Raw genomic sequence first — 115,343 nt, forward strand, 5'->3', positions numbered from 1 at the left:
TGCTTTGACGTTTAAAAGTGGTTTTTGTCGCAAGGGTTGTGTACTCGCGTTTGTTATGCAGTGTCTGGAACGGCACTACACACCAGCGAACCCTGGGGTTTGGTTGGGTGTGTGTTTTGTTCTGATTATTGGTTTGTCGGTGGTTGTTAGCGGTGGGGTCACGCCCGGTCCCTTTCCGAACCCGGAAGCTAAGCCTACCTGCGCTGATGGTACTGCACCTGGGAGGGTGTGGGAGAGTAAGTCACCGCCGGCACTTAAACTGAATGATTGAGGGAGTGTGTGCGTTAATTCGCACACACTCCCTTTTTTATGCCCAAATTCGGATTGGTAGAGTTTTAACCATGACTGATAAGCCAGCTACAAATTCACCACTCCAACGCTGGCTACTCCTCGCTGTAGTTTGCGTAGGCATCACCATAATTACGCTCGACAATACGATCCTCTATACGGTGCTTCCCAGTCTGGTTGAGGACCTTGGCGCAACCAGTACCCAACAACTGTGGATTGTCAACGCCTACCCTGTCGTCATCGCTGGCCTTTTGCTCGGTACCGGGACTCTCGGAGACAAGATCGGTCACCGTCGAATGTTCATTACCGGACTGATTATCTTCGGTGTGGCATCCTTCTTGGCTGCCTTTTCCTATAGTGCCGCCGTCCTTATTCTCGGCCGCGCACTGTTGGCAGTGGGTGCGGCAATTATGATGCCCTCGACTCTGTCACTCATTCGATTGACTTTTACCAATCCCCGAGAGCTTAATCTGGCCATAGGAATCTGGGCGAGCCTTTCTACCATCTCTGCGGCTCTTGGCCCCATCGTCGGCGGATTGCTCCTCGAAGCATTTTGGTGGGGATCGTGCTTCCTCGTCAACGTTCCGCTTGTCCTTGCTGCCCTGGTGGCTCTTCCTTTTGTATCTATATCCGAGAATCCAAATCCCAATAAACACTGGGATCTGGTCTCTTCTATATATGCAATGGTTACCCTCGTCAGTGCCGTTCTCGTCATTAAAGAGAGCACTCACGTACCACAGAACTGGCCAGTCATTGGGGTTGCTGTCGTACTGTTCTTCGCCGGCGGATGGGCCTTCGCGCGGCGTCAAGAAATAATTGCACAACCCCTAATTACCCTCGACATTTTCCGTTACCCAGCTTTCCGCTCCGGGGCTCTTGGCGCAGCCTTGTCGATGTTCGCGCTTGCGGGGTTGCAATATATCACCACTCAGAAGCTGCAGCTCGCCGATGGCCTTAGCCCGTTGCGTTCGGGCGTGTACGTGACCTTTGCTGCATTGGGTGCATTGGTGACGTCGATCTACGCAGGAGCGCGCTTAGCCAGTCTCGGCATTAGACGGCTGATCGCCGGAGGAATGGGGGTTGCCACGCTCGGGGGCGTAGTTCTGTGCCTTTACGGTCTTGTGGGATCGACGCCCCTTCTTCTCAGTGGCCAATTCATCATGGGCGTGGGGCTCGGCGCTGTGATGTCGGTAGCCTCCATTGCGATGGTGTCAGGTGTGCCGAGCCACCGAGCGGGAATGGCCTCAGCAGTAGAGGAAGTTAGCTATGAGTTCGGTTCACTAACCTCAATAGCGGTGCTTGGAAGCCTCGTGACATTTTTCTATTCACTGCTGATTAACATTCCCACAGACGCTCCTGCGGAGGCACAGGAGAGCCTGCACTCGGCGGTGCACCTGACACACGCTGCAGAGGCAAGCTGGGCAGACCCCCTCCTCGCTGCAGCCGATACGGCCTACTCACAGGCCTATGCTCTCATTTCTGCATTAGTCGTCATCGTGCTGGCAGTTGGTTCCCTCTATACGGCTCGTATTCTGCGGGGCGTAACAGTGGAGCTGGAAGACTGACGCGAGCCCCCGCCTCTAATAGCGGCTAATAAATGTCCGCGGTTCACCGGTCAGTGGATCGGGGAAGTGAAGCTCCTTTGCAATAAGACCCATGGGGGTAGCAAAGTCCTCGTCTTCCACGTAAACCGGCCGGGGAGTTGGGGCGTCCATACTAAAGAGAGCGTCATCCGAAAGATCGCTATACAAAGGGTCGTTGATGATCGGCAGGCCCAGCGAACGTAGCACGACTCGCAATTGGTGCGTTTTGCCGGTACGTGGCTCCAGGCGCCAGACCAAGACTTCGCGACCATCGCGCTGCTCCGTACGCAGACCAGTAACAAGCGTGACGGCATTCGGAGGTCCCGCGGTCAAGATTGTGCTGAGATGCCCGCGTGTTTTGGACATGCTGTGCTCCAGCTGCCACGGATGCTCTGGTGTCGGAAGATCCCACGAGCGCCAGGCAGCCAGTGGGGCAATAGGGTCGAAGGGGGTCTCCTCGGGGAGAGGAGTAAGTGCCTCGTAGACCTTGTGGGGGATACGGCGCTCGAACATCGTCTGATAGGCACCCCGGATCTCCGGACGGGCGGTCATTAGCAGCACCCCACGGGTCAAGCGGTCGAGGCGATGGGAGGGGGAAAGCTCCGGAATGCCGAGCTGTACCCGTGTCTTTACCAAAGCAGTTTCCGTAATGTGCTGACCGCGCGGGAGAGTGGCGAGAAATGGTGGCTTATCAACGACAACGATATCCGCATCCTGGTGAAGCACCGCGATCTCACCCGGCACGGGGCGTTCGGGTGCGGGGCGACGATAGAAATTGATAAAACTACCGGGGCGCAGAATATCGTCGGGTGCGAGTGGCTCACCGGAGTCGAGGCGTACTTCGCCAGCGGCGAAGCGTTCTAAAACGGCGCTAAAATTATCATCTTTTGCTCGGTGGCGTTGGGCGGAAATGAGGTGCCACAAAAAATCTTTTGCCACCCACGGCGTGTCGGTAGCTGGGGGAACAAGAATCCGCGTAGGATTAAGCCCCTTTTTTACTGGTAACGGTCCCATCAATCCGATATGCTACCCGGCATGGATATTGCTGCAATTACCGGTTCCCTGACCAACCTGTTCAAGAGCGAGCTTGGCGGTGTTCTGCTGAACATCTTCCGCACCCTCCTCGAGTTCTTCTCTCCCTCCAACGCACCCGCTGCTGACGACGTTCCGCTGCCCAACACTCGGGGCTAGTTTTCCTTAAAGGAAAAGGTTTGCGCCTATCGCGCAACTGCCACGACTACCACACGACGACTAAACGACTACTTAAATTTCCACTCACAAGGTGTCCACATTGTCCCGAGAATAGGGGCAAATGGGCGCCTTTTCTGCATTCATTAGGGCTTTTGAGGATAATGGAAAGTGTTAGAGGATCAATCGAAAAATCCCCCTGCAAGGAAGGATCGTTTCCCCAATGGCTACCACGAGCGATAAGGAAATCATCGTCGCAGTTGATGGCTCAGACGCCAGCAACGAGGCCGTTCGCTGGGCTGCAAACGCTGCCCTGAAGCGCAAGCAGCCGCTGAAGCTGGTGAGCGCCTATACCATGCCTCAGTTCATGTACGCCGACGGAATGGTTCCGCCGCAGGAGCTGTACGACGAGCTCGAGAGCGAAGCTGGCGACAAGATTGAAAACGCCCGCAAGATCGTCACCGACTTTAGCTCCGACATTGAGGTCAGCTACCTGGTTAAGGAAGGCGCTCCGATCGATACTCTGCTGGATCTATCTGAGACCGCAGAAATGATCGTTATGGGATCGCGTGGCCTGGGCGGCCTGTCTGGCCTGGTTATGGGTTCTGTCTCCAGCGCCGTAGTTTCTCACGCTGATTGTCCTGTAGTGGTTGTGCGCAAGGACAACGACGTCACCGCTGACAATAAATACGGCCCGGTTGTGGTCGGCGTGGATGGCTCCGAGATTTCCCGCCAAGCTCTGAAGATCGCCTTCCGTGAGGCCGAGGCTCGTGGCGCCCTGCTGCGCGCAATCCACTCCTGGACGGATAACCAGATCCACACTTCCTATGTAGGCCTGGTGGACGCCCAGAACCAGATGGATCGGATGATCGTCGAGCGCCAGGACATGATGGAAGACGAGCTGAAGGATCTCATCAAGGAGTACCCGAGCGTACAGGTCGAGGAGATCGTTGAGCGCGAACGTCCAGTACAGTCCCTGACCGAGGCAGCGAAGGATGCTCAGCTGTTGATTGTCGGTTCTCACGGACGCGGCGGCTTCAAGGGAATGCTGCTGGGATCAACCTCCCGCACCCTGCTGCAGTATGCACCGTGCCCAATGATGGTTGTCCGTCCGAAGGACAAGAAGCACAAGTAGAAAATTGCCGGCAATTGCTGGCTATATAATTCAGATCCTGTAGAGTCCAATGGGCTTTGCAGGATTTTGTAAACTTGGGGCTGGTACGAGCGCCCCAAAGCTTTCAAATAGATCTTTACGATCTTTACGATAAGGAGTTAGGTAGATGGCAACCGCAGAGGAAAATTCCCGCACGGCGGGCTCCGCAACCTCTACTGACTCCTCCGCCGCTGCACACGACGGGGCGTCAACAAAAAAGGCGCCTACCAAAACCGCGGCAAAGAAGTCTGCGGCGAAGAAAACAACTAAGAAGGCCACGAAACAAGCGACGCGATCGAGTCGCCGCAATCGTCCCGGACCACGCCAACGTCTGTTGGCCAGCGCCACGAACCTGTTTACGACGCAGGGAATCCGTGTGATCGGTATTGATCGCATCCTGCGCGATGCAGACGTGGCAAAGGCCAGCCTTTACTCGCTGTTCGGTTCCAAGGACAACCTGGTGGTGGCATACCTACAGGAACTGGATCAAAAATGGCGAGCTGACTGGCACGAACTGGCGGATCCACGGGAGAGCCCGGAGGATCGCATCATCGCCTTTTTCGATCTGTGCATACAGCAGGAGCCTGACAACAATTTCCGTGGTTCCCACTTTCAAAACGCCGCCAGCGAATACCCACGCCCCCAGACTGACTCGGAACAACGTATCCGCGACGCTGCGATGGAATACCGTCGCTGGTGCCGTGACACGATGGCCGAGCTACTCACCGAACGCTTCGGCTATGCTTCACAAACACTCGCTGACCAGCTCATGGTCTTCATGGACGGTGGCCTGAGCGGCGCCAAAATGTCCCGCAATACTGTGCCTCTGGAGACCGCGCGGGGGCTGGCGAAGCAACTGCTATTGACGGTGCCAATGAGCTATAACATCTAGTTATTCTGATCTTCCGCAGCAGGCTTTTCCTGCTCTGCGATCGCGGTGGGCTGCCCATTCTTCTTGGACTTGCGCGCCAGCTTCTTTTCCTTCTTCCGCTCGACGTGTTTCTCCTTCATAGCATTGCGGTGCTCAAGGAACTCTTCGGAGTAGGGGATCTTGCGGTCTAGAATCCGCTGGATGGATATCGTCTGCGCGGTGGTCCATAGGTTGTTACCCACCCAGTAGACCATCAGCGCCACCGGGCCAACCGCACCCAGGGCAATGGTAAACGGGGCGATAAGCACGATGGGGCCGATGAGCCACATGAGCTTGAGAAGCCACCGAGCCATTGCGGAATTGTGATCCACCGTGAGGTAATTGCGGTACATCGAGTACGCCCAGTTGGAGGTCGTAAAGACTGCAGCCACGATGGCCATGGGGAATACGACCCAAAAGACTTGATCCATAGTGGTATGAATCTCCGCGAACTGCGACTCCGACATCTGCACATAGGCAGCGAGTGGTACGTCGAAAAGCTTCGCGGAGAGCAACGATTGAACCTCTTCGGCATTCAGCGGGCCGAAGCCATTGACCGACGCATTAACCTCCGGATCCGGACTGGTGACGTGGATAAGCATGCGGTACAGACCCAACAGCACGGGGAGCTGCACAAGCATAGGAACACAACCATCCGAAAAACGGTATTCGTGCTCTTTTTGCAGTTCGCGCCGCTTCTTGGACAGTTCCTTGCGAGCCTCCGGCGTATTGTCGCTGTATTCCTGCTCTAAGCGATAAACCTTAGGACGAATGTTCACCAGAATGCGGCTGGAATAAGCCTGCCGATAAACAAAAGGCAAAAGCAGACCGCGTACGGTGACGATCATGAGAACAAGTGCCAGCAACCAAGATTGAGCCGCATCCCAACCGAAAATATCGGCGAATAGGTAATGCCATGCCTTGAGGAATAGGGCAACGGGATACTCGACTATCTTCATGCAGGCGAGCTTACTCGCCACCTCAGGTAGTTGCGGGATAGGCTGTGTCGTGGGAGTGGTGGGGGAGAAGCGTGGGAGAAACGAAAGAGCCTGTAGCTAACACCGGAAATAATGCCTAAACGTAGTACCATGTGACGCATGGGAAAGCACCGGCGCCAGGCAAAAACACGACTCGACCCGATTAGTGTTTTTGGCGAAATCCTTATTACGTTCGGTGTAGTTGCCCTACTTTTTGGTTTCTGGGACGTCTTTTGGACGGATATCCAATCCGGTCGCGAGCAGGCAGCCGTTGCCCATCAGTTAGATGAGCAGTGGGACGAGAAGAACCCCCGCCCATTAACTGAGCCGGCGGAAGGTACCGCGTTTGCGCGCCTGTTTATCCCTTCTTTCGGTTCGGATTTCAATTTCTCCGTGGTCAAGGGGGTCGCCGATGGAGACCTGTCCAAGGGGCCCGGGCACTATCAGGACAGTCAGGCGCCCGGTCAGCCTGGAAACTTCGCCATGGCCGGTCACCGAGTGGGCCGTGGCTCCCCCTTCAATGACCTCGGCCTGCTAAAGACCTGCGATTCCGTTGTGGTGGAAACTGCAGGAAGTTGGAATATTTATCGCGTGCTGCCCATCGATGCGGCTCCTGGTAATCGCAAGTCGGAGGCTGAGAAGTGTATGTCCCCCGAGTTGGCGCAGAAAGTGTCTAGCGGTGAATATGCGGGTGTTAATGGCCGCTATATCACCACCCCGAACGACATTAACGTCATTAATCCTATTCCCGGCCAGTCGCGTATTGAGGTGCATCCGGACGATGCTGCACTGCTGACGATGACTACTTGCCACCCGCAGTTTTCCAATAAGGAGCGCATGATCGTCCACGCGGCTCTCGTTCGTTCCGAGTCCAAGAAGGATGGGAAGATGCCCAAAGAATTGACGGAGGGAGCCTAAATGTACGCAATGCTATGGCGGAACCTGCCGGGGCCGTGGTGGGTCAAACTATTCATCGTTTTGGCGCTATTAGTGGGGATCTTTTTCCTATTGATGGAAGTCGTATTCCCCTGGATCGGCCCAATGATGCCCTGGACTGACGTGGGAGTCACCGAGGGACTGCTACGAATCGCCAGCGATACTTAGAACCTGACTAGAACAAGACCTAGAGAAATCTAGCGAACCTAGAGCTTAAGGTTCTTGATCGTCTCTTCGGCGATCTTCTGAGCCTTCACGGACTGTTCCTGAGCCGTGGTCACCACGACCGCCGTTTCGTCCTTCCACACTGCGTACACCGCGCCGGACTTGCCGTCACCACCGCGACGCCCGCCGCTCCACCCCTTTGGCTCGAGGGCCTTCAGCGTGGAATCGATCGGTGCAGCGTGATCCACCACGGCTATGGCATCCGAATTAGTGCGCATGTGCCTGACCATTACCGTGGCCTGTGGGTAATCTTCGTAGGACCAGAACACGCAGGCAGGCGGATCGAAGCGTTCGTCGGTACCCGTGCCGGTCAAGCGCTGACCGTTGGTGTTCTGCAACCACTCGCCGTTCAGGTAGGGGCACACCTCTTGGCCGCCTTGACCCACATGCTCTGGTGCTGCCTCGATAGGAAGATCTGTTCCCTTTACCGGATCGACGGTGCGCTCCGTTGAAGATTCGGATGTTGGGGAATCGTCCCCCGATTCGCCCCCGCAGGCACTTACGCTAAAGGCCAGTGCGACCCCTGCTACGAGCGCGAGAGATGCCTTTTTCGCTTTATGACGCCCCAACTTCGACAAACCTCGAATCTCCTGTTTAAGCGGGATTTATCGTCGCTTTTTACTTGCCCTGCGCCTTTTCGAACTTCTCGATGACATCGGCGGAAATGCGGCCTCGCTCGGAGACTTCCACGTTATTCTCTCGTGCCCATTCGCGGATCATACGGTTGCGCTCTGGATTGGCGCTTCGGTTTGCCGTGCGACGGCCAGCGGCGCCGCCACGGGTCTTGCGGCGTGCAACCTGGACAAAGGGAGCCAAAGCCTTGTCAAAAGCATCACGGTTCTTAGCGGACAAATCAAGGGTGTAATCGATGCCATTGAGGCTGAAGTCAACAACGTTGACTTCGTCCTCGGAAAGTGGCGTGTCGTCTAGATCATCGAAGAACTGGGTAATTTCGCGGCGAGCCATCTGTATATTCCTTCCAGTTAAAGGGTTTGTGGCCTAGGCCAATGTTTTTCAGTAACAAGTGTAGCGCTAGATCAACAAATTTCAATGGAATGAAAATGAATTAGTATTTTAATGATAAAAATGCTGGAAATGAGGCGTCGTAAAGAAAGAGATAAATAGAAAAATACCCCCAGGGGTGAACCTGAGGGTATTTAAGAGGCAGCCTAACTCGGATTAGCGAGCGGAGTGCTGAGCCGGGTCAATGCGTACATTGGACGTGTGGATGCCCTCGCCCCACTTGGTGCTTGCAGCCTTGGCGAAGTGCAGCGGCTGATTCGGCTTGAGCTTGCCGTCTGGTCCGAGAGCCAACCAGTTAGCATCCACTGCGTCCTTCGTCACGCGCACGACCGTGTAGCCGTGGGAGTCGAAGTCCAGGTACTTCACGTGGCGGTTCATGTTTGTAAACGCGTACTCCACGGTGTGGGACAGAGCGTTATCCTCCGGCAGCTTTAGGATGTCGTCGATGTTGGACGAGGTGACGGAGGTGCAGACGATTTCGACGCCGGCGGTGCCGCCGTTCGGGTACGTGCCCGGGACAGCCGGAATATCGTTAGCCCACGAAGAGTGAATATCGCCCGTGAGCCACACGGTGTTGCGGATCTTGTTGTCCATCAAGTACTTGATCACGCGGCGACGTTCTGCGGCGTAGCCATCCCACTGGTCAAAGTTGTACGGCATGCCCTCCTCCGGCAGCCCCAGCAGCTGCGTGACAGCCCTGGTGGCCTGCGGATCCAGCGGCGGGATCAGCACCGGGCTGAACATTACGGAGTTGCCGATGAAGTTCCAGCGGGCCGTGGAGGTGGACAGCTTCTTGGTCAGCCATCCGAACTGTTCAGAGCCAAGCATACTGCGGGAGGCGTCGTCAGTCTTGCGAGCGGAGGTGAAGCTGGGCTTTTCGTTGCGGTAGGTGCGCAGGTCCAGCATGTTCAGCTCAACCAGGTTGCCGAAGGATAGGTTCCGGTAGATGTGGCCCTTTTCAGACAGCGGGGTGGCGCGAATCGGCAACCATTCGAGGTATGCCTGCATCGCGTTGTTGCGGCGGGCGTGGAAGTCGCGCTCCTTGTTGGGCTGGTGATTCTCCGCACCGTGCGCCCAGTTGTCGTTTGCGACCTCGTGGTCATCCCAGGTGACGATCCACGGGCAAACAGCGTGCGCAGCCTGCAGGTCAGCGTCGGTGTGGTGTAGCGCGTAGCGCTGGCGGTAATCAGCCAGGGAGACGATCTCGTTAGCCGGCTCGTGCAGGCGAACCGAACCGGTCTTTCCCGTGTACTCACCGCGTGGGTACTCGTAGATGTAGTCGCCGACGTGCAGGGCGTAATCGATATCGCCACGCTTAGCCATGTCGCGGTATGCGCTGAAGTAGCCAGCCTCCCAGTTGGAGCAGCTGAACAGGGCGAAGCGAAGTTCGGAGATGTCCGCGCCCCGAGCCGGTGCGGTGCGGGTTTGGCCAACCGGGGAGGTCTGACCCTTGCGCGGGCCATCGGTGGTGGTGAAGCGGTAGAAGTAGCCGGTGTAAGGCTTCAGGCCGCGTGCCTCGACCTTCACCGTCATGTCGCGCGAGGGTTCTGCCTTCGCGGTGCCAGAGGTAACGATCTGGGTGAACTTGCTATCGGTGGCAAGTTCCCACTTCACGGTGGTGGCGTTGCCCTTCTCCAGGCCCGGGTAGTCGTTCTCATTAGAGGTCACGCGGGTCCACAGCAGCACACTGTCGGGATAAGGGTCGCCGGATGCAACGCCATGTTGGAAGGCCGCCTTTCCCATCTTCATATTGATCGGCTTGTCCGCTGGCTTCGACGAACCGAGCGGAGCGGCGGAAGCAGTGGAATTAGCAGCGACGGTGCCGATGCCAACTGCAGCTGCACCGGCGGCGCCAGTCTGGAGAACCTGACGGCGAGTAAATTGCCCGGACTGAGCCGGAGTGGAATGTTCCTGAGGGTTGTTCGTCATAACCCTTATGAAACCACGCTCAGTTGAGTTTTGCTGGACAAGGGTCCAAAGCTGGATTCTACTTTTTCTTGGCCTTGAGCTGTGCCTCTACCAAGTCCAGCTCATTGGAGACGGAGCGCAGCACGCGCTTACCCGGACCCGTGTCCATGGACTTCGAGTTCTCGATAGCCTTATCCAGGTCGTCAAGACGATCGGAGATGTCCTTTGCAAAGCCACCAGGAACACTCTTGTCCAAGGACTGGCGGATCTTCTTGATGCGTGCCTGCTGCATTCCACCGTCACCAGGGAATTGTGCGTTGGCCTTGGGGGTCAGGCCCATGCGACGGGCGGCAGCGTCGTTCGAGGCCTCCTGCAGCATGGTCACGCTGCGGTAGAACAGCGGGATCGCAAAAGGTGCGGCAACGCGGGCGGCGCCGACGACCCGGAGCACCCTCTTGGAATTAAAACGACCGGCCTTGATTTGCTCCAGAGAGGCCTTCGCCATCTTCTCGTTGTGCTTGCGCTGCGCCTTGAGCTCCTTGGCATCCATCTTGCGCACCTGTTTGGCCGTCTTACGCAGGTAGGCTTCCTTGCGCTTTTCTAGCTTAGAGTCGGCCTTTACCTGTGCCTTGGCGCGAACCTTCGCAGCCTTTTGGATGGCCTTCTTTTCCTGACGGCGCTTGCGCATACCGCTGAGCAGTCCCATGTCACTCCGATGCGAATTGATCTGTCTTACTGTTCAACCAGATTACTTAACAAACATCTTTACTGTACGCGCTTCACTGTACTTCGACACCCTGGGGAGGCGCGCAACCCAACCGGCCAACGCGCTAGGCTTAGAAACTATTGTGAGCCTGCTTGAAGAACTTCCGCCGCTCAGCCCCCGTGACCTAGTGGGCTGCCGCCACCGTGCGGCACTTCGGCGTCACAAAGATCCGCAAGCACAACAAAAACAGCAGACACAACAGGCTGCCCCGCGTCTCCACATTCCGCAAGACCTCGAGGCTTACACCGAGGCGATCCAGCACAAGGTCAATGCGACGATTCGCCGGGAGATGGTTTTCCAATGCCTTCCCAATGTGCCGCGCATAGGCGACAAGGTATTCCCCAGCCGGGTGGATATCGACCCGGCTGATCCCGAAACAGCCGTTGAACAAACTCTGGAAGCGATGGCTGCCGGGGTGCGTTTGATTACGCGACCCGTTGTGGCCGAAGGATCTTTTCGTGTGGAGCTGGACCTCCTGGTCCGCGCCGACCTCGGCAAGGGGGTCGACGAGTTTATGCAGTACACGCCCGTCGCCATATCTTCGCATTCCGTGGCGCGCCGCGCGAAGTCCACGCAGCTTGCGGACTGTCGGGTAACGGACATCGGCGCATTGGGGTTAGCAGTGCCCGTCCCGATCAATTTTCGCCACCGCGCCGCTGCCGGAGATGCTCAAAAGGTCGCCATGGCTCACGTTGTGCTCCAGCAGTGGGGCTTTGCAGCCGACACCGTGGCGCTGATCGGCCGCGCCGGGCCCGGTAGGCCACGCTGTTTCTTTTTTGACGCCCCCTCTGTCCTCCCCGGATTGCAGGCTGCGTTGGAAGAACCGATTCCGAGCGGTCCGCGGCGGATTAAGGAGTGCCAGGCTTGCGAGTTTCACAACCACTGCCGAGCTCAGCTTCTGCAGGAACTAGAAATCAGTCTGTTGTTGCCGGGGGATAAAGCCCGGAACTGGCGAGAGAAGGGGATTGAAACCCTTCCGCAGCTGGCGGCCTCGGGCAATGGGGAACATCCGCAGTTAGCACAGGCATGGATGGACGGGCAGGCTGCACTTCGCCGTCCACAGGAACGCTGGTTCGAACAACCGGAACTGTGGGGTGGAGCAAAGCGAAACACTGACGGTGGCCTGCGGGACTGGGTGGAGATCGACGTGGATATGGAGGCCCACCCGAACCGTGGCACATTCCTCTGGGGAACCTTCGACGGTTCGCGCTATATCGGTTTCGGAGACTTTAGCCGCGAGGGAGACGAAGGCCAGCACGTTGCGGAGTTTTGGCATTGGATGCAAGCACGCAAAGACCACGCGGTGGCCGCTGGCAAAAACTTCCAAGTTTGGGTGTACGCAGCCCAGGGGGAAAACTACTGGCTACGCCACGCAGCCGAGCGCTATGGTGGGCGCCGCTACAAGATCGATGGGATGAACCAACAGGTAACAATGCCAACGCTGGAGCAAGTCAATGCCTTCATCGCCTCAGAACACTGGTGCGATTGCTTTAGCTTAGTGAAGAAAGCACTGGCGCCCACGGATTCTCTGGGATTAAAGACGGTGGCTCCGCTGGCAGGCTTTGAATTCAGTCAGGCCGGCATTAACGGAAAGGCTGCGGTGGAGCTTTTTGAGCAGGCCATCGGCGGATCTCGCGGCACTGCGCAAGCCGCCCGGCGTAAGCTGGAGCGCTACAACGCCGATGACTGCGTAGCTACCTCGACAGTTCGCGCGTGGCTGCGAAGGGGCGCGCCGGGGCTACAGGAACTGCGGCGTCAATAAAGTAAGAAGCGCAAGAGGGAGAGTATCCGAGCATGACCAACTTCTTTGACCGCATCATGGCGCTCAACGCCCAAGGGCCGTATCGGGCCGAGCGGGTCGGCCCGGAGGACGCACTAAAGGGCGGTCGGACTCCTGTGTTGGCGGATCCGCAGCCGAATGTGGTGCTGGGAACCCCGCTAAGTGGGTTAGAGGATGCCTACTGGGCGGAGAACCTGCAAAAACCAGCGCAGATCGTCTGCGGATTGGGCTGCTTCTGGGGAGTGGAGCGCATGTACTGGGGAGTGGACGGAGTGTGGGGAACTTCCGTGGGGTACGCGGGTGGCTACACTACTAACCCGGCCTATCGCGAGGTGTGTACGGGGCGAACGGGACATGCGGAAGTGGTGCGCATCGTGTTCGACGAAGCAGTAGTGAGCGTGGAGCAGCTGTTGCAGATCGCCTTTGAGAATCACGACCCAACCCAGGGGGATCGCCAGGGCAATGACGTGGGGACGCAATATCGCTCTTGCGTGTACGCCCAGGATGCTGAGCAGTTAGCTCGGGTGCAACGAGCCGTCGATGGTTGGCAGCAGCGCTTTACCGATGCGGGTTTCGGGGAGATCACTACCGAAATCGCTGAGCTGGCTAATGCGGGTGACGGTAATTACTACCTCGCCGAAGATGAGCATCAGCAGTACCTACACAAGCACCCCGACGGGTATTGCAACCACGGCTCTAATGGCGTGAGCTGCCCCGTCGGGGTGTTGGGTGACTAGCTGTGACTAGCTAGCGTTTGTACCTTAGTGGCCTCCGATTTCCTTGGGGAGGTTCTGGTTCGGGATGCGGCCTTCGGGCACGACCTTGCTGCCATCCCAGCGGAAGGTGACATCAGAGAAGTACTTGCCGGCCATGACATTGGCCTCGCCCGATTCGCGCAATGCCTCCCAGTCGCGCATACGCACCTTGACGGAGTTGGGGGTGGTGCGGAGGATCTCAGTCTGCTGAATCGTGTCGGACGCAATGCCGATGTACTTGCCCTTGTGGAAGAGCATCAGCTGCGTGGCGAATTGAGCATTACCCTGCCTTGCCTGAGTGATCAGCGCGTAGCTGAGATCGGAGCACGGGTTGTAGTTGGTCTGATTCGTCAGCTTCCAACCGTAAGGGTTATGAGGGAGCTTGCTGATGTTTTCAGTGATCTCCGGAGCGTTCGAATCTATCGGGCAATCCTGAGCTCCGTGGGCGCCATTGCCTGTGCGGGGGCTGGAGGCTGCGGCGTTGTACGTCTTGACGTTGGCGGATGCGGCGGGAGCCGCTGCGTCCTCGGGCGCCTTCTCATCACCGCAGGCAGCAGTGCCCAGCAGCAGACCGGACATGGCGATTGCGGTGCCGATCAGACGTGTACGACGGGTGCGAAAAGTGTGGTGGGTGGTCGGAGTCTTCATCGTTCTCTCCAATCTTGGAAGTGTGCGAGTGACTGTCTGCATAGGCCAGGCATGAAAACCGACCCATGCTGTGGATGCTTCCTCAGCTGGGTGAGCGAGAATGTGGGAGTCGAGTGAGTTGAAACCCCGCCCACCTTGATGGCTGGGGACGCAAAAGGCCCCATATCGATTGCCAGAATTTTTCTCCGGCGGATATAGGGCCTGCCTTATTCAGTTGGGAAATTATGAAGTTATGTATGTAGTTCTAGCGCTATGGAGTTGTAGAGTGCTTCGGGCTACTTCTTGGCAGCCTCGTAGCGCTTGGCAACCTCATCCCAGTTGAAGACGTTCCAGACAGCCTTGACGTAATCTGCCTTAACGTTCTTGTACTGCAGGTAGAAAGCGTGCTCCCACATATCCAGCAGCAGCAGCGGGGTCAGGTTGATGGACAGGTTACCATGCTGATCGGTCATCTGCTCAACAACCAGGTTGCCAGCGATGTGGTCGTAACCCAGAACCGCCCAACCGGAGCCCTGCAGACCCAGAGCAGCGCCGGAGAAGTGATCCTTGAAGGCCTCGAAAGAGCCAAAGTCACGGTTAATGGCCTCGGCCAGCTCACCAGTTGGCTCGCCGCCGCCATTCGGGGACAGGTTCTTCCAGAACAGAGAGTGGTTGGTGTGGCCACCCAGGTTGAAGGCCAGATCCTTGGACAGTGCGGTAACTACGCCAGCGATGGAGCCATCCTTACGGGCGGCCTCCAGCTTTTCCAGAGCAGCATTAGCGCCATTGACGTAGTTCTGGTGGTGCTTGGTGTGGTGCAGCTCCATAATCTCGCCAGAGATGTGGGGCTCCAGAGCGTCGTAAGCGTAATCCAGCTCGGGCAGTTCGTACTTAGCCATGGTTTCTCTTGATCCTTTCACACGTTGGAAGTGCCTGTGACAACAAGTGTGACGGCAAAAAACTGTTCCTGCAAGGTTTTTTCTCATGAACTTCTTAATTATTGACGCCGTATTCCAAAAGTTCAATATTCAGAAACCTTTGAGGTGAGGTTGGTTGGACGTGTCGCTATGCTGGCCGGTGGCGTCAGAAAAAACGGCAGCTACCAACTAGCAACCAGCAGCACCTAGCAAGGAAGAAGGCCAAAACGTTGACGGCATCTACTGGGCAAGAACAACCACTTAACCGCAACAACACCGCAGCACCAACCCCCGGCTCCAAGATCGTCCTGATCGGCGCGGGTGACGTTGGTATCGCTTATGCATACACCCTGGTCAACCAGGGGCTCGCCGATCACCTCGCCATCATCGACCTGGACGAGCGCAAGACCTGGGGTCACGTACAGGACCTGAACCACGCAGTGCCGTGGTCCCATCACAACACCCGCGTGACTGTCGGCACCTACGAAGACTGCCGCGATGCCGCAATGGTCTGCATCTGCGCGGGTGCGGCGCAGAAGCCGGGGGAGACCCGACTCGACCTCGTTGCCAAGAACACCTCCATTTTCCGCAAGATCGTCGGCGATGTGATGGAGCATGGCTTTGACGGAATTTTCCTGGTTGCCAGCAATCCAGTGGACATCCTGAGCTACGCAACGTGGAAGTTTTCCGGACTGGATTCCAGCCGCGTGATCGGTTCCGGCACGATCCTGGATACCGCCCGTTTCCGTTATGGACTGGGGCAGTACTTCGGCCTTGCGCCGACCTCGGTGCATGCCTACGTGATCGGCGAGCACGGCGATACCGAATTGCCAGTTTTGTCGGCAGGTTCCGTGGCAGGCACCTCGATTCACCACCGACTCGAAAAGATGGGTGAATCCGCAGGCGAGGATGTAGACGAGATTTTCGTCAAGACCCGCGACGCGGCCTACGAGATTATCCAGGCCAAGGGCTCCACCAGCTTCGGCATCGGTATGGGGCTGGCGCGCATCACCCAGGCGGTCTTCAGCAACCAGGACGTTGTACTGCCGATCTCCACGTTGCTGGAAGGGGAGTACGGATTCGAGGATATTTACATCGGCACTCCCGCCGTGATCAACCGCCAGGGCGTGCGCCACGCGGTCGAGCTGCAGCTAAACGACGAGGAGAAAGAAAAGTTCGACCACTCTGCAACCGTGTTGCGCAAGGTTATGGAGGAAACTGGACTGCTCGGGTAAGTCAGCTAACTCAGCTCTTGAAAGCGGCGGGGCTGCGTAAGTAAACAACAGATGAAACTTGCGTTCGCTCCGCTGTTAGCGGATGCCGGTTGCCCTCCGGCGCACTAAGAATGGAGGGTATGAAAATTGTCGCCCACCGCGGAGCCTCCAAGGAACGCCCAGAACACACCCTGGCAGCCTACGAACTGGCCGAGCAGAGGGGCGCCGATGGCTTCGAGTGCGACATCCGTCTAACACGCGACGGGGAACTCGTGTGCCTGCACGACCGCACCATCGACCGCGTGGCGGTGGAAAAACCAACGAAGTCAAGTGGCGTAGTCAGCGAAATGACGCTGGCAGAGCTGCGGGAACTCAACGTCGGTACACCCGAGGAGCCAGCGCAGGTGCTGACTCTTCGCGAGCTTCTGACATTCTTCAACGATGTCAACTCTTCACGCACTGCTGCCGGGCAGGAGCATAGCCAGAGGGTTGGCGATGCGGACGCGGAGGACGGGGCGTCGTTAAAGAAAGAGCTATTCATCGAGACCAAGCACCCGAACCGTTATGGCCCCAAGGTCGAACACGCCCTGCACTACGAGCTGCAGCGGGCACGCCTGGCGGATAGTGCGCACGTGCACCTGATCAGCTTCAGCCCCCAGTCACTGGTGCGCTTTAAGATGATTAACCCAGCCATCCACCGCATTTTGCTGCGACGTGAGTATCAACGCATGCTGAATCCGGGGCTTCAGGCACTGCATGTTGTCGACGCCCACGGCCTGTCCGTTGCACGGGGACGGATTCGTCCGGACATTATCGGTCGCTTTGGCGATGGCACGTATGTCTGGACCGCGGACAAGGAAGACGAGGTGCGCTGGGCCGCGCGACAGGGCGTGACGTGGCTGGCGACGAATTACCCAGGGCGGGCACGGATGTGGCGCGACGACGAGCTGGGGTGGGGCAGCACAGCAGACACAGCGGGCACAGTGAACACAGCGGGCAAAGTGCGCACAGTGAGCAGAGCCGACGTAGTAGAAGAAACAGGCGCTGCTGCTATTTCTTAAGCGCAGCCCAGGTACAATAAATCACCGTGGCTAAGAAGAAAAAGAACCAAGAGAACCTGCCCGAGGGCATGAGCCGCCGTCAGGCTAAGCTCGCTGCCCGCGCCGCCGAGCGTGCGAAGCTGCAGAAGGATCCCCGCCCCTTCGATGGTTTTGCCATGGAGGCCGATCTTATCGCCTTGCAGGAATTCGTCCCCTCGGCGCACTTCGTTGCCGATGTGAAGGACGCGGAGCACAAGATCTCCATCGTTACTGTCCTGCCGGGTGCTGTTGCTGCCCTGCGCCGTTCTGAGGAAGACGGCGGGGAGGCCTTCGTTGCGCTGCAGACCCAGCGCCGGGGCGATAACCCGAACCGCGACCTGGCTTATGCCCTGAACTGGGTGAAGCAGGCCGAGCCGGGACAGTCCCTGGAGGTTGGCGTGTCCGACGGCACCGAGCCCGCCCTCGAGGACATCCTGAACAAGGACACCGAGGCGGACATCACCGTTGCGCAGGACTTCGGTTGGTGGCTGACCGAGGAGAACCGCAACAACCCGCAGATCGCTGCCACCCTGCAGCGTGCCAACGATTCCGTGCTACCTTCCGAGCGTATCGACGCGAACATCAAGGGCGCGGCATGGTGGATTGACCCCTCTGACAAGGCACACATCCGCTGGGTGCGCCAGGAGAGCGAAGAGCAGCTGCTCAATGCACTGGCACGCCTGCACGCAGCTGGTGAGCTGCACCTGGGTGAGGGCTCCAAGCTCGCCGGTGTGTTCCGCACCCACGGCATCCTGGTTCCGGTGTGGGATCTGGATCGTACCCGCGAGGCAGCGTCCTGGAAGGAAGGCCTGGAGGCCCTGGATCCGAAGATCGAAGAAGCCCTGGCCAAGGACACTCCGCTGACCGCCGACGAGCAGAAGGCCAAGCAGACCATCCAGTCCCGCGAGGTCACCATCCGCTAAGAGCGGCTATCCGACTCACTATCGGAGCTGAGAAAACATTTCCTCTGCGCCGGCATCGTCCCACAATGCGACGTTGCCGGCGTACGTGTCTTCGTAGCCCGCGATCGGCACCGTCTCCTGCTTCGCACCGCCGGCCATAGCCATTCCCAGCGAAGCGAGGTGCCACACATGGTCACCCTCGTTGACCTTCATGTTCGAGCTCAAGGAATCGGCAACCTTTAGGTTCCTAAACGGGTTGAGCAGCGTGCCGGGCGACTTGATTTTCTGCGACAGCGCAGCCAAGAACTTGCGCTGACGTTCCACACGATCCAGGTCGCCCTGCGCAGAGGTGTAGCGGGAACGTACATAACCCAGCGCCGTCGGCCCATCGAGCTCCTGGCATCCGGCCTGCAGTTTAATGCCTGCCATGGGGTCGTCCAACGGCTCATCCAGACACATCTCCACGCCACCGACAGCGTCAACGACATTGGCGAAACCGCCAAACCCAACCTCTGCGTAGTGGTCGAGGTGGATACCCGTCGCCTGCTCCACGGTTTGCTGCAGAAGCGCCGGGCCACCGATGGAAAAGGCCTGGTTGAGCTTGTTCTTTCCGTTTCCGGGGATGTCCACCCAGCTGTCGCGCGGCAGCGAGAGCATAGTTGCTTGTCCGCCGAAGCGAGGAATGTGCACCACCATGATCGTGTCAGTGCGGCCGACCGAATCGTTCAGCTCGCCGGCCATCAGGCGGTCGCCGTCTTCCTTGCTCAGCCCCGCGCGGGAGTCCGAACCCACCAGTAGCCAGTTCGTGCCGGAGGTGCCGCCCAGGCGGCCGTCATAATCCTGCAAGGCGTCAATTCGCTGCAACTTGGAATCCACCCACACAGCAGCGCCGATGCTCAGCGCGAGAACGATGGCCAGCAGCATTCCCACAATCTTGAAGAAGCCGAAACGCTTGCGCCTTTTGGGGCGCGGGGCGGTGCGGCCGCGGGGGCGTCGAGAAGGACGCGGGATTTCGCGGGAGCCTGGACGCGCAGAGCGACCGGAGTAGTTACCGAATTGCGGGTCGCCGAAAGGCTGACCCTGTCGGGGCTGCTGGGATGGACTGGGCTGGTAGTCCTGGGAGGCTCTGTAGCCCTGGTATTCCTGGCTGCTGTCGCGCGGAGGCAACGGTTCGGCACGGCGGTAGTGCGGCTTTTCGGGCTGTTCCGGACTGCTCGGTTGTTCGCGGCGGGGAGGCTCGGTAGCGCTCGGAGGAATGACGCCCCTACGCACGGGTCGCCCATAGCGATCCAGAAGGGGCTTGCCGTGCCGGTCCCGGGCGATCTCCGTGCCGTTTGCACGGTTGTTAGCGCCAGAACCTTCGCCGGAGCGCCCGGAGCCGAAATTGTCGCGAGAATTCATGGGCACAATAATAACTGGTCAATCGGCGCCGGATTGAGTTAGAAGAATGTGGCATAGCCTACGAATGCGACGGTATCGATCAGCCCGTGGCCGATCACTAGCGGCCAAATGCGTCCCGTCTTCTTGAAGTACCAGAGGTACACCACGCCCATGATGATGTTGCCCACTCCGGCGGAATAGCCCTGGTAGAGGTGATAGCTTCCCCGCAGCAGCGAGGACGCGGCGAAGACCCATGGCCAACTGATGCGCAGCTGTCTCAGACGGGTGCTTAGCCAGGCTACGACCACCAGTTCCTCCGCGAAACCGTTTGCCCAAGAGTTCACCACTAGAAGCGGCAAACGCCACCATGTGTCGTCCAGACCACTGGGAACGACCTGCTTGGAGAGCCCAAGGTGCACGGCGGCGAAATAGAAGGCCAGGCCAGGAAGGCCAATGACCGCAGCCAGGCCCGCACCGTGGAGCCAATCGCCTGTTTTTAGACGCCAGGTGCGCACCAGTGCGGGAGTAGGCAGGTGCCGTATGAGCAGAAACATTGCCAGCCCGCCCCAGGCGAAGAGTGCCCCGCTGGAAAGCAGCTGCAGAATCGGATCCAACCACGGTAGTTCCGATTGTGTGCGGTTCAGGGTAGTCGACTGCTCGTTGAGCGCCTCCGGGCTGACCACCGCCTCGACAAGACGCGCGATAGCCCGCAGTCCGCTCGTGCCGAAGGTGACAACGAGTAAAAGCAGGATTTCCCAGCGCAGCGCGGTGCGATTGTCGCTTGTACTAGTGCTCATGACTGTGACCGTGGCTGTGGCTGTGACCGTGTTCGTGACTGTGGCGGTTGTCCGGCTTCGCGCGAAAATCCAATGCCTCGATATCGCCCGGAACCGCAACGCTGAGATTGTCGACGGGGAGCTGTGAGGTGGCGTCCATAATAAAGGCCGCCAGCGAGAGCAATGTCTCCGCGCTGACCCGATTGCCCACCGCACCCAGCATGAGGGCGATGGGCCAACGACCAGGGACGCGCTCCGGGGAGACTAGCGGCACGGTGACACTGGCCCAGCCCGTGAGGTTCCACAAAGTGCCCCAGGGAGTCCAGGCGGTCTGCGCCCAAAAGTTATCGACTGGTGTGAACTGCGAAAATGCACCGGGTGTTGGTGGCGCGCACGCGAGGGTCGGGGTCGCGACGATATCGAACTCGGGCCATACCCGCTGTGGGTCGAGGCCGATGATCTGTTCTTCTAATTGTTGACGCCGCCATGCCGGTACCTGCCGACCCTCCTCGCGCAGCCACGCGGTGATCGGCGATAGTTTGCCGGGAAGATCCGCACAGCGGGAGGCGATGAGCTCGCGGAAAAGCTGGAAGGTAGCCGGCGGGTAGGGAGCGGGCGCCTGCGTGACGGATTCGACAAGCGGATGGGTGGTGGCTAGGGCAGTGGCTGCGGCGGTGGCTGCGGCAATGTCGGGGGAGACGCGACTGCGAGTGTGGAAAGGCTGGTTCGTGTAGCCGATACGCAGCGGCGAAGAACGGTACAGCGTGCTGTTGTCGGGCGCGGGGAGGCCATAGGCACGGGCGGTAGTCGGGAGATCCGCGGCGATAAAACCTTGAGCTACCGGCGAAAAAGTGCCGAATTGGTGATTGTGGGCGGGCTTGAGCGCCGCCAGGCCACAGCATGCCGCGGGGATGCGGATGGAGCCACCACCATCGGTGGCATGGGCGATGTTCACCAATCCACGGGCGACAACCACCGCTGCGCCGCCGGAGGAGCCGCCGACCATCATGCCCGGATGCAGCGGATTTACCGGCTCGGGCATCCCAATCGGCTCGGTGTAAGCGGTGGTGCCAAACTCGGCAGAAGCAGAGGCGCCAACCAGCGTTGCCCCGGCAGCCAGTAGCCTGTGTGCGGTCGTATCGTGATAGTCCGCGACAAAGCTATGGTGCACCGACCCCATCGTCGTGACTTCACCTGCGACTTGCTGCAGATCCTTGATTAGTACTTCCTCGCCGCTTAGAGGAAGGCCGGGGTGGCCACGCAGAAAGTCATAGCCGTGCGGGTTGTCGTAGACACGGGTGACGCCCAGTTGGGCGTTGTTAAGACCCGTGTCGCGCCGGGCACGGGCGAGGCGGGTGGCAAAAGTGCTAGTGCCACCTTGCTCGCTGAGGATGTCGGAGGTGCAGTTCATTGATTCCCAAGGATATACCCCGCGGAAGAAGCGGCCAGGCACAACGCGATTACACCCTCGCCGAGGCTGCGGGGGTCTCCATTAGACTGCGTTGCATGAGTGATTCTTCCGCACGCGTTGCCTTTTTAGGGCCTGAGGGCACCTTCACGGAGCAGGCACTGAAGCAGTTCAAAGAGCTCGGTGCGCTGCCGGAGGAGGCCACTGAAATTCCGGTCGTCTCGCCACGGGCGGCGCTGGACATGGTGCGTGACGGAGAGGCCGATTTCGCGTGCGTGGCGTTGGAAAGCTCGGTTGACGGTCCGGTGTCGCAGACGGAAGACGCACTGACCTACGGCACACCCCTGCAGATCTACCGCGAGGTTTTGGTTCCGGTCGTGTTTTCCATCCTGGTACAACCTGGTACTGAGCTGCGAGATATTAAGACTCTGACCACCCACCCCGTCGCCGAAGCACAGGTGCGCAATTGGGTAGCCGAGAATCTGCCGGACGTCGACTTTGTCCCCGCCGCCAGCAACGGAGCGGCTGCTGCTGCAGTCAAGGCCGGGCGGGCTGATGCCGCCGCCGCCCCGGCCCGTGCTGGCGAGATTCATGGTCTAGATGCACTGGCGGAGGGTGTGGCGGATGTCGCGGGTGCACAGACCCGATTCATTCTGGTCGGAAAACCCAGCAAACCTACCGCGCGCACGGGGAACGACCGTAGCGGCATGATCCTCTGGCTGCCGAATGTGCCCTCCAGCTTGCTGGACGCTATTGCGGAATTGTCCACCCGACAGGTGGATATGGCCCGCATCGGCTCGCGACCCCGCCGCACCGGGGCCAGGGGAGAAGGGGCGGCTAATGGAAACTATGTCTTCCATATCGGCGTCGTCGGCCATATCGAGGACGACGCAGTCGCCGAAGCTCTGGCTGGCCTGTACCGCCGCGCTGAGGAGGTGCGTTTCCTGGGCAGCTGGCCCTCAGCCGAGCCGTTGCCAGAGGCTGCAACGCATTCCAGCTATCCGCTGCGCCGTCATGCGGGCAGTGCCCCGCCGAACTACGCTGAATCCAGTAGGTGGATCGAGGAACTTAAACGCGGCGGAAAGGGCACCTAGCCAATGGCGCAGGCACAATCGACACGGCTTTTCCTGGTTAGGCACGGCCAGACAACCTCCAATGCCATTCATGCTTTGGACACTGCACTGCCGGGCGCCAGCCTCACCGACCTGGGATGGCAGCAAGCTGCCGAGGCAGGTCGATGGCTCAACGAACGTACTGGGCGCTTAAAGATCGCCTCCTCCTTTGCCGCGCGTGCACAGCAGACCGCCGTGGGCGTGGCCGGTGCTTTCAGCGGTGAGCTCGTGCCCGCGGAGTTCTCACATGGTGAGGCATTGGATGACGCCACAGCCCTCGACAAGGCCGCGGATCCTATTAAGGCTTCACTCCAGCGCCTACCACGGGTATCGGAGATTCCTGCCGGACGATACGAGATGAAAAACGACGAGGACTCCCACGAGGCCTATCACTCCATCCTGGGGACGTGGATGCTCGGTCGGGTGGATAAAGTAGTCCCGGACGGACTTTCCGGCGCAGAAGTGCTGCGCGAATATCTTGCGACACTGCTGCGGGCGCTCGCCGACAACCACACGGCAGCGAACCCCAGCGATATTGCTCTGGTCAGCCACGGTGCCGTGATTCGCCTGGTCGCCCGCTTCCTGGGCGGGGTGGATCCGGAATGGGCCTTCATGCACTATCTGGCCAATGGCAATGTCATCACCCTCCGCGTACCAGACAACATTGCCGAGTTGGCTGATGTGGCAGAAGGGCGGCCTGGGGCGTCACAAAATAAGGGCGACCAACAAGACAGCGCGGCAGTAAACAGTGCTGCAGTAAATAGTGCGTCGCAGGCCGGAGTGCTCGACAGTCTGGAAGGAACCTTCGAGATCCTGGGGTGGGGCGAAGCCACCCTTTAGGGCAGGGGCGGGTGCCGCTAACCCCAACCGAGTTCGTGCAGGCGATCGTCGTCGATGCCGAAATGATGGCCAAGCTCGTGAATGACGGTGATGGCGACCTGCTCGATAAGCTCTTCCTCGCTATCGCAGATGTCCTCTAGAGCATGACGATAGATCGTGATTTTGTCCGGCAAGGCGGAGGTGTACTCGGAGGTGCGCTCAGTAAGCGCGATGCCCTCATAAAGCCCCAGAATATGCGGGCTTTCGGGGTTATAGTCCTCCGTGACGATGGCGACATTGCTGACGTTATCCAGCAGCTCGCGCGGGATGCGCCTTAAACCCAAGTCAACGAGGTCTTCGAAGCGCTCCGGAGAAACGTCAATGGCCATTGGCTTTAGGAACCCTAGGGCGCTGGGGTCGGGTTCGCGCTGGGGGCAGCGCTCGGCTTCGTCTCCTCGCCCGGCTTCGCATCCTGGCGCAGCGGATTCCGCTTCGGCGGGGTGGCCGGAGCCTTGCCGTCGATGGTGAACTTATTGCGCACGTCGCCATTGAGAGCCGCGAAGCCGCCACCAGGGCGACCAAAGGTAAGCGCACAATTCACGGTGCGGGAACCGGCATCCCAGGACTGGCGCTGGAGCGTATTCCAGAACGGTGTGAGCGTGGAGTTGTACAGCGCATCGTCGCCACCGAGGTAGTCCTGCGCGGCCTTGGTGCAGACCTTATTCAGGAACTCATTCTGCTTCTTCAGGTCCGGCCATGCGCCGGGGAACTGTGTACCTAGGTTGACCACGGAGGTTACCTGCCAGGCGTGGTTTTCCGTACATGGCACTTCATTGGTCAGCTGGCCATCGACCCGCACACAGCGATCCTTCTCGAAGTAGCGTGCCTGATCCTGCTTCGCCGCAAAACCCGTGGTCTCTGTAGTGCGCCCGGTCGAATCGGGCACCATCACACCGCATAGCATCGTGCGGTCGCCGTCATTCCAGGCGGACTGTGGCGGCAAGATGGGGGAGATTGAGTAGCGTCCCTCTGGATCGAGCTTTCCCTTGAGGTACTGCATCGTGGGGCCGGAGCAGAGCTCATTGGTTAGTTCTTCTTGACGCTTCAAGTCCGGCTGCTTCGCGTTCGGGCCAAACTCGCTTGTGGGGTATTGGCTGAGATCTTCGCGAGAGCTGACCTCGAAGCGGTGGGGCTGCTCGCAGTTGACGGTGGAGAACTCGGTGTTTACGCCGTTCGCGCCGGGCTTCCAATTCACACAATCGCCGTGGCTGGCCTGGGTGAAGGTGGTGTTGTCGACATGCTGGCCCTGCTTCTCATCAGTAATGGGAACCAAAGGTGAGCTACCCTCGGGCGCGACCAAGGCGAACGCAGCTGCGCTGACACCTCCGCAGAGGGCGGCGAACAGTGCGACAGTGATGCTGCGGGCTCTGCGTTGATTCTTCGCTTCGCTGGTGGTCATGAAAGGCTCGCTCTAATCCGACTCGGGTTCGACTGCTACTTGAGGCTAGGTACTTCGAGGCTAGTCTAGTAGGGGTTGTGCCTCAGGGGGAACTAGGCGGACAAGTGCGGAGCCGAACCGGCTAAGCTAAACACCATGATTGATCTGAAGCTTCTGCGCGATAACCCCGATGTAGTCCGAGAATCCCAGCGCACTCGCGGGGAGGACCCAGCACTGGTTGACCAGCTGCTGGAAGCCGATGCACAGCGCCGCGAGGCTATCAGTGCCGCCGATGCTGCCCGCGCGGAGCAAAAGGCTTTCTCCAAGGAGATGGGGCAGAAGATGCGCTCTGCCTCTGACGAGGAAAAGCAGGCTCTGCGTGAGGAGGGCAAGAAGAAGGCCGACTCCGTCAAGAAGTTGGAGGAGGAGCAGACGAAGACTGAGCAGGCCGTCAACGACCTGCAGATGAAGATTTCCAACATTGTGGAAGACGGCGCGCCAGCGGGCGGCGAGGACGACTTTGTCACCCTCGATGTGGTGGGTGAGCCGCCACAGTTCGACTTCGAGCCAAAGGATCACCTGGAGCTTGGCGAGTCTCTGGGGCTGATCGACATGAAGCGTGGCACCAAAGTTTCTGGCGCTCGCTTCTACTTCCTCACCGGCGACGGTGCTCTTTTGCAGCTGGGCATGCTGCAATTGGCTGCCCAGAAGGCTGTGGAGCATGGTTTTAAGCTGATGATCCCACCGGTGCTGGTGCGCCCGGAGGTTATGTCCGGTACCGGTTTCCTGGGTGCGCACGCCGATGAGATTTATCGTCTGGAAGAGGACGATATGTACCTGGTTGGCACCTCTGAGGTGGCGCTGGCCGGCTATCACTCCGAGGAGATCATTAACCTGTCCGACGGTCCGCTGCGTTACGCCGGTTGGTCTTCCTGCTTCCGTCGCGAGGCTGGTTCCTATGGCAAGGACACCCGCGGCATTATCCGCGTGCACCAGTTCGACAAGGTCGAAATGTTCGTTTATTGCAAGCCGGAGGAGGCCACCGAAATCCACCAGCAATTGCTGGCCATGGAACGCGAAATGCTGGCTGCCATCGAGGTGCCCTACCGCGTGATCGACGTCGCCGGTGGCGACCTAGGTTCCTCGGCTGCCCGCAAGTTCGACACGGAGGCTTGGGTTCCCACCCAACAGACCTATCGCGAGCTGACCAGTACCTCCAACTGCACCACTTTCCAGGCGCGCCGTCTAAAGACCCGCTACCGCGATGCCGACGGCAAGGCGCAAACCGCCGCCACCCTGAACGGCACCCTGGCTACAACCCGCTGGCTGGTGGCTATTTTGGAGAACCACCAGCAGGCCGATGGCTCCGTGGTGGTGCCGAAGGCTCTGCGTCCTTTCGTTGGTAAAGATATTCTGAAGCCTAAAGAATCCGGCGCCTAAAGCGCTTTAGACTTCCAGGAGAGGTAACCGCCACCCATGTCGTTGCTCGATAGCTTCAGCTTTCCCGATGGCTACCAGCCAGTAACCACCGGCCACAAAGAGGCCAAGGAATTCCCCTATGGTTTCCCGACCATCGGTATTGCCAAGCTGTGGTTCCGCTACATGCAAAACTTGGATTGCGCGGTCTACGGTGCGGAGAATATTCCCGCCGATGGCCCCGCCATGATCGCCGTGAATCACACGGGCTATTGGGACTTCACCTACGGTGGCGTTCCGGCACATGTACGCGGTGGCCGCCTGGTGCGCTTCATGGCGAAGAAGGAGATCTTCGACGTCAAGGGTGTGGGAATGCTGATGAGCTCTTATCACCACATTCCAGTGGATCGTGCCGATGGACAAGGCTCAGTCGACCAGGCCATTAAGCAGCTGCGCGCCGGTGATTTGGTGGGTATCTTCCCGGAGGCCACTATTTCTCGTTCCTTCGAGGTCAAGGAGTTCCGCCAGGGTGCAGCCCGCATTGCCCATGCAGCTGACGTGCCCCTGATCCCGTTGACGATCTGGGGTTCACAGCGCGTGTGGACGAAGGAGCGTAAGCCGATCTGGAAGCCCAAGAAAACTGAGCTGGTGATTACCGTCGGTAAGCCGATCGAAGTCACCGATGATGCGGAGGCTACCACGGCGCTTCTGCACCAGACCATGGTCGAGCAGTTGGACTTTACCCGTGACCGCTGGGAGGAGCGCTTCGGCCCCATGCCCAAGGGCGAGTTCTGGGTGCCCGCGGTCCTGGGTGGCAGTGCCCCTACCTTGGAAGACGCCACTGTTCAGGATCGCGCAGACGCTGCCGCCCGCAAGGAAAAGCGCGCCCAGGAGAAGGCCGAAGCTGAACGCCGGGCAGCGTCCGAGGCACGCGAGCGTGACGAGGCCACTGGCGTTAACAAGGTTTTGGTTCCTCTGCGTCAGCGCCTTAAGCGTCTACGCAAAAAATAGGACGGAGAAATGCAGGAATCCCCGTTGCTGGTTGTCAGCGACGTTGACGGCACTCTACTAAACAGCAGGGAGCGAGTCTCGCAGCGCATGCGTCGCGCAGTGAACTCGATGCTGCACCAGGGCACCGTGTTTACCCTTGCGACCGGCCGACCGCCACGCTGGCTCATGCCCGTCTTCGAGCAGCTGCCTGTCCGTCCCGTCTGCGCCTGTGCCAATGGCGCCATTATTTATGACGCCAACCGGGATCAGATACTGCACGCCGCAACCCTCAAGCCCGCCCTGGTGAGGGCACTTATTGATCAGCTCGCCGAGGCTGTTCCCGGCGTGGGGTTCGCCGTCGAGCGGGCCGGTACCAGCGCTTTTGACCGCGCCGACGAGCTCTTTTCCGTCTCTCCCGGCTATGACCATGCCTGGGACTCCACCGAGCACGCCGTACAGAATATTGACGAACTCGCGGCCACCCCGGTGGTGAAGCTGCTGGTGCGCGACCCCCGCCGTACCTCTGCCGAACTCTACGCCGCGGTGAGTCCTTTTATTGACGCCACCCAAGCGAAAGCGACATACAGCTATGAAGGTGGGCTGGTCGAGGTCGCGGCGGCGGGGATCTCCAAGCGCTCCGCGTTGGAGTGGATAGCGGAACAGATCGGGGTGGAAGCCTCTCAGGCCATCGCTTTTGGGGACATGCCGAACGACACAGAAATGCTCTCATGGGCCGGCCACGGGGTGGCCATGGGCAATGCCGAGGAGTCCTTGAAGGGCATCGCCGATGAAGTCACCCTGACCAATGATGAGGACGGTGTAGCCGCCGTACTTGAGCGGTGGTTCTAGTCCCATGTCGAAGCTGAGCGAAAACGTCCGTCGGAAAGTTTCCGAACTGCAGGTACATCACGAGGGGCTGAAAAAGCGCAGCTATGGTTTCCTAGTTCGTCCGCTGACCCTCCTGGCGGGCTGGCTATTTGTGGTCGTCGGCATCCTCATCATCCCTACGCCCGGGCCGGGGTGGTTCCTACTTTTCTTCGGCATCGGGGTGCTCTCCTTCGAACTGGCCTGGCCTAACCGGCTGCTGGACTATGGACTGCGGAAATACGACAGCGCTGAGGAGTATTGGAAGCGCCAAGGCAAGGGTATGAAAGCCCTGATCCTAGTGATCTTCTTGCTGGGCTGTGCCGTGGTGTTCACGGGCATCTTCTGGATCATGTGGAACACCGGAATGCTTAGCTTGGCGGAACCCTGGTTGGCGGACTGGGTGAATACGCTTCCCGACTGGGTCGGGTTTAAAAACCGCTAGCTTGAGGCCATTAGCCGGGCGGCACACCGAGGTGGCGTCGTGCCCAAACAACCACGAGTGAGCGCGGTACCCTGGCAGACATGACTGAGCAGACACACAGCGGACAGAACTACGACCTCATCGTTGTCGGCAGCGGCTTCTTCGGCCTCACCGTGGCCGAGTGCGCGGCAACCCAGGCCGGCAAGAACGTGCTGGTGGTGGAGAAGCGAGCCCACATCGGCGGCAATGCATACTCCGAGGCCGAGCCGGAAACGGGCATCGAGGTCCACAAGTACGGTGCGCACCTGTTCCACACCTCCAACAAGCGCGTGTGGGATTACGTCAATCAATTCACCGATTTCACCGACTATCAGCACCGCGTGTTTGCCATGCACAAGGGCACGGCCTACCAGTTCCCGATGGGGCTGGGTCTAATCAACCAGTTCTTCGGCAAGTACTACAGCCCGGATGAGGCACGCCAGCTGATTAAGGACCAGACCGACGGGCTGGATCCAGCAGAGGCGAAGAACCTGGAGGAAAAGGGAATTTCCCTGATCGGTCGCCCGCTGTACGAGGCTTTTGTGCGCGACTACACCGCCAAGCAGTGGCAGACCGACCCGAAGGACCTGCCCGCTTCCAACATCTCCCGCCTGCCGGTGCGCTACACCTTCAACAACCGCTACTTCAACGACACCTACGAGGGCCTGCCGGTGGAAGGCTACACCGCGTGGCTGGAGAACATGGCAGCCGACGAGAAGATCGAGGTGCGCCTGGATACCGACTGGTTCGAGATCCGCGATGAGATCCGCGCAGCCAACCCGGACGCGCCCGTGGTGTACACCGGCCCGCTGGACCGCTACTTCGACTACGCCGAAGGCCACCTGGGCTGGCGCACCCTCGACTTCGAGACCGAGGTGCTGAACACCGGTGATTTCCAGGGCACCCCGGTGATGAACTACAACGATGCCGAGTTCCCCTACACCCGCATCCACGAGTTCCGCCACTTCCACCCGGAGCGGGGCGACAAGTACCCGAATGACAAGACGGTCATCATGAAGGAGTTCTCCCGCTTCGCGGAGGAGGGCGACGAGCCGTACTACCCGATCAACACTCCGGAGGACCGCGAGAAGCTGGAGGCCTACCGCAAGCTGGCCGCTGAGGAAGCCGCACAGAACAAGGTGCTGTTCGGCGGCCGCCTGGGAACCTACCAGTACCTGGACATGCACATGGCCATCGGCGCTGCGCTGTCGATGTACGACAACAAGCTGGCGCCGTACTTCAACGATGGCCAGGCGATCGAGCAGGAGCGCGGGCACTAAGGCGATTAGTGAGGTAGGGGCCATAGGCGACAAGTGGGGCCGATTAGGCTCCTAGATTCAGCATGCCAATGCTGTTCACTACCATGTAGATTCCGACAATCGCGGCGACCCACAGTAACGTCACTTTTGCCTCGTATTCCATTCGAGGGGCAATACGTTCGAGTAGAGGAAGAACCTTTTCTTTGAATGCCAGTGCAAGGGCTACAAAAGTGAGTGCGGGAATAACCATGACTAGGCAGTAGATTCCCACGGTTGAGGCCTTAGCGACTGGCGATACGTCCCAGCTGCTGATAATGCCCATGGCGGCGATGTAAGGGAGCATCGTCGCAGCTTCAGTGAGCGACGCGCCGAGTCCGAGAGCGAGCATTCCGGACACACCGTTTCGGGGGTTCGGTACCTGTTTTGGCATTTCTCCCGGATTCGGCTTTCGCGGGGTGCGTGCAAAGACTCCGAAGCCGGCAAGGGCGACGCCGAGTATCAGAGTTATCCATGGGAAGAAGCTGGTCTGTGTGAATTGCTTGGGGAAGGTACTTAGACCCGAGAAGCCGAGCAGTATGGCTATGCCCAAGAGGAAGTAAACGGCTGCGACTGTAGATAGATAGACCGTCAGGGCGGGGGTTTTCACCGTGCGCCATCGAATGATGAGTGCGAGGGGAATCACGAGCGTGCCGATGCTCAGACTGTCGAGTAGTGCCAATCCAAAGACTGCAATGACTGATCCCATTGGTACTCCAATGTGTCGTACGATTGTATGGTGCTCGTACGAGTGTATGACAGGCTAGGCTGGTGTGCAATCATGGAAAATGTTTCGTTGGATCATCAGTTCTCAGAATCATCAGCTCTTATCGCGGATGCGACCATAAGAATCATTGCTTCCAGAGGTCTCGATGCGGTAAGCGTGCGCGAAGTCGCTAAAGAGTCCGGATTTGCCCCGGGATCTGTGCAATACCACGCTCCCAACAAGGAAATTCTGCTTGCTCACGCGTTCATTCGCTCCTTTCAACGGCAAACCGCTCGTCTGAAAGAAGTATCAGTGCCAGACGACAGGTTGGAGGCGCATGTAGTGAGGTTTGCTGAGCTTCTCCCTCTCGGGGGCGAACGGTCCGAAGACGCCGCGATGTGGGTTACGTATGGCTCGGCATCGGCCACACGTGATTGGATGGCCGACCTCTACGATCAAGTTCTCCGCTATTTTCAAGGAGCTGTCACAAAGGTACTTGATGGCATGGATCACGCTGCTCTTAGAGGGCGATTGATCACAGCACTCGTCAACGGTTTAACTCTTGATAATCTGCGGGCCCCCGTAACGGACGCAGATCGCATTGTCGGAGACCTTCGTGAGGGTTTGCGCCTAATCGTCGGTGACTAGACCTGTTGGCTCGAACGATGGCACCGTACTTTGCTGCACTAATATTGCACGAGTGCCGCGTGAGAAAACCCAAACAAAGGAAAGCCAGCAAGAGCCATCGCCGCGGCGAGTGAGCAAGTTCCTCACCCTGCCAGTGGCACCGGTCCTCCTGGTTCTCATCGGCTCGATCGGCACCCAAACCGCGGCGGTACTGGTCACAGACATGCTTTCTACGGTCGGTGCGCCGGGCGTATCGGGCCTGCGTATGACCGCCGCCGCAGTCATCATGGTGGTCATCTTCCGCCCGAAGCTGTCTGGCATGACGCGCACCCGCGCCCTCAACATCGTGGTCTACGGCATCGCCATTGGCATGATGAACATGATGGTGTACGCAGCCATCGCCCGCCTGCCCCAGGGCGTTGCGGTGACCATTGACTTCCTTGGCCCCTGCGTCGTGTCTTTTCTGGGGCTGACCATGTGGCGCTCCCGTATGTGGGCCATCGCTGCGTTTGTTGGCGTTGCTCTGATCGCGCAACCCTCCAATGACCTGGACATCATCGGTATTGGATTCGGCGCTGTCGGTGCGGTTTTCTTCGGCGCCTACACGCTGTTTGCTGCCCGCGTTGGCAAAACCGAGGGTGGTGGCATGCCGGATCTGGCGCTGTCTGTGGTCGTCGCTGCACTCGTGCTCGCACCGTTCTCTGTCCCGGCGGTGCCGCATGTTGACGGCTCGATGTGGGGCATCATTGTCATCTCTGGTTTCATCGGCGCCGTTGTTCCCTATGTAGTGGATACGATCGCTGCTGGAATTGTCTCGGCGGCGGTTGTCGGCACGCTCTTCGCGCTGGATCCTGTGATCGGAGCAATCCTGGGCTGGGCTTTTTCCGGAGACCAGCTCACTTGGTCCATGGTGATGGGCATCGTCCTGATCGCGACAGCCGGCGCGGTTATTACCTGGCGCGGAGCCCAGGAATCTCAGGATCTGACGCCGCCCCTTTATGCACAGAACTGAAACAAAGTCATTCTGCCTCCGCAGGATCTGTTCACAGCTTCACCAATGTGAAACAGTGCAGGCTTCTTGCGGCGAGTTCTGTCATTCTTGCACTGAATGAGAAGAGAAGCATAACACCTAGCTTCCCACCTAACATCCCACAGTGTTATGTTAGGTGTGAAGATGAGTGGGAAGTTGATTTAGGTGGAGCCACCATGGACGAAGGTTCTTTGAAGGAAATCGTCGCGAATCTACGTCTGGTAGGTTCAGACACTCAAGCTGTTGAGGTTAAGGGCAACGTCGGCAAGAGCATTCGTGAAACTCTGAGTGCCTTTGCTAATGCTGGTGGCGGTCTCATCATTGTCGGGCTTGACGAAAATGCTGGATTTGTTCCAGTAGACAAATTCGATGCTCTCAAAGCGCAGGATGCGCTAGAGACGCGCTGCAGGCAAGTGACGCCACCAGTGCGACCGCAAATATCGGTGCTTCCTTTTGAAGGAGGCCGTATCGTCGCGGCGGAACTGGAGGAATTCAGCCCCTTCGACAAACCTTGCTACGTAACGGATCAAGGCCGATACGGAGGAAGCTACATTCGTACGGGGGAGGGGGATACCAAGCTTTCAAATTACGAAATCGACAAGCTTCTCGAAGAGCATACCCAGCAAAAATGGGACGAAAGGCCAGTTCCCGAGGCCACTGTAGAGGATCTAGATCCAGAGGTGCTCGGAGAATATCTGCAGGTGCAGCAGCGGCAGCGCCCCAAGACTTTCAAAGAAGGTCGTGAAGTAGCGCTAAGAAGGCTCAGAATCACCAAGGATGGGAGTGCGACCTTGGCTGCCTTGTTGGTCATGGGGGACTACCCTCAAGAGTTCTTCCCACGCTTGACTGTTACATTTGCGCTCTTTCCAGGGGCAAGTACAGGTAGCGTAACCACTGGTTTGAGGCTTCTCGACAGTGCAAGGCTGACGGGGACTATCCCCGAACTTGTTGACGCCGGTGTCGATATAGTCAAGCGGAATATGCGCACTGGGGCCATGATTAGTGAAAAGTTTCGGACCGATCTTCCTGACTATCCGCCAATTGCCGTACGTGAGGCTTTAGTGAACGCGCTGATGCACCGAGATTACTCGCCATCAGCTCAAGGGAGTCAGGTGCAGATCAATATGTTTATAGATCGGCTAGAGATTACAAGTCCAGGCGGCCTATATGGTGGTGTAACGGTTCGTCATTTGGGGGAACCCGGGGTTAGCTCCACTCGTAATCAACGGATTTCAAGTTTCTTGGAGGAAGTGTCCCTGCCGGGTGAAGGGAATCAGGCGGGGCACGTGGCGGAAAATCGTGGTACGGGTATCGCAACGATTAATCAGTCCTTGGAAGACGCTCTTATGCCAAAACCTGAGTACATTAATCGGCTTGGTAGTTTCACAATAATATTCCACCGTCGGCGGGTTGCTACCCAGGAGAGGTATACAACGGCGCGGGACCATGTTTTGGCAATTCTAAAAGAAGGGTCCTCTTCTTCGACTAGCGAAATTGTAGGGAAAACCCAGTTGAGCCGGACAGCTGTTCAAAAAGCAGTCAATGCTCTGATTGGTGAAGGTTTGGTAGAGCGCACGGAACCTGCGCGGAGCCCGAAGCAGTGTTATCGAATGCTCGAAGATCGGAAGAACCCTGGTAGATAGTGGAAAAGAGTGGAAAACTGCAGCTAGATGAGGGTGCAGCGACAGCATAACACCTAGCTTCCCGCTTAACATCCCACAGTGTTATGTTAGGTGTGAAGTTATCAGCTGCTAAGCGTGCGCTCCTCGGCTAAGAGTCCAACTTGGGCTGAACTGGGGCTGTGTCGCGCAAGCCCTTGCGCCCGGCTTTCATGGATAATCGGATATATTCCAATGTCTTTAATTCCTATGCGGAGGTCTGTGTTCAGCGTATGAACGCTCAGCCAGTGAAAGCCCAGTCCGATTCTCAGTTCGACGCCACCCGCTTGGCGCGCATCCTGCTGCCGAAGCGTGGCGAGCCCCGCAATGTGCGCTCGCTGTACATCGTGGAGAACGAGGCCACCACCCCTGGCCGCGTCAACGCCGTTTCCCGTACCGAGGCGATTCTTCCCGCAGGCAGTGAGATTTCTTTCGAGACCTACTTCAATGCCTTCCCCGCCTCCTACTGGCGCCGCTGGTCCCAGCTGGACGAGGTCAAGCTTCGTATCGAGATCACCGGTGAGGCACGCGTAGACCTGTACCGCTCCAAGTACGACGGCTCCCGCATTGGTATCGAGGGAGCCCAGATCGAAACCGACGAGAACGGCCACGGTATCGCCGAGTTCACCATCTCCCTGGCCCCGTTCGAAGATGGCGGCTGGATCTGGTTCGACCTGACCTGTGAGAAGGAAACCCGCCTGCACTCAGCAGGTTGGTTTGCCACCGTCGAGGCCGGCGAGCAGACCTTCGAGGGCGAAACGCTGCCGGTCACCGAGCCAAGCGTCACCATCGGCATCCCGACCTTCAACCGTCCGACGGACGCTGTGGCTGCGCTGCACGCGCTGGCTTCCGACCCGGAGGTTGACGGTCGCATCGAGGCCATCATCATGCCCGACCAGGGCGACAAGCACCCCGCCGACGAGCCGGACTTCGACGAGGTTGCAGAGCACTTCGGCGACCGTCTGCGCATTGTCAGCCAGGGCAACCTCGGCGGCTCCGGTGGCTACTCCCGCATCATGTACGAGGCTCGCCACCCCGAGCGCGGCACCACCAGCCCGTACATCCTGTACATGGACGACGACATCGCCATCGAGCCCGATAGCGTATTGCGTGCCCTGGCGGCCGCTCGCTACGCGAAGTCTCCGATGCTGATCGGCGGCCAGATGCTGGACCTCCAGGAGCGCAGCTACCTGCACAGCATGGGCGAGGTCGTCCACCGCGACGTATTTATGTGGGGTGCCGCACCGCACACCCACTACACTCACGATTTTTACCGCCACCCGCTCCGCGACCTGGGCGATGGCACTGCCCACAATGCGGCAGGTCAGCCCATCGCGCCTGTGGCCCGGGACGTGATCAACAAGGGCTACGGCACCCCAAACAACGCGGAGAACTCCAAGGATCTGCACCGCCGCATCGACGTTGATTACAACGGCTGGTGGATGTGCCTGATCCCGCGCTTTGTCGCTGATCGTATTGGCCAGCCCCTGCCGCTCTTTATCAAGTGGGATGACGCCGAGTACGGCCTGCGCGCAAAGGACGCTGGCTTCCCCACGGCCTCCTGGCCGGGCATTGCAATTTGGCACATGGCCTGGGCAAACAAGGACGATGCTATCGACTGGCAGGCTTATTTCCACATCCGCAATCGCCTGATCGTGGCAGCTATGCAGCTGGAGGGCTCCCCGCGTGGCCTGCTGACTTCCCTGGCCAAGGCTGCAGCCAAGCACCTGCTGTGCCTGGAATACTCCACCGTCGCCCTGCATATTGAGGCGATGAAGGACTTCCTGGCCGGCCCGGATCAGCTTTTCGACATTCTGGATACCTCCCTGCCGCGCATCGCGAAGCTGCGCAAGAACTACTCCGACGCAGTCGTCGTTCCCTCCGCCACGGAGCTGCCCCCAGCAACGGGCGGCCCGGCGGACCTGACGCGCATTCCGCTGAGCAAGAAGGCGAAAATCGTCACGCTCGCCAAGGGGCTGTTGAACAACGCCAAGCCTGCCGATGCCCGTCACCACCACGCACCGCAGGTGAACCTCCCCCCTGTCGAGGCTCGTTGGTTCAGCCTTTCCCGCATCGACGGCGCGACCGTGACCACTGCTGATGGCAAGGGCGTGTTCTACCGCAAGCGTGACCGCGGTCAGATGTTGGCACTGGTCAAGGAGTTTGCGCGCCTGGAAAAGCAGGTTTATAACCGCTTTGACGAGCTACGCAATGCTTATCGTGCGGCCCACCCGCACCTGACCAGCCAAGAGGGCTGGGCGCAGATCTTCGAGCCCGAGCCCGCTGCCACCGAGCAAGCCTAAGCAGGCCCGACCAACCCAAACTCGAATAACCCAACCCCCGCGACAAAAGCTAAGGACATCGCAAAGACAATGAGCTCCACACGCGTAAGCGGCGACCCACTGGGCGAATCCGAACTCCTGGTTGCGCTGCAGAAGCAGCTGACTGATAAGCCGGGAGTTCTCCCAGTCGCCCGGGGGATGAGCCATTTCGGCGAGCACGCCCTCGGCTGGATGGGCACCGCTGCCCTGGGGTACAGCCTGGCCACTGTCCGAAACAAGCCCGCCGATGGCCCGGAACGCCGCGGCTGGCTGACCATGGGGGTCAGCGCCTTTATTGCCCATGCGGCAAGCGTGGTGCTCAAGCGCATCGTCCGCCGTCCACGCCCGCATGATCCGCGGATTAAGATCGGCGTCGGAACACCCTCGAAGTTGAGCTTCCCCTCGTCGCACGCGACCAGCTCCACCGCGGCCTTCGTGGCCTTCGCCCAGTCGGCGAACAACCGCACAGGGGTGCTACCTCTGGCTGGTATCCCAGCGATGGCGCTGTCCCGCATGGTGTTGGGCGTACACTATCCCTCTGACGTAGCTCTCGGAAGTTGCATCGGTGCTGCCACGGCCATTGCCGTGCGCAGGGTTGTCGATGGGGGACGTGGGGGCGTCACAAAGAAGAACAGTGAGGAGAAAAGCCAGTGAGCGAACAGCGTAGCGAAGGCCGACCAGAGCCGCTGATCGGCGCGGAGCCGCACACTTCCGGGCTGGAAGATCCGAACCAGGCGACCAGCACCGCCACCGACACGAAGAAGTTGCGCCCGCCGCGCAACCTGCCGGAGGCGATGATTAAAGCTCTGCGCCCGAAGCAGTGGGTGAAGAACGTCCTGGTGATCGCGGCTCCTGCAGCTGCCGGTGGCGACATGCTCTTCCACACCCGCGTTCTGCTGGATGTGCTGATCGCCTTTGTGGCCTTCTGCCTGGCGGCCAGCTCCATCTACCTGATCAACGATGCCCGCGACGTGGAGGCAGACCGCGCGCACCCGACCAAGCGCTTCCGCCCGATCGCGGCAGGCGTGCTGCCGGTGGGGTTGGCGTATGCGATGTCAGTGGTGCTGATCATCGCGGCGATTGGTGGCTCGCTGCTGGCATCGTCGGGTACGAACCTGGCGATCGTGGTGTCTGTGTATATTTCGCTGCAGCTGGGTTATTGCTTCGGCTGGAAGCATCAGCCGGTGATCGATATTGCGCTGGTGAGCTCCGGTTTTATGCTGCGTGCAATGGCTGGTGGCGTGGCAGCGGCGATTCTGCTGTCGCAGTGGTTCCTGCTGGTCGCGGCGTTTGGTTCCCTGTTCATGGCTGCGGGTAAGCGCTATGCGGAGCTGAAGCTTTCTCTGCGTTCGGGCGCGAAGATCCGTAAGTCGCTGGAGAGCTATACCCCGACCTACCTGCGCTTTGTGTGGACTTTGGCTGCGACCGCTGTGGTGCTGAGCTACGCGCTATGGGGCTTTGGCCTGGCACAGACGGTGGAGTCTGGCGTGGCGGCCGTGTGGTACCAGGTCTCGATGGTGCCGTTTACGATTGCGATTCTGCGCTACGCGGCTGATGTTGACCGCGGTGAGGGTGGCGCGCCGGATGAGATCGCTCTGGAGGATCGCACTTTGCAGCTGCTGGCACTGGCATGGCTGTTCTGCGTGGCGATGGCGGTGTACATCGTGCCGCTGTTCTAGGTACTTCTTTAGGTTTTTTGACGCCGACTTGTCCGCCGTGGGCAGTCGGCGTTTAACACATTTAGGGGTAAAACCCGGTGGCGTTCTGCGGCAGATGTGCTCTGTGTGACTCAGGAGCATGGGGGAGAAGGGGGAGAAAAAGAGATTCGGAAGATGTAGCGCTTTGGGGGCGGGAATCGATTATTACTTTGAGGGAGAACGTAAAGATTTGGTAACGTACACCCATCTTAGGTTTCGGGGTCGCCCTCTGGCCCCGTGATTTTTCGTTTCAAGACTGTTGTTTCGCGACTGTTTAGGACTACATGAACACGACTATGAAGACTAAGGGTCTGGGAGCCAAGCTCACCGCCTTCCTGGTTGCAGTTGCCACTGCGCTGGGTATGGCAGTGGTCACGGCTCCTTCGGCTGCAGCTGATAACCGTGGCTACCTGCGTCCGGGCTGCCACTGGAGCAAGCACAAGTATTACCTGCAGAACTGCTGGGTTTACTCCCCGGCAATGGGGCAGAAGATCCAGGTGCAGATCAAGCCTGCTTCCCGTGGTGGTAGCGCTGGCGTCTACATGCTGGACGGCCTGCGCGCACGCCAGGACTACAACGCATGGGTTTGGTCCGGTAATGCTGTAAAGAAGTTCGTCAACGACAACGTGACCCTGGTTATGCCGGTCGGTGGTCAGGCGCAGTTCTACACGGACTGGATGGGGCCGTACCGCGGTACTGGTGGCCCGAAGAAGCCGCGTTGGGAGACCTTCCTGACTCGCGAGCTGCCGGGCTACCTGCAGCGCAACTTCGGCGTGAGCCCGACCCGCAACTCCATTGTTGGTCTGTCCATGGGCGGTACCGCTGCGATGAACCTGGCGGCATGGCACCGTAATCAGTTCAAGCAGGCTACCTCCCTGTCTGGTTACCTGAACCCGACTTGGCCGGGTATGTACGCCGGAATCCAGTACGCAATGAATGATGCTGCTAAGGGTGCCAACATCTGGGACATGTGGGGCAGCCCGGTTGATCCGCGCCGTTTCCGCAATGACCCGACGGTTCAGGCTGGTCGTTTCAGCGGTATGCCGCTGTACCTGGCTGCTTCCGGTGGTGTGCCGTCTCGTGGCGAGAAGTTCCTGGAGAACCCGCGGGGCGTTGCAGCAGGCATCGGCTTGGAGTGGATGGCACGTACGTCCACTGCGAAGTTTGAGATGGCTGCCCGTGCAGTTGGCGCACGCCCGGTCGTGAGCTACCCAATGACCGGCCTGCACGCATGGCCTTACTGGGATGCGGAGCTGTCCAAGGCTCGCCCGCACATCCTGCGCGCACTGGGCGCATAGCCTGGAGTTGCCTACGGGCGCTATTTAAAGCCGCCGCCTGAGGTGCTGACCTTTAAGGTCAGATGCCTTTGGGGGTGGCTTTTTTGTATGCCTGGGTTTGTATGTATGGGTGGGGTGTTGAGTGGGGTAAAAGGGGGAATGTCGCTAGAACGGGAAAGTGCTACACCTGCAAAGTGTGCATGCGATTGGCTCAACGTGCTGACCTGCGGTTTTATGGTGGTGAAAATGATTGGCTGTAACAGATTCCCGTTTTAACGACATTCGGGTGCGGCGGATGCGTGGTGGCGTCAAAAGAAAGAATCACAAGAGCCACATAAGTAACAATGGCAACATGCTAGGCTAACCCTAAAGTAAAACTTTAAATGTTCCGCGTGTTGTCCATGTGAAAACGCTTTTGCTTGCCATAATTGCTCACGTGCTAGCAGCGAAACTGTGGGTGCCAGCTACAAATCAAAAAGTAGAACCCCCACAGATCGCGATAGACGAAAACGTGAATAGAGAATGGCCACAAAAGCGATCGGTGAAGTCGAAGCAGGAGGGGAACCTGCTCCGGCCGCACTCGCTGAAAACAGCACTTCAAACCTCACACGGCTAATCACGGCCAACACAGGCTAGAAGTAGCGCTGAAGCGCGCCCGACCTAGCCAGACCACAATTCAACACACTCAAAAGAAGCAACAGAAAGAATAAAGACTATGCGCCTTGCAGCGAACCTCTCCCGTCGCACTCGCTCCGCCAGCAGCAAGACCGGTAGCAAGAACAGCAGCATCCTCGGCCGTAAGAGCACGGCCCTCCTGGCTCTGCCGCTTTCCGTTGCACTGGCAATGCCACTGATGCCATCCGCTACTGCTCAGAGCCCGCTTGGCGGCTCGATGGGCCCGGGCTCCGGCACGAGCTACCTGGACCCGGACAGCATTCCGAAGCGTACGCCGCGCCAGGTCACCGAGCAGAACCTGCAGGGCCTGCCGGAAGGCGTCAGCGTGGATCGCGTCGAGTGGATCACTGAGCGCTGGGCCAATGTCTATATCAATTCCGCCGCAATGCCGGGCAAGCCGATCAAGGTACAGATTCTGCTGGCTCGCGACTGGTACTCCCAGCCAGACCGTAAGTTCCCGACCGTTTGGGCTCTGGACGGCCTGCGCGCCCGCGAGGACGAGTCCGGCTGGACCCTGTCCACCAACATCGCCTCCCAGTACGCCGACCGTAACGTCAACGTGGTCCTGCCCGTCGGTGGCGAGTCCTCCTTCTACACCGATTGGCAGAAGCCGGACAATGGCAAGCACTACAAGTGGGAGACCTTCCTGACCAAGGAGCTGCCCGCTGTGCTCCGCGAGGGGTGGCGCGCCAACGAAGACCGCGCGATCACTGGCCTTTCCATGGGCGGCACCGCCGCAATGAACCTGGCTGAGCGCTTCCCGAAGATGTGGAAGTTCGTAGGTTCCTTCTCTGGCTACCTGGACACGACCTCCTACGGCATGCCGGAAGCTATCGCCTACGCCACCAAGGACGGCAACGGCTACGACGCAAAGAAGATGTGGGGCGATTACGGCTCTCAGGACTGGATCGACCACGACCCGAAGCTGGGTGTGGACGCTCTAAAGGGCATGACCGTTTACGTCTCTGCGGGTAACGGCAACGCGGGTAAGTATGACAAGCCGGGCTCCATCCCCGGCCTGCCCGCCAACATGGCAGGCTTCGGCCTGGAGGCAATGTCCCGCATGACCACCGAGACTTTCGTGAAGCGTGCCAAGAAGGCCGGCATCAAGCCGATCACTGCTTTCCGCCCCTCGGGTACTCACGACTGGCCGTACTGGCAGTACGAGATGATTCAGGCATGGCCGCACATCGCGAACGCCCTGGGTATTCCGGAAGCTGACCGCGGTGCAAAGTGCCAGGTCGGCGGAGCTATCGCGGAGAACATTAAGAACGCTCCGAACATGGGTGCCTGCATCTCCAACGAGTACGACGCTAAGGACGGCGGCAAGGTACAGGACTTCCGCGGAGGCCGCGCCTACTGGTCCCCGAAGACCGGTGCCCACTTCGTATGGGGTCGCATCGGCGCCCGCTACGCTTCCATGAACGGCCCGGAGTCCTGGCTGGGCTACCCGACCTCCGAGGAACACGTCATCGCTGGTGGCCGCGGCCGCTTCACCTCCTTCGAAAACGGCGCGATCTACTGGACCGCAGAGACCGGCGCCTTCGCAGTACCGAAGGACTTCATCGACGAGTGGGGCAAGACCAAGTGGGAGAACGGCCCGCTGGGCTTCCCGATCGCAGACGTTGAGAAGGTCGGCGACAGCTACATGCAGAAGTTCCAGAACGGCGTCATCGTTCGCAACAAGGACAACAAGACCAACTACGTCCAGGGCAAGATCGCTGAGAAGTACCTGCAGCTGGGCGGCGTGACCTCCAAGCTGGGCAACCCGACCAGTGGCGAACTGGCCATCAAGGGCGGTCGCTTCACTCAGTTCGAGCACGGCAACATCTACTGGTCCCCGACCACCGGCGCGCACGTGATCTACTACGGAAACGTGTTCGACGAGTGGGGTAAGAACGGCTGGGAGCAGGGCAAGCTCGGCTACCCGACCAGCGACCACGAGGACATCCCGGCGGGCGGAACTCAGATCAAGTTCCAGCACGGCGAGATCCGCGAAGTTAACGGACGCGTTGAGGTGCGCTAACTGTGGGCGTCACAAAGATTAGGAAGACAACTGCAATCACCGGTGCTGCATGCGCGGCGCTGCTGTCGCTCGGCACTTTGACGGCCTGCGGTGGTGATGAGACGGTCGATAACTCAGCTGACTCGACGACGGTGCCTTCGGTGACGGAGTCCACCTCGGAGACTGCAAAGTCTGGAGAGTCTGATGAGTCGGACAAGTCAGACAAGTCTAAGGACGATGATTCTGACTCTTCGGACAGTAGCGACGCCCCGTCGTCCGCTGCTGAGGGCGGTGGCGCACCGGCACATGATGGCGCCGTTGACGAGGTAGATGAAATCCCGTCTGGCACGCAGCGCAGCGATAAAGACAAGGACTTCCTGAAGCGCTTGAAGGACGGCGGTGTCGACCTGGCAAAAGCTGATGATGCAGCAGACATCGGTGGCCTGGAGGACCAGGTTATTGCCGCTGGTCACGCGCACTGCACCGCGGAAGGTGGCGGCAAGGAGGATGTCTACACTCCGCTAGCTGCAGGCCAATTGCAGACTAATGGCGTGATCGACGGAGACCCGAAGAAGGCCGAAGACGCAATCCGCGAGGCTGCGAAATCAGCGTATTGTTAATGGTCACTTGTATCCCATTAACCGACTTGCCTTACAACTAGGAAGTTATGAAAAAGGTCTTAACGATCCTTGCTGCTCTGGTCGTCCTTGCGCTCATTGTCGTGGGCGTGGGGAATTGGCTGCTTACAAATGACGGCGCCGGCGGTCCTAAGCCGGGGAAGCCGACGCCGCCGCCTAGCTCGGAGGCGCAGAACCCGCCCGGTTGCGTGGATGTCGAAGTACTGGCTGCGCCGGGTACTTGGGAATCGTCGCCCAATGACGACCCGTTGGCGCCTCACTCACATCCGCGGTCGCTGCTGTTGAACGTCACCCGCCCGCTGGCTGATGAGTTCGACCCCAGCAAGGTGAAGGTATGGACTCTGCCTTACACTGCCCAGTTCCGCAATATGAATGCGCAGGGTGAGAAGAGCTATGACGATTCGCGCAATGAAGGCTTTGGCCGGATGAAGGAGGAGCTGCGCGCAACCCATAAGGCCTGCCCAGCAACGTCCTTTGTGCTTGTCGGCTTTAGCCAGGGTGCTGTGATCGCTGGTGATTTGGCGGGAGAAATCGGCAATGGGCGTGGCCCGGTTCCGGCCAATTCTGTTTTGGGTGTATCGCTGATCGCTGATGGTCGCCAGGAGCTCGACAAGGGCAACCTTGTCGGTGCGAAGGGGATTCGCGGGACGGGTGCGGAGATCGCACTGAACCCGGTAAGCGGTCTTATCCAGGGGATCGTCCCCGGGGCGACGATGCGCGGCCCGCGGCCGGATGGCTTTGGCGAACTCAACGATCGAGTGAACAACTACTGTGCCCCTGCCGATCTTATTTGTGACGCCCCAGCGAATCTGGGCAACGCTATCGTCCGAGCCAAGGATTTGGTGGCCGCCAACGCGGTGCACGCTGAGTATGCGACGAATGGAAAGGTCGTGGAGGGGCAGACCGTGCCGCAGCATATCGTGGGTTGGGCTCGCGGCCTGATTAACGAGCGGCTGGGGAAGTAGCTCGGCACCCGCGACTGTGGTGCCTTGGTCGCGTTAGCGCTTGCTGGCGTTTCGGTGCGGGGGCAACCGTGACACGGCAGTTCGAATTTGCAGAGTAACGATCCTGCCTGCCGGTACGATGTGTTTTACAAGTAAAACTAAATGCTTATTGCGTTAGAGCTATGCGACTAGCGAGAAACTAGTTAAAGCAAGCGGACAACAAGCGAACGACAAGCGGACAGCAAGTAGATAACAAGTAGAGGAGACCACGTGGATATCACTGCAGCAATGGGGCAGTTTTATGACGAGCAGGGCAACATCAACGTCCCTGATCAGATGACCCTTTCCGGCATGTGCGAGATGCTGTACACCATGGCGCAGATGGACGGTACAGCAGAAAACGTGTTGATCCGCTACTGGGACTTCTCCGAATCGCGCGAGGGGAAGGTGCATGAGATTACCCGTGCGCAGGTCAATACTCGTATCAAGGCCGTGTGCGTACGCCTGCAGCAGATTGCCAAGCCCGGCGACCGTGTGGCCATTTTGGCGAATAACTCCCCTGAGTACATGTACGCCTTCCTTGGCGCCATGTACGCCCGCATGGTGCCGGTTCCGCTCTACGATCCTAACGAGCCGGGTCACACCGGTCACCTGACAGCTGTGCTGGGTTCCTCTGAGCCGACCGTTGTACTGACGAACAAGCGCTCCGCCACGGCAGTGCGCAAGCACTTTGCCTCCATTCCCGCCACCGAACGCCCGCGCGTGCTGACGATTGACGCCCTGCCGGATGCACTGGCGGAAGACTGGGTCAACCCGATGGCCGCCATCATGGCGGATCCGTCACTGGCTCCAAAGTCCAGTGAAGAAGCCTTCTTGCAGTACACCTCCGGCTCCACCCGTACCCCGGCGGGCGTGGTGCTTACGCACAAGTCGATCGTCACCAATGTGTTGCAGATCTTTAAAGCCGTGAACCTGAAGTCCCCGCTGCGTCTGGTGACCTGGCTACCGTTACACCATGACATGGGCGTGATCCTGTCTGCGTTCGTCATCATCCTGGGGCTGCCCTTTGATCTGATGTCCCCACGCGACTTCATCCAAGATCCGGCCCGCTGGGTTCGTCAGCTTAACCGGAAAAGCGAGGACGAGAACGTCTACACCGTGGTTCCCAACTTCGCGTTGGAGCTGGCAGTGCGCTATGCCGACCCGGCAAAGGTCGCAGACTTGGGTGAAGTCGACCTGTCCACTATCGATGGCATCATCAATGGCTCGGAACCGGTGCACCACAGCTCCGTAAAGAAATTCCTGGATACCTTCGCCCCTTATGGGCTCAAGAGGGAAGCAATGCGCCCGTCCTATGGGCTGGCCGAGGCAACCCTGATCGTCACCACCCCACAGACCGATGAGCGTCCGCTGACGAAGTGGTTCAAGCGCGATGAGTTGTCCGCGGGCACGGTAGTGGAGGGCTCGGAGGACGACGCAGACAGCCTCTCCCTAGTTTCACTCGGCCAGGTGTGCGAACCGCAGGCAATCGCCATTGTGGATCCGGAGTCGGGCAAGGAACTTGCCGATGGCCAGGTGGGCGAGATCTGGGTACACGGCGACAACATGGCCGCGGGTTATCTGAACCGTCCTGAGGAGACCGAGGAGACTTTCCGCAACCACCTGCCTATGGCCAACCGGCTGGAGTCCGGTAGCCGTGCAGCCGATGTCCCGGAGGACAAGTGGATGCGCACTGGCGACCTGGCCGTCATTGTGGACGGGCACCTATTTATCACTGGTCGCCTGAAAGACCTCATCATCGTCGCTGGTCGTAACCACTACCCCCAGGACATCGAGGCCACCGCAGACGAGGCGACGGAGCAGACCGCCCCGGCCGTCATCGCCGCTTTTGCCGTGCAGGCCGGGGACGCTGGAACGGCGGGCGCAGGTGCCGACGGGGAATCCGTTGAGGGGCTAGTCATTATCGCCGAGCGCGACCCGGAGGCCGCTGAGGCGGACGACGCGGAGGCTATTGAGGCTATGCGCGCTGCCGTCACTGCCACCCACGGCGTGCAGCCCTCGGATGTACGCATCATCGCGCCGGGCGCTTTGCCGCGTTCCTCCGCCAACAAGATCGCCCGCCGCGTGGCAGCGAAGGCGTATCTGGAGGGCACGCTGGACGCTTAATCCATAAAGCGACTTCGGCGCGTTAAAATATGGCGCTACGTTAGGACTCACTCACGACCCACACTAAGCCTTATCGAAGGCATTAGGTACGAAAGGAATCGGCGACTTTCCATGGCAGACAACCAGCAGGACGCCCCCTCGGCGGACCAGCACTCTCGCCCCGCAACGATCCAACAGATGCGGGACTGGTTACGCACCTGGGTCGCGGATACCACTGGTCTGGACGCCACGGAGATCGCCGATGAGCGTTCAATGCAGGATTTCGGCTTATCCTCTCGCGATGTCGTCGTCCTCTCCGGTGACCTTGAGCGCCTGCTCGGCACCCACCTAGACGCCACGATTGCCTACGAGTTCAACACCATCGCCGCACTGGCAGAGCACCTGATGAATGGTCGCGGTACTGGTGCGGTTGTGGGTAGCGACGCCGCAGGCTCCGTAACCGGTGCTTCCGCCGCAGGCGGGCCATTGCCACTTGGCCAGCGCGATATTGCCGTGGTTGGCATGGCTGGCCGCTACCCCGGCGCCGAGAATGCGGATGAGATGTGGGAGATGTTCTGCAACTACCGCTCCGGCGTGGGCGAACTGCCCGCCGGTCGCTGGTCGGAGTATTCCCGTGATCCGGAAATGACGCGCCGCATGGAGCAAGCACAGCTGACCGGTGGCTATATCGAAGATATTGCCTCCTTCGACGCGGAGTTCTTCGGCCTGTCTCCATTGGAGGCTGCGAATATGGATCCGCAGCAGCGCATGATCCTACAGCTGACGTGGGAGGCATTGGAGGATGCACATATCCCTGCCAACCAGCTGCGCGGTAAGCAGGTCGGCGTGTTCATGGGTAACACCAATAACGACTACGGCATGTTGATCTCCGCCGACCCGGCGGAGGCGCACCCTTATGCCCTGACGGGTAATTCCAGTTCCATCATCGCTAACCGCGTGTCCTATGCCTTCGATTTCCGGGGGCCTTCCGTGGCAATGGATACGGCCTGCTCGTCGTCGCTAGTAGCAATTCACCAGGCGGTGCGCTCCTTACGCGATGGTGAGTCTGATGTTGCTGTAGCGGGTGGCGTCAACCTCCTGTGCAGTCCCTTTGCAACGGTGGCGTTTTCCGAGCTTGGAGTGCTCAGCCCGACGGGTGGTATTCGTGCGTTCAGTGATGATGCGGACGGGATTGTGCGTTCCGACGGCGCTGGTGTGGTCGTACTGAAGCGACTGGAGGATGCGCGCCGCGATGGCGATGACGTGCTGGCTGTGATTAAGGGCTCGGCGGTGAACTCCGATGGACGTTCCAACGGCCTGACCGCCCCGAACCCGGATGCACAGGTCGACGTGCTGCGCAGTGCATACGCCGATGCACGGATCGCCCCGCAGTCCGTGGACTATGTGGAAGCCCACGGCACCGGAACGATCCTGGGCGACCCGATTGAAGCAACTGCGTTGGGTACCGTTTTGGGGCGCGAACGCGACATTGCTGAACCTCTGCTGCTGGGAAGTGCGAAGACGAACTTCGGACACACGGAGGCCGCCGCGGGTGTCGCGGGCGTAATGAAGGTCGTGATGGCAATGCGCGAGGGTGTGCTGCCGCCGAGCCTGAACTACACGGGGCCAAACCCCTATATTGACTTTGACCGCGAGCACTTGGAAGTCGTGGAGGATCCGCGCGAATGGCCAGAGTATTCCGGCCGCGCCGTTGCAGGCGTGTCCGGCTTTGGCTTCGGCGGTACAAATGCGCACGTCGTGATCGCCGCACCGGACCTAGAAGAGGAAGCGGCGGCGGGCGTGGGCAGCACCGCGGGCACCGTCGGCGTTGCTCCGATCGGCCTAGACCATGCAGATGCAGCGGGTGAGGCCCCGCGCGTTCTGCTGCCTGTGAGTGGTTTGCTGCCTTCCCGACGCCGCGAAGCCGCCGCAGCGCTGGCCGAGTACCTGGAACAGAACCAGGAATCCTTTGCCGAGCCAGAGCAGCTTCGTGGGGTGGCCATGGCGCTGGCAGGCCACAATCATGGCCGCTCTCGCGGCGTGGTTTCCGCAGCGACGGTCGAGGAGGCCATCGCCGGACTGCAGCGCATCGCTGCAGGTAAGCAGAACGCGACGGCTAAGACAGCTGACTCTCCGTCGGCCAACGGCCCGGTGTGGGTGTTCTCCGGCTTCGGTTCCCAGTTCCGCAAGATGGCCAAGGATTTGTACGAGCTATCTGAGTTCTTCGCCGCGCGCCTGGATGAGCTGGATAAGGTCGTGCTGGCCGAATCCGGCTGGTCTTTCACCGATATGGTGCTGGACGATGAACAGAACTACGACACTGAGCGCGCCCAGGTGGGCATCACCTGCGTCCAGATTGCGCTGAATGACCTAATGCGAGCGCTGGGCGCGAAGCCCGCCGCTGTTGTCGGCCAGTCGATGGGTGAGATCGCGGCGGCCTACGCCGTGGGCGGAATCACCGCCGAAGAGGCCGTAAGAACTGCTTGCCACCGTGCCCGCCTTATGGGCGAGGGTGAGCGCCTCCTCCCAGAGGACAAGCAGGGCGCCATGGCGGTTGTCGAGTTCGGAGTAGAGGAGCTAGCCACCTTTACCGCCGAACACCCGGAATACTCCCAGGTAGAGCCTGCTGTGTACGCCGCGCCGGGCATGACCACCGTCGGTGGGCCCGCCGAGCCGGTGCAGAAGCTCGTCGAATACCTGGAAGGTGAGGGCAAGTTTGCCCGCCTGCTGAAGGTAAAGGGCGCGGGGCATACCTCGATGCTGGATCCGATCCTGGGCGAGCTGCACTACGAGATCAGCGATCTGGATCCGCAGCCCATCCACACGCCTCTGTACTCCACTGTGGATCGTGGCCGTGTGTACACCCCGGGCGAGGTCGTTCACGACGCCGAGTACTTCCTGCGTTGCACTCGCCAGCCGGTCTGGTTCTCTGAGGCGACCGGTAAACAGTTCGACGATGGCTATCGCACCTTTATCGAGTTCTCCCCGAACCCGGTGGCGCTAATGCCTCTGATGAATAACTCCTTCGCCCACAACGCCAGCGATTCCAAGCTATTGTTCCTGCTCAAGCGCAAGGAGCCAGTGTCCCAGACCTTGCTACCCACCCTCGCGGAGCTTTATGTGCAAGGCGCGGCTCTCAATCTCAAGGTCCTGGCCGCTGGGTCCCGCACCCCGCAGGATCTGGCGACGGTTAAGGTCGGTGCGCGTAACCCGCTGCCGAAGGTGCCGGGTACGCAATGGAACCTGCAGCGCCACTGGACCAGCGCCCGCCCCTCCTCCGGGCCCGCTGTGGACTTGCCGGGCACCCGCGTGAACCTGCCCGATGGTCGTGTGGTCTTCAGCGTGCCCGCCGAGGACGTGCCCAGCATTGCGCTGCTGGCCGAGGCCGCGGCTGAGGCGCTGACCGGTGGCGATGCAGGACAGGCCACCGTAGCCGCCACCCGCGACCACGCCCCGTTGCCGACTGCCGGCCAGCTCACGACCATCGCCTCCGGTTCGTTGGGCGGTTGGTCGTTGTCGATCTATGCTGCCGATGCGCCCGGTGCGCAGGCAATGCCGCTGGTTGCGGAGGTATTCATCGCCGCTCTTGGTGGTGTAGCTGAGGGTATTGGAATGGACGCCACCAAGGCGCCAGGAACCGCCGATTCCGGCGTGGCGCCGGCAGCTCCCGCAGTCCAGGCGCTGGCAAAGGAGCGCACGGGCAACACACTCCCGGAGGTCGATGAGACCGCGGATCGCTGGGATCCGAATTCTGGCGAGTCCGCCGGTGATCGCCTGCGCGCGATTGTCTCCGAATCCATGGGTTATGACATTGAGGACCTGCCTGGTGAGCTGCCGTTGATCGATCTGGGGCTCGATTCCCTGATGGGCATGCGTATTAAGAACCGCGTGGAATACGATTTCGATCTGCCTCCACTGCAGGTTCAGGCACTGCGCGATGGTTCGGTGGACGACGTGATTGCGCTTGTGGAGCAGATGATCGCGGAACGTCACTCGGGTGAGAATGCTGCTGCCGGTACTGCTGACACGGCTGCCGGCGGAGAAGGTGGCGTCGCCAATAACAATGGTGAAGACAGCGACGGCAGAGACAACGACAGTGACGCAGCGACCGATTACACCGCGACGGGCGGTGGCGTAGCGCCGCGCGACGCCAGCGAGCGACTTGTCTTCGCTACCTGGGCAAAGGTAACCGGCAAGGCTGCTCCGGGCGTGACTAGAGAGCTACCGAGTATCGACGAGGAACAGGCTCGTGGCATCGCGGAACGTCTTTCCGAGCGTTCGGGTGCAAAGGTCAGCGCGGAAGATGTACTGGCCGCCGACACTTTGGAACCGCTGAGTGAGAAGGTGCGCAGCAGCCTGGAAAGCGAAGTCGAGGGCAATATCCGTGTCCTGCGTGCACGCCCTGAGGGCAGTACTCGACCTGCGGTGTTCCTGTTCCACCCGGCAGGCGGATCCTCTGTTGTGTATGCGCCCCTGATGCGCCGCCTGCCGGAGGACGTTCCGGTGTACGGCGTGGAGCGTCTGGAAGGCGAGCTGGCTGATCGTGCGGCCTCCTACCTGGAGGAGATCATCGAGCTAGCCGACGGCCAGCCGGTCGTGTTGGGCGGTTGGAGCTTCGGTGGTGCCCTGGCTTATGAGGTCGCTTACCAGTTGGGTAAGCGTGCTGCCGCGGGGGAGCCGAGCGTGGAGATCCAGCGGATTGTGCTGCTGGATACCGTGCAGCCAAAGAACCCCGCTCCGGATACTAAGGAAGAAATGCACGCGCGGTGGGATCGCTATGCGGCCTTTGCCCAAAAGACGTATGGTCTGCCGTTAGAGGTTCCGCACGAACTGCTGGATCAGCAGGGCGAGGGCGTGATGATGCAACTCTTCCAGCAGTTCCTGGCATCGCCGGAGGCGAAGGGTATGGGGTTGCCCGCGGGCGTTCTTGAGCACCAGCGCGCCAGCTTCGTGGATAATCGCATCCTGGAATCCCTGGACTTCGGTGCATGGGTCGACGTGAAAGCGCCGGTCACGCTGTTCCGCGCGGAGCGGATGCACGACGGTGCGATCGAGCTCGAGCCAGCGTACGTCGAGATTGCCGCAGACGGTGGCTGGGGCGCGATTGTCGAGGACCTGGAGATCATTCAGCTGCGTGGCGACCACCTAGCTATTGTGGACGAGCCAGAGATCTCTAAAGTGGGACGTGTAATCGCCGAGCACATCACGGGTGGCAACTAGCCCCGCACACACGGATAGACGGCGAAGAAAAAGAAGGGACATTCATTGTGACTGCTGCCGACGAGGGCACAACCGCCGAAAAGCTGGCGGAACTGCACCGCAGGCTGGAACAGGCGCAGGATCCGGGCTCCGAGAAAGCAAAGGCCAGGCGCGACAAGGCGGGATTGACGACTCCCCGCCAGCGCATCAACGCGCTTCTCGACGAGGGCACGTTCGTGGAAATCGGGGCGCTGGGGCGCACTCCTGGCGATGAGGATGCTCCCTATGGCGATGGCGTGGTCACCGGCTATGGCCGGGTTGGCGGACGCACCGTCGCGGTATATGCCCACGATAAGACGGTATATGGCGGCTCTGTGGGCGAGACCTTCGGTAAGAAGGTCTGTGAGGTCATGGACATGGCCATTCGCATTGGCTGCCCGGTGATCGGCATTAACGATTCCGGTGGCGCCCGCATTCAGGACGCCGTGATGTCCCTGGCGATGTACTCCGAGATCTCCCGCCGCCAGCTGCCGCTGAGCGGCCAGTCCCCGCAGATTTCCATTCTGCTTGGCCCGTCCGCCGGTGGTGCTGTGTATGCGCCCGTGACCACCGACTTCGTGGTGGCCGTCGAAGGTCGCACGCAGATGTTCGTCACGGGTCCCGCCGTCATCGAATCGGTGACGGGCGAGAAGATCTCGATGGAAGAGCTCGGCGGTGCGCGTCAACAAGCCCGCAACGGCAATGTCTCCTACGTCGCAAGCAGCGAAGAGGATGCCTTCAACTACGTCAAGGATCTGCTGGACTTCCTACCTGCCAGCACCTTTGACGAGACCCCGGAGTTCTGGGCGTCGAATGACGAGCTGACCGAGCGCGACTTTGAGCTCAACGACATCATTCCGGATGACCCGAACGCGGGTTACGACATCATGGAGGTGCTCACCCGCATCTTCGATGATGACAATGTGCTGGAGGTCCAAGGCGACTACGGTTCCAATGTCGTCACGGCTTTCGCCCGTATCGATGGCCATGCGGTGGGTGTCGTGGCCAACCAGCCGATGGAACTGGCCGGTTGCTTGGACGCCGACGCTGCGGATAAGGCTGCGCGCTTTATCCGGATTTGTGACGCCTACAATGTCCCCCTCGTGTGGGTCGTGGACACACCCGGATACATGCCGGGCGTGGAGCAGGAAAAGGCCGGCCTGATCCACCGCGGCGCAAAGCTGGGCTTTGCCACGGTGGAAGCCACGGTGCCGAAGGTGACCGTGGTGGTGCGCAAGGCCTTCGGTGGTGGTTATGCCGTGATGGGTTCGAAGAACCTGGGCGCGGACATAAACCTGGTCTGGCCGACTGCGCAGATCGCCGTGATGGGTGCAGAAGCTGCTGTGGTGATGATGCAGGGCAAGGCCCTGGCTGCGATGCCAGAGGAGCAACGCCCGGCGGCGAAGAAGATGTTTATGGACTTCTACAATGCGAACATGACCAGCCCTTATGTGGCAGCGGAGCGGGGTTATGTGGATTCCGTGATTACTCCGGATCAGACCCGCATCCGCCTGCGTCAGGCTATGCGTCAACTGCGTAACAAGCAGGTGCTGGAGCCGCCAAAGAAGCACACCATTATGCCGATGTAGCTGCCCTTCTTACCAGGGTGTTTACATCCCGATCTGGGTGCCCTTGGGTAGCTTCAGCTCGTCGGCCTTCACGAAGTACGTCTGCATGGTGCCGTTTGTCATCTCCAGGTGCTCGGAGAGCGCGTCTGGCGTGCCCAATCCGATCTTCTTCGCGGCTTCCTGCAGCTCCTTCGGCGCCATGTTTGCGTCGATGGGCAGCGGGATCAGCGGTAGTCCGGCCACGCGCGGGGTGACGTTAAGCGAGCTCACCACAATGTGAAAATTACCGGTCAACGTGGTGATCTGTCCCGGTCCAGTCCGCTGCCAAATGCCACCTCCAGAGCCTGCTCCCGGAGTCGGGAACTGCACCGAAAGGTTCGTCAGGATCGCCTTGTCGGCGTCGATCCGCAGCGCGGGCTTTGGCCCCTTGGGCGTGGCCTGTTGTACAAGCGACATCTTCACGTGTCCAAGCAGGCGCGTGTTGTCGCTCTTGATCACGTAGGTGCCATTCTGCACAGGTCGCTCGCCCTTGATTGGGCCCGGCGGAGTGAGATCCACCCGCAGGTTCTCCGGCACCTTCGGAGGCGAAGGAGGCGGTGGCAGCTTTGGCGCCGGTGGCAGCTTTGGTGCTGGTGGCAGCTGTGGAGACTGCGGTAGGGGAGGCAGCGGCGGGAGCTGCAGCTGCGCCTCGGCAGTTGGCGACATCTCGACCGCCATCGCTGCCACCAGCCCGCACATCGATGCTGCGGCGACAACGGCCTTGGCAATGCCGCCGCGCTTATGCTGCTTGCTCATCGACCTTCCTTTTCTTGACGCCCTTAGGCGCTTTTTCTTCATCCGTCCACGACAGAGCCAAGGCTCCGCCAATAACGGCGCACAAGGTTCCTATGACAAAGCCACCGATATTCGACATTGGGAGCGCCACAATGCCGAGGATGAGCGCTGCCACTCCAGTGAGTAGTCGAGCGTCGGGCTTAAACCACGTCATGAGGCCTGAGGTAATAAGCAGGGCGCCAATAAGTAGCGTGGATACACCGGAGATCGTGGATACCTGAATAATGATGTTCGATACCTCGAACGACAGGTAGGCCGGAACGATCATGATGATGCCCGACAAAAGCATGAACAGCCCCGCCGCGAAGGGGCGACCGCGACGCCAGCGGGTGAAGCCACGGGTGTTCTTCACCGCGGCTACCTGGTGCTCCTCTGCGTCTTGAGCGACAGCGGTGTTCGGTGCGCTATCCGCATCGAGATCTGCATCTAGATCTGGGTCGTAGTTCGGATCCAGCTCGGTGGTTGGGTCTAGCTCGGGGTTTGTGCTGGAGTTAGCACTCGGCATTGTCTTTATCCACAATCGCGATCTTGCTGCCACCTGCGGTCATCTTATCCGCGGACAGAGAGGTCGCCTCGATGCCCTGACCCTTCGCCGATAGGGAATCGGCGAAGATTCCCCAGCCGCCATCGGGCGCATCCTTGTCGATCTTGCCCGCGTCCACACCAATCTGCGGGTTCTTCAATGTCAGGTCACCGGAGAGCTTGCGGGCGCCGATCAGCATATTGTCGGCGGAGAAGTTCTGACCTGGAACGGTCATTTGGAACTTCTTCTCGCCAACCCCAGGAAGGTTAATCGGGGCAGTCATGCAGACATCCGTTACCTTGGCATCCTTGATGCGCAGGCGCGAGATTGCTTGATCACCGTTGTGCATCTTGTCAACGTCGGTGAATAGGTCAAAGCCCTTGCCATCCAGTTCCCCGACTTCCATGTTGAAAATGGTGCCGGATAGTGCCAGGTGGGCGGACACGCCACCCTGGGCGACTGCGACGCCCATGCCGGCTGTGGCTAGCAACCCCACGCCGAGAATCGATGCGAATCGTACTTTACGAGTATGTCCCATGGGAGTGATCTTAAACACGCATCGGAGTGAAAGGAGGTTTTTTATCTAAAAAAATGTATTGGTTTAAATAATTTGGAACCCCAATACGAACAAAGCTCCTCTTATTAGTCCACGCGCTAAGTTTTTGCTGAAAGGGCTATAGCTGGCATTGTGGCGTCATTAAGAATCAGCTCTCACTCGTCGCATGGCGGCAAGGGCGGTGACGAGGGCGATAAAGGTCAATAGGATCAGCCACCCGATAAACAGGCCCCAACTGTGGGCAAAGAAGTAGCCGGACACCCAGCCAATGACGGAAGAACCGAGATAGTAGCTCAGGATGTACAGGCTGGAAGCCTCCGCGCGATCCTGCCGCGCGACCTCGCCGACCCATGCACTAGCAATTGAGTGAGCGGGGAAGAAGGTGGCAGTAAACAGCAGCACGGCCACCAAGGTGGTGGGAATGGTCGGGATAAAGGCGAAGAACAAGCCGACCAGAGCCAATGCGATGCACGTGACCACGACCTTGGATTGGCCAAAGCTGTTGACCATTTTGCCCGTGCGGGTGGAGGTCCAGGTGCCCGAAAGGTATATGACGAAGACCAGGGCGGTCAGTGATTCCGGCAGACCGAAAGTATGGATCAGCCGAAAGGTCATGTAGTTGTACAGGGAGACGAAGCTACCCATCAGCAGGAAGGGCAGGAGGAAGAGCTTCAGCAGGATCGGATCACGCAGGTGGTTGGTGAAGGCCTGAACTTCATGGGACAGGGTGATCTTCTTTGGTGTGAAGAACTGCTGCTTGGGCAGAACCCAGGTGGTGAGAAGCGCCATCGAGAATGCGAAAACGGCGCTCAAGAGTGTTGCGATACGCCAATTAGTGAACTCAAGAGCGATTCCCGGGATGAGCCTGCCGATGAGGCCGCCGAGTGAATTACCGGCAATATAAAAGCCCATGATGCGGGGTAAATAACGGCGATCGATCTCTTCGGAGAGGAAGGCCATTGTCACGGCAGGTACACCCGCCACTGCGATGCCTTGTAAAAGCCGCACTGCGATGATCGACTGGATCGAGGGGAGTGCAACGAGCGCCAGGGAAAGAATGGTAGCCGCCAGGACGGAAGCTTGGATGACGTGGCGACGGCCGAAGCGCTCCGAAACGATGCTGAGCGGGATGACCATGAGAGCTAGCCCGCCCGTGGTGGCCGAGACGGTGAGTGCCGCCAAGGAAGGGGAGATGCCGAAATCCTCTGACAGAGTCGGGAGGACAGCTTGCGTGGCATATAGCGCGTTGTACGAGGCCAGACCGGAACAAAGGGAGGCAATCAGCGCCTTCTTGTAGCCCGAGTCCTCCGGAGTAAGGGGGCGGACGTCGGTGGTCACCGCTGTTGGCTCCTTTCTGCGGCTGCTCTTCGGTCGCGTGTTGTTTGATGGCACCCTGCCACACATAGCGTTATACACCCACGCTAATTGGCTACATTCAATAAGCAAGCTTGCTCCCGGCCACCGATGGGATCCGAAGCTGGGCAATTGCGGGCATAAAAATGCTCCCTCTCGACGAAACGCGAGAGGGAGCTGGCTCAAGCCCTAGGAAACTGCTTAGGCGCCGATGGTGCCGAAGTCATCCTTCCAAGCCACCACGGTGGCCGGGCGGGCGATGGAGTCGCCGCCGTCTGGCCAGTGGGACTTGGAGGTTTTGACGGTAGCTTCCTCGTCCTCACCCGGGTGCTGAACGTTGACAATAACGCGCTTATCGAAGACCAGTGGGCCACAGGTCTCAGCGCCTGCCGGTACGGTCAGGAACTGCTTGGTCAGGCCACGGGAGTCGCCCTCCAGGGCTACAGCGAACAGGCCGTCGTTGGACTCCAGAGCATTGCCGTCGGTGGAAACCCACAGGTTGCCGAAGGAGTCGAAGGTGACGTTGTCCGGGCAGGAGATAGGGGACACCTTGGACTTGTCGAAACCGCCGAAGTAGGTCTCGGCTTCATCCGGGTCACCGCAGACCAGCAGCAGGTTCCACTTGAGTTCCTCGCCGGTGAAGTCATCCTCGATTTCGATGACCATGCCGTTCTTGTTTTCCTTGACCGGGGCGTACTCCTTGACCTCTTCGTAGTCCTTGCCCTCTTCCTGCACGCCGCGGTACTTGTTGTTGGTCAGCGAAGCGTAGATCTTGCCGGTGGTCGGGTGCGGCTCGACATCCTCTGGGCGGTCCATCTTGGTAGCGCCGACTTTGTCGCCTGCCTCGCGGGTGAAGACGATGACCTCTTCAGCAGACATGCCGTCCACGTGGGATTCTGCGGAGCCGTCCTCCTTGACGGTAACCAGCTTGATCCACTTGCCGGTGCCGTCGCACTTCTCGCCCTTCGGCGGGTTCTCGGAGTCGAAGTCCTTGTTGTTGCCCTCGAAGGTAGCAACGTACAGGGTGCCCTCGTCCAGGATCTTCATGTTCTCTTCGCGATCCTTGTCGGAGTTACCGCTGCGGATCTTGCGGGAAGAGACGAACTTGTAGATGTACTCGAAGCGAGAGTCGTCGCCGGAGTAAGCAACTACGGTGCCGTCGTCGGTGACGTGGATGTTGGAGCCCTCGTGCTTGAAGCGACCCAGAGCGGTGTGCTTGACCGGGGTGGACTTCGGATCCCACGGGTTAACCTCAACCACGTAGTTGAAGCGGTGTGGTTCGTTCGGCTCCTTGGTTACGTCGAAGCGGTCGTAGTGCTTCTCCCACTGACGCGCAGTCTTGGCATCCTCGATGCCGTAGCGGCTCAGGCGCTCGCGCACCTTCTCGTCCTTGACGTTCTCGCCACCTGCGAAGTACTGGTCAACGTTCTCCTCACCGGAGAGGATGGTGCCCCACGGGGTGACGCCACCGGAGCAGTTGTTGAAGGTGCCCTTGACGATCTTGCCTTCCTTATCGTCAGAGGTCTTCACCAGCTTGTGGCCAACGATCGGACCGCGCAGCTCGAACTCGGTGGTGCCGGTCAGGCGGCGGTTGTACTTGCCCATAACAGGCTTCAGCTTGCCATCCTTGCTATTGCCCTCAACCTCAACAATGGACATGCCGTGGTTGGCCAGCTCGATGTCCACGTGCTCCTTGGAGGGGTTCTCCAGGTCGTAGTCCGGGATCATCTGCTGCGGGGTGGTGTACTCGTGGTTGGAAACCAGCAGGAAGCGGTTGTCCTGACCCTCGATCGGTAGCAGGGCTGCGAAGTCGCAGTTAAAGCCGTACTGCTTTGCGGCGGCCTCGGCGGTCTGCTTGTCTACATCGAACTCAGGAGCGCCCTCGACAACCGGGTCGCCCCAGCGGATAACAACCTCGGACTTGTAGCCAGCCGGAACAACGACCTCGTCCTTGGTGTTCGGCTCGACCATCTCGAACTTCAGGCCGTCCGGTGCATCAACGTCGCCGTTGGAGCCGCCGCCCTTGTTCTCACCGTTGCCACCCTTGGCCTCGCCGTCCTTACCATTGTCGTCGCTGCAGGCTGCCAGGAAAGAAGCGCCACCGACGGTAACGACTGCTGCGCCACCGGCGCGCAGTGCAGTACGACGGGAGAAGGTTCCCTGGATCAAGTCCATGAAGTAGTTGTTGTCGGACTTGTTGTTGACTGGCTTGGAGCAAGCGTCACCGCACTTGTAAACGCAGGTGCGGTGGGAGCGGCTGGACGTGAAGTCCATCTTCTTCAGCAGGTTACGACCCTTAAGGCCCATGGGGGATCTCTCCTCGATGTTCGTGGTCGGCCGAGCCGCAAATACGGTGCTTATCCGCGGTTTTGCTGCCGGCCTATAACTTTTGTTGAGTTTTATCGTCATCTGCACACGCTGGTTTTGCCATGCCATTTCGTCATGTCGTCTCATCGCGCCCGGCCAGTCACTGCCGGATGTCTAATGAGCGTGTACGGACTTCTTGCAAAACTCTAAGGAATGCGAACGAACCCCATGTGGCGCAAAGGTGTACGCCAGGTTAAATCAACTGAAATCTACTTCACTTGCCGAAGATCCGACCCATGCGCTTCATGCGGGAGAGCCTCCCCAGCCTGCGCAGCCTCCCCAGACGAAACATTCCGCGCCATCCGAATAGGAGCAGGCCGCTCATCACCGTCGCGACAATCATGAACGACCAATGCGGAACCTCCCCGTGCCGGACACCCCAAATGCCCAGGCCGACGATCACATTGACGATCCACACCAACGCGCCCGTAGAGAATTCAAAGCCACTGCGTCCACTGTGCCCACTGCGCGGTCGTACCACACCAATCCACAGCAGTGCCCATACGATCGCCACACCAATCAGGAATGGCCAGGCGGTATCCAGCCAGCCCGTGAAGCTCAGCGGCATCTCGGGAGTGTTATGAGCAATGCGCGCCAGCAGCGCAAACAAAAGAACAGCGAGCACGTCGAAGCACAACGCCATCCCCGGGGCGCGCTGGACCGTGCCGGGAGTATCGCCTGTGGAGGTGCGGTTGGTGGTCATAGCTTCGTATCCTACTGTGCCGGGCCGGCGGGTTCTTCTTGCTTTTCTGCTTGACGCCCAGTCTCCGCGGTTTTCTTTTCATCGGCACCTTTGGGGTTAACCATCTTGGTGGCGAAAAAGACGATCCAGCCCACGAGGGTAAGCCCCACGAAGCTGAGCATGCGGAAGACGATCACGGCGCCGAATGCCTGAACCGATGTCAATGTGGCGAAGCCGACCAATGCACTGGTCAGAGCCACGTCCACGGGGCCTAGGCCGCCGGGTGTTACTTGCGCCTGTCCCACCAGCTTTGCAGTGAGGAACGCCAGTACCACGCCGGCGATAGGCGGCGTGGCACCGACGGCGTAGACGCAGCACAGCAGGCACAGAATCTCAAAGATCCAATTTCCCAGGCTGGCAGAAATAGCCGCGGTGAGCTTAGACAGTGGCAGCTCGACGGCGGAAAGCTGGTGGGAAAGTCCCTCCACCTTGTCGGTGAAACGATCTGCGGGCTTGCCGCGACGCGTGTTGAAGGTGCGCAGGCGGTTAACCAGCCAGCGCTCAACCTTGTCTGGGTTGGAGGCCACCCAGTTGGTCAGGAAAGCCAGACCAACCATTGCAAGTAATGAGAGCGCCAATGTCATTGGTTTTACGGTTGGTAGCCCCAGGAAGAACACCGCGCCGATGGCAAGAATTGCCATCCCACCGCCAGCTAGAGCTCCCGAAAGCAGCATGTACCAGCTGGCGATCACGGGTGTGGCTCCCCACTTCAGCTGTTCGCGGAAGATCATGGCGGCCGACAGTGCCGGCCCGCCGGGGAAGGTCGCAGACCAGGAGTTTGCTGCTAGTCCCAGCCAGTTCACGCTACTGCGTTTGACCTTCACCCCGGCGCTGCGTAGCAGCACCACCATCACTTCGGCCTGGGCAATCATGGAGATCGCCAATGCCGCAACGGCCAGTCCGATCCAGCGTTTGTCCGAGTGTCCAAGGGCACGCCAGCCTTCTCCGATGAAGTGCAGGTGCTCCCGGGCGAGAAAGGCAATGAGGCCTATCAATGCCAGCGAGAGCAGAGCCCTGACATCCGCACGTCGCAACAAACTACGCATTAGTAATCGCCCTCGTGGTGCGCCTTGTCAGTCTTTTCGTCAGTCGTCTCGTCGGTGGCATTGCGGCTGTTTTCCATTCGGCGCATCAACTCTGCGAAAGGCAAATCCCGCTGACGCGCGGGAGCCTCGCCGGGACGTTGGGCGGGCACGGGGGCGATGGCGTCCACACCAGAAAGCTCCGCGACCGTCACTCGCGAGGAGGAACGTGGTCGCATAGATTCGTGCGATCCGGATTCCAGCTGCTCATTGTGCCCGACCTTCTCCGAAAGTCGCTTGACCCAACGCGGGGCCCACCAGTTATCCGGGCCGAGCAGATGCATGACGGAAGGTACAAGGAGCATGCGGATGATCGTCGCGTCCAGGATGAGGGCGATGACCATTCCGAAAGCGATGTACTTCATCATCACGATCGACGAGAAGCCGAAGGCGCCACAGACCACAATCATGATCAGCGCAGCAGCGGTAATGATACTGCCGGTGGTCGCTGTGCCGAAGCGGATCGCCTTATCGGTCGAGGCTCCGCGGGCACGGGCTTCGACCATGCGTGAGACCAGGAAAACCTCGTAGTCGGTTGAAAGCCCAAAGACGATGGCGATGATCAGCACCAATACGGGCGAAGTCAGCGGGCCGGCGGTGAAGTTAAACATGTCCGCGCCGTGGCCGTCGACGAAGATCAACGTCAACAGGCCAAGGGTGGCGCCGGTGCCCAGGATATTCATGATCACGGCCTTAGCGGGGATGATCAGCGAGCCGAAAATCATAGCCATCAGCACGAAGCTGACGAGGACGATGTACAGCAACATCCACGGCAGCTTCTCAAACAGCGCGTCGATGGACTCGACCTCCAAGGCCGGAGTGCCCGCGACGTACACATTGGCGCCGTCGACGTTAATGTCCTCCAGGGAATTGACGATCCGGTCGTTATCCTTGCGGTCGGTAATACCGGTGGACAGCACCGTGACGCCGTCCTTCGTTGGGCGCGAAACCTGGAACGGGGCGGTGAGGCCCTCGATGGCATTGGCTTCCTTGTACACCGCACCCACGGCCTTGGAATCGCCTTCGATAACCAGCTTGATCGGATCGGTGCGGAACTGCGGGAACTTCTCGGTGAATTCCTCCTGGTTCACGCGCGTCTGATTCGACGGCGGCAGGTAGGTCTCGTTCATGCCACCCAGCTTGATGCCGGCGATCGGTACGGCCAAGAGCAACATGCCACCGACGATGACTACCGTAAACAGCTTGGAGTGGCGCATGGCAAAGGCCGGAATACGTCCCCAAATGCCATTGACCTGTTCAGAGCGACGACGGTCGCGCTTTTTCTTGAACGACAACTTGTCGATATTCGGCCCGAGCAGTGCAAAGATACTGGGGAGTACAGCCACCGACAGCAGTGCGGCCAAGCCCACTGCAGAAATCGCACCGAAAGCCACGGACTTCAAGAACGCCTGCGGGAAGATAAACAGTCCGGACAGCGCCACGGCCACCATGGCGGCGGAGAAGACCACCGTCTTGCCTGCAGTGGCAGTCGTGTTGCGCACGGAAGTACGGGTGTCATTGCCCTCTGCCATCTCTTCGCGGAAGCGGGAGACCATGAACAAGCCATAATCGATGGCCAGCCCCAGTCCCAGCAGAGTTACAACGGATTGTGCGAAAACGTTGATCTGCGTGAAGCTGGCCAGGATCGCCAGCACGCCCATGGAGCCCAGGATCGACAGACCACCGACCAGTAGTGGCATGAATGCGGCGATCAATCCACCGAAGACGAGCAGCAGCAATAAGCCCACGGCAGGCAGTGCGTAGACCTCGGCACGGTGGATATCGCCTGCCATGCCCTCGTCCAGGGAATCGGAGACCGCCGTTGCGCCAGCAATCTTGACGTCCACGTCAGGCGCGCTAATGGCCCGCAGATCATCCTCGATCTTGCGGAAGTTGATTAGTACGTCGTCCTCTACGCCCTTTAGCCCAATCGAAGCGAACGCGGCGGTGCCGTCCGGGTTGGCCATGGCAGCCGGGCCCCGGTTGAAGTAGCTGGTCACACCGCCGATCTCATCGGGGTGATCCTGTCGCAGCTGCTCGATTTGGCGGGTGATGTTTTGTTTCACCTCGTTCGAGGTCGCACCCCCCGGCTTATCGCTGGTGACCATCAGGATGATGTCCCCGTTGGCGTCACGACCAAAAACATCTTGCTCGATCTGCGCGGCCTTCGTGGACTGCGAGTTGGGGTCGTCCCAACCTTCCTGGCTCATCCGGTCGGCCAGTTTCAGCCCGGCGACGACATACAGCACCAGGATCGCCGCAATGATCACCAGTGGGATCAGCCGGCGGAACCGGTAAGCGACATCGCCCCAAGAGCTAAACAACGTGTGATCCTTTCCTTTCAAGTTCCCCTTAGTCTACGAATCCGACCAGGGCGAATGGCAAACCAATCAGGGCGTGTTAGCTATTTCTTCCGCCACAGGTACTCGCGGATTACGTGCTCCTTGTCCAGGCCTTTACCCTCGAACTTCGTGATTACCTGGCGATCTGTGAGTTGCGGAATGTCGGACTGATCCTCCGGCCAGCCCAGGAATTCCAGCTGCTGTTCCACCTCCACCAGCTCGTCGATCCACTCGGCATAGTCCGCGTGGTCGGTAGCAATGTGCAAAATGCCACCGGGTTTGAGGCGGGAAGCAATCAAGTGCAGCGTGCCGGATTGCACGATGCGGCGCTTGTGGTGGCGTGCCTTGGGCCACGGATCGGGGAAGTAAATGCGTACGCCGGACAGTGATTCGGGGGCGAACATGCGCTGCAGGACTTCCACGCCATCGCCACGGATCATGCGCACATTGTGGATTTCGCCGCGCACAACAGAGCCCAGCAGTTTGGCCAGCCCAGGGCGGTAAAGCTCGACGGCAACAATATTCTTTTCGGCTTCCAAGGGAGCCATTGCGGCGGTGGACGTGCCGGTTCCGGAGCCAATTTCCACGATCGTTTCAGCTTCTCGGCCAAACCATTCGGGCAGGTCAATGACCTCGTCGGCGAGGACTTTGCCCAGTTTAGGCCAGTGTTCGTTCCATAGGGCCTCCTGGTTGTCGGTCAGGGTGCCGCGACGGAAGCTGAAGTTTCCCAGTCGCGGATAGTCGCGACCGTCGTTAAACTCTGTTTGTAGTGGGCGGCCTGGGGGAAGGCTGCCTGGCGTGTTATCGGAATTATTCATCTCGACCATTCTTGCAGATGGCCTGCGGAATGTCTTAAGCCAAGTGGGGGACTTAACAATCATGTTGAAGACCATTTCGGTCATCGGCCCGGACGCGCGTGTCGTGGCCGAGTGCGCTGCGGCGCTGCGTGCGCGAGTAGAGAGCACGGCAGAAGCGGGGGAGAGGCTAGAGGTCATCGAGGGAGCTGGTCCAGAGCGGCACCCGGACATTGTCGTGGCAGCGGTAGGTCGCTCGACGCAACAGGATCGCGAGGTTGCCCGGGCCGTTGCACAAGCCATGGGCGTGGTGCTGTTGTGGCCCTTTGGTAGTGACGCCCCCTCGTCCGAATGGGCTGATACTCCAGGATGGGTGTGGTGTGACACCGTGGAGGAGGTGTGTGAATGGATCCGCACGCTGGGGGTGGACCTAAATGAGTGGGAGATGCAAGCGCGCCGAGCGGATGCCGAGCGTGTAGATCGTGTGCGTATCGCTACGCGCTTGAGTGCGACGCGGATCGCCCAGGAGGTGCTGGATGGCGCCGGTGATACGAACGGGCGCGTTTCGGGCGCAGGAGGAGCTGCAGGTTTTGCGCACCGGCACGCGGTGTTTATGGCGCGGCTGCGGCTGGCGGTATTGGAACAAGGTGTGTTGTTCCCGGCGCTTCCGGAGGCACAGGCGGAGGCTCCAGCCCGGCCTGCTGTGGAAATGGGATCCCGTGCGAGCTTGGTGTTGGCTGCCGCCGCTGGGCTGGCAGCCGGGCTGGGTTTGGGCACCATGGTCGGCAGGTTATTTGGCGTAATTGCCGGAATCCTTGTGGGAGTGTTCGTGACCTTGGTTGTGGTGGGAGCGCGACTGGTAATGCAGCGATCCGCAGCGCTGCGAGTCCGGGTTGCCAAGGAGGGTGTGGCTCTGCGAACCCACTGGGCAACGGTGGTGACGGAGGTGGTCGCCCGGCTAGAGGTTCCGCCGGTCGCACCTCGAATCCGCGAACTGGCAATAAAGACGCGCAAGTGAATCGCTAATGAAAATGCAGGGGTGAATATGGAGGGATGGACATGAGTGATTTTCCAGGGGATGGCCTCAGCCTTGACGGTGCGGGCGATTACGCGGACATTATTGGCAACAACAGCGGGGCTCTGCCACAGAATCCGCTGGTCGATCTGATCGGTGGAAACGAGCTGCACGTCGGGAACGAGCTGCACGGTGGCGGAGAGAGCGAGATTCGCGACGGGCTGACTGTCGAGTACCAAGGCCGTGAGTACTACGTCAACGAGCTGAACCTCAGCGATCCGCATGCTCACGACCCGAATCGGGCGCCCGGCCACGGTGGTTGGGGTGCCGGTGCCAACAGTGCTGAAACCAGTGAAGGATACAGCGGGGCCGGTGGAGCTTATAGCACTGGAGTGGAAGAGTCCGTCACGATTGCCGACGACCAGGGGATGAGCATCCTTTCTGATACGGATGGTGACGGCAAGGTGGATTATGTTTCCTCAGTCTCCTATGACGGACAATGGTCAGCCTGGCGGTGGATAGAGCCCGCGGAGGCGGAGGGGGCGTCATCAAGAGGCAACAGCGACACCCCCAATCCGGGGAGGTCTCGTTGGGAAACGGATGCTTGGAAATGCGTTGATCGGGGGCAATGGGGTTAGTGAGGGTGTGACCTGCGTCCACTCCGTGTGGAACCAAAACATCGCCGCGTTGCTTCGCGATAGTCTGGAGGCATAAGGGGCTCTTGTGCCGTAGTGCAGGCCCGGAAAATTACAGATAGCAGCTATATCGAACGCCCAAGAACCACAGGATTTAGTAGACTTTAGGTGAATGCAGCCGGGGTTTGAACTGGACGTTTTAAACATACGGACGGCTAAGTCGGGTTGTGGGAAGAAATAACGTAGGGAGAATATCGATGACCATTCGAGGACTTGTCGGCGAGGCGCCCACCAAGAACCAGGAAATGCTGAACTGGATCGAGGAGGCCGTGGAGCTTTTTCAGCCAGAATCAGTCGTGTTCTGTGACGGCTCCGAGGAGGAGTGGAATCAGCTGGCAGAGCAGCTGGTTGAGCAGGGTACCCTGATCAAGCTGGACGAAAAGGCGCAGCCGAACTCCTTCCTGGCTCGCTCCAACCCGTCTGACGTTGCGCGTGTGGAGTCCCGCACCTTTATCTGCTCCAAGACCGAGGAAGGCGCAGGTCCCACCAACAACTGGATGGATCCGGAGCAGATGCGTGCGGAGATGCGCGAGCACTTCTCCGGCTCCATGAAGGGGCGTCGTATGTACATCGTGCCCTTCTGCATGGGTCCGATTACCGATCCGTCTCCGAAGCTGGGTATCGAGATTACGGACTCCCCGTACGTGGTTATGTCCATGCGCATTATGACCCGCATGGGTAAGGAAGCGCTGGATAAGATCGGTGAGAACGGCGAGTTCGTTAAGGGGCTGCACTCTGTAGGTGCTCCGCTGGAGCCCGGCGAGGAAGATTCGACTTGGCCGTGCAACGACACGAAGTACATCACCCAGTTCCCTGAGGATCGTGAGATCTGGTCCTTTGGCTCTGGCTACGGTGGTAACGCCATCTTGGCTAAGAAGTGCTACGCCCTGCGCATCGCCTCGGCTATGGCACGTGACGAGGGCTGGATGGCCGAGCACATGCTGATCCTGAAGCTGATCAGCCCGGAGGACAAGGCTTACTACATCTGCGCAGCTTTCCCATCTGCTTGTGGCAAGACCAACCTGGCCATGATCCAGCCGACCATCCCGGGCTGGCGCGCAGAGGTCGTCGGCGACGACATTGCATGGCTGCACTTCGGCGAGGACGGTCGCCTGTACGCGGTGAACCCGGAGAACGGCTTCTTCGGCGTGGCACCGGGTACCAACTACGCCTCCAACCCGATGGCAATGAAGTCCATGGAGCCGGGCAACACCCTGTACACCAACGTTGCCCTGACCGACGACAACAACGTGTGGTGGGAGTCCAAGGAGGGCGAGCCGCAGCACCTCATTGACTGGCTGGGTAACGACTGGACCCCGGATTCCGGCAACAAGGCCGCACACCCGAACTCCCGCTACTGCGTGCCAATCGAGCAGTGCCCGGTTGCCGCACCGGAGTTCAACGACCCGAAGGGTGTGCCGGTTTCCGCCATCCTGTTCGGCGGTCGCCGTGCGGACACCGTGCCGCTGGTTACCCAGGCACGCGACTGGAACCACGCCACCTTCATCGGCGCTACTCTGGCTTCCGGCCAGACTGCCGCTGCTGCCGAGGCTGCTGTGGGCTCCCTGCGCCACGACCCGATGGCTATGCTGCCGTTCATCGGCTACAACGCCGGTGACTACCTGCAGCACTGGATCGATATGGGCAACAAGGGCGGCGACAAGATGCCGGAGGTCTTCCTGGTCAACTGGTTCCGCCGTGGCGAGGACGGCCGCTTCCTGTGGCCGGGCTTCGGCGAGAACTCTCGCGTGCTGAAGTGGATCATCGACCGCATCGAGGGGCGCGTTGAGGCTGACGAGACCGTCGTTGGCTACACCGCTCGCTATGAGGACATCTACACCGATGGCCTGAAGGAGACCGAGGAGGACATCCGCGAGGCGCTGGCGGTGAACCCAGCTGATTGGGAGCGCGACCTGGCGGACAACGAGGAATGGCTGAAGTTCCTCGGTCCGAAGGTTCCGTCCGAGGTCTGGGACGAGTTCAATGGTCTCAAGGATCGCGTGCAGGCTGCGAAGTAGCTGTGCCCTAGCGCACGTGGTTTGCGCTTGCGTCCACTAGACGCTTCCGAGCAAAGGGTGCCGGGAGAGAAACTCTCCCGGCACCCTTTGCTGTGAAGTAACGCGAGGATTAGCTCAGTTAGGGCAGCATGTGATTGCTTGCGGCTAACAAAACTAGTGCGGATACTTGTGGAATCGTTTTCAACGATTGCCGGGGTACCCGGTCACTCTCTGTTTATCCACGCCGCAGTGGTATTTGCACCACTTGCTGCGATCTTCAGTATTGCGTGGGTTTTCGCCCGCAGAGTAAGACCATCGTCCGCGGCGCTGTCGCCACAAACCTTCTGGCTTTGCCATTCACCTGGCTGGCGCGTGTATCTGGCGAAGCTTTGCTAGAAATGCAGGGCTTTTCTGAAGGTGATCCAGGACCGCTCGCAAAGCATGCGGAGTACGCGAATTTCCTCATTGTCAGTGTGATTGTGTTGTTTGTTGCAGTTGTCGGGTTCTTCCTTGTCGACCGCTTCGCTTTTCTGCCTACTTGGCTGGCCAATGTGCTGCGCGTCGTTGCTGTGATTGCTGCGATTGCAGTGATCGTGACAGTCGTAATGACTGGTCACGAAGGTGCTGTGCAGGTCTGGAACGACTAAAGAAGTGTGTTGCTCGAACCAGTGCTCGCGCGTTGACTAAAGCGCCAGTCTCGAAGTCCCCGGTGCTCTAGTCTGGGAGGCATGAGCACCGAAGATCAGACCGCAGAAGATCAGACTCGGCATGACCAGCAATCACAGCAGGTCAGCCGATGGGTGGTTAGCGATTTCATTGATATCGATGCCACACCGGAGGAAGTCTATGAGCTAATCTCCGATGTCACCCGCACCGGAGAATGGTCGCCAACGTGTAAGCGCTGCGAGTGGCTGGGTGAACCTGGCCAGGTGGGGAGTCGTTTCAAGGGAACCAACGAAACGTCCGAGCGTACCTGGGAAACAGTATCCCAAGTTGTAGCAGCGGATCGCCCGCACGAATTCGCATGGGTGGTTGGGCCGGATGCTCAGCCTGGCGGTTTCGTGCGCTGGGGCTACCGTGTGGAGCTGCTCGGTGGGGCTGCGGGCAACGGTGCGGGCATGCGTACGCGACTCTATGAGGATTGGAATTTTCACGAGGCCGGCCGAGCTGCATTCTTCAAGAAGTGGGGTGACCAGGGCGAATCGGAAGCGGAGAAGCGCCGCGAAGCTGCCCTGGCGGGGATTCCCGAAACGCTCGCGACTATCAGGAAGATTGCCGAGACTGGCAAATAGGTAGCCCACAAAGCGCAACCCGGCACCCCGTGACGCAGTCAAACTGGCTCCCTGTAGCGAGAGATGTTGGCTCTTTGCGGCTGGGGGGAGCTCCGCGGTGGATAAAAACCTGTTCTGCAGAGGGGTGTTCCGGGTGTGTGGAGGGGCTACAGAATCGGAAATGTCGTTAGAACGGGAATGTGCAACCATGCGCCATGGTCCCCTGACCGGCTGCAGGTCTCTGAACTGCGGTTTTGTGGTAATGCAAATTATTCGCAGTAACGTATTCTCGTTCTAGCGACATTTGAGCCAACACCCCGCTTCGCCACCCTTGAGTCGCTGCCCATTTCCATTATTGGAGGGGGGTAGATAGCTCAGTGGGGCTGATGGGACTGGTGTGGCGCGCAGCGGTTACCGCCAGGTCGCGCAGCCCCGCCACGCAGCAGTTACCGCCAGGCTGCGCAGCCAGACCGCGCCGTCAGACCAGCTAGGCCTTCGGCGCACCCAGTCCCTAGGCCTTCGGCGCAGTCACCGTGTACTGCCAGGCGCCCAAGCCCGCGTTCGCGCCGGCCCCCTGAGCAATCACAATCTGCTTGAAAGGCACGGCGGTGCAGTCGCCAGCAGCATAAACGCCGGGGATGCTGGTGGCATTGTGCTCGTCCACCACAATCTCACCCATCTTGTTTAGCTCCAGGCCGGATTCGCCCAGCCACTGGGTATTCGGCACCAGGCCGATTTGGATGAATACACCGGAAATCTCCAGCGACTTCTCTTCGTCATTGGTCCGGTCGGTGTACTTCAGACCCGTGACGTTCTTGCCGTCACCCACAATTTCCGTGGTAGCGGCGGAGGTGATCACGTCGATGTTCGCAGTCTCCTTCACGCGCTCCATCAGGATGTCATCGGCACGGCAGGCCTCGCCGAACTCCAGCACCGTCACGTGCTTCACCACACCTGCAAGGTCCAGCGCAGCCTCGATACCCGAGTTTCCGCCACCGATCACGGCAACTGGCTTCCCCTTGAACAGTGGGCCATCGCAGTGCGGGCAGAAGGTCACACCCTTGTTGCGGTACTCCTCCTCGCCTGGAACGCCCAGGGTTCGCCACTGTGCGCCCGTAGCAATAATCAGGGCACGGGCGCGCAGGGTGGCGTCATCCCCAAAGTGAACGGTGTGCAGGCCACCCTCCTCGGTGGCGGGGGTCAGGCCCGTGGCGGACTGAGACTTCACAACATCGATGTCGTACTGGCCGACGTGCTCCTCGAACTCCGCCGCCAGCTTCGGGCCTTCGGTGGAGGGCACGGAGATGAAGTTCTCGATGGAGTTCGTGTCCAGCACCTGGCCGCCGAAGCGCTCGCCGATCAGGCCTACGCTCAGACCCTTGCGGGCGACGTAGATGGAGGCCGCTGCACCGGCCGGGCCCTGGCCAACGACCAGCACCTCGTAGGCGTCCTTCTCGTTCAGCTTCTTCGCCTCGCGCGCGGCGGAACCAGTGTCCAGTTTGCGCACGAAGTCCTCGATGGTGGTGCGGCCCTGGCCGAACTCCTCGCCGTTCAGGTAGATGGTCGGCACGGCCAGGACGTTGTTCTCCTTGACTTCGTCCTGGAACAGCGAGCCCTCCACCGCGGTGTGCTTGATGCGCGGGTTCAGCACTGCCATGGTGTTCAGCGCCTGCACGACGGTCGGGCAGTTCTGGCAGGTCAGGGACATGTAGGTCACGAACTCGTAGTCGCCGTCCAGGTTCTTTACCTGCTCAATGAGGTCTTGGTCTTCCTTGACCGGGTTGCCGCCGACCTGCAGCAGCGCCAGTACCAGGGAGCTGAACTCGTGGCCCATCGGAATGCCTGCGAAGGTTACGGAGATATCGCTTCCAGTCCGCACGATGCTGAAGGCGGGCTTGCGCTCGTGTGCTTCGTCGTCGCGGCGTGTGGTGATCTTATCGGACAGCCCGGCGATGTCCTGCAGCAACTTCTCCAGGTCTTCGGAAGCCGATCGGTCATCCAGGCCGTATACCAGCTCGATGTCCTCGGTAATGCGCGGGACGAGTTGGCCTAGTTGTTTGCGCAGGTTGTCATCCAAAAGTTGCTTAGCCATGTGAGGCTCTCTCTTTCTTTCTTCCTATTGACGCCACCCCAATCGGGTATTGCGCCACGGTGGGTTCTTCGGGGGAGGAGGCGTTGTGTTTTCTATTAGGGGCACTAAAAACGGCGGGCGGGATCCGTAAATGGAAAGCCCTGCCCGCCGTGGGTTTCCCGCTTCTATGCAGCGGGGGATAAGGGTTTGTTAGATCTTGCCAACCAGGTCGATGCCCGGGGTCAGGGTGTCTTCGCCCTCTTCCCACTTGGCGGGGCAGACCTCGCCTGGGTGCTCTGCGACGTACTTAGCAGCCTTGACCTTGCGGACCAGCTCGGAAGCGTCGCGGCCGATACCCTCGGCAGTCTGTTCGATGTACTGGATCTTGCCCTCTGGGTCTACCAGGAAGGTAGCGCGGTCAGCCTGGCCGGCGCTCGGGCGCATGTTCTGGAAGTTGTTGGTCAGCTGGCCGGTGGAGTCGCCCAGCATGTAGTAGTTCACCTTGCCGACCTGATCGGACTCTGCGTGCCATGCCTTGTGCACGAAGTGGGAGTCGGTGGAAACGGCGTAAACCTCTACGCCCAGACCCTTCAGCTCCTCGTAGTGGTCAGCCAGGTCGCCCAGCTCGGTGGGGCAGACGAAGGTGAAGTCACCCGGGTAGAAGAAGAAGATGGACCACTTGCCCAGGACGTCGTCCTTGGATACTTCGGTGAATTCACCGTTGAAAAAGGCGGGGTTGGTGAAGTCCAGAATCTCGGTGTTGATGAGGGACATGTTGTGCCTCCTAAGGGCTTGGCTTCGATGGATTTGTTTGGCAGTTTTTCGCAACCGTCGTCCCATAGCCTACCTACTTTCTTCAGCTCTGTTGTGGAGTTGAAATGGATTCCGAGTAGGAAACGCGGGTGGCGCCATTGCGATCCACCACCCATTATAGCATCGACTTTGTAAATTATCCACGATTTATAGGTTTGCATTGGTCTTGGGTTATGGGATTGGGTTGGGGGTCGTTATCAATGTTTATTGGGTCACTTTTGGGCGCTATAGCTTTGTGGGGAGGGGTGACGAGCGCTATTATGACCGGAACAAAATAGACAGATCGGTTCACTTTTTGGATTTAGAGTAGGGGAGCCCATGATTCTCACCGGACTAGCTTTAGGTGCTGTCCTTGGCTGGGTTATGCAGCGCGGACGGTTCTGCGTCACCGGCATGATCCGCGACATTTTCCTCAACAAGACGTGGCGCGGCTTTAACGCACTGCTCATCGTTATCGCCGTACATGCCGTTGGCCTTGCCGCTCTCACTTCTGCGGGTGTGATCACTCCGGAGTACAAGTCCTTTGCTCCAATAGCAGTGGTTCTCGGTGGGTTGCTGTTCGGCGCAGGAATCGTGTTGGCCGGCGGCTGCGCGTCTGGCACCTGGTACCGCTCGGCAGAAGGCCTCATCGGTTCGTGGCTTGCCCTCGTGTTCTATGCGGGAAGCGCTGCGGCTATGAAGGGGGGCGCGCTGAACTTCCTCAATGAGGGATTGCGAAGCTGGAAGCTGCCCATAACCACCATCCACGGTTCTCTAGGTATCTCCGTCTGGTGGCTAGTGATTCCCTTCGCCATCGGTGTGGCCTTTCTTACCCGGCACTTCCTTTCGCAGGAAGCTAAGGCGCCCACGATGGCAACGCTGAAGCCAAAGAAAACTGGCTTGGCGCACGTACTCGCAGAGAAGCCATGGCATTTCTACCCGACCGCAGCGATCATCGGTGCGCTTGGAGTGCTCGCATGGCCGCTGTCGGCAGCGACCGGACGTAACGACGGCCTGGGTATTACCAGCCCCTCGTCCAACCTGTCGAAGTTCCTCATTGGCGGTGAAGACAAGGTCGACTGGGGAGTCATGCTGGTGCTTGGCCTCCTAGTAGGAGCGTTCTTCGCGGCCAAGGCGTCGGGAGAATTCCGGCTGCGCGTTCCTTCCGCCAAACAGGCCGTCCGCTCCGTTATCGGCGGTGTGCTGATGGGTGTGGGCGCGTCCGCTGCGGGTGGCTGCACCGTGGGCAACGGCATGGTGCAGACCTCCCTGTTCAGCTACCAGGGATGGGTTGCGCTGCTGTTCATCGCCATCGGAATCGGCATTGCCTCCAAGCTGTGGCTCAAACCCACCGACGCGGTGCCTGGCCAGACTCAGACCAAACCGCGCAACGTAAATCCCACCAGCACTGGAACGAGTGCTGCAGACCACGAGTCCATGGCTGCTCAGCTGGGGTTCCAAACCACCGGAACGCTCCTGCTAGATCGGAAATCTACGGCGGCGGAGGCTGTGGCGCCGAAAAGCGATGAGGGAGACAACGGCCTCCAGCTAGTCGGCGAGCGAACCTATAAGCTCGACACCCTCGGTGCGGTGTGCCCTTTCCCGCTGGTAGACGCGAAGGCGGCAATGTCTGACCTTGCCGTCGGTGATTCACTGCAGATCGATTTCGACTGCACCCAGGCGACGGACGCCATCCCACGATGGGCTGCCAACGATGGCCATGAGGTCACGAACTTTGAGCAGACCACCGACGCCGGTTGGACGATTACCGTGAAGAAGGGCTGCTAGTCTCCCCCGCTTCGGGGTGCCTGGGGAATGAGTGGCGTCACCAAAAAGCGAATGGCCGGTGGCTCCAGCAACAATGGGGGCATGAGCGATTCACCGGTAACCAGGCACACAATCTTTCAGAATTCCCTGATGACCGCCCTCCTGGACGGTATTTACGACGGCGAGATGACCGTCGGAGAGCTGCTGGGCAAGGGCAACTTCGGGCTCGGAACATTCGACGCATTGGATGGCGAGATGGTGATCATCGACGGCGTTTGCTATCAGCTGCGCCACGACGGCACCGCCACCCGCGCGGATCTGGAGACCTGTAGCCCTTATGCCGTGGCCACCAACTTCGTACCCCGCATCCGGCGCCGTGCGCCGGAGAATATCCGTCGCGCGGATCTATCGAAGTTCATCGACGGCATGACTCCCTCTTCGAATTACATGTACGCCGTCCGCATTACCGGGCATTTTAGTAGCGTGGTGACGCGCACCGTAATCAAGCAGGAACCGCCGTATCGGCCGATGGTGCAGGTCACGGAGGATGACGCCGAGCAGCACTTCACCGACGTGACGGGCATTATCGCGGGCTTCCGCACACCGGTCTACGAAAAGGGGATCTCTGTTCCCGGCTGCCACGTGCACTTCATCGACGACTCGCGCACCGTCGGCGGGCATGTGCTGGATTTCACCCTGGAGGAGGGCAAGATCGAACTGTGCCCTGGAACTGACCTGGAGCTGCGACTACCGTTGACCAGCGCGTTCTCGCAGGCGAACCTGGATCCGGAGGATCTAGACGAGCAGCTGCACAAGACAGAGGTAAAAGACTAGCCCCGATTAATGGCTCCGCGGAACCATTAACCGGGACTATTACCTAAAAGGGGAGGAAGAACTACTTCTTCAGCGACTCCAGCGGAGTGAAGCGCTCGCCGTACTTGGCGGCCAGCTCTTCGGCGCGGGCAACGAAGCCTGCAACGCCGCGGGTCGGGTAGTCGCCACCGTCGCGGTCTGCCACCTTGCCCTCAGGCAGAACAGCAGCGGCCGGGCGGTCGTAGTTCTTGATGTACTGACGGGTACCACCGGTCCATGCTGGGAAGCCGATACCCATGATGGAGCCGATGTTGGCATCCGCATCGGAGGTCAGCACGCCCTCGTCGATGCACTTCTGGGTTTCCAGAGCCTCGGCGAACAGCGGGCGCTCGACCAGGTCGATGAAGGCCGGTGCGTCAGCCGGAACGTTGGAGCCAGCGGATACGCCGGTGGAATCAGCAGCAGCCTTCTTGGCAGCGCCAACGGTGGCAGAATCCAGGCCGTGGCCAGCAACGGTGGACTCGGCGTCGGCGACCTTCACCTTGCCAGCGCCCAGCTCGTCCCACAGGCCGCGCCACAGGCCGGTGCGGCGGCCTTCCTCGTTGTACTCGTAGAAGCCCTTGCCCTCGAGCTTGCCCGGGCGGTCGTACTCGTCCAGCATCTTGTCCACGATCTCGGTCACGCCACCGTCGTCGACGGTCAGGCCAGCGGCCTCCTGAGCTGCCTTGGTCTCGGCGCCGATCTTGCGGGCCAGCTTCAGGTTCAGCTCGTCCTGCAGCTGCAGCGGCGGTGCCGGGTAGCCGGCCTGGCGGCCAGCGGCCTCGATCACGGCCGGGTCGATGCCCTCAGCCAGCATGCGCATAGCCTCGTTCAGGAAGAAGCCGATAACGCGGGAGGTGTAGAAGCCACGGGAGTCGTTGACGACGATCGGGGTCTTGCGGATCTGGCCGGTGAAGTCCAGGGCCGCAGCCAGGGTCTCGTCGGAGGTCTCCTCGCCCTTGATGATCTCCACCAGCGGCATCTTGTCGACCGGGGAGAAGAAGTGGATGCCGATGAAGTCCTTCGGGCGCTTTACACCCGTAGCCAGTTCGGTAATCGGCAGGGTAGAGGTGTTGGAGCCCAGCACACAATCCTCCGGCACGGCAGCCTCGATCTCTGCCCATACCTTGTGCTTCAGCTCGGTGTTTTCGAACACGGCCTCGATCACAATGTCGCAGTCGGACAGGTCAGCGTAGTCGACGGAAGGCTTGATGCGATCCAGCAGAGCCTTGGACTTCTCCTCGGTGGTCTTGCCGCGCTTCAGTGCCTTAGCTTCCAGGCCTTCAGAGTAGGACTTGCCCTTCTCGGCAGCTTCCATCTTGATGTCCTTCAGCACAACCTCCATGCCAGCCTTTGCTGCCACGTAGGCGATCGCTGCGCCCATCATGCCGGCACCAACCATGCCCAGCTTCTTGAACTGCTTCTTCTCGACGTCCTTGGGGCGCTGGCCGCCACCGTTGCAGTACTGCAGGTCGAAGAAGAATGCCTGCATCATGTTCTTGGAGGTCGTGCCGGTGACCAGCTCCACGAAGTAACGGGTCTCTACGGCCGTGGCCTCTTCGATGTTCTTCAGCTGTGCGCCCTCAACGGCGGCCTTCAGGATGGCCTTCGGTGCCGGCATCGGTGCGCCCTTGATCTGCTTGGTCACGTTAGCCGGGAAGGAGGGCAGGAACTGTGCCAGCTTCGGGCTGGTCGGGGTACCACCCGGGATCTTGAAGCCCTTCTGGTCCCATGGCTGGGTAGCTTCCGGGTTCTCCTTGATCCACTTCTTCGCAGCGTCGACCAGCTGGTCAGCCGGGACGATTTCGTCGATCAAGCCGGTCTTCAGTGCGTCCTCTGCACGGAACTGGCGTCCGGTGGTCAGGACCTTCATCAGTGCGTCCTGCAGACCCAGCATGCGAACCACGCGGGTCACACCGCCGCCACCGGGCAGCAGACCCAGGGTGACCTCTGGCAGGCCAACCTTCAGGCCTTTGGCGTCAGAAGCAATGCGGTGGTGGGTAGCCAGCGCGATCTCCAGGCCACCGCCGAGAGCCGCACCGTTGATGGCGGCGACAACCGGCACGCCGAGGGTCTCGATGGCGCGCAGGCCGGCCTTCATGCCGTCGATCTGCTTGGTGATTGCTTCTGCGTCTTCCGGGGTGGACTTGATCATCGACTTGATGTCGCCACCTGCGAAGAAGGTCTTCTTCGCGGAGGTAATGACCACACCCTTGGCCTCGCCGGATTCCACTGCGCCCTGCAGCTTCTCCACCAGCTCAGGCAGCTCGCCCTGGAAGGTGTCGTTCATGGTGTTGACCGGCTGGTTCGGGTCGTCCATGGTGATGGTTACGATGCCGTCGCCATCCTGGTCCCACTTGAACATGCTCATGTGTGATGCTCCTTGTTTTATGTATTGACGCCCTCACGCTTGCGTCCGCGGGAGGTTGTCAGAGGAAAATTGAGTGTTTCTTGTGTTTTGGTCTGCGGGAAGGTCGGTTAGACGCGCTCGATGATCGTGGCCACACCCATGCCAGCTGCGACACAGAGGGTGATCAGGGCGTAGCGACCGCCGGTGCGGTGCAGCTCGTCGACAGCGGTACCGGTGATGATCGCGCCGGTGGCGCCGAGCGGGTGACCCATGGCGATGGCGCCACCGGAGACGTTCAGCTTCTCGTCCGGAATGTTCAGCTCGCGCTGTGCACGCAGGACGACGGAGGAGAATGCCTCGTTGATCTCCCAGATGTCGATGTCCTCGGGCTTCAGGCCCGCCTTGGCCAGAGCGGCGCGGGAAGCTGGGGCCGGGGCGGTCAGCATGATGGTCGGCTCCACACCGGAAGTAGCGACGGAGACAACGCGGGCACGCGGGGTCAGGTCGAAGTCCTTACCGGCCTGCTCGGAACCGATGGCCAGCAGGGCTGCGCCGTCGACGATGCCGGAGGAGTTACCTGCGTGGTGCAGGTGGTTGATGCGCTCCAGCTGCGGGTACTTGGTCTGTGCGACAGCGTCGAAACCACCCTGGTCGCCGATCATGGCGAAGGCGGGCTTCAGGCCAGACAGACCCTCGACGGTGGTGCCGGGGCGGATGGTCTCGTCGCGGTCCAGCAGGGTCACGCCGTTCTGATCCTTCACCGGAACGACGGTGCGGTCGAAGCGGCCTTCTTCCCAGGCCTTGGATGCGCGCTCGTGGGATCGAGCTGCGAAGGTGTCCAGATCCTCGCGGGTCAGGCCGTCCAGGCTGGCGATGATGTCAGCGGAGATGCCCTGAGGGATGAAGTCGTTGTAGAAGTTGGAGGCCGGATCCATGGCCAGGGCGCCGCCGTCGGAACCCATTGGGACGCGGGACATGGACTCCACGCCACCGACGAAGACCAGGTCGTCCCAGCCGGAGCGGATCTTCTGGGCGCCAAGGTTCACGGCGGTCAGGCCGGAGGCGCAGTAGCGGTTCACCTGGAGGCCGGTGGCGGTGTACGGCAGGCCGGCGTTCAGTGCGGCGGTGCGGGCGATATCCATGCCCTGGTCGCCGACGGGGGTGACACAGCCAGCGATGACGTCACTGATGCGGTTAGGGTCGATGCCCGGGTTGCGCTCAATGATTGCCTCGATCAGACCGGAGAGCAGGTCGACGGGCTTTGCGGTGTGCAGGGAGCCGCCCGGCTTGCCCTTACCACGCGGGGTGCGGACGGCGTCGTAAATGAATGCCTCTGGGGCGCCAGTGTTACTGGTCATGTCAGTCCTATTTCCTATCGTTCTCGACAGTGATTTGTTAGTGATTTGTACACACAAAGCACTAACCTTGTGTCTCACGCCACATTACCCGTTCTTTGGGGAAATAGTTGTAGTCTTATGTCTTTTCTTGCCCCTTTTATGCCCCACGTGGTGCCCCCATTGAGGTGGATCATGGGGGATAGCCGGGGAATCAGCGCTTTTGAAAGACCAATACCAAGTTCGAGACCGCGAACTCGCGTAGCCCCGGAACCCTCACCATCCACCATGCCCACCACGGGTGATACCGCGGGAAAGCGGCCACGAGCTCGGCGGGATCATCCGCGCGGGCGTGCACCTTGCGGCCGTATTCCAAACCATCAGAGGCCGAAACGTTAAACAGGCTTTCGCCCCAACGGTTTTTCGGCGGCTTGCCCATCTTCTGCTCATAGCGCCGGGCTGCGAACTCCCCGCCCACGTAGTGCTGCCATAGGCCGGTTTCGTGCCCGCCGAACGGACCCAACCACACCGTGTAGCTGTAGATCATTACTCCGCCGGGTTTCGTCACCCGTAGCATTTCGTCCGCCATCCGCCACGGATCCGGCACGTGTTCGGCGACATTGGAAGAGTAGGTGATGTCGAAGGCGTCACTAACAAAAGGTAGATCTAGCCCCGAACCCCGCACCGAGGTCTGCAGCTTAATACCTGCGGCGGCCATCTCGCCTACGTCCGGTTCGCAGGTGTAATAATCCGCGCCGGCTTTGTCGAAGGCCACACCGAAGTAGCCGGGTCCGCCGCCAACGTCCAGGATCTTTGCGCCATGCAAAGGCTCCTCAGCTGCACTAGCTGTTAAGCCACGCACGCCGGCGTAAACGTCCCGGATCAACCCGACCGTGTCCGCAGCTAGGTGGCCGTAGAAAATATCCGGGCGAGTTTGCTCGTATTTGAAATCACTCAGCAGGCCAAAAGAACGGCGTAGCGTCGCATGGCGACGAAAGACGCTCAACGCTGTGCGCTGCCGAGAGGGGTGGTTATTAAGGCTCATCGAGTGTCCATCTTTTCAGGTTGCGAGGCGATTGTGCGCACGTTTCGCTAAAGATTCGCCAAAGCCCTCAAAGGTGCAGGCAGGGGTGGATAGAATAGTGTTCATCATGAAAGTACTGCTTCTCTGTTGGCGCGACACGAACCACCCCGAAGGTGGCGGCAGTGAGCGTTATTTGGAGCGAGTCGGGCAGTACCTCGCCGACCAAGGCCACCAGGTAGTTTTCCGCACGGCACACTACTCCGGTGCGTCTCGTTCGGAACAACTGAGCCCCAACTTCCGCTTCTCCCGTGGGGGCGGAAACTTAACGGTCTACTTGCGTGCCCTAGCTGCAATCCTTGCCGCGCGTCGGGGGCGGGGGCCGTTAGCGGATATCGGGCGCCCAGATGTGGTGGTGGATACACAAAACGGTGTGCCTTTCTTCGCCTCCCTCGTAGCGGGCGCGCCCACGGTCGTGCTCACCCACCACTGCCACCGTGAGCAGTGGTCTGTCGCAGGCCCGGTGCTCTCCCGTATTGGGTGGTTTATCGAATCGACCCTCTCGCCATGGATCCACCGCCGTCGCCGTTGGGTCACTGTCTCGGCACCGTCGGCCGAGGAGTTTATCGAGTTGGGTGTGCCTCGCGGCAATATTGAGATCATTCGTAACGGCGTGGATCCGGTTGCTTCCTCTTTGATTCCGGACGCCCCTAACCCCAACTCCGACTATGCCATTGAAGAACCGACGATTCACTTGGTGGCGCTTTCTCGACTGGTGCCCCACAAGCAGATTGAACATGCGCTCGACGCGGTAGCCGCGGTGGCGCGCACCCATCCGAACGTACGCCTGGACGTCATCGGCGACGGGTGGTGGGCCGACCGTCTGCGGGGCTATGCCCGCGAGCTGGGCATCGAACCGCTGGTGATCTTCCACGGCTACGTGTCCGAGGAGTTGAAGCACCGAATCCTCAACCGCGCCTCGGTGCACGTAATGCCTTCCCGGAAGGAAGGATGGGGTCTAGCCGTCATTGAGGCCGGGCAACACGGAGTGCCAACCGTGGGTTATGAGTCTTCTGCCGGGCTGCGGGATTCTGTTATTGACGGGGAAACCGGTCTGCTGTGCGATTCGCCAGGTGGGCTGATGAACGCGGTGGAGTTTCTCCTGGACAACCCCGAGAAGCGCCGGGCAATGGGGCGTGCCGCGCAGCGCCGTGCGCGGGAGTTCTCCTGGGAAGCTACCGGAGCTTCATGGGAGAAACTGCTGCGCGAGGAGGCCGAGCACTAGTCTGCCCCTGGATTGTGCGCCATAGCCACAAGCACATTCCCCACATCATGAGCATCCAGTAGAAAGTCATGCCCACGTACAGCGGTGCGCGATCCTGCACAGGGTTGTGCGGAAGTGTCGGACTTTGTACCCGGAAAAGCTCGTAGTTATCGGAGCTTAAGACTCGGCGGATTCCCTTCGAGTTCAGCACCTGCATAGCTTTAGCCATCGCTTCCCCATCGTTGACGGAGTACCAGTCCACCAGCACCCAGCTCACGCCGTTGCGTTTCAGGGTGTTCTTGCCGCTCATAAGGTCAGACAGGATCGCCATGCTGGCCGGGTTGCCGTCGACCACGTGACCATCGACGATCAAAAACCCCGGATCCATCGGCGAGCCCGGCAAGAGCTTCAGCCCAGGAGCCACGTGTGGTCGGTTGTTTCGGGTGCGGTAATTGCCGGGCGGTAGCAGCACAATCTTTCCCTTGGGCGCGCCAGAGATGATGTTGGACATTTGATTCCAAGTATCGGAAAGCTCCACACGCTTCAGCGGGGCCATGTCGGCAGGAAAGGCCGGAACCGTCAGGACACACGCAGCCGCCAGTCCCACGGCCGCCGCCTGAGGCGCCCACTTCGGTGGAGCTGTGGACTTAGGAGAATTTTCCCGTGCACGGCGCGGATCCAGCCGTTCCACGGCGACGGCCAGGAGAAGCACAAAACCGGGGATGGCCAGGCAAACGAACTTGGTTGTATCGCGGAACATGCCCGCACCGGGCACATGGCTAATGGCAAAGCCCATAACATCCACGCCCCAAGGAGTGGCCAGCAGAGGGGGCGTCACTAAGGCAAGAACCGTCAGTACCGCGGCGGCCCGGTAGACGCGCCATAGCTCTTTAAAGCCGAACAACAACACTACGCACAACAGCATGCCGATGACCACAGACATCAAAGTGCGAGAAGGTGGGGAAGCCTCAGCGTTCCACACACCGGAAAGTCCCATGGTGGAGGCGAGGGGGCCTAGAAACGATTCGCCACGGGCGGAGAACAGAGAAGCCGACAGTGCATCGGAGCGGGTCTGCGAAGGATTGGAGATCCACAGCGCCGGCAGCATCCACGGAAGGGAAGCGACAGCGCTCGCCGCCAAACTGTGCAGGCGTTCCCCGCGTGAAGGAGCAAAAACCAGCGCCGTGATCAGCGCCAAGATCAAGCCAGTGGGGACAAAACCGCATAGGCAGATCGCGACATAAAGAAGTCCGTGGCGGCGAGCCGCAGATAGATAAGCGATGGCGGGCAGCAACATTCCCGCAGTGGCGACAGTCCATTGCCCTTGCAGAAAACGCTCGATAACAAAGGGGTTCCACACGACGAAAAGTGCCGCCAATAGCTGTGCTGATAGCCGTCCCTCTGCCATCCCCCGCACCATCTTGGCCGCAAAGAAACACCCCATCAAACTTGAGACAATGACAAGCGCGCTGGCGATGAAGGACACCGGGATAGTCGGGGAAAACAGGGCGAGGATCGCATCCTGCGGTAGGGCACGCGGAGCGCCCTCATTAATCCCCAGGTTGTTGGAGTTATCCGGCAGCGAGTGGGGAACAAACATGTCCCGCAGTAGATAAGCCTTGGTGGGGTCGGGGCGCAGCCCCAACCAAAACGGCCACAGAGTAACTACGGAAACTACAAAAGACCACCCCAGCACGATCAGGCTATCGCGCTTGGCGGTGGTCTTAAGCGACTGCGAATTCACAGCCAATAGTCTAGTAGTTCAGCGGGGATTATTTGCCTGCCAGGCGGGCTGAACGGTGAGCAATCCAACCGATAACCAGAAGGATCAGGCCAACTGCACCCAGAATCCACGGCAGGATGGTGCCCATGAGCTTCATCTTCTTGATGCCGTCGCTGGCCTTGCTCATCTGCTGCTTGCGAGACTCATCGTCCCACGCGCCGGGGAAGTACACGGCGGTGCGGGTCGGATTCTTGATCTCTTCTTCCTTGTTTTCGTAGATGCGCTGAGCGTCCTCGTCGTCCTGTGCGTAGTACTGGAAGACTTCCTCGGAGCCGTTGACGATCACGCCGGTATCCGGCTGCACGCGCAGCACGCGGTGGACGGTGTAGTAGCGGGACATTTCGACCTCAGGGCCGAGGTCTTCCTTTTTGTCGGCGCCTTCTTCGTCTTTCTTGTCGGCGTCCTTCTTGTCGTCCTTGTTTTCGGCGGACTTGTTCTTAATCTCGTCCTCGCTCAGGCCCCACACCTTCGCCGGGAACTTTAGGCGCAGCGCAGCCAGGGTGCCTTCGTCGCCCTTGGACAGCTCACCATCGGCCTCCAGGCGCTCACGCAGAGCCGGGTACAGCTCGGTTGGGGGAACGGTCTGCTCGAAGCGGTAGACCTTCTCGCCATCCTGCTCCTCCTCGCCGACGTAGTCGATCGGCTGGGTCTTTAGGATCTGCATGTCGAAGTAGTCGTAGGACTTACGGTCAGTGCCCATCGGGAACTGGTAGGTGATACCGGGGCGGGTAAACGGCGCTACGGAGGTCTCAACCTCTTCGTCCTCGCCCTTCTTCGCCGCTGCATCCAGCGCTGGTGCGTTCAGTTCCACGGAGGAAGTCGGGTCTGGCACAGGCATCTGGGTCTTGCGATCCAGGGTGACGTGGTCGATGGAGGCGCTAATCAGGTTCTTCGGCTCCTTCCTGTCCGTACGGAACAAAGTCTGGCCGGCCTCGAATGTCACGACCTTATCGTCCGAGGGCTCCTGTGCGGTCGTAAAACGCTGGGACTGCATCTCGAGCCCCTTGTTGATAAAGCACTTGACCTGCGGATTGTCGCCCTTGCACTCGGGCTTGTCCTTGTTGTCGCCGACCGGCTTGCCGGAAGCTAGTGCGCCGGAATCCAGCAGATTACCTTCGGTCTTTGGGGTGCCAGTGGTGGACACGAGGTCCAGTGGCAGCACCTTGCCCTTCGGGACGACATAAGTGGGCAGTGCAATGGCAAAGACCAGCAATGCCACGCCGAGCACGATCGCTACGGAGGAGAGGATTCTCTTCATAGGATGGTTTTTCCTGACTCTATTTGTCTGCTTTTATCCGGACCACTGGCCGGGGGAACAAGATTCTGATGTGACTGTAGTTAGCCTGTGAAGCTTCCAATACTTTAGCCAATCAAAACTAGATACTTCGTAGATTTAAAATATTTTTCCAGAAAAGTCTTGTTTGCAGCTTCCGCCTGCAGTTTTGCTCTATCCAGTCCACCTGGTCGGTTATGCTGATCCCGATGAGCCCGAAGAAAGTATCCGCCCGGCCCGCGCCCTTCCTCCCTGCGTTGGAAGGTCTGCGCGCGATTGCCTGCTCCGGCATCATCATCACCCACGTCGCGTTCCAGACGGGCGCGGATACCGGCAACCTCCTTAACCGCATGATGGCGCGCACGGATTTCTTCGTCCCAGTGTTCTTCGCCCTCTCCGGTTTCCTACTGTGGCGCCGTCACCGGGCGGATTTCTCATTGTCGACCTCGCACGACAATCTGATGACTCTCGCGGGCTACTACGTCAAGCGTCTCGGGCGCATCTTCCCCGCCTATCTGGTTACCGTCGCCATAGTTCTGCTGTTCTTCCCGGTAGCGGGTGCACCAACGGTATGGCAGATGCTATCCAATATCACCATGACGCAAATCTACGTCGACGGTGGTCTCATCGGTGGGCTGACTCACCTATGGAGCCTGTGCGTAGAAATGGCCTTTTACCTCGTTCTCCCGTTAATCGGTGTGGCGTGGGGGCGTCAAGAACGAAAATGGCGTATCGCGTGGATCGTCGGGGTGGCGGCGGCAAGCTTTGGCTGGGCTTTTATCCCCGCATTCGCCGACGCGCCGGGGCCGGGCGGGCTTAATCCGCACATCATGCCACCTGCATTTATTGCGTGGTTCGGGGTGGGATTGCTCGGTGCAGAGCTGGAGTCGATCGTGCAGGATCGCGCCTACGCACTGACGGGTAAGCAAGGTGCCGAGGGTATTGACGCCCGTTACCAGTTGCCGACGGTTCGAGCTATCGCGAAGTTTCGCTGGGTGTTTTGGCTCCTGGCTGTGGGGGCGCTGGCGGTCGCAGCTTCGGACGGGCCGGAAGGGCTTACACACGCGGCGCCGGCGGAGTTCGCCCGCCGGACGCTATATGGGTTGGTGTTCGCGGCCTCGCTGATCGTGCCCTATACGTTGGCGCCAAGATCCAAGTTCCTGGAGTCCGCGCTGATGCAGGCACTGGGGCGTTGGTCCTATGCGATCTTCCTGTGGCACATGTCGCTGCTTTCTATTGTGTTCCCACTGTTGGGCGTGAACCTTTTCAGCGGGCACACGGCGCTGGTACTGGTGGCGACGTTCGTGTTGAGCGTGCCGGTGGCCGCGCTGAGCTACTCCGTGGTGGAGGAGCCTGCGCGCCGGGCTATTAACTCTTGGTGGCGTTCGGTGCGCGCAGACCGGAAAGACCGGGCGAGTGCCGAGCCGACTACGACCAGCAACACGACGGCCAGTGCGCCGTTAACAACGAACCCACCTGCGTAGTAGTTTCCGCTGCCCCAGTTGCCGCGCACACACAGCAGCAAGGCGAGGAATGCCGCTGCGCCAGCGACAACCTTGGCCGCGCGGATAGCCCGGCGCACTCGTGGAGAATGCTGCGCAGGCTCCTCGTTTACCACCAGTTCCGGGCGCGGCAGTCCGCGTGTCCGTCGTGCGACGAAAATGCATAGCCCCACCAGGACCAACGCTGCGACTAGTCCGATAGCCAGCCAGGTGCGGTACAGTCCCGTGCCTTCGAAGTGGATCTTTACCAGGCCGGAGGCGCCCTCCGGGACGATCCACCCCTGCTGCCATCCGTTGACGGTGATAGGTGTCAGCTGAATACTTTCGCCTCCGTTCTCCAGGGTGGCGATCCGTCCGGGGTTTGCTTGCGAGGGGCTGAATAGTACGCGCTTCTTGTCCGCAGGTTCCAGGCGAGTGCCTCGCTGTAGGGGCTGGGCCGCCGGTGTTTCCCGCACTGCTGCGGCGAACAGCGGCTCGGCAACTGTCAGCGCCGACCAGCGTGCGGTGGTGGACAGGACGTGCTTGCCCGCTGTGAGGTTGAGCGTGTCCCCGCAGAAGTAGTCTTGCCCGTCGATCGTTACCGGCGCACCCTTCTTTCCGTCAGCTGTGCATTCGGAGGAGTGGACAACAACCGGCAGTTCGCCGGTACCATTGCCAACGGATTTGGGAATCTCAAAGCCACGCAGCATCACGGATTCATTGATCTCTTGGCCAAAAACCCACCGGTTTAGCGTCGACTTTTCACCGTCTTCCCCTGCAGCAGGCACAGCGGGCACAGTGGGCACTCGCCGCGGGGTCACGTCCTCATCGCCGTCGGCCAGTACCTTTGCCTCGGCAATGCCGAAGTCACCGAAGGCGCCCACAATCGTTACGCGGATCGAATCTGCGCGTCCCGCGGGCACCTTGACCTTGTTCGTTTCGCCGGGCTTGAGGGTAGCGCTGGTGCCCGAAACCGTCTTGCCCTGCAGATATGTTGTCACCTGCACGCGTGCGGGCCGCCCCTGAATGTCTAGGTGCAACCCAAGCTTGTTGTGTGCGTCGCCCACCCGGAACTCGATGTACTGTCCGGCAACGTTGCCGACCGTCGGCCGCCACGCGGTGCGCTGTGAGCCATCCACTGCGGAGGTTGCCGACGAATATGTTTCCGCACCACCGAAGCCCGTTGGGTCTGCTGCGGTTGATGAAACACGTACCTCGCCCTGGGTCTCCACATGCGTCATTTCCTCCGGAGACAGCGGACGCCCATCGGCATCGCGCACTGGGTAATCCCGCACCGGATTGAGTACTTGGCTGGGATCGTCGAGGCTGCGGATCTCACTGTCGGCGCCCACCACGTTGCCGTAGTTATGTTCACGCAGCGCAGGCGTGTCCGTTACCGTCTGTGCCGGTACCCCTAGGTTTTTTCCTTGGGACGCCCCCACGCGCGTCCGCGGTACGCCCTGTCGGCCTAGGGCAGCGTCCGCTGCTGCCAGGCGGGGAAGGGCCTCGGGGCTGGCATGGGCGACGTCGATACGTTCGGCGTCGATAATCCGCAGATCACCCGCGGTGCCGTCGGTGCCATCTGCAACACCGCCGTCGACGCGATAGATACGCACCTGGTCGTCGCCGAAGGAGGCGACTTCCTCGAATCCGCCCGATCGGTCGAGGGTGCGCTGAACCCGCTTGGCGCCCGGCGTATCGGCAGCGGTGGTGAGGTCGTAGCGCAGCAGCAGATAGCCCACGCCTTGTTGCCACAACGTAGGGGCGAGGGTGGGGATGGCTGTGCCGGACTCGAGTTCGCGCTGGAGTCCGTCCAACCCACGGATGGCCTCGGGCTGCACTAGTGGCACGGAATCGCGCACGACCCACGGCACGTCCAGCAGTGGCTGAGCGGGTTCGTCGCGGGTGTTTCCCCAGGTCTGTCGACCAAATCGAGCCTCGGGTAGGATCATGGTGCGGGCAGGGGTATGGGAATCCCCGGCTTCCTTCTTGACCTCGGAGTTCAACCAGTCGGCGGCTTGGGTCCAATAGTCAGGAAGCTGGCGGTAGGCATCGGCGGCAGCGATGCGCCCACTCCAGCCCGTGGCGGTGACCACGGCGATCAATAGGCTTATAGCGATGGCGCGGGGAACCTCCGGGTACTTTTCCGGGTTGCGCCACCGTGCCCAGCGCTCGCGGCTAAGTCCCGGCCAGGGGAGGCGTGCAAGGCCGTGGGCGATACCGACCACCAGTGCGAGTCGCACTAGTGGATCGAATTTGTGCAGGTTGCGCAGCGGGGCGCCCGCACCGTCGAGAAATATGCGACCCCACACGGAGAGCGGAGAGATCGGGGCGGTGGCGAACACCATTGCACCGATTCCCACAAGCAGAATCGCCAGCCAGCGACGGGCGAAGGGAAGGTTCGGGCGGGTAAGCCCCCACAGACCCAGAAAGGCGACCAATAGGGTTCCGGCGATGAAGACCGGTTCGCCGACCAGCGCGTAGCCGCCCTGACGCTCGGCGGAGAGGAAAGGGGTCCAGCTGGTGGTGCCACGCAGAATCTCGGCGAGGTTCATCCAATTGGTCGTCAGCGAGGCTGACTCGATGTAATCCGTGAACGGAGGCGAATATTTCCCCAGCAGCAGGAGTGGACCGATCCACCAGAATGTGGCGAGCAACCCGGCGGGAACCCACCACAGTGCGAAGTAGAGACCCACCCGTGGACGGCGTAGGCACATGCCGAGCCAGAAAATCACTGCGGGCAGGATGGCCACAACTGTAGCGACGGCATTCACTGCGCCGAGGAAGAGTACGGCCAGCGCGCTGAGAAGGGCGTATTTTGCGAGATAGACGCGTGAGCGCCGGTCGGGCCAACCTCGTCCACTTCGCGCTATGAGGGCGGCGCTCGCTACCGGCAACAACACCCAGGGCACAAGCGCGCACACCCACGCCTCGGAGCTAATAGCCCCCAACGTGGTGAGAATGCGTGGAGATAGTGCAAAGAGGATGCCGGCGATCACCCGCGAGCTGCGGCTACCGATCTGGAGCCGTTGCAGCAGCAGGACAGTGCCAGCGAAAGCGAGCGTAAGTAGCAGCCCCCACCACAAGCGTTGCGTTATCCAATCGGGCAAGAAGGAAAAGACTGCGAAGAATAGGCCGTGGGGGAACAGGTATCCGTAGGCCTGGTTCTGCAATTGCCCCAGGGGGAAAGTATCCGTCCAGGGGTACAGCGCTTGGCGTAGAAAGCCCCAAGGATCGGCCGTTAGATCCAGCTTTGTATCGGCTGAAATCAGCCCGGGGGACTGTAGGAACGCGAAAAGAAACCACGCAAGGGCACTAAGAGCCCATGCGCGGCGAGAAAGGGGACGGTGCGCCGAAGTTGGCACGTGGGTGGTGCGCCTTATTCTGCGCGGCCGCCGTACTGGACTGCGCCCAGGAAGGCATTGTCCTGGTTCACGGCGATCTGCTCATCGGTGGGGAGTTCAGTGGTGTCGGCCATTGCGCCAGCACCGAAGGTTGCGGCGCCGCCCAGAACCAGGCCTGCGACTGCGGAGGCGACCAGGGCGCCCAGGCCGCGACGGGTAGAGGCAGTTTCGTTAGCCATGTGATTTCCTGTTCCTAGTGGGACTGTTGTGGTTTTAGCGTACTAGCTTCTTGTTGATCGTACCCAATGAAACACGTCACAAACATTCGTTTGCGAAAACTAGTCCTCATCTTCAATGGGCGGGACAATCAAAACGGGGCGACCAGCGTTCTTAATGATGCTGTCCGACACGCTGGACTGCAGGAAAGACTTCCAACCGGAGAGGGCGCGAGTGCCCGTCACGATCAGATCCACGTCCAGTTCATCAGCTGCGTCAACAATGGCGCTCCAAATAGCCGTTCCGGACTCTACCAGAAAGGGTTCGGTAACAAAACCATGGGAGTTGGCCAACTCCACGCCCTCGTTACAGGTGTTGACGGCCTCAGCGTAAGCCGGATCATCATCCTCTGGATGCTCGCCGGTCTCGTTGGACCAGTCGTGCTGCATCATGCCGCTCATGCCCGCCGCACGTGCCGCCTGGCGGTGGATAGGCTCCCAGACCGTCAGGATGTAGGCGTTCTTCGCCGACAGGAAGCGCCCGGCGTGCTCCACAGCTCCGCGGGCCTCGGCGGAGCCGTCATAGGCGATGAGTACGGTATCGCCGCTCGCGTCAAAGGTTTTGTGCTGTGTTTGCTGCGCTTGTTCTGCCTGCTGTGCTTGTTCGGTCATGTTGCTCGCTCCTTGATATGCGCCCTTCGATTGGTGCGCTACACGTTGCGTTTGTTACTACGTTAATACTATGCCCCGTAGACATGTAGCCATTGGCGCCGTTGCTTGCGCTCTTCTTGTTGCCTCAAGCGCTTGTTCCTCTTCGACGCCCACTGACCAGCCCACCGCATCCTCCACCTCTGCCAGCACGTCCGCTGCTTCCTCTTCCGCGGGCTCTCCGCCGACCGGCAGTACTGCCGCCGAGGCGGAGAAACAAAAGGCTTGCACACAGGTGGAGAACAAGGCCCCGAGGGACATGGCTGGCCGAATGCTGGCTGTGGGCGTCACTAGCTACGAATCTGCAGAACAAGCCATCGACGAAGGCGTGCGCCACCTTTTTATCGGCTCGCAGACTGATCGCTCAATCCTCAATGGCCAAGGTGATCCCGCGCGTAGCCTGGCAGCGCTGGAGAAGCGCGCGGGTGAACCGCTGACGGTGAGTGTGGATGAGGAAGGAGGGCTGGTGCAACGCCTATCCGAGATTATCGGCGAACTCCCCAGTGCCAAGGAGATGGCGGAGACGATGAGCCCCGACCAAGTGCGCGACCTTATGGCCGAACATGGCAAGAAGATCCGCGACCTGGGCATTACCGTGGATTTCGCGCCAGTGGTGGACTTGGCTGGCGGGCAGAATGTCTCTGACAATGCGATCGGTTCCCGTTCCTTCAGTGCCGATCCGAAGATTGCCGCGGACTACGCACGGGCCTACTCGGAGGGGTTGCAGGAGGCCGGTGTGACTCCTGTCCTGAAGCACTTCCCAGGACATGGTCACGCGACGGGAGATTCGCACATGGGTGCGGTGACCACTCCGCCCCTGGAGCAGATGCAGGCTAAAGACCTGCTACCTTTCCGGGAGCTGATCGACGTTGACGGAATGGCCGTCATGGTTGGCCATGTACAGGTTCCGGGACTCGGCGAGGGTCTGCCGTCGTCCGTGAACCCTGCCGCGTACAAGCTGCTGCGGGATGGTGGCTACGGCCCGCAGCATGACGCCGCAGGTTACAATGGCGTGATTTATACCGATGACCTGACCGGAATGAAAGCTGTGACGGATCGCTACCCTGGTCCCGAGGCAGCCGTTGCCGCGCTGGCAGCCGGTGCGGATGTGGCATTGGCAGCGGCGGGTGCGGTGGAGATCCCCGATGTGGTGGAAGCCATCCGCAAGGCGATTGACGATGGGCGGATTCCGGAAGATCATGTGCGTGATTCTGTGAATCGCACTTGTAATCCGCGATAAAAGAATTCCCTGATCGGGGGTATTCACGATAGACTTACCTGCGTGAATTCTCAGGATCAGACGAGCAAAGGTCGCCCACACGGCCAGCACCGTGCGCAGGTGGGGGACGGGAACCGTCCCGTCAAGCCCCGCAAGCGACGAGGCATTCCGTGGTGGGCTTGGTTCTTTATCGGCTTGATCGGTTTGGGGGGCATCCTCTACGGCGTAGATCTGGCCATGAGTGAAGGCAAGGTTCCCCGGGGCGTAACCGTCGGTGGCGTAGACATCAGTGGCGTGGATAAATCCCAGGCTGAACAGCGCCTACGTAACGACCTGGGGGAGCGTACCCGACAGCCGGTCACTGTTCTGGCGGGCAATATGAGTACCAAGCTTGAGCCCACACAGTCCGGCATGCAGGTGGATTGGGGTGCCACGGTGGATCAGGCAGGGCAGCAGCCGCTGAACCCTATTACGCGTATCCGCTCGTTCTTCGAGACCCGCGAGGTGGGCATCATCTCGAAGATTACGGATGAGAACCTCAACCGCTCCCTGAATCGCGTGGAAAGGGAACTAACCCGCGACCCACAGAATGCTGAGCTTTCCGTTAATACCGAGGGCAAAGCTGACATTAAGGAAGACAAGCCGGGGCAGACTGTGGATCGGGAGCTGCTAAGTTCCGAGGTGCGAGACAACTGGCTGAACACTGATGGTCGCGTGAACGTGGAGGCGACCATCACGCCGGCTGATGCTGATAAGGACGCAGCCGAGCGGGCAGCCAAGCAGTACGTGGTGCCCGCGACGGCGAAGAAGTTGGTGTTCCATGGCCGGGAAAAGGTCGATGGTGTAATCACCCCACAGAACTGGCATGACATTTTGACCTTCAAGGTGGAAGGCGGTGAGTTCATGCCGCAGTGGAATACCGAGAAGGTGCAGGAGATCCTAGGCGAACAGCTTTCCAGCACTGAGGTGGAATATCGGGACGCTAGCTTCGAGTTCCACGGCGACGATATCGAGGTGGTGCCGTCCAAGGATGGTGTGGCTATTCAGTGGAAGGAAACGCTTGGCGACTTCCAGGCCAAGGCTCTGGATAAGAAGAAGCGCGATCATCAGGTTCTCTACGAAGAGAAGAAGGCAAAGTACACCACCGCACAGGCCAAGAAGGCACACTTTGACGATGTCGTCGGCACCTTTACCACTGGTGGCTTCAGTGGTTCGTCGGGTACCAATATTCGCCGTGTAGCGGAGATGGTGGACGGCGCCATCGTTCTGCCGGGCGAGACATTCTCTCTGAACGGGCACACGGGGCCGCGTGGTACGGAGCAGGGCTTTGTGGAGTCCGGCATTATTATTGACGGTCACGCCGGCAAGGCTGTGGGCGGTGGCATTTCACAGTTTGCGACCACGCTGTATAACGCTTCTTACTTCGCGGGCATGGAAGACGTCGCCCATACCCCGCACTCGTATTACATTTCCCGCTATCCGGCTGGCCGAGAGGCCACGGTGTACGAGGGGGCGATCGACCTAAAGTTTAAGAACCCATTTGATACTCCTGTGCGCATTAAGACGCGTGTGAGTGATGGCGACGTCACCGTGGAGCTGCGTGGCGTGAAGCAGGTGGATGTGGAATCCATCCCGGGTGAGCGGACGAACCCGACCTCGCCTAAGAAGATTGAGCTCGATGGTGACGAGTGCTCGCCATCTTCGGGTGCTCCGGGCTTTACCACTACCGATACACGCGTGGTAAAGGATTTGAAGGGTAAGGAACTATCCCGCGAAACCCAGCGCACGGTCTACGATCCCCAGCCGATCGTGACCTGTAGGTAGTTGGCTACTGGCTCTAGGCCATTGGAAGCACGGGAGCACTAAGCCTTGTGTAGAGAGCAGTGAATGATGTTGTGCGGCAGGGCTCATACTGTGGCTTCCACGGCGGAAAGATGGCGCGGGCGAGCACAAGTAGGCCTTTAGTGCATGCGAAAAAGGGGCGGGAACGAATTTTCGTTCCCGCCCCTTCGGCTATTCAAAGCTTAGAGCGTTGAAGTTCTAGCAGGGCTTACTTGATGATGCCCTGGTGCTTCAGGTAGTTACCGACGCCGATAATAGCGCTGGCGATGGTGCCAGCGAAACCAGCAGCCAGGCCAGCCCACAGCAGAACGCCCCAACCGGTGAGGTCCTTGCCCTTGGAAGAACCAAAGATCTCTGCAGCGGAGTTCTCCTTGTCCTTACCCAGGGAGTCACCGATCTTGGAGCTGAGGGTGACGCTCTCCTTAGGGGTGTCGGTCTCAGCGCTTGCAACGGCGGTGCCGGTCAGAGCTACGGAAGAAGCGGTGGCCAGAGCCAGAGCAGCCTTGCGAATGTTCATGGAAGTTCCTTTTCCTATCTAAGTGGACGTGTGTCGGTTTCTGCTTAGCGGTTGATGCCGTAGCGCAGGAAGTTGTAGATCGGAGCAACAACCAGGCCGAAGACGCTGATTGCGGCGGTGGTGATGAGCAGGACGTCAGCAGCCTTGGCCCACGGTGCGAGGTTCTTGCTGGTCTCTTCGTTGTTCTTCCAGCTGTCGGAGCCGAAGATGTCCTGGCCCTTTGCCGGCTGATTCCACTTCATCTTGTCCTCGGGGTCGAGGCCCTTGCGGATCTTGCTCAGGGTGTCGTTGTCGGACAGGGTCACGGTCTCGCCGTTGTCCTGAGCAGAAGCAACGGAAACGCCGGAGATGGCGACGGTGGTAGCGGTAGCAACAGCCAGAGCTGCGTTGCGGAACTTACGCATCTGGATACCTTTCGTGTGTGGTAGAGAACGGTTTTGGCAGAAAGTAGATCCAGTCACTAGCCATAACGTCAGTGTCTCGATCATTTCCTGAACTTTCGCTGGGAACTCTACAGGAACTGCTAAGTGTCTGCACCTCTGGGGAAAGTGGGGGGAGGAGAAAGGGGGAGCGCAGTGGCTAAGCCACAGGTCTGCTTGCTAGTTTTTGATCTTGGTGTAGCTTGCAAAAATGCAGGCGGGTCGATGCGTTGACTTTGCTCGGTAAAATCCCCGATCCCGGCGTCAGGGGTGGGTAGGGCGGTAGGCGGGCTCGGTTGAAAAACTGGTGACGTAAAACGGCCAGAATCGAATGAGGAATCGTTACTTCAGGGAGGCTCTTAAAGAATGGTAAGCCGAAATCCTGAAAAGGTTTATACGGAACTTAACCCGGCGTTGGTAGTGCAGAATCTTACGTATTCTGTTCAAAAAGCACGCGGTCGGCAGGAGATACTTCATAACATTTCAGCCCCATTCCCCGCGAATAGATGGACTTCCATTATGGGGCCATCAGGGTCCGGAAAGACTACTCTGCTGCATAACCTGGCTGGTTTGGTTACTCCGGAGCGGGGACTTGTTCGTATGTATAAGGGCGCCACAAATCTTCCTGTGCATGAGGATGCAAATCGTGGGCGCGCAGTAGAGATTTCTCGTTGTACTGAGTCTGAAAGGGCGAAGCTTCGCTGTAGTGAAGTGTCCGTGGTATTTCAGGACTTTAACCTCATCCCAGTCTTGAACGTCAGAGACAATATTAATTTATCGCGTCGGCTGGGAGGCCTACGTAATCGGATGTCGAAGTCGGCGCCTGCTGCATCGAAGCCTGGTAAGCAAGGGTGGTTTGACTACGTTGTGCAAACTCTAGAAATTCAGGAGCTTTTGAAGCGCCTCCCTGACCAGCTTTCTGGCGGACAGCAGCAGCGAGTTGCCATCGCACGGAGCCTTTACGTTAACCCTGAGGTTTTACTTGCCGATGAACCAACAGGAAATCTCGACTCCGAAAATAGTGATCGAGTATTAGAATTGTTAAGGCTGGCGGTTGATGAGTTTGGGCAAACGGTCGTAATGGTTACTCACGATGAGCAAGCTGCCGATAGAGGAGATTTCGTTCTAAGGATGTCTGACGGCTTAATTCGTTCCGTCGCTACAACGTCAACTTTTACTTCGGTGCAAGGCTAGGCTTAGATTTTGTTTCGTATTGCATTGCATCAGCTCCTGCGACGTCCGCTGCGGTATATTTCGCTTTTTCTTGCGGTCGTTATCGCGGTCAGCCTTTCGGCGGCGACAGTTGGTCTTATTACGTCCATCAAGTCGTCGGTTGAGCAAACGTACCTAGCACCCTATGACAGCGCAAATATTGTTGCAAAGGTTGACGGTGCGAGCTCATCAGACATTGAATTGATTCGCTCCAAGGTAAGGGAACAGGGTGGCGAACTCACCTTTGATCGTCACCTTTCTGTTTTAGCTAAGGGGGCTCAAGCTACCGCATATGAGCCCATGCAGCTTCAAACGCTTCCTCGGGAAGAATCCCTATCTTGGCGGAAGGTATTTGAGGGGCGGCTCCCGCGTGGTTCCCATGAGGTTGCTATCAGTCAGAATCAAAGGGTTCCTGGCGCGATTAATCCGCTGAAGCTAAATGATGAAATTAGCCTTGGCTTCGAAGAAAATCAGACCTCTGATACCGGGTCTAAGCTGGATTTTCGCAAGGCCAAGATTGTAGGAATTCTAGAGTCGGACGCCACGGGTCAGTTTTTCGGTATGCGTTCTGTTTACTCAGACGCTGCACTGGTTCAAGAGTTTGCCCCTTCAAATCAACCTCTTGAAGGAGAACTCCGGATTTCCGTGCCGAAGTCCACGGAACAAACAGGTATAGAAGCCTTAAAAAGTCTTAATCTCGAACACGTAGAGTTTTACAATTCCGCAGAATACGGACAGCAACAAGCAGACAAGTACGTAGGCGAAAGGCAGTATTACTTCATCCTGCTTGATGCATTTATGTTGGTTATCGCCATCGTTGCGGGCTTGGTCATTTTTAGTTCCTACCAGGTGATAACCGCTCAAAGAGTCAGAGAGTACGGACTTCTCCGTGCACTTGGTGCCGATGACCAGCGTATTCTTCGCTCCGCAGTTTATGAAGCGATAGCTCTCGCTATTGTGGCTTGTTTGGTAGCCGCGCCAATCGGGCAATGGCTCATCGACCTTTCCCGGGAACGGGCTTTTGATTTAGGAATCCAGCTCCCGCTGGAGGAGACTCCGGTGCCGGCCTGGATGTTGGGCTTGATTGCTGCTGGAGCTATCATAGTCACCCTCGCAGGGTGTATACCGAGCGTAAACAAGGTATTGAGACGTGAGACCATAAGCAGTCTGCGAAACGCGAATAATTCGGGGATAAGTTCCTCAACGGTTGTTCTGGGGTTTATCGCTGGTGTCGCTATTCTTCTGGTTTCTACATTCGGTATGCACTTCCTGGTCTCCGCTGCTCACGAGGGTGAGATTTCTCCGAAGCGGCTGGTGTTGGCGATTATTCTGGGGTCAGGGATAGTCCTTGGAAGCATGTGCATGTTGGCAACGTTGCTTCCTGTCATATACCGACGCTTGGGCAACCTTGTGCCGTCACTAGGGTTCAAAATCCCCATGCGCTACGCCGGCATGCAAGCATTGCGCTCCGCTGCGCTTATCATCATGATCCTCTGTAGCTCCGCGCTGGTAGGTGCCGTATTTACGGGTGAACAACGTATTTCTGAGCATTTGGAGACGAAAGCGGATTCTTTAGATACGCCAGATATCACCCTTTCGCCGTTACAGGGGACTAGTCCCGATAACGTTGGTCAAAAGTTAGCTCAAAGCGAGGGTATCTCTGGCTATGTTAATACTTGGACGGTTGGCGCGAGCTCCACGGATGCCGTGGAAGGTGCAGAGCCTGCTCAAGCGGTATATCCGGAAGAGCTTGCTAAAGTAATTCCGGGGATTTCAGAAGAGATCTTGCGTGGCAGTATTTTGGTGGGAATTGATTCTTCGCTTCGAACGAGTTTCACGGAAAATGAAACCACTGCAATTAGGGTGAATGGGCAGGATACCTCCGTAACGGCAAGGTTTATTAATTCTGAAGTGTCCTACATAGATGCTAGATTGCTAGAGCAGAATGGGATTCGGTTCAAAGATGGAAAATCGAGTCTCATGCTAGCGTTTGAAAAAGAGAGTTCCACCGGTTCCTCTTCTACGGTGAAAACGGGTATCGGCTCGCTCAGCAAGGTCTTGTCCTCTGATAATGAAGAGTATGTAATTCGTCAAGGGTTCGTTGCAAAAGAAAACGTGAGAAATACAGCGGTTCGCCTAACTTCGATTTCTATTGTTCTAATTATAGTGAGTCTGATTATAACAATCACTGGGTGCCTAAACTCCATTGCCTTGGCTGTACGTGAGCGGGCGGAGGACTGGCGCCTTTTGTCGGCGGTTGGTTCGAGCAGGCTTCGGCTCCTGCGTTTCGGAGTGATGGAGCTCGCTTTGATTCTGATCCCAAGCGCCGTGGTCGGAGCTATTGTAGGATACCTGGCAGCGGTTCAGATCGTGCAGACCATTGGGGTACTGTAATAGGTGAAGACCTTTAGTATCAGGACTCCAAAGCTTGAGGAAAAATTTTAGTTGTTGGGTTGAACTGAGGCGATATTCGTGAATGGCGCTGACGTTCAACGCAACAGGTGAGTGCCCCTTTCTCAAGGAATGACCAAATACCTCGAATATCTCATTTTATCATCAGTAGGGTGTAGGTCATCCCTGCTGGGAAAAGACGATTCCTTAAGTAGTGAGAAGTGGTTAGTAGGTAGACGGCCTTCTTGAGGGAATGACCAATGATGAAAAAGAGTAGTCCTATAGCTGAAGGGCAACAGGCTACGGAGCAAATTCGACGGCGCCGGGATCGCGATATGCAGACGCTTCGTCCCGTAATTTTGCTTGACGTAGTACTCATAGTAATTGCTGTCGCGGTAGCACTATTGATTGCTCCGTATGTGATGAAGTGGGAGAGAGCGGACGCTCGTGTCCTATGGGCGGACAATTGGGTAGTAATACTTGTAGTATTTCCAGCTTTTATTACTTATATTTTGTGGCTTTGCCGTGGCTATGATTGGCATGTGCGGTTCGATGCCAATCGGATTCTCCCGATCTTGGCTAGATGTGCGGGCTATATGGCTCTCTTTGGTGGCGTGGCGGGAATTGGTTTCCGTTCCGATAAACTCGCGGTGATTGGCGTACTTTCTGGGCCTTTGGTTGCCTTGTTTGTCTATGCTGGCCGAAAACTTTCTGCTTCTAGGGCTCGAGCAATTCGTATTAATGATCCGTCTCGCCTTGCGATAGTGGGCGCTTCGAGAGATATCGAACGGATTCTTAAAGGGAATTTTCACAGGCGTTTTCCGCTTCATCGTGTAGAGATCTTGCTGGTAACAGATGGCAAGGAGAATTTAGATGATCATCATTTTGCGGGTATTGGAATAGTCGACCTCGGAGCGACGGAAGATATTGCAGAGGCAGTGTCTCAATATCGCTGTGAGTCTGTCCTAGTCGCTACTGTTACTGATTTTGATGATAAAGAGCTGCGAAGGCTTGTCTGGAGTGTACGAGATCTCAGCGTTCGTCTCTACCTTGAGCCGATGTTGGGAGGTATCTCCGGAACTCGAGTTTCGGTTGAAAATCTTGGTACCCGTTCAGAATTGCAATTGGAAGGGCCTCGGTTTCGAGGTGCAAATGGAATTCAGAAACGCTTTATCGATATTTTAGTATCTTCTCTGGTTCTGATTGGAATGTCCCCTATTTTCGTACTTGTAGCGATTGCTATTAAATTGGAAGATGGGGGCCAGTCTTCTATAAGAGCGAGCGCATCGGCAGGTACGGTAACCCGTTTAAGATGTGGAAATTTCGAAGTATGTACGTTGATGCAGACTCTAAAGTAGAGGAACTCGCTAAGGAAAACAACATAGATCTGTTTCTCTTCAAGATGAAGGATGATCCTAGAGTTACTCGTGTTGGCCGGTTTATTCGTAAGACTTCGATAGATGAGTTTCCGCAGTTTATCAACTCATTGAACGGGACCATGAGTATTGTCGGTCCGCGTCCGCCCCTGCGCCGAGAGGTCGAGCGTTATTCGTCTGATATGCGTATGCGGTTGGAAGTCAAGCCTGGAATCACGGGTCTCTGGCAGGTAAATGGCCGTTCTGATCTTAGTGCGGAAGAAGCAGAGAACCTGGATCTCTATTATGCTGACAACTGGTCGGTTGGGTTGGATATAGCGACATTCTTCCGAACCTTTATAGCTGTATTGGCTTCCCGAGGAGCGTATTAAAATGAGTCACGAGCTGAAAATACTTCATGTAACTGAGTGTTATGCGGGAGGCGTTCGAACGGCGGTTAATGGGTATGCATCCCTAGATCTGCCCGTAGAGAATCACATCATACAGTCCGCTCGACGTCATCCTCAGAAGGTGTCTGCGCCGGATAGTGAAAAGTTTGTCACAATCTCTAATCTTCCCGAATCCCACCTAGGAGCTGTTCGTGCGGTCATCCGAGTAGTGAAGGAAGTCCGCCCAGATGTGATTCACGCACATTCGAGTTTCGGCGGTGTTTATGGTCGCCTCGCGGGGCTCATAACCAGAACTCCGGTTGTATACACGCCCCACGGTCTATCTTTTGAGCGACGAGATATTTCTAAGGGGAAGAGGCGCATCTTTCGAATTATTGAAAGGCTGTTTGCGCCGCTATCAACCGTGCAAGCTGGATGCGCTACCTATGAAACGGAACTCTTGGCAGGTCTGTCTAAGACCTCTTTGGTAAGAGTGATCCCAAACGCCATTATCGGCAGTGAGTTCACTAGCTCCCACGCTTCTGAAGTGCACGCGAAGGTCGATGAAAAGAAGATAACGTTTATTGGCCGCATTACAGAGGCGAGACATCCCGAAATGGCTATGGAAATTGCCGCTCTCCTGAAACCGCATGACATAGCTGTTCAGTGGATTGGAGACGGAGACCCAGAGTCTAAGAAGGCACTGCTTGAGGCTGGTGTTGATGTGACGGGATGGCTGGCGAAAGACGAGATGCAACAGGCGTTGCAGGGCGTCGATGTTGCCATTCATACGGCACGTTGGGATGGGTTTCCAATGGTGATTCTGGAAATGCTGGCGGCTGGTATTCCGCTATTGGTCGAAAACATTAGTGCGCTGCAGGAATGCCCAGCTGAGGTCAGGTTCGACACAGCCGAGCAGGCAGTGCAAAAGATCCTCCAAATATTGGAAGGCGACTTTAACGTTGATTGGTCAGCTGTGAAGGATCTTTATAATGAGGAATCGCAGGCGCGTAGTCTGTTGGAATGCTACCGACTGGCAGCAAATAAGGGTTAGAGTCGCGACATGTCGAAAAAAGCTAAACATAGGCTTGATTCCAGCGATAGCTGGGTGAGAAAGCTCTGCAGAGTTCTTGTTGGCGATAGGCTGCTCTCAACACCATGGGCGTTAGTGTTGATTGTGCTAGGGGCTGGAGTGGCTTCGTTGATTTCGATCAACAGGGCAAAGCTACTTCCTGATCAGTTTGAGTCTGATGCCAAACTTATCTTGAAGTTCGCCCGCAATGAGACGGATGAAGGTGGATCGTTTCGTACGATTGCCAACTTGTATCAGAGTCTCCACCTGGTGGATCAGCCAACGCTCGCGGGGCTCTTTGGCGTGTTCTTGGCTGCTTGTTTGGCTGCATTGATCGTATATCGAGTAGGAGGAATCCGCTGCAACGTTGTAGCTATCACGGTGCTCCTTCTATATTTGGTTTTTAGCGGAGTTTTCTTCGGGACGTACACCAAAGAAGTTATTGTGCTGATGGCGCTGATTGTGGCTGCGTCGTTAGCATCTCAATGGGGGACTGACCTTGTTCTCGTTGGAGTCTTAGCGCTGGTAGGCGCGTCTTTCCGACCTTATTGGGCGTTTATTGCGGCAATATACCTGGTGGTGAGGTTTGTTCCCCTTAAGTTCAAGCGGATTCGGTTCATCATACCGATGATGATTCTGTTTAACATCGGAAGCTCTTTGGTAATTTGGTTTGTTCTCAACAAGCCCGCTGACTTCTTCCGGAGCTCTGTAAATGAACCGAGAGTGCACACTGGAGAGGCGAACACCATCATTGTTCGCTTCATCTCGGATCTAGCAGAACCCGTTGGAGGTGTTGTTAACAACCTCCTAACAATGTTTAGCTTGATGGTGCCTGTCCCGCTGCTAGGAAGAGGCGGGCTTTATTACGTATTCATTGTCCTGGTTTTTGTTCTAATCTGGGTGGCCTTTGTCTTGGCCGTCAGAAGTAGGCCGGATCGTGAACAGGTTCTTGCATCCCGCGGAGTTGCTTTGTTCGCCAGCTTTGCAGTGGTACAAGGGCTTTTTGAGCCAGATTACGGCAGCGCTTTGCGCCACCTCTGCCCATTGATTCCTTTCATCTTCTTGATTTGGCAACCGGTGCTCAGCAAGAATGACAGCGAAAATGAATCTGGCGAGGTAGAAGACAAAAATAACGAAGACGAATCATCAGCTAGGGAAGGCGAGGCGGAGCGTACAGACAGTAACTCGGTCTTGAGCCTTACTCCTTTGGAGGAAAGAACGTCGGATACTTAGCTAAAGAGATTCCCGGGATGCTCCACCGCTTATCGATTATGGAGTCTCTTGCAAATGCGCATGGTCGCTACGGATGAATGGATACAGTCAATTGAAAATCGCAGCTTACCTCACGCGGTATAGGAGCAACCTTATATCAGTCTTTTGGTCTCTCGCCGGCCAAGGTTTGAATTTCTTTGCAATGTTGCTTCCCGTGCTGCTAAAGAGCGGCGAACAACTTGCGTATCTACTACTTCCTCTTTCGGCTGCTGCGATCCTAAGAATTGTATTCACAGCAGCATTCCATGTGCGTTATCTAACCATTGGGGCGGAAGACAGAATCGTTGCACGAAATCTGGCAAGCTTTGGGTTGACCGCTTTTTTCTTTCTGACGCTGCTTTGTGCTTTGGCTATGGCATCCATGAACGTTGATGCTGCCTTAGTGATCGCTAGCGTAGCATTGCTCACCTACTGCATTGGGTTCTATTTTGTCGCTGTAACTGTCCTGATATTCGAAAAGGAGAAGCAGACGTATGGCACGGGACGGCTTATTTTTGGTGTCCTGAACTTTGGATCGACTCTAGCGATGATTTGTCTTTTCGATTACGTCTTTGGCTTGGTTTTAGCCACAGCTTTGACAAACATCGTTGTAGCAGTGTGGATGCTCCACAAGAGCTCTCTTGGATTGCAAGAACTCTTCAGTATTAATTGGCGGATTGTTTTTTCCCGAAGAGCGGGGGCGTACCTGATCGCCAGTAAATCTGTAATCAGCTCAAGCTTGATCTCTGATTTGGGTTATCAAGTTCAGGGATTGTTGACACCGCTCATGGGGCCGCATAAGGAGCTCTGGGCTATTGTCGTGAGACTCTCTGGCGGTTTCGGAACATTGGGGCAGCAGATCCTCGCTCCGCTCTTTGAGATGAGAATTTCTGAGGTTTCACGGGAGAAACGTGCAGATAAAGCAAGGAAACTCTCGGTTGCCGCTCAGCTGGTTGGTGCGGGATTTGGCCTGGTTGTGGCCATTGCCTTGGCGCTTATCCTGGTGTTCCTGTACCCGGAAATGGTTACCGGTAATTCATGGCTGGTATGGATTTGTTTTGCCTACTGCTGGCTATTGTTAGCGTCGTCGCTGACAATGAAAGTGCCATATCTGCTAGGGCATGACCGCCATATGCTCTATTGGTCGATCCTGCGGCTCGTGCTTACTATCCCGCTTTTCGTATTCAGCGGTTCACTGCTATTGATCATTTTGGTGGCGGTTCAAGCTTTGGTTTCCTTGTACCTGATTTACATCACTGTACAGAAACCAAACTTTCACTCGGCTGCCGTTTAGCTAGCTATTGCAGTCCCCATCGGTAACTTCAGTTCCGCGGATCTTTTTGGCCAAGTCTTCCCAACTCAGACCAGTTTGTACTTGATGAGTCGCACTTGCGGAGAGTTTGTCGTAGGTATCGCGATCCATCGCCTTGAGTAGGGCTTGAGCGAAGGAATCCGAGGTTGTTTCCTCGGAAACGATACCGAACCCTTGAACTTGATCCGGCAGTGCACCTTGTGGCGTCACCACACAGGGAACGGCGTGGGCCAGAGCAAGGCTCACCGGACCCGATTGGCTGGCCTCAATGTACGGCAGGGCAAGAATATCCAGTCCGTCAATAATTTCGTCGACTTCGTCTTCCGGAATCCACCGAATATCCCAAATTGCTTGGTGACCGTTGGCGCCGTTGCGGCTATCTTCTGCGGGGCCGTTGCCAATGATATGAATCTCAAAGGATGGGGTATTTGGTCTGCTTCGGAGTAGCTTCGCCGCTTCAAGCAGTAGATCTATACCCTTGTAAGGCTGCAGTCTTCCAAACAATCCAATCTTAATTGGACGGTTATCGGGCAAACTCTTGGCAGTAATTTGGTTGCCATTGCCTGTGCCGAAAGGAGGGTGGCTACCTAAAATAATGGGCTTATCGGTCTGTGGCGAGAGGACATCTCGGACGGCCGTAGAGAAAACTGCAATTTCATTGGCTCGCCAAAGCTCGAGCTTTCTTCCTATCCTCTGCACCATAGACGATTCACCTGGATGGTGAGTTCCATCATGGATGCAGCTGATGTATTTAACGTTGCGCGGAAGCAGTAGCGGTACAGCAAGAGATTGGTAGACGCTTTCCATTACTCCGACGACCTTCCGAACACCGTTTCTCTTGATCCATCGACGAAGGCGAACAGAGTTAAAGAGTAATCGCGGGAGATTTAAGATAACTCCGATTTTGGTGTGGTACGTAGGAACCTCGAACGCGGGGATTGTGAGTTGAGCAAACCTAGAGGCGATCTCAGCATCCGGGTTGTAGGAAATGTTGGTTCTCGCCGAGGAATTCTCTCGCGTGCTGCCGACCGTGCCGACCATGTCGCCTCTTACGAGTTCAAACAGGAACCGTGGGCCGCCGCCAGTTTTTCCCCAATGCACCCAGAGGGTTGGCTGATCGAAGTCGGTATCGGTGCAGGAGGGTCTGCTAGAAGATGGCATGTGGTCATTGTAACTTGCTACCTAGCGTGTTCGAGTCGATCTACGCAACGGGAATACGGTCGTTAGACTGAATACGTGTTACTTTCAGATCGAGATATTCGAGTTGCCCTGGATAGCGGCCAGCTGGTCGTTGAACCACACGACGACGCCATGGTTCAACCTTCAAGTATTGATGTTCGCCTCGATGGGCTCTTTCGCGTGTTCAATAACTCCAAATACACGCATATCGACCCTAAGCTGCCGCAGGAAGAACTCACAACGCTTGTTGAAGTGCCAGAAGATGAAGCATTCGTCTTGCACCCGGGGGAGTTCGTCCTGGGGGCTACGCTCGAGCGCTTTGCGATTCCGCCGAACCTCGCGGGCAGGTTAGAAGGCAAGAGTTCACTGGGGCGCTTGGGGCTCCTGACTCACTCCACAGCCGGATTTATCGACCCGGGTTTTAACGGGCACATCACTCTGGAGCTTTCGAATACGGCAAATCTGCCAATCGTTTTGTACCCCGGTATGAAAGTAGGGCAGCTTGCGCTCTTTGAGCTGACGACCCCTGCAGAGTCGCCATATGGCACGTCGACGCTAGGAAGTAAGTACCAAGGCCAACGAGGGCCAACTCCTTCGAAGGCGTACCTGAATTTCCGTGATTAAAAAGGGCTAGAATGCGCCCGGCTCTCTTGTTAAGGGCAAGTCAAAAATAACTTTAACGTTACCTCTCGTTTACTTGCCCACTGTAGCGTCGTTCGACATGCGAATGACAGTTTTTGGTACCGGTTACCTTGGAGCAACTCACGCAGCATGCATGGCCGAGCTCGGACATGAGGTATTGGGCGTGGACATCGACGAAGCGAAAATTACGGCGCTTTCTGAAGGACGCGTACCATTCTTCGAACCCGGTTTGCCGGAACTACTGAAGAAGAATATTGATAACGGGCGGCTGTCATTTACCACCGATTACAGTGAAGCTGCCGGGTTCGGCAACGTTCATTTCATCGGTGTGGGGACGCCACAGCGCAAGGGATCTTATGCCGCGGATACGCGATACGTTGAAGCGGTGGTCAATGATCTTGTGCCATTGTTGAATGGCGAACACTTAATACTTGGAAAATCAACAGTTCCAGTTGGCACCGCTGTGCGGATGCAAAAGTACGCCGATCGGATCACTTCTATTCAAGGTGAAGCCCAGGTAGAAATAGCCTGGAACCCGGAATTTCTCCGGGAAGGACATGCGGTAAAAGACACATTGTCACCCGATCGAATTGTGCTTGGCGTGAGGGCGGAAGATAGTCGCGCAGAGAGCATCGTGCGTGAGGTTTATGAAAAGCCGCTCTCCGAGGGAGCTCCTTTCCTTGTGATGGATCTGCCCACCTCGGAGCTTGTGAAGGTCAGTGCCAATGCATTCCTGGCCACCAAGATCTCCTTCATTAATGCCGTCAGTGAGGTTTGTGAGGCAACGGGAGCCGATGTAACTGCGCTTGCAGATGCCATTGGAATGGATGATCGCATTGGACGAAAGTTCCTGGGAGCTGGCCTCGGGTTCGGTGGCGGTTGCCTTCCCAAGGATATTCGGGCGTTTATGGCACGGGCTGGCGAGCTGGGTGCAGATCAAGCACTCACATTCCTTCGCGAAGTGGACGCGATCAATATGAGGCGTCGCGAAAAGACTGTGGAAATGGCTCGCCAGTCCCTGGGCGGCTCGTTGATCGGCAGGAACGTGACTGTACTGGGCGCTGCATTCAAACCCAATAGTGATGATGTGCGGGACTCGCCAGCATTGAGCGTGGCGGGTGCGCTAAACCTCGCGGGTGCGGCCGTGACGGTCTACGACCCGGAGGCAATGGAGAATGCGGCGCGGGTGTTCCCTACGCTGAGCTACGCTGCGAATCTGGAACAAGCACTTGCAGGTGCTGAGCTGGTCATTCTTGCTACCGAATGGAAGCAGTTCCAAGATTTAGATCCAGAAGCGACCAAGCAATTGGTAACTGTTGAGTCGGTAGGCCGAGAGCAAACGATGCTGGGGATGAACAAGGACGTTCAACCGGTGATCATTGACGGCCGTAACTGTCTTTCCCGTTCTGCGTGGGAAAACGCAGGGTGGCGCTTCCTTGCCCTGGGGCGGGGATAGGCATCGCACAAGGGAGGTTGGTTTAGGCCTTGGTAGAGTTTTGGGGAGCTCTTCATCTTTGGCGTAGCCGCTGGGGGTGCCTGCAAACCGTTTCCATCCGTCGTCCTTGAGGAAAACAATGAAGGTCTTAATTACCGGAGGAGCCGGCTTTATCGGTTCCACAATCGCAAGCTGTTGTGCGGATAATGGGATCGCGCCAGTGATCCTGGATGACTATAGTCGCGGGCTGCGTGTGTTTGCCGCGCGTCATGATCACTATGAAGGTGATATCGCCGATGCACGGGTTATCGAGCAGATTTTCGCTGATCACCCGGACATTGAGGACGTCGTCCACTGTGCGGCGAAGATTGTCGTGCCGGAATCGGTAGCCAAGCCACTTGATTACTACGACAATAACGTCGGGAAGTCGATCGTTCTGTTGCGAGAGCTGGCTCGTCACGGTGTCAAGCGTTTTATTCTAAGCTCCACAGCATCCATGTACGGCTCTAGCGATGACTACATGGTTGAGGAGTCGGCGGCGATTGACCCGCAAAGCCCCTATGCAGCGTCTAAGGCGCTGTTTGAGCGCATCATGAGCGATTTCGCAGCCACGGGCCAAATGCAGTGTTTGGCGCTGCGTTACTTTAACCCTATTGGTGCTGATCCACAGATGCGCACAGGGCTGCAGGACCCTAATCCCACCCACGTGCTGGGCAAAATGATCGAAGCGCACAAGGCTAATGGAGAATTCACGGTCACCGGTGTGGACTGGCCTACCCGAGACGGATCCGGATTGCGGGACTATGTACACGTATGGGACCTGGCGAGGGCACACGTGGCTGCCCTTCAGCGTTTCGACGGAATCATGAGCGAAGCTGCGAAGGAGGCTGAATCCAATTCTGGTAGCCTGCTTAACGCAAACTACAACATCATCAATTTGGGAACTGGCACTGGAACTACCGTGTTCGAGCTCGTAGATGCTTTCGGAAAAGCAACAGGGCAGCCCCTGAAGTTCAAGACGGCCGAGGCCCGAATGGGAGACGTTGTTGGCAGCGCTACTTTGACTGGTAAGGCTGAGCGCCTTCTAGATTGGAAGGCTGAGTTGAGCATCGCCGACGGCGTACGAGATTCCCTCAAATGGTCGGAAAAGCTTCCTTCCGTCCTGGAAGAAGAATCCCAGACAGCTACTGCCGGTAGCTAGCCAAGAAGTTACCCAAGCGCTCGATCGCCGCGCGCAGGTCACTGGCCCACGGCAGCGTAACCACGCGGAAGTGGTCCGGAGTCGGCCAGTTGAAGCCCGTACCCTGCACCAAATGGATCTTCTCGGAGCGCAGAAGATCGAACATGAACTTCTCGTCGTCGTGGATCTCGTGCACATTCGGATCCAGGCGCGGGAAAGCATATAGCGCGCCCATTGGCTTCACACAGCTCACGCCCGGTATCTCATTCAAGGCTTCGAAGGCCGCATTACGCTGCTCCAACAGGCGGCCACCCGGCAGCACCAGATCATCGATAGACTGACGGCCGGAAATCGCAACCTGGATCGCATGCTGCGCCGGCACGTTCGGGCATAGGCGCGTGCCAGCCAGGACATTCACGCCCTCGATAAAGCCCTTTGCATGCCCCTTCGGGCCCGTAATAACCATCCAGCCAGAGCGGTAGCCTGCCACGCGGTAGGCCTTGGAGAGACCGTTGTAGGTGATGCACAGCAGATCCGGGCACAGTGATGCGACGTTGATGTGCTGGGCGTCGTCATAAAGAATCTTGTCGTAAATCTCGTCTGCCAGAATCAACAGCGAATGCTCGCGAGCCACATCCACGATCTGCTGCAGGATCTCGCGAGAGTACACAGCACCCGTAGGGTTGTTCGGGTTGATAACCACAATGGCCTTCGTGCGCTCCGTGACCTTCGCCTTGATGTCCTCGATGGAGGGCATCCAATCGTTTTCCTCGTCGCACAGGTAGTGCACGGGGCGACCACCGGAAAGCGACGTGGAGGCAGTCCACAGTGGATAGTCGGGGGAGGGGATCAGAACCTCGTCACCATCGTTCAACAGCGCCTGCATTGTCATGGTGATTAGTTCGGATACACCGTTGCCCAGGTAGACGTCTTCGACGTCGAACTGGGGGAAGCCGGGGATGACCTCGTAGCGGGAAACGATGGCGCGCCGGGCGCTGATGATGCCCTTCGACGTGGAGTAGCCCTGCGCCGTTGGCAGCGCGGCGATCATGTCGCGCATGATCACATCCGGCGCCTCGAAGCCAAACACCGCGGGGTTGCCCGTGTTGAGCTTCAGGATGCGGTGCCCGTCGGCCTCCATCCGTTCCGCCTCGGTGTTCACCGGGCCGCGGATTTCGTAGAGGACGTTTTGCAGCTTCGTCGATTGGTCCAACGTGCGCAGTTCGCTTGGGCGTTTGGGTCTACTCATTCTCCCCATTGTGCCATTGTGACTGCTGTTTTTATAGTTTTTTGACGACGCCACCCTGCGTATGCGCGACCGCGCGTATGTCTATCGGGGCGGCACACTACTCTTCGGCAGCGTCTGCGTCGGAATCGCTGTCAGTGCCAGTGTCGCCGGCGCCGGTGTTGGGGGAGCTATTGCCGTTGCCCGTGCCACCACCTGTGTTACCGCCGACGGCGCCTCCAACGCGGGGGCGGGGGCTTGAGCTATTGTTGCCGCGATTGCCTCTCGGAGAGGGGCGGTTGTCTCCGCCGCGGGACGGAGTAGAGGGTTTGGGGCTGGTAGATGGCTTCTCTGTTTCGGATTCCGTGGAAGTCGCTTCTGTCTGCTGCGGTTCCTGTGGTGTGTAGCCGTAGTCCTGGTACCCATTGCCGTAGCCCGATCCGTAGCCGGATCCCGCGTCGGGGGTTGGCTTCGTATCGTCGTCATCGTACTTGCCGCTGGTGGTGGGCTTCGGGTACGAGGGTTTCAGCTGTTCGGTGTTGCTGATGCTGCCGGGAGTGCCCGTCTCCGTGGATCGCATGGAGGTGTAGGCGCCGATGGCAACAATGATTGTTGCGATCAGGCCGAGAGTAAGAACCCAAGCCCAGAACGGCATGATCCCAAAGAACTTCCGAAAACCCGACTTTGGCTTTTCTTCTTCGGATTCCTCTTGAGACTCAGGATTTTCCGTGGGTTCAGTCGGCTTGCTGTTCGGAGCGTCTGCATCGTTAGTGCCGTTAGTGTCGTTACTGCCGTTACCGTCGTTGCTGACTTTCATAACAGAGGTTTCCTCAGCGTCGCTTACAGACTTCCCCGAGGTGAGGGGAGCGTTCTTGTCAGTCGAATCAGCGTCAGTCATGGAAAACCTACCTCTATCTTTAGGCGTGAGGCCTCTCTATGAGAATTCATTCTAGGGCACCATACGCGTGCGGTACATTCCCGGGCTGGACGGGGGCCGATTGCCGCTGCTCCCGCTTCCGGGTGCTTGCCTTAAACTTGCGGCATGACCGACGCTTCCACTAGTAACTCGATCGACGCTTTCAATGACAGTCTGATTGATTTCGACCAGTCTGCGGATGCCGTCGCCCCGTTGTTGTTGGGCGGCATTTTGCGTTTGGGGCAGGTGGCCATTCGGATCACGGAGGTAGAGGCCTACCTTGGGGAAACCGATCCTGCATCGCACGCTTTTAAGGGGCCCACTCTGCGCTGTATGACGATGTTCGGTCCTTCGTCTCGCTTGTATGTGTATGCGAGTTATGGCATTCACCGCGCCGGGAACTTAGTGTGCAGCCCTGATGGACATGCGGGCGGAGTGCTTCTGCGTGGTGGGGAAGTCATCGATGGTTACGAGGTTGCGCGTCGGCGCCGGGGATCTAAGGCTCTCGACGCCGCGTTGGCCCGCGGTCCCGGAAACCTCGGCCAGACGATGGGGTTCGACCTCGAGCTGAACGGGGCCGAAGTTCGGCAAGGCGAAAGCTCTAGGCCATCCCGTCTACCTGTCCTCCACTTTCAGCGCGCTACCGAAACCGTGGAATTCGTAGCGGGAAAACGTATCGGCATCAGCAAGAATGTCGATGCACCGCTGCGCTTTTGGATCCCAGGAGATCCCACGGTCAGTACCCCACGAGGTCGCCCAAGGGTATAGCGCGTGGCACTTCACGGGTGATCCGGAGTAGTCCGAACCTCACAGACGCAAACAACCGCACCTGCTCTTGCTGAGCAGATGCGGCTGTTGTTACCGGGAAATTCTTCCCGACTTCAGGCTTTAGACCTTAGGCGTTGGGGGCTCCCGGAGCGCCTGGCGCACCTGGTGCACCTGGGACGGTTGGCGTGATCTTGATGACGCCACCTTCCGTCTTTGCCTGAGGCTGCTCCTGATCCTTAGCAGGAGCGCTGTCCTCGGCTGGCGCCTCTGGTGCAGCTTGTGCTTCTGGCTCTGCAGGTGCTTCCGGCTCAGCGGGAGTCTCTGTCTCGGCTGGAGCCTCAGGTTCTGCAGGCGCCTCGTTCGCTGCAGGAGCAGCCGGTGCCGCAGCAGTGGTCGGTGCTGGTGCACCTGGAGCGCCTGGCGCGCCAGGGGTCATCGCACCTAGCTTGATGACGCCACCTTCAGTGCTGGCTTCCGACTGTGCTGGTGCCGGAGCTGCTGGTGCCTGTGCTTGTGGAGCTTCGGCCTCAGCAGATGCGGTCTCGGTGTCTGCCTGGTTCTGCGCTGGTGCTGCTGGTGCCGATGGGGTCGCTGGCGCCGGAGCAGAGGGAGCTGCGGGAGCTCCTGGTGCCACCGGTGCGGTTGCGCCGAGCTTGATCTTGCCATCAGAAGTCGTTTCAGCTGCTGCTGGCTCTTCCTTAGCAGGAGCGGACGGAGCTGCCGGAGTACCCGGTGCAGATGGTGCAGCAGGTGCGCCAGCGGATGGAGCGCCCGGTGCGGATGGAGCTGCCGGAGCGCCCGCGGACGGAGCTGCCGGAGCGCCCGGAGCAGATGGTGCAGAAGGAGCACCAGCGGACGGAGCCTTTGGAGCACCCGGTGCAGCAGGTGCGCCCGGAGCAGATGGTGCGCCAGCGGATGGAGCTGCCGGAGCACCTGGAGCGCCCGGAGCAGATGGTGCAGAAGGAGCGCCAGCGGACGGAGCCTTTGGAGCACCCGGTGCAGCAGGTGCGCCCGGAGCAGATGGTGCGCCAGCGGATGGAGCACCCGGTGCAGCAGGAGCGCCAGCGGACGGAGCCTTTGGAGCACCCGGTGCAGCAGGTGCGCCCGGAGCAGATGGTGCGCCAGCGGACGGAGCTGCCGGAGCAGATGGCGCAGCAGGAGCGCCCGGAGCACCCGGTGCAGCAGGAGCGCCAGCGGACGGAGCCTTTGGAGCACCCGGTGCAGCAGGAGCACTCGGTGCACTCGGTGCTGCAGCAGCGGCACCAGCGGCGGCGGCTCCAGCAGCGGCGGCGCCACCAGCAGCTTCCTTCTTCTTAGCTTCTTCAGCCTTGCGCTTCTTTTCCTCGGCAGCCTTCTTCTTGGCTTCTTCCTCAGCCTTGCGCTCAGCCTCTTCGCGGGCCAGCTTTTCCTCGTCTACCCAGCCACGCTCCGGCGCAACCAGGAACTCCGGAGACTTCGGTGCTGGCAGTTCGCCGTCAACCAAGACGGACTCGCGGAACATCTGGGCGATGTCCATAACCTGGGTGCGCTGGCTCTTGTCTTCGATGTCGGACTGACGGTTGTTCACGCCGTCCGTCATCATCGTCTTACAGAACGGGCAGCCGATGGCGATGGCATCCGAACCGGTTGCCAGAGCCTCGTCGGTACGGTTCAGGTTGATGCGCTCGCCCAGGTGCTCTTCCATCCACATGCGAGCACCGCCGGCACCACAGCAGAAGCCGGTATCGCGGTTGCGATCCATCTCCACCAGGTTGGCGCCGGAAGCGCCGATCAGCTCACGTGGAGCCTCAAAGACCTTGTTGTGGCGGCCCAGGAAGCACGGGTCGTGGTAGGTGACCTGGCGGCCACTCTGCGGTGCGGCAACCGGCTCCAGGCGACCCTCGCGGATCAGCTTGTTCAGCAGCTGCGTGTGGTGGACAACCTGGTAGTTACCGCCCAGGTCCGGGTACTCGTTGCGCAGGGTGTTGAAGCAGTGTGCACAGGTCACGACGATCTTGCGCTGCTTCGGCGGAACGCCGTCGAAAGCGTTGTCGAGCATTTCAATGTTTTGCTCTGCCAGCATCTGGAAGAGGAACTCGTTGCCGGCACGGCGGGCGGAGTCACCAGTACAGCCTTCGCCCTCGCCCAGTACGGCGAACTTCACACCGGCTGTGTATAGCAGGTCGGCGACAGCGCGGGTGGTCTTTACTGCGTTGTCGTCGTAGACGCCCGCACAACCAACCCAGAACAGGTACTCGGTGTCGTCGAAGTTCTCGATGTCCTCGCCGAATACCGGTACCTCGATGCCATCTTCCTTGGCCTTCTGGATCCAGTCGGAGCGCTTGTTGTTGTTCTGTCCCCACGGGTTGCCCTTGGTTTCCAGGTTCTTGAACAGGCCACCCAGCTCGGTTGGGAAGTCGGACTCAACGAGTACCTGGTAACGGCGCATATCGACGATGTGGTCGATGTGCTCGATATCGACAGGGCACTGCTCCACGCAGGCGCCACAGTTGGTGCAGGACCACAGTACGTCGGGGTCGATAACACCCATCTCGCCCGCAGCTACCAGCTGCAGCAACGGCATGTCCGCGTGGGCGTCAACAGAAGGGTCATCCAGAACGGCAGTGGTAGCGCCATCGCCGGAGAACATGCCACCGCTGTGCTTCTCGTCTTTGCGGGTGGCCTTCAGGTACGGTGCGGACTCAATGGCGTGGTCACGCAGGTTGGTGACCAGCAGCTTCGGGCTTAGCGGCTTCGCGGTGTTCCACGCCGGGCACTGCTCCTGGCAGCGACCACACTCGGTACACGAGGTGAAGTCCATCCAGCCCTTCCAGGTGAAGTCGTCGATCTTGCCTACGCCGATCGAGTCTTCCTCTGGATCTGCATTTTCCATGGTCAGCATGCGACCACCGGAGGTCAGCGGCTTCGCGGCGCCCAGGGCGTTGCGGCCGTCAGCGTTCCGCTTCAGGAAGATGTTGAAGAACGCCATGAAGCGGTGCCATGCCACGCCCCACTTGACGTTCTGGCCAACGATGAACAGCCAGATCATTCCGGAAAGCAGTTTGATTAGCGCGAAGATGGAAACCAGCAGTGGGGATTCCGGCAGAATCTTGGCGACCTGCATGGTGAAGAAGTCAGTTGCTACGTGGCCACCTTCGTAGCTGGCGAAGGTAGCAATCTTGGAGGACTTCACCAAGATCATGCCCAAGCCCTCGATGAGCACAACGGCCTCAACGAAGTACGCGGCCTTAGAGTTGGAACCGTAGAAGCGTGCCTTCTTATCTTTATCGCCAATCTTCTGACGGATGATGATCAAGGCGATAATGCCAAGGACGGTGCCCAAGCCCAGCAGTTCGTCCACGAAGTGGTACAGGCCCCAATCGCCGATGATTGGCCAACCGCCCTCGGGATCGAAGATCTGGATGTAGGCCTCGAACCACACCATGGATCCCAGCAGGAATCCGACCATGACCAGCCAGTGAGCAATCGCTACTCCCGGCTTCTTAGCCATCTTGGTGTGGCCGACGATCTCCTTAATCAGGTTCATCAGTCGGCCGGCGGGATTGTCCGTCCTCTTCAGCGCCGGTTGGCCGAGGCGGATCGTGGTAAAGATCTGCGCCGCGCCACGGATGAAGAAAATCCAGGCGGGCAGTGAAAGCAGCGCGCCAATGATGCCCAGTGGAACGGTGATGTTCCATGGAATGTCATTGGAGGTCGCCTGCCCTGCTGCAAGCAGGTCCATGTTGTGCTCCTCGCAAGTCCTGTATGAGCCACGGTGACTCAGTCAAGTAGTTCACATCCGAGCTGGAATCGGAATATGTATGAACTAATTACTTGCTAGGTAGATTAACAATTGAACAGGGCTTTGGTGAAGTTTTCTCCGCTGGTCGCGCCTATTTTTTTGGAAGTATTTTAGAAACGATGATGTTGCTTAAATATCCCGAGCTGCTGTGTTGTGCGCCACAGAAATGATCGCTTTCCGGGCTGCGCGCCCTGCCTTTGAACGTCGCAGATGGTATAGGCGGTCGCCGCTAGCGCTTTCGTGGAGGATGACTGTGGCTCCAATTTTCTTTAATTTCGACGCTTCGTCGACGATCCCCGGGCTTTCCTTATCCTTCTTGGCGAAGAAGATGTGTACTTCAGTGTCTAGCGCACGGTCTGCGATCGGGCTATCGGCTCTGAAGAGCTGTTTCAGTAGAGTTATGTCTTTAGCTTGGGGCGCCAGTAGCACAATGGTGCGCGGTGCGGTCGCTTCCTGGAGTGCGTCCAATAACTCGGGGATGCAAGACGATTCCGCTATGGCTGTTACGAGTTGAGGGCCGTGGTCCGTTAGGAGGTTGCGGTAGGTCTGACGGATGGTCGCAGAGCCTGTGGAGGAGGCGGTAGCGGTTGAAGATGGTGTGCCGGGGTGCGTTGAAGATGCTGTGGTGGGGTGTGGGGGAGGAGTGGAAGGTGATGTGGAAGTTTTATTGGCGCGGGGGATTGGTATTTCAACTCGAAGATCGGTTTCCGCGAGTTGCCAGGCGAGATCCCAATGTCTGTTTGTGAATGGCTCTGAGGGGGAGTGTGGCGCAATAAAAAGAACAGCCTGTGAAGCTGCGTGTTCGGGTGGAATCTCCGCCAAGGCGGAAGTGTGCGGGCTGTTGCGCGTGGCGTCGGTGGAATGAGAGCCCCCGAACTGCATAGGGGCAATGGAGTAGACGGTATGTGTATCGCAGGAGCGGGAGCGCATTGCGAAATGCTGTCGCAACGCATGAGGGGGTTCAGGGGTGGCGCGGGTGAAGATGTCCATGGCATCCAAGCTTAAGGCACCCTGCGGTGCTGTCGAGAAAAGTTCAAGGGGCTGAAATCTAAATATGCCGTAAGGTAGTTTCTTCTTCTAGTAATGACAATGAATTTGTAATAAGTGCTTTAAATAGGGTGCTGGACAGGAATGACGTATGCGAACAAAACTGCGGCGAAGGGCAGCATGTGCCTAAACCGGCGTGATGATTGGAGGGGCGCTGGTAGCCTGCGGTGACCCGAGCCGCCAAGCTTCCGGTGGGGAGGGCCAGTACCCCACCCGGCTGGTTTTGGCAGACCGTAAAGCTGGCGATGGATTCCACCCAGCGACGGGATATGCCCAAACCGGTGTGAGCCCAATCTACGACGGTCTGCTGCGACCAGAGCCATCGTCGTCAGACAAGGTTCCGAACTTTGTGCCAGCACTGGCTGCGGAAATGCCGAAACACAATGCTGACTCCACGAAGTGGACTGTGAAGCTCAAAGAGGGAGTGAAGTTCAGCGATGGTTCTGATTTCGATGCCGAAGATGTGAAGGCATCGTATGACGTAGCCAAAGACATTTCCGCCGGTTCCGAAGTAGTCAGCCGCTACGACATCATCGACGAGGTGCAGGTCCAAGATCCGCACACCGTGGTGTTTAAGTTGCGTTCCCCACTTGCCGAAATGTTGTCGCGACTCACCTACGCGATCGCTCCCTCCGAGATGCTGGACAAAGGGGCCGTTACCCAAAGCAAGCTGAATACCGAACCCGTGGGTACTGGCGCTTACCACCTGAAGGAGCGCCGGGGTGATGAAACGATCTTTGAAGCCAACGACAACTATTTTGACGGTGCGCCGGAAGTCAAGGAATTGGTTGTTACGACGGCTGCGGATGATACGGCCCGCGCGCAGCGCGTAGCTGCTGGTGAAATTGATGGTGCCGCTATTCCGCCCAGCCAACTGAAGGGGTTAGAAGGTAAGGACGGCATCAGCGTAGATGTCACCAAGACGGCTGATTGGCGGGGTATTTCCTTCCCTGAAACGCCCGAGTTCGCCGATCCGAAGGTGCGCTTGGCTTTGAACCTCGCCGCTGATCGGCAGGCATTTATTGATGGACCATTGGCGGGGCAGGGCACTCCGATCTCTGGACTATTGTCCTCAATCTACGGTGATGCCCACGATCCAGCCCTGGATTTCCAACACGACGTGGCCAAAGCGGAGAAACTACTCGATGAAGCTGGGTGGAAGAAGAACAGCCAGGGTGTGCGGGAAAAAGACGGTAAGCCCTTCCACGTAGACCTCTACTATGCAGGCAACGACACGCTGCGCCGAGACATCGCCATCGAGTTCGCCTTGCAGATGAAGAAGCTGGGCCTAGAGTTCGAAACCAAGTCCAGCACGTGGCAAGACATCGAACCGAAGGTACACGATGTGTCGGTCGTTTTGGGCGGCGGATCGGCCCCTTATGACGCCACGGTGATGGCCTATGAGTATTTGCACACACGCACACCCGCGACGGGTAAGTGGGCTAATCCAGGCAACTACGGCTCCAAGAAATTGGATGACCTGCTGGATGAGACGCGCAGTGAGAACGACGAGGCGAAGCACAACTAACTGTGGCGCAAGACCCAAGCCGAGCACGCAGAAAACCCATCCATGCTGGCTTTGGCGAACGTCAACCACATTTACGTCTCAAAGGAAAATTCGTGGAAGAAACCGAATCTCCTGCT

94 protein-coding genes, 1 rRNA gene and 1 pseudogene are annotated in these 115,343 nt (G+C 58.8%); 55 read left to right on the forward strand and 41 right to left on the reverse strand.

Translation table 11 applies throughout. The features are described from left to right. Positions 1-135: 135 nt before the first annotated feature. Together rrf and AC05K6_RS02980 are read left to right on the forward strand one after the other, a co-directional pair. A 5S ribosomal RNA gene (rrf, locus tag AC05K6_RS02975) occupies positions 136-253 on the forward strand. Between the two features lie 88 nt (positions 254-341). After that, a complete protein-coding gene (locus tag AC05K6_RS02980; protein ID WP_476727728.1) occupies positions 342-1,853 on the forward strand; it encodes an MFS transporter in 1,512 nt (503 codons plus the stop codon). 15 nt (positions 1,854-1,868) lie between these two features. Here the strand turns inward: AC05K6_RS02980 and AC05K6_RS02985 are convergent, their stop codons facing one another. Beyond that, complete coding sequence (locus AC05K6_RS02985) at positions 1,869-2,885, reverse strand: pseudouridine synthase (protein ID WP_476727729.1); 1,017 nt, start codon at positions 2,883-2,885, stop codon at positions 1,869-1,871. Positions 2,886-2,906: 21 nt separating this feature from the next. On the opposite strand from AC05K6_RS02985, the gene AC05K6_RS02990 reads away from it, so the two are divergent. The 3 genes from AC05K6_RS02990 to AC05K6_RS03000 all read left to right on the forward strand — a co-directional run bounded on the left by AC05K6_RS02990 (position 2,907) and on the right by AC05K6_RS03000 (position 5,104). Then, a complete protein-coding gene (locus AC05K6_RS02990; RefSeq protein ID WP_448306787.1) occupies positions 2,907-3,062 on the forward strand; it encodes a hypothetical protein in 156 nt (51 codons plus the stop codon). A gap of 220 nt (positions 3,063-3,282) precedes the next feature. After that, complete coding sequence (locus AC05K6_RS02995) at positions 3,283-4,194, forward strand: universal stress protein (protein WP_293790382.1); 912 nt, start codon at positions 3,283-3,285, stop codon at positions 4,192-4,194. Between the two features lie 145 nt (positions 4,195-4,339). Then, positions 4,340-5,104: a TetR/AcrR family transcriptional regulator gene (locus AC05K6_RS03000; RefSeq protein WP_448306791.1), complete on the forward strand. Its 765-nt coding sequence runs from the start codon at positions 4,340-4,342 to the stop codon at positions 5,102-5,104. Here AC05K6_RS03000 and yidC read toward each other — a convergent pair. After that, the gene (yidC, locus tag AC05K6_RS03005) at positions 5,101-6,081 is read right to left on the reverse strand and encodes a membrane protein insertase YidC (protein ID WP_293790388.1); all 981 of its coding nucleotides are present in this window, start codon (positions 6,079-6,081) and stop codon (positions 5,101-5,103) included. The genes AC05K6_RS03000 and yidC overlap by 4 nt on opposite strands. A 138-nt stretch (positions 6,082-6,219) precedes the next feature. On the opposite strand from yidC, the gene AC05K6_RS03010 reads away from it, so the two are divergent. Further along, on the forward strand, positions 6,220-7,017 hold the full coding sequence (locus AC05K6_RS03010) for a class E sortase (protein WP_293790391.1): 798 nt from the start codon (positions 6,220-6,222) through the stop codon (positions 7,015-7,017). Next, positions 7,018-7,203 carry a hypothetical protein gene (locus AC05K6_RS03015; protein WP_476727730.1) on the forward strand — a complete coding sequence of 62 codons (186 nt, stop codon included), beginning with the start codon at positions 7,018-7,020 and terminating at the stop codon, positions 7,201-7,203. Positions 7,204-7,241: 38 nt separating this feature from the next. On the opposite strand, the gene AC05K6_RS03020 is transcribed toward AC05K6_RS03015, so the two are convergent. The 4 genes from AC05K6_RS03020 to AC05K6_RS03035 form a co-directional block, all read right to left on the reverse strand. After that, positions 7,242-7,829 (reverse strand): DUF2020 domain-containing protein, encoded by a 588-nt coding sequence (locus AC05K6_RS03020; protein WP_448307149.1) that lies wholly within the window; start codon positions 7,827-7,829, stop codon positions 7,242-7,244. A 49-nt stretch (positions 7,830-7,878) separates the two neighbouring features. Continuing rightward, positions 7,879-8,226, reverse strand: a complete 348-nt coding sequence (locus AC05K6_RS03025) for a histone-like nucleoid-structuring protein Lsr2 (protein WP_473963972.1) — start codon at positions 8,224-8,226, stop codon at positions 7,879-7,881. A 213-nt stretch (positions 8,227-8,439) separates the two neighbouring features. Beyond that, positions 8,440-10,212 (reverse strand): alkaline phosphatase D family protein, encoded by a 1,773-nt coding sequence (locus AC05K6_RS03030; protein ID WP_476727731.1) that lies wholly within the window; start codon positions 10,210-10,212, stop codon positions 8,440-8,442. 58 nt (positions 10,213-10,270) lie between these two features. Beyond that, positions 10,271-10,897 (reverse strand): DUF6474 family protein, encoded by a 627-nt coding sequence (locus AC05K6_RS03035; RefSeq protein ID WP_448306799.1) that lies wholly within the window; start codon positions 10,895-10,897, stop codon positions 10,271-10,273. 142 nt (positions 10,898-11,039) lie between these two features. On the opposite strand from AC05K6_RS03035, the gene AC05K6_RS03040 reads away from it, so the two are divergent. Then, positions 11,040-12,719, forward strand: coding sequence for a TM0106 family RecB-like putative nuclease (locus AC05K6_RS03040; protein ID WP_476727732.1), 1,680 nt, complete (start codon positions 11,040-11,042; stop codon positions 12,717-12,719). A gap of 32 nt (positions 12,720-12,751) precedes the next feature. Beyond that, positions 12,752-13,474 (forward strand): peptide-methionine (S)-S-oxide reductase MsrA, encoded by a 723-nt coding sequence (msrA, locus tag AC05K6_RS03045; RefSeq protein WP_476727733.1) that lies wholly within the window; start codon positions 12,752-12,754, stop codon positions 13,472-13,474. A 24-nt stretch (positions 13,475-13,498) separates the two neighbouring features. On the opposite strand, the gene AC05K6_RS03050 is transcribed toward msrA, so the two are convergent. Beyond that, the gene (locus AC05K6_RS03050) at positions 13,499-14,140 is read right to left on the reverse strand and encodes an LppP/LprE family lipoprotein (RefSeq protein WP_239388109.1); all 642 of its coding nucleotides are present in this window, start codon (positions 14,138-14,140) and stop codon (positions 13,499-13,501) included. Positions 14,141-14,415: 275 nt separating this feature from the next. Then, complete coding sequence (locus AC05K6_RS03055; protein WP_293790415.1) at positions 14,416-15,018, reverse strand: superoxide dismutase; 603 nt, start codon at positions 15,016-15,018, stop codon at positions 14,416-14,418. Positions 15,019-15,266: 248 nt separating this feature from the next. On the opposite strand from AC05K6_RS03055, the gene AC05K6_RS03060 reads away from it, so the two are divergent. The 3 genes from AC05K6_RS03060 to AC05K6_RS03070 all read left to right on the forward strand — a co-directional run bounded on the left by AC05K6_RS03060 (position 15,267) and on the right by AC05K6_RS03070 (position 18,252). Further along, complete coding sequence (locus AC05K6_RS03060) at positions 15,267-16,271, forward strand: L-lactate dehydrogenase (RefSeq protein ID WP_448306807.1); 1,005 nt, start codon at positions 15,267-15,269, stop codon at positions 16,269-16,271. A 119-nt stretch (positions 16,272-16,390) separates the two neighbouring features. Further along, positions 16,391-17,311, forward strand: a complete 921-nt coding sequence (locus AC05K6_RS03065; RefSeq protein WP_476727734.1) for a glycerophosphodiester phosphodiesterase — start codon at positions 16,391-16,393, stop codon at positions 17,309-17,311. 68 nt (positions 17,312-17,379) lie between these two features. Beyond that, positions 17,380-18,252, forward strand: coding sequence for a DUF5926 family protein (locus tag AC05K6_RS03070; RefSeq protein ID WP_476727882.1), 873 nt, complete (start codon positions 17,380-17,382; stop codon positions 18,250-18,252). An 18-nt stretch (positions 18,253-18,270) separates the two neighbouring features. On the opposite strand, the gene AC05K6_RS03075 is transcribed toward AC05K6_RS03070, so the two are convergent. Genes AC05K6_RS03075 through AC05K6_RS03085 form a run of 3 tightly spaced genes read right to left on the reverse strand, consistent with a single transcriptional unit; the run spans position 18,271 to position 21,798 of the window. Continuing rightward, entirely contained in the window at positions 18,271-19,632 is a 1,362-nt protein-coding gene (locus AC05K6_RS03075; RefSeq protein WP_476727735.1) for an LCP family protein, read from the reverse strand. A gap of 38 nt (positions 19,633-19,670) precedes the next feature. Next, a complete protein-coding gene (locus AC05K6_RS03080; protein ID WP_476727736.1) occupies positions 19,671-20,408 on the reverse strand; it encodes a CPBP family intramembrane glutamic endopeptidase in 738 nt (245 codons plus the stop codon). After that, on the reverse strand, positions 20,398-21,798 hold the full coding sequence (locus AC05K6_RS03085) for an amidase family protein (RefSeq protein ID WP_476727883.1): 1,401 nt from the start codon (positions 21,796-21,798) through the stop codon (positions 20,398-20,400). Before AC05K6_RS03085 ends, AC05K6_RS03080 begins: the two co-directional genes overlap by 11 nt. A gap of 95 nt (positions 21,799-21,893) precedes the next feature. Here AC05K6_RS03085 and pheA point away from each other — a divergent pair, with 95 nt between their 5' ends. Both pheA and AC05K6_RS03095 read left to right on the forward strand, forming a co-directional pair. Continuing rightward, entirely contained in the window at positions 21,894-22,889 is a 996-nt protein-coding gene (gene pheA / locus AC05K6_RS03090) for a prephenate dehydratase (protein WP_476727737.1), read from the forward strand. Positions 22,890-22,892: 3 nt separating this feature from the next. Further along, entirely contained in the window at positions 22,893-23,747 is an 855-nt protein-coding gene (locus AC05K6_RS03095; RefSeq protein ID WP_476727738.1) for a histidine phosphatase family protein, read from the forward strand. A gap of 17 nt (positions 23,748-23,764) precedes the next feature. On the opposite strand, the gene AC05K6_RS03100 is transcribed toward AC05K6_RS03095, so the two are convergent. Together AC05K6_RS03100 and AC05K6_RS03105 are read right to left on the reverse strand one after the other, a co-directional pair. Further along, on the reverse strand, positions 23,765-24,115 hold the full coding sequence (locus tag AC05K6_RS03100) for a metallopeptidase family protein (protein ID WP_293790437.1): 351 nt from the start codon (positions 24,113-24,115) through the stop codon (positions 23,765-23,767). A 14-nt stretch (positions 24,116-24,129) separates the two neighbouring features. Beyond that, the gene (locus AC05K6_RS03105; protein ID WP_476727739.1) at positions 24,130-25,185 is read right to left on the reverse strand and encodes a septum formation family protein; all 1,056 of its coding nucleotides are present in this window, start codon (positions 25,183-25,185) and stop codon (positions 24,130-24,132) included. Positions 25,186-25,320: 135 nt separating this feature from the next. Here AC05K6_RS03105 and serS point away from each other — a divergent pair, with 135 nt between their 5' ends. From serS to glf, 5 genes are all read left to right on the forward strand, one after another. Beyond that, on the forward strand, positions 25,321-26,604 hold the full coding sequence (gene serS / locus AC05K6_RS03110) for a serine--tRNA ligase (protein WP_476727740.1): 1,284 nt from the start codon (positions 25,321-25,323) through the stop codon (positions 26,602-26,604). A 36-nt stretch (positions 26,605-26,640) separates the two neighbouring features. Continuing rightward, complete coding sequence (locus AC05K6_RS03115) at positions 26,641-27,591, forward strand: lysophospholipid acyltransferase family protein (protein WP_476727741.1); 951 nt, start codon at positions 26,641-26,643, stop codon at positions 27,589-27,591. A 9-nt stretch (positions 27,592-27,600) separates the two neighbouring features. Then, positions 27,601-28,419: an HAD family hydrolase gene (locus tag AC05K6_RS03120; RefSeq protein ID WP_293790448.1), complete on the forward strand. Its 819-nt coding sequence runs from the start codon at positions 27,601-27,603 to the stop codon at positions 28,417-28,419. Between the two features lie 4 nt (positions 28,420-28,423). Then, the gene (locus tag AC05K6_RS03125) at positions 28,424-28,879 is read left to right on the forward strand and encodes a TIGR02611 family protein (protein ID WP_476727742.1); all 456 of its coding nucleotides are present in this window, start codon (positions 28,424-28,426) and stop codon (positions 28,877-28,879) included. A gap of 80 nt (positions 28,880-28,959) precedes the next feature. Beyond that, positions 28,960-30,177 carry a UDP-galactopyranose mutase gene (glf, locus tag AC05K6_RS03130; RefSeq protein WP_476727743.1) on the forward strand — a complete coding sequence of 406 codons (1,218 nt, stop codon included), beginning with the start codon at positions 28,960-28,962 and terminating at the stop codon, positions 30,175-30,177. Between the two features lie 43 nt (positions 30,178-30,220). Here glf and AC05K6_RS03135 read toward each other — a convergent pair whose 3' ends face one another. Next, positions 30,221-30,901: a GAP family protein gene (locus AC05K6_RS03135; protein ID WP_448306829.1), complete on the reverse strand. Its 681-nt coding sequence runs from the start codon at positions 30,899-30,901 to the stop codon at positions 30,221-30,223. A 72-nt stretch (positions 30,902-30,973) separates the two neighbouring features. Between AC05K6_RS03135 and AC05K6_RS03140 the strand changes: the two genes are divergently transcribed. The 13 genes from AC05K6_RS03140 (at position 30,974) to AC05K6_RS03200 (ending at position 52,742) form a co-directional block, all read left to right on the forward strand. Next, positions 30,974-31,546, forward strand: coding sequence for a TetR/AcrR family transcriptional regulator (locus AC05K6_RS03140; protein WP_448306831.1), 573 nt, complete (start codon positions 30,974-30,976; stop codon positions 31,544-31,546). Between the two features lie 52 nt (positions 31,547-31,598). After that, on the forward strand, positions 31,599-32,537 hold the full coding sequence (locus tag AC05K6_RS03145; RefSeq protein WP_476727744.1) for an EamA family transporter: 939 nt from the start codon (positions 31,599-31,601) through the stop codon (positions 32,535-32,537). A gap of 194 nt (positions 32,538-32,731) precedes the next feature. Next, positions 32,732-34,198, forward strand: coding sequence for an ATP-binding protein (locus AC05K6_RS03150; RefSeq protein ID WP_476727745.1), 1,467 nt, complete (start codon positions 32,732-32,734; stop codon positions 34,196-34,198). Positions 34,199-34,446: 248 nt separating this feature from the next. Continuing rightward, positions 34,447-36,516 (forward strand): glycosyltransferase, encoded by a 2,070-nt coding sequence (locus tag AC05K6_RS03155; RefSeq protein WP_293790473.1) that lies wholly within the window; start codon positions 34,447-34,449, stop codon positions 36,514-36,516. Positions 36,517-36,585: 69 nt separating this feature from the next. Then, positions 36,586-37,188: a phosphatase PAP2 family protein gene (locus AC05K6_RS03160; RefSeq protein ID WP_293790476.1), complete on the forward strand. Its 603-nt coding sequence runs from the start codon at positions 36,586-36,588 to the stop codon at positions 37,186-37,188. Then, a complete protein-coding gene (locus tag AC05K6_RS03165; RefSeq protein ID WP_293790478.1) occupies positions 37,185-38,213 on the forward strand; it encodes a decaprenyl-phosphate phosphoribosyltransferase in 1,029 nt (342 codons plus the stop codon). Before AC05K6_RS03160 ends, AC05K6_RS03165 begins: the two co-directional genes overlap by 4 nt. 302 nt (positions 38,214-38,515) lie before the next feature. Then, positions 38,516-39,529, forward strand: coding sequence for an alpha/beta hydrolase (locus AC05K6_RS03170; RefSeq protein ID WP_293790481.1), 1,014 nt, complete (start codon positions 38,516-38,518; stop codon positions 39,527-39,529). A 694-nt stretch (positions 39,530-40,223) separates the two neighbouring features. Continuing rightward, entirely contained in the window at positions 40,224-42,209 is a 1,986-nt protein-coding gene (locus AC05K6_RS03175) for an alpha/beta hydrolase-fold protein (RefSeq protein WP_448306838.1), read from the forward strand. A 2-nt stretch (positions 42,210-42,211) separates the two neighbouring features. Continuing rightward, on the forward strand, positions 42,212-42,808 hold the full coding sequence (locus tag AC05K6_RS03180) for a hypothetical protein (protein ID WP_476727746.1): 597 nt from the start codon (positions 42,212-42,214) through the stop codon (positions 42,806-42,808). A gap of 47 nt (positions 42,809-42,855) precedes the next feature. Beyond that, positions 42,856-43,791: a cutinase family protein gene (locus AC05K6_RS03185; RefSeq protein WP_293790489.1), complete on the forward strand. Its 936-nt coding sequence runs from the start codon at positions 42,856-42,858 to the stop codon at positions 43,789-43,791. Positions 43,792-44,040: 249 nt separating this feature from the next. After that, positions 44,041-45,936 carry a FadD32-like long-chain-fatty-acid--AMP ligase gene (locus AC05K6_RS03190; protein ID WP_473963991.1) on the forward strand — a complete coding sequence of 632 codons (1,896 nt, stop codon included), beginning with the start codon at positions 44,041-44,043 and terminating at the stop codon, positions 45,934-45,936. A gap of 111 nt (positions 45,937-46,047) precedes the next feature. After that, positions 46,048-51,135: a polyketide synthase Pks13 gene (gene pks13, locus AC05K6_RS03195; protein ID WP_476727747.1), complete on the forward strand. Its 5,088-nt coding sequence runs from the start codon at positions 46,048-46,050 to the stop codon at positions 51,133-51,135. A gap of 47 nt (positions 51,136-51,182) precedes the next feature. Beyond that, complete coding sequence (locus AC05K6_RS03200) at positions 51,183-52,742, forward strand: acyl-CoA carboxylase subunit beta (RefSeq protein ID WP_476727748.1); 1,560 nt, start codon at positions 51,183-51,185, stop codon at positions 52,740-52,742. A 21-nt stretch (positions 52,743-52,763) separates the two neighbouring features. Here the strand turns inward: AC05K6_RS03200 and AC05K6_RS03205 are convergent, their stop codons facing one another. From AC05K6_RS03205 to trmB, 9 genes are all read right to left on the reverse strand, one after another. Beyond that, positions 52,764-53,516: a hypothetical protein gene (locus AC05K6_RS03205; protein ID WP_293790501.1), complete on the reverse strand. Its 753-nt coding sequence runs from the start codon at positions 53,514-53,516 to the stop codon at positions 52,764-52,766. Further along, entirely contained in the window at positions 53,500-54,060 is a 561-nt protein-coding gene (locus tag AC05K6_RS03210; RefSeq protein ID WP_293790504.1) for a DUF6114 domain-containing protein, read from the reverse strand. The genes AC05K6_RS03205 and AC05K6_RS03210 overlap by 17 nt, the downstream gene beginning before the upstream one ends. Continuing rightward, positions 54,047-54,616 carry a DUF6230 family protein gene (locus AC05K6_RS03215; protein WP_293790506.1) on the reverse strand — a complete coding sequence of 190 codons (570 nt, stop codon included), beginning with the start codon at positions 54,614-54,616 and terminating at the stop codon, positions 54,047-54,049. The genes AC05K6_RS03210 and AC05K6_RS03215 overlap by 14 nt, the downstream gene beginning before the upstream one ends. A 159-nt stretch (positions 54,617-54,775) precedes the next feature. Beyond that, complete coding sequence (locus tag AC05K6_RS03220; protein ID WP_476727749.1) at positions 54,776-56,038, reverse strand: MFS transporter; 1,263 nt, start codon at positions 56,036-56,038, stop codon at positions 54,776-54,778. A gap of 150 nt (positions 56,039-56,188) precedes the next feature. Further along, on the reverse strand, positions 56,189-58,294 hold the full coding sequence (locus AC05K6_RS03225) for a PhoX family protein (RefSeq protein WP_293790510.1): 2,106 nt from the start codon (positions 58,292-58,294) through the stop codon (positions 56,189-56,191). 274 nt (positions 58,295-58,568) lie between these two features. Continuing rightward, positions 58,569-58,997, reverse strand: coding sequence for a DUF3054 domain-containing protein (locus AC05K6_RS03230; RefSeq protein ID WP_476727884.1), 429 nt, complete (start codon positions 58,995-58,997; stop codon positions 58,569-58,571). Positions 58,998-59,068: 71 nt separating this feature from the next. Further along, on the reverse strand, positions 59,069-60,142 hold the full coding sequence (locus AC05K6_RS03235) for a lysylphosphatidylglycerol synthase transmembrane domain-containing protein (protein WP_476727750.1): 1,074 nt from the start codon (positions 60,140-60,142) through the stop codon (positions 59,069-59,071). Further along, positions 60,142-62,502 (reverse strand): MMPL family transporter, encoded by a 2,361-nt coding sequence (locus AC05K6_RS03240; protein WP_476727885.1) that lies wholly within the window; start codon positions 62,500-62,502, stop codon positions 60,142-60,144. Before AC05K6_RS03240 ends, AC05K6_RS03235 begins: the two co-directional genes overlap by 1 nt. Positions 62,503-62,582: 80 nt before the next feature. Continuing rightward, positions 62,583-63,347, reverse strand: a complete 765-nt coding sequence (trmB, locus tag AC05K6_RS03245; protein WP_476727886.1) for a tRNA (guanosine(46)-N7)-methyltransferase TrmB — start codon at positions 63,345-63,347, stop codon at positions 62,583-62,585. A gap of 52 nt (positions 63,348-63,399) precedes the next feature. On the opposite strand from trmB, the gene AC05K6_RS03250 reads away from it, so the two are divergent. From AC05K6_RS03250 to AC05K6_RS03270, 5 genes are all read left to right on the forward strand, one after another. Then, positions 63,400-64,332: a hypothetical protein gene (locus tag AC05K6_RS03250; RefSeq protein ID WP_476727751.1), complete on the forward strand. Its 933-nt coding sequence runs from the start codon at positions 63,400-63,402 to the stop codon at positions 64,330-64,332. Positions 64,333-64,373: 41 nt separating this feature from the next. Then, on the forward strand, positions 64,374-64,967 hold the full coding sequence (locus AC05K6_RS03255; RefSeq protein WP_293790524.1) for a DUF6802 family protein: 594 nt from the start codon (positions 64,374-64,376) through the stop codon (positions 64,965-64,967). Between the two features lie 254 nt (positions 64,968-65,221). Next, on the forward strand, positions 65,222-67,042 hold the full coding sequence (locus tag AC05K6_RS03260) for a phosphoenolpyruvate carboxykinase (GTP) (protein WP_293790526.1): 1,821 nt from the start codon (positions 65,222-65,224) through the stop codon (positions 67,040-67,042). Between the two features lie 266 nt (positions 67,043-67,308). Then, on the forward strand, positions 67,309-67,668 hold the full coding sequence (locus AC05K6_RS03265; protein WP_476727752.1) for a hypothetical protein: 360 nt from the start codon (positions 67,309-67,311) through the stop codon (positions 67,666-67,668). An 81-nt stretch (positions 67,669-67,749) separates the two neighbouring features. Continuing rightward, positions 67,750-68,313, forward strand: a complete 564-nt coding sequence (locus AC05K6_RS03270; protein ID WP_476727753.1) for an SRPBCC family protein — start codon at positions 67,750-67,752, stop codon at positions 68,311-68,313. 490 nt (positions 68,314-68,803) lie between these two features. Here the strand turns inward: AC05K6_RS03270 and ahpF are convergent, their stop codons facing one another. Both ahpF and ahpC read right to left on the reverse strand, forming a co-directional pair. Further along, the gene (gene ahpF / locus AC05K6_RS03275; protein ID WP_476727754.1) at positions 68,804-70,384 is read right to left on the reverse strand and encodes an alkyl hydroperoxide reductase subunit F; all 1,581 of its coding nucleotides are present in this window, start codon (positions 70,382-70,384) and stop codon (positions 68,804-68,806) included. 189 nt (positions 70,385-70,573) lie between these two features. Continuing rightward, positions 70,574-71,137: an alkyl hydroperoxide reductase subunit C gene (ahpC, locus tag AC05K6_RS03280; RefSeq protein ID WP_476727755.1), complete on the reverse strand. Its 564-nt coding sequence runs from the start codon at positions 71,135-71,137 to the stop codon at positions 70,574-70,576. Between the two features lie 357 nt (positions 71,138-71,494). On the opposite strand from ahpC, the gene AC05K6_RS03285 reads away from it, so the two are divergent. Continuing rightward, complete coding sequence (locus tag AC05K6_RS03285) at positions 71,495-72,943, forward strand: YeeE/YedE thiosulfate transporter family protein (RefSeq protein WP_476727756.1); 1,449 nt, start codon at positions 71,495-71,497, stop codon at positions 72,941-72,943. An 81-nt stretch (positions 72,944-73,024) separates the two neighbouring features. Continuing rightward, positions 73,025-73,756, forward strand: coding sequence for an acetolactate decarboxylase (gene budA, locus AC05K6_RS03290; RefSeq protein WP_293790546.1), 732 nt, complete (start codon positions 73,025-73,027; stop codon positions 73,754-73,756). 61 nt (positions 73,757-73,817) lie between these two features. Here the strand turns inward: budA and AC05K6_RS03295 are convergent, their stop codons facing one another. The 3 genes from AC05K6_RS03295 to AC05K6_RS03305 form a co-directional block, all read right to left on the reverse strand. Further along, positions 73,818-76,145: a 3-hydroxyacyl-CoA dehydrogenase NAD-binding domain-containing protein gene (locus tag AC05K6_RS03295; RefSeq protein ID WP_476727757.1), complete on the reverse strand. Its 2,328-nt coding sequence runs from the start codon at positions 76,143-76,145 to the stop codon at positions 73,818-73,820. Between the two features lie 107 nt (positions 76,146-76,252). Further along, positions 76,253-77,482 (reverse strand): acetyl-CoA C-acetyltransferase, encoded by a 1,230-nt coding sequence (locus AC05K6_RS03300; protein ID WP_293790552.1) that lies wholly within the window; start codon positions 77,480-77,482, stop codon positions 76,253-76,255. Positions 77,483-77,672: 190 nt separating this feature from the next. Further along, positions 77,673-78,503 carry a class I SAM-dependent methyltransferase gene (locus AC05K6_RS03305; protein WP_476727758.1) on the reverse strand — a complete coding sequence of 277 codons (831 nt, stop codon included), beginning with the start codon at positions 78,501-78,503 and terminating at the stop codon, positions 77,673-77,675. Positions 78,504-78,609: 106 nt separating this feature from the next. On the opposite strand from AC05K6_RS03305, the gene AC05K6_RS03310 reads away from it, so the two are divergent. Beyond that, positions 78,610-79,764 carry a glycosyltransferase family 4 protein gene (locus tag AC05K6_RS03310; RefSeq protein WP_476727759.1) on the forward strand — a complete coding sequence of 385 codons (1,155 nt, stop codon included), beginning with the start codon at positions 78,610-78,612 and terminating at the stop codon, positions 79,762-79,764. Here the strand turns inward: AC05K6_RS03310 and AC05K6_RS03315 are convergent. Together AC05K6_RS03315 and pgfA are read right to left on the reverse strand one after the other, a co-directional pair. Then, positions 79,715-81,487: an MmpA family trehalose lipid delivery protein gene (locus tag AC05K6_RS03315; RefSeq protein ID WP_448306865.1), complete on the reverse strand. Its 1,773-nt coding sequence runs from the start codon at positions 81,485-81,487 to the stop codon at positions 79,715-79,717. The two genes, AC05K6_RS03310 and AC05K6_RS03315, sit on opposite strands and share 50 nt — an antisense overlap. 28 nt (positions 81,488-81,515) lie before the next feature. Further along, positions 81,516-82,784: a cell envelope lipid trafficking protein PgfA gene (gene pgfA / locus AC05K6_RS03320; RefSeq protein ID WP_293790564.1), complete on the reverse strand. Its 1,269-nt coding sequence runs from the start codon at positions 82,782-82,784 to the stop codon at positions 81,516-81,518. Between the two features lie 224 nt (positions 82,785-83,008). Here pgfA and AC05K6_RS03325 point away from each other — a divergent pair, with 224 nt between their 5' ends. Beyond that, positions 83,009-84,283 carry an acyltransferase family protein gene (locus AC05K6_RS03325; protein ID WP_476727760.1) on the forward strand — a complete coding sequence of 425 codons (1,275 nt, stop codon included), beginning with the start codon at positions 83,009-83,011 and terminating at the stop codon, positions 84,281-84,283. 1,301 nt (positions 84,284-85,584) lie between these two features. Here AC05K6_RS03325 and AC05K6_RS03330 read toward each other — a convergent pair. The 4 genes and pseudogenes from AC05K6_RS03330 to AC05K6_RS03345 all read right to left on the reverse strand — a co-directional run. Beyond that, a pseudogene (locus tag AC05K6_RS03330) lies at positions 85,585-87,645 on the reverse strand (DUF3367 domain-containing protein); the annotation flags it as partial. A 14-nt stretch (positions 87,646-87,659) separates the two neighbouring features. Next, positions 87,660-87,863, reverse strand: coding sequence for a DUF2613 domain-containing protein (locus tag AC05K6_RS03335; protein WP_448306868.1), 204 nt, complete (start codon positions 87,861-87,863; stop codon positions 87,660-87,662). 99 nt (positions 87,864-87,962) lie between these two features. Further along, positions 87,963-88,511: a universal stress protein gene (locus tag AC05K6_RS03340; RefSeq protein ID WP_293790573.1), complete on the reverse strand. Its 549-nt coding sequence runs from the start codon at positions 88,509-88,511 to the stop codon at positions 87,963-87,965. Positions 88,512-88,568: 57 nt separating this feature from the next. After that, on the reverse strand, positions 88,569-88,808 hold the full coding sequence (locus tag AC05K6_RS03345) for a hypothetical protein (RefSeq protein ID WP_293790576.1): 240 nt from the start codon (positions 88,806-88,808) through the stop codon (positions 88,569-88,571). Between AC05K6_RS03345 and AC05K6_RS03350 the strand changes: the two genes are divergently transcribed. Beyond that, positions 88,807-89,787 (forward strand): glycoside hydrolase family 3 N-terminal domain-containing protein, encoded by a 981-nt coding sequence (locus tag AC05K6_RS03350; RefSeq protein WP_476727761.1) that lies wholly within the window; start codon positions 88,807-88,809, stop codon positions 89,785-89,787. The two genes, AC05K6_RS03345 and AC05K6_RS03350, sit on opposite strands and share 2 nt — an antisense overlap. Before the next feature lie 42 nt (positions 89,788-89,829). Continuing rightward, on the forward strand, positions 89,830-91,590 hold the full coding sequence (locus tag AC05K6_RS03355) for a VanW family protein (RefSeq protein WP_476727762.1): 1,761 nt from the start codon (positions 89,830-89,832) through the stop codon (positions 91,588-91,590). A 226-nt stretch (positions 91,591-91,816) separates the two neighbouring features. On the opposite strand, the gene AC05K6_RS03360 is transcribed toward AC05K6_RS03355, so the two are convergent. After that, positions 91,817-92,125, reverse strand: coding sequence for a hypothetical protein (locus AC05K6_RS03360; RefSeq protein WP_448306871.1), 309 nt, complete (start codon positions 92,123-92,125; stop codon positions 91,817-91,819). A 44-nt stretch (positions 92,126-92,169) separates the two neighbouring features. Continuing rightward, on the reverse strand, positions 92,170-92,529 hold the full coding sequence (locus tag AC05K6_RS03365) for a hypothetical protein (RefSeq protein ID WP_293790586.1): 360 nt from the start codon (positions 92,527-92,529) through the stop codon (positions 92,170-92,172). A gap of 381 nt (positions 92,530-92,910) precedes the next feature. Here AC05K6_RS03365 and AC05K6_RS03370 point away from each other — a divergent pair, with 381 nt between their 5' ends. From AC05K6_RS03370 to AC05K6_RS03400, 7 genes are all read left to right on the forward strand, one after another. Beyond that, entirely contained in the window at positions 92,911-93,738 is an 828-nt protein-coding gene (locus AC05K6_RS03370; protein ID WP_476727763.1) for an ABC transporter ATP-binding protein, read from the forward strand. Between the two features lie 9 nt (positions 93,739-93,747). Then, positions 93,748-96,150, forward strand: a complete 2,403-nt coding sequence (locus AC05K6_RS03375) for an ABC transporter permease (RefSeq protein ID WP_476727764.1) — start codon at positions 93,748-93,750, stop codon at positions 96,148-96,150. A gap of 257 nt (positions 96,151-96,407) precedes the next feature. Beyond that, complete coding sequence (locus AC05K6_RS03380) at positions 96,408-97,505, forward strand: hypothetical protein (protein ID WP_476727765.1); 1,098 nt, start codon at positions 96,408-96,410, stop codon at positions 97,503-97,505. Then, on the forward strand, positions 97,460-97,894 hold the full coding sequence (locus AC05K6_RS03385; RefSeq protein WP_476727766.1) for a sugar transferase: 435 nt from the start codon (positions 97,460-97,462) through the stop codon (positions 97,892-97,894). Before AC05K6_RS03380 ends, AC05K6_RS03385 begins: the two co-directional genes overlap by 46 nt. A gap of 1 nt (position 97,895) precedes the next feature. Then, entirely contained in the window at positions 97,896-98,945 is a 1,050-nt protein-coding gene (locus AC05K6_RS03390; RefSeq protein WP_476727767.1) for a glycosyltransferase, read from the forward strand. A 9-nt stretch (positions 98,946-98,954) separates the two neighbouring features. After that, positions 98,955-100,196, forward strand: a complete 1,242-nt coding sequence (locus tag AC05K6_RS03395; protein WP_476727768.1) for a hypothetical protein — start codon at positions 98,955-98,957, stop codon at positions 100,194-100,196. 73 nt (positions 100,197-100,269) lie between these two features. Beyond that, positions 100,270-101,508, forward strand: coding sequence for a hypothetical protein (locus AC05K6_RS03400; protein ID WP_476727769.1), 1,239 nt, complete (start codon positions 100,270-100,272; stop codon positions 101,506-101,508). On the opposite strand, the gene AC05K6_RS03405 is transcribed toward AC05K6_RS03400, so the two are convergent. Next, entirely contained in the window at positions 101,509-102,687 is a 1,179-nt protein-coding gene (locus AC05K6_RS03405) for a glycosyltransferase family 4 protein (protein WP_476727770.1), read from the reverse strand. A gap of 75 nt (positions 102,688-102,762) precedes the next feature. Here AC05K6_RS03405 and dcd point away from each other — a divergent pair, with 75 nt between their 5' ends. From dcd to galE, 3 genes are all read left to right on the forward strand, one after another. After that, a complete protein-coding gene (dcd, locus tag AC05K6_RS03410; protein WP_293790601.1) occupies positions 102,763-103,329 on the forward strand; it encodes a dCTP deaminase in 567 nt (188 codons plus the stop codon). Positions 103,330-103,426: 97 nt separating this feature from the next. Beyond that, entirely contained in the window at positions 103,427-104,803 is a 1,377-nt protein-coding gene (locus AC05K6_RS03415) for a UDP-glucose dehydrogenase family protein (protein WP_476727771.1), read from the forward strand. 118 nt (positions 104,804-104,921) lie between these two features. Continuing rightward, entirely contained in the window at positions 104,922-105,983 is a 1,062-nt protein-coding gene (gene galE, locus AC05K6_RS03420; RefSeq protein ID WP_476727772.1) for a UDP-glucose 4-epimerase GalE, read from the forward strand. On the opposite strand, the gene AC05K6_RS03425 is transcribed toward galE, so the two are convergent. Both AC05K6_RS03425 and AC05K6_RS03430 read right to left on the reverse strand, forming a co-directional pair. Next, positions 105,967-107,220 carry a pyridoxal phosphate-dependent aminotransferase gene (locus AC05K6_RS03425; protein WP_448306881.1) on the reverse strand — a complete coding sequence of 418 codons (1,254 nt, stop codon included), beginning with the start codon at positions 107,218-107,220 and terminating at the stop codon, positions 105,967-105,969. The genes galE and AC05K6_RS03425 overlap by 17 nt on opposite strands. A gap of 88 nt (positions 107,221-107,308) precedes the next feature. After that, on the reverse strand, positions 107,309-108,085 hold the full coding sequence (locus tag AC05K6_RS03430; RefSeq protein ID WP_476727773.1) for a hypothetical protein: 777 nt from the start codon (positions 108,083-108,085) through the stop codon (positions 107,309-107,311). Positions 108,086-108,229: 144 nt separating this feature from the next. Between AC05K6_RS03430 and AC05K6_RS03435 the strand changes: the two genes are divergently transcribed. Next, complete coding sequence (locus AC05K6_RS03435) at positions 108,230-108,871, forward strand: DNA-3-methyladenine glycosylase (RefSeq protein ID WP_476727774.1); 642 nt, start codon at positions 108,230-108,232, stop codon at positions 108,869-108,871. A 127-nt stretch (positions 108,872-108,998) separates the two neighbouring features. On the opposite strand, the gene AC05K6_RS03440 is transcribed toward AC05K6_RS03435, so the two are convergent. Both AC05K6_RS03440 and AC05K6_RS03445 read right to left on the reverse strand, forming a co-directional pair. Further along, positions 108,999-112,592 carry a (Fe-S)-binding protein gene (locus AC05K6_RS03440; RefSeq protein ID WP_476727775.1) on the reverse strand — a complete coding sequence of 1,198 codons (3,594 nt, stop codon included), beginning with the start codon at positions 112,590-112,592 and terminating at the stop codon, positions 108,999-109,001. 189 nt (positions 112,593-112,781) lie between these two features. Continuing rightward, positions 112,782-113,120, reverse strand: a complete 339-nt coding sequence (locus AC05K6_RS03445) for a hypothetical protein (RefSeq protein ID WP_476727776.1) — start codon at positions 113,118-113,120, stop codon at positions 112,782-112,784. Between the two features lie 718 nt (positions 113,121-113,838). Here AC05K6_RS03445 and AC05K6_RS03450 point away from each other — a divergent pair. After that, a complete protein-coding gene (locus tag AC05K6_RS03450; RefSeq protein ID WP_476727777.1) occupies positions 113,839-115,227 on the forward strand; it encodes an ABC transporter substrate-binding protein in 1,389 nt (462 codons plus the stop codon). Positions 115,228-115,343: the final 116 nt, after the last annotated feature.

Source organism: Corynebacterium sp. TUM25020 (genome assembly GCF_056388495.1).

Bases quoted from the DNA above. Each gene is read 5' to 3' on its own strand.
- pheA (WP_476727737.1), top strand. From the start codon at position 21,894: ATGAGTGATTCTTCCGCACGCGTTGCCTTTTTAGGGCCTGAGGGCACC.
- AC05K6_RS03255 (WP_293790524.1), top strand. From the start codon at position 64,374: ATGAGTGATTTTCCAGGGGATGGCCTCAGCCTTGACGGTGCGGGCGAT.
- AC05K6_RS03360 (WP_448306871.1), bottom strand. From the start codon at position 92,125: ATGAACATTCGCAAGGCTGCTCTGGCTCTGGCCACCGCTTCTTCCGTA.
- AC05K6_RS03430 (WP_476727773.1), bottom strand. From the start codon at position 108,085: ATGACTGACGCTGATTCGACTGACAAGAACGCTCCCCTCACCTCGGGG.
- AC05K6_RS03135 (WP_448306829.1), bottom strand. From the start codon at position 30,901: ATGGGATCAGTCATTGCAGTCTTTGGATTGGCACTACTCGACAGTCTG.
- AC05K6_RS03310 (WP_476727759.1), top strand. From the start codon at position 78,610: ATGAAAGTACTGCTTCTCTGTTGGCGCGACACGAACCACCCCGAAGGT.
- AC05K6_RS03220 (WP_476727749.1), bottom strand. From the start codon at position 56,038: ATGTGTGGCAGGGTGCCATCAAACAACACGCGACCGAAGAGCAGCCGC.
- AC05K6_RS03030 (WP_476727731.1), bottom strand. From the start codon at position 10,212: ATGACGAACAACCCTCAGGAACATTCCACTCCGGCTCAGTCCGGGCAA.
- trmB (WP_476727886.1), bottom strand. From the start codon at position 63,347: ATGGTCGAGATGAATAATTCCGATAACACGCCAGGCAGCCTTCCCCCA.
- glf (WP_476727743.1), top strand. From the start codon at position 28,960: ATGACTGAGCAGACACACAGCGGACAGAACTACGACCTCATCGTTGTC.
- AC05K6_RS03325 (WP_476727760.1), top strand. From the start codon at position 83,009: ATGAGCCCGAAGAAAGTATCCGCCCGGCCCGCGCCCTTCCTCCCTGCG.
- AC05K6_RS03125 (WP_476727742.1), top strand. From the start codon at position 28,424: ATGTCGAAGCTGAGCGAAAACGTCCGTCGGAAAGTTTCCGAACTGCAG.
- AC05K6_RS03295 (WP_476727757.1), bottom strand. From the start codon at position 76,145: ATGAGCATGTTCAAGTGGGACCAGGATGGCGACGGCATCGTAACCATC.
- AC05K6_RS03170 (WP_293790481.1), top strand. From the start codon at position 38,516: ATGAACACGACTATGAAGACTAAGGGTCTGGGAGCCAAGCTCACCGCC.
- AC05K6_RS02985 (WP_476727729.1), bottom strand. From the start codon at position 2,885: ATGGGACCGTTACCAGTAAAAAAGGGGCTTAATCCTACGCGGATTCTT.
- AC05K6_RS03205 (WP_293790501.1), bottom strand. From the start codon at position 53,516: ATGAGCAAGCAGCATAAGCGCGGCGGCATTGCCAAGGCCGTTGTCGCC.
- AC05K6_RS03025 (WP_473963972.1), bottom strand. From the start codon at position 8,226: ATGGCTCGCCGCGAAATTACCCAGTTCTTCGATGATCTAGACGACACG.
- AC05K6_RS03250 (WP_476727751.1), top strand. From the start codon at position 63,400: ATGTTGAAGACCATTTCGGTCATCGGCCCGGACGCGCGTGTCGTGGCC.
- AC05K6_RS03095 (WP_476727738.1), top strand. From the start codon at position 22,893: ATGGCGCAGGCACAATCGACACGGCTTTTCCTGGTTAGGCACGGCCAG.
- AC05K6_RS03300 (WP_293790552.1), bottom strand. From the start codon at position 77,482: ATGACCAGTAACACTGGCGCCCCAGAGGCATTCATTTACGACGCCGTC.
- pks13 (WP_476727747.1), top strand. From the start codon at position 46,048: ATGGCAGACAACCAGCAGGACGCCCCCTCGGCGGACCAGCACTCTCGC.
- AC05K6_RS03070 (WP_476727882.1), top strand. From the start codon at position 17,380: ATGAGCCGCCGTCAGGCTAAGCTCGCTGCCCGCGCCGCCGAGCGTGCG.
- AC05K6_RS03230 (WP_476727884.1), bottom strand. From the start codon at position 58,997: ATGGCGTTGTGCTTCGACGTGCTCGCTGTTCTTTTGTTTGCGCTGCTG.
- AC05K6_RS03405 (WP_476727770.1), bottom strand. From the start codon at position 102,687: ATGCCATCTTCTAGCAGACCCTCCTGCACCGATACCGACTTCGATCAG.
- AC05K6_RS03425 (WP_448306881.1), bottom strand. From the start codon at position 107,220: ATGGGGAGAATGAGTAGACCCAAACGCCCAAGCGAACTGCGCACGTTG.
- AC05K6_RS03390 (WP_476727767.1), top strand. From the start codon at position 97,896: ATGAGTCACGAGCTGAAAATACTTCATGTAACTGAGTGTTATGCGGGA.
- AC05K6_RS03105 (WP_476727739.1), bottom strand. From the start codon at position 25,185: ATGACCACCAGCGAAGCGAAGAATCAACGCAGAGCCCGCAGCATCACT.
- AC05K6_RS03010 (WP_293790391.1), top strand. From the start codon at position 6,220: ATGGGAAAGCACCGGCGCCAGGCAAAAACACGACTCGACCCGATTAGT.
- AC05K6_RS03075 (WP_476727735.1), bottom strand. From the start codon at position 19,632: ATGAATTCTCGCGACAATTTCGGCTCCGGGCGCTCCGGCGAAGGTTCT.
- AC05K6_RS03415 (WP_476727771.1), top strand. From the start codon at position 103,427: ATGCGAATGACAGTTTTTGGTACCGGTTACCTTGGAGCAACTCACGCA.
- AC05K6_RS03100 (WP_293790437.1), bottom strand. From the start codon at position 24,115: ATGGCCATTGACGTTTCTCCGGAGCGCTTCGAAGACCTCGTTGACTTG.
- AC05K6_RS03210 (WP_293790504.1), bottom strand. From the start codon at position 54,060: ATGCCGAGTGCTAACTCCAGCACAAACCCCGAGCTAGACCCAACCACC.
- AC05K6_RS03185 (WP_293790489.1), top strand. From the start codon at position 42,856: ATGAAAAAGGTCTTAACGATCCTTGCTGCTCTGGTCGTCCTTGCGCTC.
- AC05K6_RS03335 (WP_448306868.1), bottom strand. From the start codon at position 87,863: ATGGCTAACGAAACTGCCTCTACCCGTCGCGGCCTGGGCGCCCTGGTC.
- AC05K6_RS02980 (WP_476727728.1), top strand. From the start codon at position 342: ATGACTGATAAGCCAGCTACAAATTCACCACTCCAACGCTGGCTACTC.
- AC05K6_RS03270 (WP_476727753.1), top strand. From the start codon at position 67,750: ATGAGCACCGAAGATCAGACCGCAGAAGATCAGACTCGGCATGACCAG.
- AC05K6_RS03035 (WP_448306799.1), bottom strand. From the start codon at position 10,897: ATGGGACTGCTCAGCGGTATGCGCAAGCGCCGTCAGGAAAAGAAGGCC.
- AC05K6_RS03305 (WP_476727758.1), bottom strand. From the start codon at position 78,503: ATGAGCCTTAATAACCACCCCTCTCGGCAGCGCACAGCGTTGAGCGTC.
- AC05K6_RS03085 (WP_476727883.1), bottom strand. From the start codon at position 21,798: ATGAACTGCACCTCCGACATCCTCAGCGAGCAAGGTGGCACTAGCACT.
- AC05K6_RS03385 (WP_476727766.1), top strand. From the start codon at position 97,460: ATGTGGAAATTTCGAAGTATGTACGTTGATGCAGACTCTAAAGTAGAG.
- AC05K6_RS03065 (WP_476727734.1), top strand. From the start codon at position 16,391: ATGAAAATTGTCGCCCACCGCGGAGCCTCCAAGGAACGCCCAGAACAC.
- AC05K6_RS03120 (WP_293790448.1), top strand. From the start codon at position 27,601: ATGCAGGAATCCCCGTTGCTGGTTGTCAGCGACGTTGACGGCACTCTA.
- yidC (WP_293790388.1), bottom strand. From the start codon at position 6,081: ATGAAGATAGTCGAGTATCCCGTTGCCCTATTCCTCAAGGCATGGCAT.
- AC05K6_RS03225 (WP_293790510.1), bottom strand. From the start codon at position 58,294: ATGGGCCTTAAGGGTCGTAACCTGCTGAAGAAGATGGACTTCACGTCC.
- msrA (WP_476727733.1), top strand. From the start codon at position 12,752: ATGACCAACTTCTTTGACCGCATCATGGCGCTCAACGCCCAAGGGCCG.
- AC05K6_RS03175 (WP_448306838.1), top strand. From the start codon at position 40,224: ATGCGCCTTGCAGCGAACCTCTCCCGTCGCACTCGCTCCGCCAGCAGC.
- AC05K6_RS03080 (WP_476727736.1), bottom strand. From the start codon at position 20,408: ATGAGCACTAGTACAAGCGACAATCGCACCGCGCTGCGCTGGGAAATC.
- AC05K6_RS03155 (WP_293790473.1), top strand. From the start codon at position 34,447: ATGAACGCTCAGCCAGTGAAAGCCCAGTCCGATTCTCAGTTCGACGCC.
- ahpC (WP_476727755.1), bottom strand. From the start codon at position 71,137: ATGTCCCTCATCAACACCGAGATTCTGGACTTCACCAACCCCGCCTTT.
- AC05K6_RS03050 (WP_239388109.1), bottom strand. From the start codon at position 14,140: ATGAAGACTCCGACCACCCACCACACTTTTCGCACCCGTCGTACACGT.
- AC05K6_RS02990 (WP_448306787.1), top strand. From the start codon at position 2,907: ATGGATATTGCTGCAATTACCGGTTCCCTGACCAACCTGTTCAAGAGC.
- AC05K6_RS03260 (WP_293790526.1), top strand. From the start codon at position 65,222: ATGACCATTCGAGGACTTGTCGGCGAGGCGCCCACCAAGAACCAGGAA.
- AC05K6_RS03015 (WP_476727730.1), top strand. From the start codon at position 7,018: ATGTACGCAATGCTATGGCGGAACCTGCCGGGGCCGTGGTGGGTCAAA.
- AC05K6_RS03370 (WP_476727763.1), top strand. From the start codon at position 92,911: ATGGTAAGCCGAAATCCTGAAAAGGTTTATACGGAACTTAACCCGGCG.
- AC05K6_RS03435 (WP_476727774.1), top strand. From the start codon at position 108,230: ATGACCGACGCTTCCACTAGTAACTCGATCGACGCTTTCAATGACAGT.
- AC05K6_RS03235 (WP_476727750.1), bottom strand. From the start codon at position 60,142: ATGCGTAGTTTGTTGCGACGTGCGGATGTCAGGGCTCTGCTCTCGCTG.
- AC05K6_RS03160 (WP_293790476.1), top strand. From the start codon at position 36,586: ATGAGCTCCACACGCGTAAGCGGCGACCCACTGGGCGAATCCGAACTC.
- AC05K6_RS03215 (WP_293790506.1), bottom strand. From the start codon at position 54,616: ATGGGACATACTCGTAAAGTACGATTCGCATCGATTCTCGGCGTGGGG.
- AC05K6_RS03450 (WP_476727777.1), top strand. From the start codon at position 113,839: ATGATTGGAGGGGCGCTGGTAGCCTGCGGTGACCCGAGCCGCCAAGCT.
- serS (WP_476727740.1), top strand. From the start codon at position 25,321: ATGATTGATCTGAAGCTTCTGCGCGATAACCCCGATGTAGTCCGAGAA.
- AC05K6_RS03395 (WP_476727768.1), top strand. From the start codon at position 98,955: ATGTCGAAAAAAGCTAAACATAGGCTTGATTCCAGCGATAGCTGGGTG.
- AC05K6_RS03055 (WP_293790415.1), bottom strand. From the start codon at position 15,018: ATGGCTAAGTACGAACTGCCCGAGCTGGATTACGCTTACGACGCTCTG.
- AC05K6_RS03365 (WP_293790586.1), bottom strand. From the start codon at position 92,529: ATGCGTAAGTTCCGCAACGCAGCTCTGGCTGTTGCTACCGCTACCACC.
- AC05K6_RS03350 (WP_476727761.1), top strand. From the start codon at position 88,807: ATGGCTGGCCGAATGCTGGCTGTGGGCGTCACTAGCTACGAATCTGCA.
- AC05K6_RS03400 (WP_476727769.1), top strand. From the start codon at position 100,270: ATGAATGGATACAGTCAATTGAAAATCGCAGCTTACCTCACGCGGTAT.
- AC05K6_RS03150 (WP_476727745.1), top strand. From the start codon at position 32,732: ATGGACGAAGGTTCTTTGAAGGAAATCGTCGCGAATCTACGTCTGGTA.
- AC05K6_RS03340 (WP_293790573.1), bottom strand. From the start codon at position 88,511: ATGACCGAACAAGCACAGCAGGCAGAACAAGCGCAGCAAACACAGCAC.
- AC05K6_RS03285 (WP_476727756.1), top strand. From the start codon at position 71,495: ATGATTCTCACCGGACTAGCTTTAGGTGCTGTCCTTGGCTGGGTTATG.
- galE (WP_476727772.1), top strand. From the start codon at position 104,922: ATGAAGGTCTTAATTACCGGAGGAGCCGGCTTTATCGGTTCCACAATC.
- pgfA (WP_293790564.1), bottom strand. From the start codon at position 82,784: ATGAAGAGAATCCTCTCCTCCGTAGCGATCGTGCTCGGCGTGGCATTG.
- AC05K6_RS03140 (WP_448306831.1), top strand. From the start codon at position 30,974: ATGGAAAATGTTTCGTTGGATCATCAGTTCTCAGAATCATCAGCTCTT.
- AC05K6_RS03000 (WP_448306791.1), top strand. From the start codon at position 4,340: ATGGCAACCGCAGAGGAAAATTCCCGCACGGCGGGCTCCGCAACCTCT.
- ahpF (WP_476727754.1), bottom strand. From the start codon at position 70,384: ATGGCTAAGCAACTTTTGGATGACAACCTGCGCAAACAACTAGGCCAA.
- AC05K6_RS03440 (WP_476727775.1), bottom strand. From the start codon at position 112,592: ATGGACCTGCTTGCAGCAGGGCAGGCGACCTCCAATGACATTCCATGG.
- budA (WP_293790546.1), top strand. From the start codon at position 73,025: ATGAGCGATTCACCGGTAACCAGGCACACAATCTTTCAGAATTCCCTG.
- AC05K6_RS03115 (WP_476727741.1), top strand. From the start codon at position 26,641: ATGTCGTTGCTCGATAGCTTCAGCTTTCCCGATGGCTACCAGCCAGTA.
- AC05K6_RS03345 (WP_293790576.1), bottom strand. From the start codon at position 88,808: ATGTCCCTCGGGGCCTTGTTCTCCACCTGTGTGCAAGCCTTTTGTTTC.
- AC05K6_RS02995 (WP_293790382.1), top strand. From the start codon at position 3,283: ATGGCTACCACGAGCGATAAGGAAATCATCGTCGCAGTTGATGGCTCA.
- AC05K6_RS03380 (WP_476727765.1), top strand. From the start codon at position 96,408: ATGATGAAAAAGAGTAGTCCTATAGCTGAAGGGCAACAGGCTACGGAG.